At 57.7% G+C, this 94,696-nt stretch carries 64 protein-coding genes (1 of these 64 cut by a window edge); 49 read left to right on the top strand and 15 right to left on the bottom strand.

Annotated features, from left to right (window positions below):
- Nucleotides 1-403: 403 nt before the first annotated feature.
- Nucleotides 404-2,482: a beta-galactosidase gene (locus H7B67_RS13245; RefSeq protein ID WP_185120290.1), complete on the top strand. Its 2,079-nt coding sequence runs from the start codon at nucleotides 404-406 to the stop codon at nucleotides 2,480-2,482.
- A gap of 89 nt (nucleotides 2,483-2,571) precedes the next feature.
- Here H7B67_RS13245 and H7B67_RS13240 read toward each other — a convergent pair whose 3' ends face one another.
- Nucleotides 2,572-3,105: a DUF5412 family protein gene (locus H7B67_RS13240; protein WP_185120289.1), complete on the bottom strand. Its 534-nt coding sequence runs from the start codon at nucleotides 3,103-3,105 to the stop codon at nucleotides 2,572-2,574.
- Between the two features lie 99 nt (nucleotides 3,106-3,204).
- On the opposite strand from H7B67_RS13240, the gene H7B67_RS13235 reads away from it, so the two are divergent.
- The 5 genes from H7B67_RS13235 (at nucleotide 3,205) to H7B67_RS13215 (ending at nucleotide 7,863) form a co-directional block, all read left to right on the top strand.
- A complete protein-coding gene (locus H7B67_RS13235; protein ID WP_245364136.1) occupies nucleotides 3,205-3,912 on the top strand; it encodes a DUF4085 family protein in 708 nt (235 codons plus the stop codon).
- Nucleotides 3,913-3,976: 64 nt separating this feature from the next.
- On the top strand, nucleotides 3,977-4,450 hold the full coding sequence (locus H7B67_RS13230; RefSeq protein WP_185120288.1) for a DinB family protein: 474 nt from the start codon (nucleotides 3,977-3,979) through the stop codon (nucleotides 4,448-4,450).
- 126 nt (nucleotides 4,451-4,576) lie between these two features.
- On the top strand, nucleotides 4,577-5,737 hold the full coding sequence (locus H7B67_RS13225) for a DUF6688 domain-containing protein (protein WP_185120287.1): 1,161 nt from the start codon (nucleotides 4,577-4,579) through the stop codon (nucleotides 5,735-5,737).
- 257 nt (nucleotides 5,738-5,994) lie between these two features.
- A complete protein-coding gene (locus tag H7B67_RS13220; RefSeq protein ID WP_185120286.1) occupies nucleotides 5,995-6,594 on the top strand; it encodes a TetR/AcrR family transcriptional regulator in 600 nt (199 codons plus the stop codon).
- Between the two features lie 69 nt (nucleotides 6,595-6,663).
- A complete protein-coding gene (locus H7B67_RS13215) occupies nucleotides 6,664-7,863 on the top strand; it encodes an MFS transporter (protein ID WP_185120285.1) in 1,200 nt (399 codons plus the stop codon).
- A 92-nt stretch (nucleotides 7,864-7,955) separates the two neighbouring features.
- Here the strand turns inward: H7B67_RS13215 and H7B67_RS13210 are convergent, their stop codons facing one another.
- Nucleotides 7,956-8,771 (bottom strand): MerR family transcriptional regulator, encoded by an 816-nt coding sequence (locus tag H7B67_RS13210; protein WP_185120284.1) that lies wholly within the window; start codon nucleotides 8,769-8,771, stop codon nucleotides 7,956-7,958.
- A gap of 174 nt (nucleotides 8,772-8,945) precedes the next feature.
- On the opposite strand from H7B67_RS13210, the gene H7B67_RS13205 reads away from it, so the two are divergent.
- The 9 genes from H7B67_RS13205 to H7B67_RS13165 all read left to right on the top strand — a co-directional run bounded on the left by H7B67_RS13205 (nucleotide 8,946) and on the right by H7B67_RS13165 (nucleotide 21,581).
- A complete protein-coding gene (locus H7B67_RS13205) occupies nucleotides 8,946-10,205 on the top strand; it encodes an MFS transporter (RefSeq protein ID WP_185120283.1) in 1,260 nt (419 codons plus the stop codon).
- A 56-nt stretch (nucleotides 10,206-10,261) separates the two neighbouring features.
- Nucleotides 10,262-12,394, top strand: a complete 2,133-nt coding sequence (locus H7B67_RS13200; protein ID WP_209649250.1) for a GMC family oxidoreductase — start codon at nucleotides 10,262-10,264, stop codon at nucleotides 12,392-12,394.
- 67 nt (nucleotides 12,395-12,461) lie between these two features.
- Nucleotides 12,462-13,223 (top strand): class I SAM-dependent methyltransferase, encoded by a 762-nt coding sequence (locus H7B67_RS13195; RefSeq protein WP_185120324.1) that lies wholly within the window; start codon nucleotides 12,462-12,464, stop codon nucleotides 13,221-13,223.
- A 374-nt stretch (nucleotides 13,224-13,597) separates the two neighbouring features.
- Nucleotides 13,598-15,382 carry a cache domain-containing sensor histidine kinase gene (locus H7B67_RS13190; RefSeq protein WP_185120282.1) on the top strand — a complete coding sequence of 595 codons (1,785 nt, stop codon included), beginning with the start codon at nucleotides 13,598-13,600 and terminating at the stop codon, nucleotides 15,380-15,382.
- The gene (locus H7B67_RS13185) at nucleotides 15,357-16,958 is read left to right on the top strand and encodes a response regulator (RefSeq protein ID WP_185120281.1); all 1,602 of its coding nucleotides are present in this window, start codon (nucleotides 15,357-15,359) and stop codon (nucleotides 16,956-16,958) included. The genes H7B67_RS13190 and H7B67_RS13185 overlap by 26 nt, the downstream gene beginning before the upstream one ends.
- A gap of 213 nt (nucleotides 16,959-17,171) precedes the next feature.
- A complete protein-coding gene (locus tag H7B67_RS13180; protein WP_185120280.1) occupies nucleotides 17,172-18,539 on the top strand; it encodes an ABC transporter substrate-binding protein in 1,368 nt (455 codons plus the stop codon).
- Nucleotides 18,540-18,630: 91 nt separating this feature from the next.
- On the top strand, nucleotides 18,631-19,566 hold the full coding sequence (locus H7B67_RS13175; protein ID WP_185120279.1) for a carbohydrate ABC transporter permease: 936 nt from the start codon (nucleotides 18,631-18,633) through the stop codon (nucleotides 19,564-19,566).
- A 1-nt stretch (nucleotide 19,567) separates the two neighbouring features.
- Entirely contained in the window at nucleotides 19,568-20,398 is an 831-nt protein-coding gene (locus H7B67_RS13170; RefSeq protein ID WP_185120278.1) for a carbohydrate ABC transporter permease, read from the top strand.
- A 31-nt stretch (nucleotides 20,399-20,429) separates the two neighbouring features.
- Nucleotides 20,430-21,581: a glycoside hydrolase family 88 protein gene (locus tag H7B67_RS13165; RefSeq protein ID WP_185120277.1), complete on the top strand. Its 1,152-nt coding sequence runs from the start codon at nucleotides 20,430-20,432 to the stop codon at nucleotides 21,579-21,581.
- Between the two features lie 36 nt (nucleotides 21,582-21,617).
- Here the strand turns inward: H7B67_RS13165 and ant(6) are convergent, their stop codons facing one another.
- Nucleotides 21,618-22,493, bottom strand: coding sequence for an aminoglycoside 6-adenylyltransferase (gene ant(6), locus H7B67_RS13160; protein WP_185120276.1), 876 nt, complete (start codon nucleotides 22,491-22,493; stop codon nucleotides 21,618-21,620).
- Nucleotides 22,494-22,576: 83 nt separating this feature from the next.
- Nucleotides 22,577-23,554: a DMT family transporter gene (locus H7B67_RS13155; protein WP_185120275.1), complete on the bottom strand. Its 978-nt coding sequence runs from the start codon at nucleotides 23,552-23,554 to the stop codon at nucleotides 22,577-22,579.
- A gap of 105 nt (nucleotides 23,555-23,659) precedes the next feature.
- Between H7B67_RS13155 and pdxR the strand changes: the two genes are divergently transcribed.
- Both pdxR and H7B67_RS13145 read left to right on the top strand, forming a co-directional pair.
- Nucleotides 23,660-25,063: a MocR-like pyridoxine biosynthesis transcription factor PdxR gene (pdxR, locus tag H7B67_RS13150; RefSeq protein ID WP_185120274.1), complete on the top strand. Its 1,404-nt coding sequence runs from the start codon at nucleotides 23,660-23,662 to the stop codon at nucleotides 25,061-25,063.
- A gap of 186 nt (nucleotides 25,064-25,249) precedes the next feature.
- Complete coding sequence (locus tag H7B67_RS13145; protein WP_185120273.1) at nucleotides 25,250-29,830, top strand: cadherin-like beta sandwich domain-containing protein; 4,581 nt, start codon at nucleotides 25,250-25,252, stop codon at nucleotides 29,828-29,830.
- Between the two features lie 259 nt (nucleotides 29,831-30,089).
- Here H7B67_RS13145 and H7B67_RS13140 read toward each other — a convergent pair whose 3' ends face one another.
- Complete coding sequence (locus H7B67_RS13140) at nucleotides 30,090-30,935, bottom strand: helix-turn-helix transcriptional regulator (protein WP_185120272.1); 846 nt, start codon at nucleotides 30,933-30,935, stop codon at nucleotides 30,090-30,092.
- Nucleotides 30,936-31,080: 145 nt separating this feature from the next.
- Here H7B67_RS13140 and H7B67_RS13135 point away from each other — a divergent pair, with 145 nt between their 5' ends.
- Nucleotides 31,081-32,472 carry an MFS transporter gene (locus H7B67_RS13135; protein WP_185120271.1) on the top strand — a complete coding sequence of 464 codons (1,392 nt, stop codon included), beginning with the start codon at nucleotides 31,081-31,083 and terminating at the stop codon, nucleotides 32,470-32,472.
- Here H7B67_RS13135 and H7B67_RS13130 read toward each other — a convergent pair.
- Nucleotides 32,469-33,371: an AraC family transcriptional regulator gene (locus H7B67_RS13130; RefSeq protein ID WP_185120270.1), complete on the bottom strand. Its 903-nt coding sequence runs from the start codon at nucleotides 33,369-33,371 to the stop codon at nucleotides 32,469-32,471. The two genes, H7B67_RS13135 and H7B67_RS13130, sit on opposite strands and share 4 nt — an antisense overlap.
- A gap of 175 nt (nucleotides 33,372-33,546) precedes the next feature.
- On the opposite strand from H7B67_RS13130, the gene H7B67_RS13125 reads away from it, so the two are divergent.
- From H7B67_RS13125 to H7B67_RS13075, 11 genes are all read left to right on the top strand, one after another.
- Nucleotides 33,547-36,504, top strand: coding sequence for a family 78 glycoside hydrolase catalytic domain (locus H7B67_RS13125; protein ID WP_185120269.1), 2,958 nt, complete (start codon nucleotides 33,547-33,549; stop codon nucleotides 36,502-36,504).
- Nucleotides 36,505-36,729: 225 nt separating this feature from the next.
- Nucleotides 36,730-37,314 carry a YdeI/OmpD-associated family protein gene (locus tag H7B67_RS13120; RefSeq protein WP_185120268.1) on the top strand — a complete coding sequence of 195 codons (585 nt, stop codon included), beginning with the start codon at nucleotides 36,730-36,732 and terminating at the stop codon, nucleotides 37,312-37,314.
- A gap of 155 nt (nucleotides 37,315-37,469) precedes the next feature.
- The gene (locus H7B67_RS13115; RefSeq protein WP_185120267.1) at nucleotides 37,470-38,969 is read left to right on the top strand and encodes an alpha/beta hydrolase family protein; all 1,500 of its coding nucleotides are present in this window, start codon (nucleotides 37,470-37,472) and stop codon (nucleotides 38,967-38,969) included.
- 449 nt (nucleotides 38,970-39,418) lie between these two features.
- Complete coding sequence (locus H7B67_RS13110) at nucleotides 39,419-41,749, top strand: helix-turn-helix domain-containing protein (protein ID WP_185120266.1); 2,331 nt, start codon at nucleotides 39,419-39,421, stop codon at nucleotides 41,747-41,749.
- A gap of 272 nt (nucleotides 41,750-42,021) precedes the next feature.
- Entirely contained in the window at nucleotides 42,022-42,927 is a 906-nt protein-coding gene (locus tag H7B67_RS13105; protein ID WP_342592583.1) for an ABC transporter permease, read from the top strand.
- Nucleotides 42,928-42,973: 46 nt separating this feature from the next.
- Nucleotides 42,974-43,816: a carbohydrate ABC transporter permease gene (locus tag H7B67_RS13100; RefSeq protein WP_221468755.1), complete on the top strand. Its 843-nt coding sequence runs from the start codon at nucleotides 42,974-42,976 to the stop codon at nucleotides 43,814-43,816.
- A gap of 136 nt (nucleotides 43,817-43,952) precedes the next feature.
- The gene (locus H7B67_RS13095) at nucleotides 43,953-45,515 is read left to right on the top strand and encodes an extracellular solute-binding protein (RefSeq protein ID WP_185120265.1); all 1,563 of its coding nucleotides are present in this window, start codon (nucleotides 43,953-43,955) and stop codon (nucleotides 45,513-45,515) included.
- 76 nt (nucleotides 45,516-45,591) lie between these two features.
- Nucleotides 45,592-47,637, top strand: a complete 2,046-nt coding sequence (locus H7B67_RS13090) for a beta-galactosidase (RefSeq protein WP_185120264.1) — start codon at nucleotides 45,592-45,594, stop codon at nucleotides 47,635-47,637.
- A gap of 104 nt (nucleotides 47,638-47,741) precedes the next feature.
- The gene (locus H7B67_RS13085; RefSeq protein WP_185120263.1) at nucleotides 47,742-50,399 is read left to right on the top strand and encodes a glycoside hydrolase 5 family protein; all 2,658 of its coding nucleotides are present in this window, start codon (nucleotides 47,742-47,744) and stop codon (nucleotides 50,397-50,399) included.
- 604 nt (nucleotides 50,400-51,003) lie between these two features.
- Nucleotides 51,004-51,552 (top strand): DUF3231 family protein, encoded by a 549-nt coding sequence (locus H7B67_RS13080; protein WP_185120262.1) that lies wholly within the window; start codon nucleotides 51,004-51,006, stop codon nucleotides 51,550-51,552.
- Between the two features lie 35 nt (nucleotides 51,553-51,587).
- Nucleotides 51,588-52,136: a CBO0543 family protein gene (locus H7B67_RS13075; protein ID WP_185120261.1), complete on the top strand. Its 549-nt coding sequence runs from the start codon at nucleotides 51,588-51,590 to the stop codon at nucleotides 52,134-52,136.
- A 56-nt stretch (nucleotides 52,137-52,192) separates the two neighbouring features.
- Here H7B67_RS13075 and H7B67_RS13070 read toward each other — a convergent pair whose 3' ends face one another.
- The 3 genes from H7B67_RS13070 to H7B67_RS13060 all read right to left on the bottom strand — a co-directional run bounded on the left by H7B67_RS13070 (nucleotide 52,193) and on the right by H7B67_RS13060 (nucleotide 53,878).
- Nucleotides 52,193-52,912, bottom strand: a complete 720-nt coding sequence (locus H7B67_RS13070; protein WP_185120260.1) for an SDR family NAD(P)-dependent oxidoreductase — start codon at nucleotides 52,910-52,912, stop codon at nucleotides 52,193-52,195.
- Between the two features lie 67 nt (nucleotides 52,913-52,979).
- Nucleotides 52,980-53,195 carry a hypothetical protein gene (locus tag H7B67_RS13065; RefSeq protein WP_185120259.1) on the bottom strand — a complete coding sequence of 72 codons (216 nt, stop codon included), beginning with the start codon at nucleotides 53,193-53,195 and terminating at the stop codon, nucleotides 52,980-52,982.
- Nucleotides 53,196-53,365: 170 nt separating this feature from the next.
- Complete coding sequence (locus H7B67_RS13060; RefSeq protein WP_185120258.1) at nucleotides 53,366-53,878, bottom strand: tetratricopeptide repeat protein; 513 nt, start codon at nucleotides 53,876-53,878, stop codon at nucleotides 53,366-53,368.
- Between the two features lie 75 nt (nucleotides 53,879-53,953).
- On the opposite strand from H7B67_RS13060, the gene H7B67_RS13055 reads away from it, so the two are divergent.
- Together H7B67_RS13055 and abc-f are read left to right on the top strand one after the other, a co-directional pair.
- Nucleotides 53,954-54,556, top strand: coding sequence for a class I SAM-dependent methyltransferase (locus tag H7B67_RS13055; protein WP_185120257.1), 603 nt, complete (start codon nucleotides 53,954-53,956; stop codon nucleotides 54,554-54,556).
- A gap of 412 nt (nucleotides 54,557-54,968) precedes the next feature.
- Nucleotides 54,969-56,432 carry a ribosomal protection-like ABC-F family protein gene (gene abc-f, locus H7B67_RS13050; RefSeq protein WP_185120256.1) on the top strand — a complete coding sequence of 488 codons (1,464 nt, stop codon included), beginning with the start codon at nucleotides 54,969-54,971 and terminating at the stop codon, nucleotides 56,430-56,432.
- On the opposite strand, the gene H7B67_RS13045 is transcribed toward abc-f, so the two are convergent.
- Nucleotides 56,413-57,363, bottom strand: coding sequence for a C45 family autoproteolytic acyltransferase/hydrolase (locus H7B67_RS13045; RefSeq protein ID WP_185120255.1), 951 nt, complete (start codon nucleotides 57,361-57,363; stop codon nucleotides 56,413-56,415). The two genes, abc-f and H7B67_RS13045, sit on opposite strands and share 20 nt — an antisense overlap.
- A gap of 392 nt (nucleotides 57,364-57,755) precedes the next feature.
- Here H7B67_RS13045 and H7B67_RS13040 point away from each other — a divergent pair, with 392 nt between their 5' ends.
- Both H7B67_RS13040 and H7B67_RS13035 read left to right on the top strand, forming a co-directional pair.
- Nucleotides 57,756-58,607 (top strand): ABC transporter permease, encoded by an 852-nt coding sequence (locus H7B67_RS13040; protein WP_245363863.1) that lies wholly within the window; start codon nucleotides 57,756-57,758, stop codon nucleotides 58,605-58,607.
- An 11-nt stretch (nucleotides 58,608-58,618) separates the two neighbouring features.
- Entirely contained in the window at nucleotides 58,619-59,518 is a 900-nt protein-coding gene (locus H7B67_RS13035) for a carbohydrate ABC transporter permease (protein ID WP_185120253.1), read from the top strand.
- A gap of 307 nt (nucleotides 59,519-59,825) precedes the next feature.
- On the opposite strand, the gene H7B67_RS13030 is transcribed toward H7B67_RS13035, so the two are convergent.
- A complete protein-coding gene (locus H7B67_RS13030; RefSeq protein WP_185120252.1) occupies nucleotides 59,826-60,938 on the bottom strand; it encodes an HD-GYP domain-containing protein in 1,113 nt (370 codons plus the stop codon).
- Between the two features lie 32 nt (nucleotides 60,939-60,970).
- On the bottom strand, nucleotides 60,971-61,552 hold the full coding sequence (locus H7B67_RS13025) for an HD-GYP domain-containing protein (protein WP_185120251.1): 582 nt from the start codon (nucleotides 61,550-61,552) through the stop codon (nucleotides 60,971-60,973).
- Nucleotides 61,553-61,650: 98 nt separating this feature from the next.
- Here H7B67_RS13025 and H7B67_RS13020 point away from each other — a divergent pair, with 98 nt between their 5' ends.
- From H7B67_RS13020 to H7B67_RS12990, 7 genes are all read left to right on the top strand, one after another.
- Nucleotides 61,651-62,613 (top strand): tyrosine-type recombinase/integrase, encoded by a 963-nt coding sequence (locus H7B67_RS13020; RefSeq protein WP_342592584.1) that lies wholly within the window; start codon nucleotides 61,651-61,653, stop codon nucleotides 62,611-62,613.
- 476 nt (nucleotides 62,614-63,089) lie between these two features.
- Nucleotides 63,090-64,730, top strand: a complete 1,641-nt coding sequence (locus tag H7B67_RS13015; RefSeq protein WP_185120249.1) for an extracellular solute-binding protein — start codon at nucleotides 63,090-63,092, stop codon at nucleotides 64,728-64,730.
- A gap of 73 nt (nucleotides 64,731-64,803) precedes the next feature.
- Nucleotides 64,804-67,050: a helix-turn-helix domain-containing protein gene (locus H7B67_RS13010; protein ID WP_185120248.1), complete on the top strand. Its 2,247-nt coding sequence runs from the start codon at nucleotides 64,804-64,806 to the stop codon at nucleotides 67,048-67,050.
- Between the two features lie 207 nt (nucleotides 67,051-67,257).
- The gene (locus H7B67_RS13005) at nucleotides 67,258-69,417 is read left to right on the top strand and encodes a glycosyl hydrolase 115 family protein (RefSeq protein ID WP_185120247.1); all 2,160 of its coding nucleotides are present in this window, start codon (nucleotides 67,258-67,260) and stop codon (nucleotides 69,415-69,417) included.
- Between the two features lie 22 nt (nucleotides 69,418-69,439).
- Nucleotides 69,440-71,131, top strand: coding sequence for an alpha-L-rhamnosidase-related protein (locus H7B67_RS13000; protein ID WP_185120246.1), 1,692 nt, complete (start codon nucleotides 69,440-69,442; stop codon nucleotides 71,129-71,131).
- 483 nt (nucleotides 71,132-71,614) lie between these two features.
- Nucleotides 71,615-75,664 (top strand): glycoside hydrolase family 3 C-terminal domain-containing protein, encoded by a 4,050-nt coding sequence (locus H7B67_RS12995; protein WP_185120245.1) that lies wholly within the window; start codon nucleotides 71,615-71,617, stop codon nucleotides 75,662-75,664.
- A gap of 557 nt (nucleotides 75,665-76,221) precedes the next feature.
- Complete coding sequence (locus H7B67_RS12990; protein ID WP_185120244.1) at nucleotides 76,222-77,343, top strand: NAD(P)/FAD-dependent oxidoreductase; 1,122 nt, start codon at nucleotides 76,222-76,224, stop codon at nucleotides 77,341-77,343.
- 62 nt (nucleotides 77,344-77,405) lie between these two features.
- Here the strand turns inward: H7B67_RS12990 and H7B67_RS12985 are convergent, their stop codons facing one another.
- A complete protein-coding gene (locus tag H7B67_RS12985; protein ID WP_185120243.1) occupies nucleotides 77,406-82,604 on the bottom strand; it encodes a hypothetical protein in 5,199 nt (1,732 codons plus the stop codon).
- Between the two features lie 352 nt (nucleotides 82,605-82,956).
- On the opposite strand from H7B67_RS12985, the gene H7B67_RS12980 reads away from it, so the two are divergent.
- The 9 genes from H7B67_RS12980 (at nucleotide 82,957) to H7B67_RS12940 (ending at nucleotide 92,321) form a co-directional block, all read left to right on the top strand.
- A complete protein-coding gene (locus H7B67_RS12980; RefSeq protein ID WP_185120242.1) occupies nucleotides 82,957-84,273 on the top strand; it encodes a hypothetical protein in 1,317 nt (438 codons plus the stop codon).
- Between the two features lie 103 nt (nucleotides 84,274-84,376).
- The gene (locus H7B67_RS12975; RefSeq protein WP_185120241.1) at nucleotides 84,377-85,393 is read left to right on the top strand and encodes an NAD-dependent epimerase/dehydratase family protein; all 1,017 of its coding nucleotides are present in this window, start codon (nucleotides 84,377-84,379) and stop codon (nucleotides 85,391-85,393) included.
- Between the two features lie 2 nt (nucleotides 85,394-85,395).
- The gene (locus tag H7B67_RS12970) at nucleotides 85,396-86,481 is read left to right on the top strand and encodes a dihydrodipicolinate synthase family protein (RefSeq protein WP_185120240.1); all 1,086 of its coding nucleotides are present in this window, start codon (nucleotides 85,396-85,398) and stop codon (nucleotides 86,479-86,481) included.
- A gap of 4 nt (nucleotides 86,482-86,485) precedes the next feature.
- A complete protein-coding gene (gene sdaAB, locus H7B67_RS12965; RefSeq protein ID WP_185120239.1) occupies nucleotides 86,486-87,169 on the top strand; it encodes an L-serine ammonia-lyase, iron-sulfur-dependent subunit beta in 684 nt (227 codons plus the stop codon).
- On the top strand, nucleotides 87,166-88,053 hold the full coding sequence (gene sdaAA, locus H7B67_RS12960; RefSeq protein WP_185120238.1) for an L-serine ammonia-lyase, iron-sulfur-dependent, subunit alpha: 888 nt from the start codon (nucleotides 87,166-87,168) through the stop codon (nucleotides 88,051-88,053). The genes sdaAB and sdaAA overlap by 4 nt, the downstream gene beginning before the upstream one ends.
- On the top strand, nucleotides 88,050-89,288 hold the full coding sequence (locus H7B67_RS12955; protein WP_185120237.1) for a M20 metallopeptidase family protein: 1,239 nt from the start codon (nucleotides 88,050-88,052) through the stop codon (nucleotides 89,286-89,288). Before sdaAA ends, H7B67_RS12955 begins: the two co-directional genes overlap by 4 nt.
- A gap of 294 nt (nucleotides 89,289-89,582) precedes the next feature.
- Nucleotides 89,583-90,173: a hypothetical protein gene (locus tag H7B67_RS12950; protein WP_185120236.1), complete on the top strand. Its 591-nt coding sequence runs from the start codon at nucleotides 89,583-89,585 to the stop codon at nucleotides 90,171-90,173.
- A gap of 334 nt (nucleotides 90,174-90,507) precedes the next feature.
- Nucleotides 90,508-91,035 carry a TetR/AcrR family transcriptional regulator gene (locus tag H7B67_RS12945; protein ID WP_221468754.1) on the top strand — a complete coding sequence of 176 codons (528 nt, stop codon included), beginning with the start codon at nucleotides 90,508-90,510 and terminating at the stop codon, nucleotides 91,033-91,035.
- Nucleotides 91,036-91,115: 80 nt separating this feature from the next.
- A complete protein-coding gene (locus H7B67_RS12940) occupies nucleotides 91,116-92,321 on the top strand; it encodes an MFS transporter (protein WP_185120235.1) in 1,206 nt (401 codons plus the stop codon).
- On the opposite strand, the gene H7B67_RS12935 is transcribed toward H7B67_RS12940, so the two are convergent.
- Both H7B67_RS12935 and H7B67_RS12930 read right to left on the bottom strand, forming a co-directional pair.
- On the bottom strand, nucleotides 92,318-94,105 hold the full coding sequence (locus tag H7B67_RS12935; RefSeq protein ID WP_185120234.1) for a cache domain-containing sensor histidine kinase: 1,788 nt from the start codon (nucleotides 94,103-94,105) through the stop codon (nucleotides 92,318-92,320). The two genes, H7B67_RS12940 and H7B67_RS12935, sit on opposite strands and share 4 nt — an antisense overlap.
- Nucleotides 94,060-94,696 carry the 3' end of a response regulator transcription factor gene (locus tag H7B67_RS12930; RefSeq protein WP_245363869.1) on the bottom strand. Its footprint extends 902 nt past the window's final position, so 637 of the gene's 1,539 nt are visible here — the last part of the coding sequence; its start codon lies off the right edge, out of view — the gene reads right to left on this strand; its stop codon occupies nucleotides 94,060-94,062. Before H7B67_RS12930 ends, H7B67_RS12935 begins: the two co-directional genes overlap by 46 nt.

Raw genomic sequence — 94,696 nt, 5'->3', positions numbered from 1 at the left:
CACACAATAATGGACTTGACCCCTTCGAGACAAATAAGCATGAAATATCACTCTTATTGGGTCGCGCTGCAACCACTGCACATCACCGAACCCTCCGAACTCACAGAACCGACCACCTAGAGTCCGCAAGCGTACCAACCGTATAAACCGCACCAACCGCATCAACCGCATCCCTGACTCCGCATCACGCAAATATCTAGATCCCCCAACAAGTCCCGCCACCCGCCTCCCGATCGTGTTGCCGGCATCTTCCGCGTGCTGCCTCTTCATCCGACCGCAAGATTTTAATATCGATAGCAAGATGCTGTTATTTACTCGCAAATGAACACGCTTTAAATTAAGAGTAGAAGCTAATTTAAGCGCAAGAATTTGTGATCATAACAGTCGCCAGGGAGGTAACAAAGTGGCAAAATCGTTGAAAGAAGAAACTCTCCGTCTTGGAGCGTGTTATTACCCGGAGCATTGGGAGGAGACGCTGTGGGAGGACGACTTCCGCCGCATGCGGGAGCTGGGCTTTTCCATTATCCGCGTGGCCGAATTCGCTTGGGCGTACATGGAGCCGGAAGAGGGGGCGTTTCAGTTCGATTTGTTCGAACGGGCTCTGGATGCGGCTCACCGCCACGGCATCCAAGTCATCCTGGGCACTCCTACCGCCACGCCTCCGGCTTGGCTGACGCACCGGTACCCTGAGGTTCTTAATGTAACCATGGAAGGCGTAACTTACCGGCATGGCATGCGGAAGCATACCAACTACAACAGTCCGGTTTACCAACGGTTCTGCGCCCGCATTACGAGAAAGATGGCCGAGCACTTCAAGGACCATCCGGCGGTCGTCGGCTGGCAGATCGACAACGAGCTCAACTGCGAGCTCAGCGTGTTCTACTCGGAGGCCGATCACGCCGCGTTCCGCGAATGGCTGAAGCGCAAGTACGGTTCGCTTACGGAGTTGAACCGGGCGTGGGGAGCGGTCTTCTGGAGCCAGACCTATACGGATTGGGAGCAGGTTCACCTGAGCCGGCCGACGCCCGCAGACTCGCCCAACCCGCACCTGGCGTTGGATGAGAAAAGGTTTATCTCGGACAGCGCGATCGGGTTCGCCCGCATCCAGGCCGATATTCTGAGAGAGGTCGTCGGGACGAAGCATTGGATTACGACCAACGGGCTGTTCGGCCATCTCGACAATCACCGGATGACGGAGGAGCTGCTGGATTTCTACACGTACGACTCGTATCCGCAGTTTTCTACGATTTTTCCGGATGAAGGCCCGGATCCCATGCTCGATCGCAAGTGGAGCTGGAACCTGAGCGTCGTCCGCTCTATCTCCCCGAATTACGGCATCATGGAGCAGCAGTCCGGTCCGGGGGGATGGGTGAACCGCATGAAGATGCCGTCGCCGAAGCCGGGTCAGATGCGGCTGTGGACGTACCAGTCGATCGCGCACGGCGCCGACATGGTCCTTTATTTCCGCTGGCGTACGGCCACGTTCGGCACCGAGATCTACTGGCACGGCATCAACGATTACCACAACCAGCCTAACCGCCGGGTGCTTGAGGCCGGACGGATCGGCGGCGAGCTTGCCCGGATTGGCGCCAAGATCGCGCAAAGCCGCTACGAAGCGAGCATCGCCATCGTCGGCGATTACGACAACGGCTGGGACGGGGAGCTCGACGTCTGGCACGGTCCGCTTGCCGCGCAGAGCACCAAAGCCTGGTTCAAGGTCCTGCAGCGGGAGCATATCGCGGTCGATTCTTTGACGTTGTCGGAGAGAACGACGCTTGCCGATCTGCAGCGCTATCGGGTGCTGGTCTATCCTCATCCGGCGATTCTGACGGAGAAGGCGGCCAATCTGCTCCGCGCCTACGCGGAAGCCGGAGGCACGGTGCTGTTCGGCGCTCGGACCGGCTATAAGGATGAGTTCGGACATTGCCGGATGATGCCGTTCCCGGGCTTCGCTTCGTCCTTGTGCGGAATCACGGTCGAGGACTTCACGGCGGTTAACGGGATCGCCGTAGCGCCGACCCTGCGCTGGGCGGACGAATCGGATGCCGAAGCTTCGACGGCCGCGGCCGCCGTCACGGCCGACAGCTTCAACGATATCCTGCGCGTAGAGTCCGCCAGCGTGAAGGTGCTCGCCGAGTACGCCTCCGATTATTACGCGGGCAAGCCGGCCTTGACCGTCAACGAGCTGGGCGATGGTCGCGTTTACTATTACGGCGCCGCCTACAACGAGGAGGCCGTGCGGCTGCTCCTGCCTCGGCTTGGCTTGCGCAAGACGGCGGAAGACCTCGTTCGCGCTCCGTCGGAAGTGGAGCTCGCGGTTCGCCGCCATGAGGAGAGCGGAGAAGCGTATACGTTCGCGCTCAATTACGCGGCGCATCCGGTCACGCTTCAAATGCAGCGAAGCGCCGTCGACCTGATCAGCGGACGCTCGCTTGAGGGAGTTGTCGAGCTGGAGCCGTACGGGGTGCTCATTCTCTCCTAAACGACTGGAGCCGTCCCATCATGAGGCAATTGGTGGGACAGCTCCTATTTGATTAGATTCGCTGCTGGAGAGGCGTCGCTTCTTCTCGCTCAATAACCGTATGTCTCCTCCTTGTCCAGATCCAACTGGTGACCGTTGATAGACAGGGCATGTTCGCCGGCCCACTCCACCTCGATCTCTTCGGTCCGCTTCTCGACGTAGATCTTTTTCTTGAACCATAGAGGCCCTTGCAGCTCTCCCCTCACCCCGAACGTCCCTGTCGCCCCCTCATCCCAACGGTAGAACTTGATGCTGTAACGGTCATCGGGAGAATGAACGGTACGAAACGGCTCCCGGTCCTCGCCGAAAATCGCTTGCAGGAGGAGAATCGCCGCCAGAGCCAGCATTAACGGCAAGGAGACGGCAATCGTCAACCAGCTTCTCGTCTTCGCGAACTTACCCGTTCCGCCGATCCCGATCATTCCTAAGATAAGGGCAACGGCGCTCGCCAGGAAAAGAACCGCTGCAGGAGGAGCAAGCTGCCAATAGTTTCCTAGGGTAGCGAACAGGGAGTTAACGGAAGCTGCCGCGCAGACGATCATGAGAACAAACGCCCAGGCGTTCACCTTGTTTTTCTGCAACATCTTGATCCTTTCACCTCGTCCTCGCGGGGGTACTTCCCCATAGGTTGGAACTTTCTACCTTAATAAACGTCTAACCAACAAGTTTGGTTGTCGATCGCATTGGAGAAGAATCACAACAAAGGGGGAAGCGACGAACGCATGAAGTACTTCACGAAGGAATGGTATCGGGAATCGCAGGTTTACGGCTTCCTGGTATTCCATGAGACGATGGAGGATTGGGAGGAGGATATCACATGGCATACAAGGGAGGGGCTCGATTTCGAAGAGAGGCAAAGGAACGATCTCGAGCGCCGCAAACCGGATTTGTTGGAGTTTTTGCCGGAATCGTTCCATCCTTACATCGAAGACGCTTCGATCCGCTTGCAATATCCGACTCCCGAGCTTAGGGAGATGGCGGCAATCTGGCGGGAGGACTACTCGACCCGCTCGAAGCGGTTGTGGGAGGAGCGAAGGACTAGCTATCAAGCGATCCGAGGCTTCTTGCCCGACAGTGCCGTTCAGCTTTACGAGAAGTCTTTGCACGACGCTAGGGTCCTGTCCGTCGAGCGTCCATCCGAGAGCGAGCTTGTTCTCTCCTTGGACTGCGGAGGCTGCATGCATTATTATACCGAAGTCAAGCTGACGTTCATCGGAGGGAGTCCGCCGTTCCCCGACATCCCGGTAGGAGGCTTCTGGCTGTACGAGGAGATCGATAAGACGGATGACGGCTTCGAGCTTCGGGTGCTGTTCGATTTCCCGTTGACGGAAGCGACGATTCGGGCGCGGGACGTTCGGATCGAGGTGTCCGCGGAGAACGATGCCATTTGAATTCCTTATCTGCCCCAACTAGAATAGAAGAGATACTGACTTTCATTCTGGAGGGAGCATACGCATGTACCGAAAGACGGAAGATTTTCTGGAGGATTGGGCCGCGTCCGCTGCGGGCACTTTGGCCGTGTTTAAAGCCATTACGGATGAGAAAAAGAACACCGCGATCGTGGAGGGCCACAGCACGCTTAACTGGTTGGCTTGGCATCTGACAAGTACGGCGGGCGTGTTCGGACAAATGGCCGGCTTGCAAGTGCCTTCGGTAGAACGCGGAGCTCCGGCGCCGGAACATATCGCGGACACCGCCCGCAAGTACGAGGAGATCGCCGAAGCTTATAAATCGGAAGCGAAGTGGACGGACGAGCAGATGGCGGAAGCCATCCCCGCGTTCGGCGGCCAAATGCCGCGCGGCAGTTTTCTTCGCAAGCTGATCGATCACCAGACCCATCATCGCGGGCAGATGACCGTTCTGCTTCGCCAAGCGGGCTTGCCGGTTCCGGGCGTTATGGGGCCGACTCGGGAGATGCAAGCGAAATAACGAATCAGAGGGCGAAGAGGTTAACCGGTCTATACTGGTTAGCCTCTTTATTTTCCAGAATGTTGAAACCATGCGTTCCTTCCAATCGTCTAACCTAGCGAACTTGCCGAAAGGGGCCATAGGAGCATGACTGGGTTTAATGCTCTTTATTTTCTGTTTTTTCTTCTCGTCTTGGCTTTCATAATCTGGTCAGTGTTCGACTTCGTACGTCAACCGGGGGAAGGCGAACAAGGCGAAGGCTTGACGGGAGCCCGTTTCTTCGACGGCGTTGTCCTCTCGATCTTCTTATTCATGATGATCTTCGGTTTTGTTTTCGATCACAAATACGGGGTGCCGGGAGGAGAGCCGCTGCAAGTTTTCGAGCAAACCGGAGCGAAACCCTACAATTACGCTTCCTTGTCCCATAAGCACAGCGCCGTCCTTGTCGCGGATTGGCTGCTCGGTTTCATAGCCTATTGGTTGCTGAGAGTTTATCATCGGCGGCTATCCCCGATCGTATACGCTTGCTCCAACGCCTTGCTCGCCATCAACGTCGTTCTGGCCGTCGTCTACGCCGTTCATACAGGCTTCTCCGATTATGATATTTTTACGGTGCTGCCCCTGCAGCTCGGGAGCTTGACGTTCGGTTTGCTGTACTTGGCGCAGCTCAAGCGCTCGCTCGACATCTGGAAGATGCTGCGACGGGAGGACAAAGAGGAGGAGTTGCCCGCCTGGCAGCGCCCGCTGCATCGCTTCATGCTGCGCGGTTGGTCGGGGGTGAGTTTATGGACCTTCCTGATGTTCCCCGTCCAGCTAGTCATTTCTCTGGTTCTGGGCTTGTTCGGGCAGAGGCCGGATGGCATCGTGCGTGCGTTCCTGGATACGAGCGGCTACCATTTGTCCAAGCTGCCGGCGCCCCCTCCGGAGATGCTGCCCGGCGACGGACATTATCTGTGCACAGTGGCCGCCCGGGGCCACTCTCGGGTGGTCAAGCCGCTTCGCGCGGGAATCCGCCATGGCGAGGCGATCCCGGTCAACCGCCAGCTATTAATTGCCAATGCGTTCGAGAACGTGCTGGAGCAATACGCGCCCACGTTCCATCGCAAGGTTCGCCGGCTTTACGACAAATACGGCTTTCCGATCAGCCGGCATATCCGCACGAAGGTTGCTGCCGACATCGTTTACTTGGCGATGAAGCCGTTGGAGTGGTTTTTCCTGCTCGTTCTGTACACCGTCGACGCCAAGCCGGAGAATCGGATTCACGTTCAGTACAGCGGCTTTAAGGAAAAAGGACGAACCAGGAGATGATTTCGGGGGCTTAAAACGCTGTAAGCCGATATTATCGGCTTACAGGTCCACAAAGCCGCGACTCAGTCGCTGTAAGCAGACATTATCGGCTTACAGGTCCACAAAGGCTCGCTCAAGTCGCTGTAAGCCGACATTATCGGCTTACAGACCCATAAGCCGAAACCAAAGCGCAAGAAAGTTTGCCAAAAAGGCCACTCTCCCCTATAATACTGAATAAACGTTCAGTATTACGGCAAGGAAGTGGGGGCGATAATGCATTGAACAAGAAGCAACAGCAAACCGAGCAGACCAAGAAGAAGATTGCCGAAGCATCCAAGGCGCTTTTTATAAAGAAAGGATTCAAAGCCACCGCGATCGAGGAGATCGTCAAGGCGACCGGGTGCAGCGCGGGCAACATTTATTATCACTTCAAGAGCAAGGAAGGCTTGTTCCTGCATCTCGTCCAGGAATGGGACAAGGAGTGGGAGGAGACATGGCTGGCGAAGGAATCGCTCTACAAGAGCACGGCCGACAAGCTGTACGGATTGGCCGAGCATATGGCGCTGGAGCAGATCAACCATCCGCTGACGAAGGCCATCGACGAATTCTTCACCAACGCCGAGAAGGACTCGGAAGTGGAAGAACGCATCGAACAGATGATCAAAGGATACGTTAACTTCAACAAGCAGCTCCTCCAGAGGGGCATCGACAACGGAGAGTTCAGGGCTCAAGACGTGACCGGACTCGCCATTATACTGGACAGCCTCCTGTACGGTCTCAGCCAACACTCCAAGAGCATGGACCGGGGACAGGCGCTGGCCGCTTACCGGTTGGCGATCGACGTGTTCCTGCATGGAATCGCCAAACCGTCGCCTTAGCTTTTTTTTATCAAAATCTAGAACGATTATTCAGTATTATTCGCAAGGATATGTGGAGGATTATACGGTATGTCCATCTTTGTCAAACATCACGGGGCGTTGCCCATCTTAATGTTGAACCTGTTCCTGGTATTCACCGGGATCGGACTTATTATTCCTATCATGCCGAGCTTCATGAACGAGTTGGGCATAAACGGCAGCTTGATGGGGCTCTTGGTCGCCGTTTTCTCGTTGACCCAGTTCCTGTTCTCGCCGCTGGCCGGCCGTCTGTCCGATTCGGTCGGGCGGAAAAGGATGATCGTCATCGGCATGTTCGTGTTCGCGGTGTCGGAAGGGTTGTTCGGAATCGCGAGCTCCCCGGTGCTGCTGTTCCTGGCACGGGCGCTCGGCGGCATCAGCGCGGCCATGATCATGCCCGCCGTCATGGCTTATGCGGCGGATATCACGACGGACGAAGAACGCGCCGCCGGAATGGGATACGTGAACGCGGCCATCACGACGGGCTTCATCATCGGGCCCGGAATCGGGGGCTATATCGCCGAATTCGGAATTCGGGCGCCTTTCTACGCCGCAGGTGTAGCAGGGGTTGTCGCCGCCTGCGTCACATTACTGTTCCTTAAGGAATCGGTTCCGGTTCAAGAAACCCGATCCGAATCTCCGGCCAAGGAGCAAGAACGGAGCAGTCTGCTGACCCAGTTGAGGTATTCGTACCGCGAGCCTTATTTTCTCAGCTTGGTTATCGTCTTCGTCATGTCGTTCGGGCTCGCCAACTTCGAGACGATCTATTCGCTGTTCGTCGACCACAAGTTCGGGTTCGATCCGAAGGATATCGCCTTCGTTATTACTTTCGGCTCGATTGCCGGCGCCGTCGTGCAGCTCACGGTCTTCAGCTGGCTGCTTAACCGGTTCGGGGAGAAGCGGATTATCTCGGTCTGCCTGTTCGTTGCGGGGTTGTTCATCCTGCTGATGCTGTTCGTGCACTCGTTCTGGCTCATCTTCGCCGTGACCTTCGTCGTGTTCCTGGCGATCGATATTCTCCGTCCGACGATCGGCACGCAGATGTCGAAGCTGGCCAAGGACCAGCAAGGCTACGTGGCGGGATTGAACTCGGCGTTCACGAGCCTCGGCAACATCGTCGGCCCTATCGTGGCCGGAGTGCTGTTCGATCTTGATATTAATTCTCCGTATGCGCTCGCGGCCGTGGTGCTGCTGATCTGCTTCGGGGTTTCGCTGAAGGGGCGTAAACGGAAGACACTAGCGGCAAGCTGATTGCTGCAAAAATAGCGAGGAGCGCGAAGATGACGATCTTGCGCTCCTTCTTTCATTTTCGGCACCTCGCCCGCCCATTTCCTACCCGTATATCATCCCAAAGCCAGAATCGGCATCTGACTCTCGGTTACATACCGCAACTTGTCGTTCTCCTGCGGAGACAAATAAATCTCCCGGCTCGGCAGCTCCGGGCTGATCCGATAGCCATTGCCTTCGATCCAGGAGCCCAGCTCGATGCTCACGGGAGTGTCTTCATCCGGGCGGCTGATGTGGGTCACCGTCGCGACGGTCATCTCGGGCAGCACCTTCGTTTGGAAGCGCGACGTATTCGATAGCTCTCGCGGGACGGGGCAGGCGATCTCCAGCTCGATGCTGCTCTCGCATTCCGGGCAGGCGTGCCACATGACCATGTGGGGAACGGTCGGCGCAACCCCGTTCTTGCGGAGAAACTCGTCGATCTCCTCGAACAAACCGGGGATGCTTGCGCGGCTTGTCGTCTCCTTGAGTGTCGCGACCAGCAAGGGCTCGACCTTCTTGACGACAAGCTCGTGGCGAAGGCGTCCGTCGCTCTGCCGTTCGATGCACCCAAGCCTGGCCTCTATGCGCCCCAGACGCTCCATTTCGGATTGAATCAACGAGTGGAGCTCCGCCTGCTTCAGCCGAAGCATTCCTCGAATCTCCGCGTTCGAAACGTTTTCTTTTAACAATTGCTTGATCTGCTCCAGCGTGAATCCCAGATCCTTGAACGCCAGTATCCGGTGCAGCTGCAGCAGTTGTTCGCTTTTATAGTAACGGTAGCCGCTCTGTTGATCCGTATAAGCGGGCTTGAGAAGCTCCAACTGGTCGTAGAACCTTAGGGTTTTGGCGGGGACCTGGCTTAGCTTCGAGAATTCGCTGATTTTGAACATTTGGTTCGATCGCTCCTCTCTACCTCTATGATAAAGCTTCCCGAGCGCTGGAATGTCAAGCGAATCTTTTTCCGCGGGCCGAGAGGCGAATAGTGCTTGACTTTCCCCTTGCGTGGAAAGTTTAGAATGACTTCACCATTCCTGCTATGACAAGAAAGGATAGTGAAGAGATCGATGATCAACGATATGGCGAAAATGACCGCCCGAAGAAGAAAGACGGCGCTGGTGCTGCTAACGCTTGCGATATTCGCCGTCGGGACGGCGGAGCTGCTTCCGATGGGGCTTCTTCTTCCGATCTCAAGCGACACGGGAGTCTCGATCTCCGTCGCCGGCATGCTGGTTACGGGATACGCGCTCGGCGTCGTCTTCGGAGGGCCGGTTTTGTCGGCGATGTCGGGCAGGCTTCCGCGCAGAACCGTCATGAATGCGTTTATGGTCCTATTTATCGTAGGCAGTGTCGTTTGCGCGGTCGCTCCTTCTTACGGCGTTCTGCTGGCGGGGAGAATCGTCAGCTCCTTGGCGCACGGAACCCTCTTCGGCGCCATCGTCGTGACAGCTAAGGATTTGGCCGAGCCCGGCAAGGAGGGAAGAAGCATCGCCTGGGTCGGCTCGGGACTTACCGTAGCCGTTATCCTTGGCGCCCCGCTCGGAACCTTCCTGGGGCAACAGTTCGGATGGCGGATTCCGTTCCTGGTCATTGCGTTGCTCGCCGCCGCCGCTTGGGTTGGCATGCTAAGAGGGATCCCGCCTTTGCCGCGCGTAGAAGGCGTCGCTTCGTTAAGGAAGCAGATCTCTATCGTCAGCCGCCCCGCTTTTATGCTGGTTTTGCTCATTACCGTTTTCGGAACGGGAGGGACCTTCGCCGGGTTTACTTACATTACTCCTATATTAGAGAGGATAACGGGCTTCTCCAGCGACTCCGTGACGATCGTCCTGCTGGTCTTCGGCGCGGGCTCCATTCTCGGCAACCTCGCGGGCGGCAGATGGGCGGACAAAAAGCTCTTGCCGACTCTGTTCGGGGGAATGCTGTTGCTTGCGGCGTCTCTGGCTATTTTTACGTGGACGAACGAGTTTAAGCCGGCTGCCGTCGTTAGCGTATTCGTATGGGGCTTCGCTTCATACAGCATCATTGCCCCGCTTAACATACGAGTGCTGCAGAAGGCCGGCGAGGCGCAGGAATTGGCTTCCGCGCTTAATATCTCCGCTTTTAACATGGGCAACGCTCTCGGAGCGTTCGTCGGCGGACTTGCGATCGATAGTTCTCTGGGACTGGCGTCCGTGCCCTGGGTGGCGTCTCTAATCGTAATAGTAGGGCTAGTATTGACGGTGTGGAGTGCCGCGTTGGAACGCCAGGAACGGAGAAGCGCCTGCGGAAGGCAAAGCGACCGTACGATTTCGCAATCAAATCCTAAAGGCGATTTAAACGTTCAATAACGATTTCGAGTCTGATAGGATAGAGGAGAAGTCATCAGTTATTGGATGGTGGGAAAATGAAGCCTAACGAACGGGAAGGTTTGACTAACGATATTATGGCCTTACTAGAGGCGGTTGCCGATCGGTTTATTCCGATGGACGCTTGGCCGTCGGCGTCGGAAGGGGGAGTCCTGTCCTACCTCGAACGCCGCGCGGCGGAAGATCCGGACGCTTGGGCGGAACGGATCGAACCCGGCTTGCGGGAGTTGGAGGCTAGGGCCTCCAACACTCATGGCCGCCGCTTTGCGGAGTTGTCGGCCGAGGAGCAAGACGGCCTGCTGCGCGAGATCGAGGGGGGGCAGGCTCCGGAAGGAGCGGAGTCTCCGCGTCCGTTCTTCGATGCGCTGTTGAATCTCGTCGCCGAAGGCTACTACGGAAGCCCGGAGGCGGGGGGCAACCCGGAGAAGAAGTCTTGGGACATGATCGGGTTCCGTCCCGGCGTCCTTCCCGGGGTCGGAGCTCCGGCTGCCGAGAGGGAGCTTCCCGTTCGAAGGCTTGACGAGCTTCGCGACCGGTACGACGCGGTCGTCGTCGGAGCCGGAGCCGGAGGCTCGGTCGCGGCGGCCGTGCTGGCGGAGGCCGGGATGAGCGTGCTTGTCGTCGAGCGCGGCAGCTGGCTTCGGTACGGCGAAGTCGGGCGGGACCATCTGCGTAACCATCGGCTCAGCCAGTACGGCCATAATACGGGACCGGGGACGACCGGGAATCCCCGCACGTTCTTGACGGCGAGCGGAGAGGAGCGGATCACGCTTCCTTATCAAGGCGATTATCACAATAACGCCATGACGGTCGGCGGAGGCACGCGGGTCTATGGAGCGCAGGCATGGCGATTCCATCCGGACGACTTCCGCATGGCGACTCGCTACGGGGTTCCGGACGGGAGCTCGCTTAGCGATTGGCCGATCTCGTATGAAGAGCTCGAGCCCTATTACGATCGCGCCGAGTGGGAGGTCGGCGTCTCCGGCAGCGGGGATGGCCATTCCGAATGCGGACGGAGAAGCCGATCTTACCCGATGCCGCCGTTGTCGCGCACTCTCGAGGCGGACATACTGGCGCAGGGCGCAGCGAAGCTGGGATGGGAAGCGGGGCCGGTTCCGCTTCTGATCAACTCCGTCGAACGCGACGGCCGGCCCGCCTGCGGCCGCTGCGGCCAGTGCGTCGGCTTCGCCTGCCCGACGGACAGCAAGAACGGAGGGCATAACACGATGCTCGTCCGCGCCGTCGCCACCGGCAACTGCGATCTCGTCTGCGACGCGATCGCGGAGCGTATCCTCTCCGAAGGCGGCAAGCGCGCCACCGGGGTTAGCCTTGCTCAAGAAGAGGCGGGGGCGATACGGCGCCGGGAGATTCGCGCCGGGCACGTGGTCGTCGCCGCGGGCGCCATCGAGAGCGCTCGTCTGCTGCTGAACTCGGCGAGCGAGTCGGAGCCGGACGGCATCGGCAATCGGCACGGCTTGGTCGGCCGGAACCTCCAAGGCCATGTTTACGCCGGCGCTTGCGGCTTGTTCGACGAGCCCGTGCAGGACGGCTTGGGACCGGGAGTAAGCATCGCCATCCTCAAGTTCTCCCATGGCAACGGGGACGGGATTATCGGAGGAGGGCTGCTCGCGAACGAGTTCACCCGGCTGCCGCTCATTCATTGGTACCGGGCGGTCGCGCCGGATGCGCCGAGATGGGGAGCGGCAGGCAAGGAGATGATGCGCTCGAGCTATTCCCGCACGAGCCAGATCCAGGGTCCCATGCAGGAGATTCCGACGCCGGAATCCCGGGTGCGCCTCTCCAAGACGGTGAAAGACCGCTTCGGGCTGCCGGTCGCCATGCTGTCGGGAAGCGTTCATCCGGAGACGCTCCGCGGAGCGACCTTCTTGGGAGAACAAGCGGAGAAGTGGCTATGGGCTTCCGGCGCCAGCCAGGTGTGGAGGACCGGGCCTTGGGGCGGGCTGAGCGGCGGCCAGCATCAGTCGGGGACGCTTCGCATGGGCAACCATCCCGCGACGTCCGTCACCGACCCGTCCGGCCGCGTTCACGGCTACGACAACCTTTGGGTCGCCGACGGGTCCGTGCACGTGACCAACGGAGGCGTAAATCCGGTGCTTACGATTCTGGCATTGGCGTTCCGTACGGCGGACAACCTGGTAAAAGGTGTATAATGGGGAGCGGAATGAAGCCATAGCCATAGTTACCCCAGTGCGAGAAGGAGCGATCCAAGCGATGTCGATGGACAGCAAACAAAGATTCTCCAACCGGGTCGATACGTACGTCAAGTATCGCCCGAGCTACCCGAAGGAAGCGCTCGACTGTCTGTTCGGAGAGGTCGGCATGAAGCCGGATTCGCTGGTGGCGGACGTCGGAGCGGGCACCGGAATTTTCTCCGCCCTGCTGCTCGAGCGGGGAGCGCGAGTCGTTGCGGTCGAGCCGAACGAGGCGATGCGCGAGGAAGCCGAGACCCGTCTCGCGGACGGCGGAGACGGACGGTTCGAAGCGGTTCCCGGCTCCGCGGAAGAGACGGGCCTTGCGGACCGCTCGGTCGATTTCGTCACGTGCGCGCAGTCGTTCCACTGGTTCGACCGAGAGGCGACCCAGGCCGAGTTCAAGCGGATTCTGAAGCCGGGGGGCCGTGTCGCTCTGATCTGGAACAACCGGGTGACGACAGGCAAGCCGTTCCTGGAGGAGTATGAGCAACTGCTGCTTGGCCTCGGCACGGATTATGCCCAAGTCAACCATCGCAACGTGACCCGGGAGCATCTTGAGGCGTTCTTCCGCGAGGGGAACGTACGGGAAGCACGATTCACAATCAGCCAGCTGTTCGATTTCGACGGCCTGAGCGGGCGGCTGCGTTCGTCGTCGTACAGCCCGGCTCCGGGAACGGCCGGCTACGAGCCGATGATGAAGGCGCTCCGCGAGCTGTTCGACCGGAACGAGCAGGGCGGACGGGTGTCGATGGATTACGTGACGGAAGTGTATTGGGGCGAGGTGTAAACCTTGCCGGACAATGGCTTGGGCGACCGGTTGGGTCTCCCGAGCCGTTTTGCCGTTTCCGGTAGCTCGCTCGAATGTACCTTTCGACTCTCGTCCGAATGCGATAAACCAACTGAACACCTCCACCCGCCCCCAGACGCTCCAGTTGAGTCGTGATTACTCATCTAGCCCCGCCATCCGGCACAAGCCGCCAGCACATGAGTAAATAATACCCAACTCCGCCCCTCCGCTTCCCTCCACCCGGCCGCGGCCGTCTTAATCCATGGAATTTTGCTCGAATAAGCCGCACCATTTTCTAAAATTTATAGCACGCCTCTATCATGCGGGCGCTTCCATCCTGTGTTACTGTAAGCATATAGGGAGGAGATTTCGCCATGCAGAGGATCCGGCAGCTGACCCAGAGCGTGTTCTTCAAATTCTCGGCTGCCTTCATCGCCGTCGGCTTGATTCCGTTGTCCCTCCTCAGCTTCTATTCCGTGCAGACCTTTACCTCGCACGTCGAACGGTATACGGAGGACAACCTGCGCCAGATGGTGCTATATATGAGCTACAACGTCAACTCGGCCTTGACGCAGTACGACGACATCTCGAAGCTGATGTACACCGGCCGGTACGACGGGTACGTAGAGGGCTCCGCCGACAACCAGACGCGCAACGTGAACGAGCTCGAGCAAATCAATTCCGTGCCGATCGACGGTTTTCTGAAAACGCTTCTTTACAGCGATTCCTATATGACGAGCGTGTACTTTATCCGGGAGTCGGACGGCAAGCTGTACTACCAGTCCAAGGTCAATACCGCGTTCGTGCAGGACAAGCTGCCGCTAGCCGAGTGGCTCCCCGTCCTGAGGGAGCGCCCGCGCAACGTCGCCTTTTTCCCCACGCACAAGATGGACTATTATCACGGTTCGAGCCGGGACGTCCTGACCGTGGGCCGCAATCTCATCGATACGTCCGGTCCTCTTACGTCCGAGCCTAGGGTGGTAGGAACGCTTCTGTTCGACGTCGACACGGCCATGTTCGATCCGTTCTTCGCGGAGATGAAGCTTAGCCAGGGCGACGAGCTGTTCGTTCTGGACGGCGGAGGACGGGCGTTCTTCAGCAACAGGCAGGACGTCTATGGAAGCGCGGCCCGCGTCGAGACTAAGCCGAACGGGAAAATGCTCACGATCAGCGAGCCGATTCCGTATCTGCAGGGCACGGTCGTGGCGAGCATCTCGAAGAGCCGGCTGTTCGAGCAGCTGGCGACGACGCGTTCGGCCGTGTTTATCGCCATTCTCGCGTGCGGCGGCGTTCTCATCGGGATGGGCATCTGGTTCTCGCGCCGGCTTGCCGCTCCGATCCGAAGCGTCATCCAAGGGATGGTGAAGGCGGAATCCGGCCACCTGGAGACGAGGGTCGCGGTTCGCAGCCAGGACGAGATCGGCCGGCTCGGCCACGGCTTCAACCGGATGGTCGCCCGCCTGAAGGCGTTCATCGACGACGCCTACGTCGCGGAGATCAAGCAGAAGCAGGCCGAGCTGAACGCGCTCAAGAGCCAGATTCGCCCGCATTATTTGTACAACACGCTGGAGGTCATTCGCATGAACGCGGTGCACAGCGACGCCCCGGAAGTCGGGGAGATGATCCTGTCGCTCTCGAATCAGTTGAAGTACGTGATCGATTACGGGGAAGAATGGGTGACGCTCCGGGAGGAGCTGGATCATCTGCGGGACTATTTCTATATCATCGAAGTCCGGTTCGAGAACCGGTACGAGCTTCGAATCGACATCGCGCAGGACGTCAACATGGACTGGGCCGTGCCGAAGCTCAGCCTGCAGCCCTTCGTCGAGAATGCCGTTCAGCACGGGCTGAAGCCTCAAGGCCGCGGCAGCATCGAGATCTCGATCGTCCGGCAGCAGGACAGGCTTGCGCTGACGGTTACCGACGACGGGATCGGAATGGACAAGCCGGAGGCGGACCGGATCGCGAAGATGCTGGCGAGCGGGGGAGCGCCGGCCGGCCACGTCGGGATCAAGAACGTGCACGAGCGCATCCGGTCGTTATGCGGGGAATCCTTCGGAGTCGCGGTGACCAGCCGCCCGCACATCGGCACGTCCGTTACGCTCGAAATACCGATAAGGGAGGTGCCGAAGCATGATCCGGATTCTGCTCGCGGATGACGAGCCGCTTATTCTCAAAGGGCTTCGCAAGCTGATCGACTGGGAGGCGCTCGGCATGGAGATCGTCGGCCAAGCCGGAGACGGCGGCGAGCTGCTGGAATTGCTGGAGAGCCTGCGTCCCGACCTGATCATCAGCGACATCAGCATGCCGCACCTGTCGGGCATCGACATCATCAAACGGATCAACGAGCGGGGGCTGCTGGTCAAGGTCGTGTTCATCAGCGCCTACCAGGAATTCTCCTATGCCCGCGACGCGGTGGCCTTCGGGGCGGTAGATTATCTCGTCAAGCCGATCCGCAAGCCGCAGCTGGAGCAGGTGCTGCGGAAGGCCGCTCTGCTCATTGGCGAGCAGCAGGAAGAGGAGAGGCGCAAGGGCAAGCTCAAGCTGTACGAGCGCAAGGTTCGCCAGGAAGAATTGGAGGAAGGGTTCGGCCGGCTGATCGACGGGACGCTGCCCCCTGCCTCCGAGACCGTTCGCCTTCTGACGGCGGAGCTGAAGGGGCCGCGCTTCGGGGTCGGCATCGCGGAAGCGGAGCTGGGAGGCGAATCGGACAAATGGAGCGAGAAGGAGAAGAAGCTCGTCGATTTCGCCATGGGGAACGTTCTGCAGGAGGCGATCGGCGGCTCGGGAATCGGCCATGTTTTCCGACATAACGGCAGACTCGCGTTTATCTGCTCGGCCGGAAGCCCGGAAGAATGGACGCGGCTGGCGTCCGAGCTCCATCGCAGCATCCGGACGTTCCTTAAGTTAAGCGCCGCGATCGGCATCGGCCGGCTGGCGGATTCCGCGGCCGGCCTTCCGGCCGCTTACCGGGAAGCGGAACAGGCGCTCGGGATGACCTATTTCGTCGGTCTCGGCCGCGTCATCGCCTATGAACCTCCGGCGCCGGCCGAAGCGGCCCGTTCCGCGAACGAAGGGCTGGACCGCCATCAGCGGCGAGTGACCGCCGCTTACGCGGCGGGCGACGCGAACGCCGTTCGCGAGGAGCTGGACCGGATGCTGGAGGCGATCCGCGCCGCGGCGCTCGGCAACCGGCCGCTTGCCGTCGCGACGTGTTTCTCGGCGATGACGTACATCGTCCAGGAGCTTGGCAAGCAGGGGCTGCTGGAGCCGGAACGGGCCGCAGGCCGGCAGGAGCTCCAGACCCGGCTGGACGCCCTTCCTTCGTTCGATCGGCTGAAGGAGGAGATCGCGGCCATCGCCGAGGAGCTGTTCCGGGCCATCGAGGCGGAATCGGGGAACAAGGACAACGCGGTGATGGCCAAGGTGAAGCAATATATCGACGACCATTACGCGGAGGACGTGACGCTGGAATCGGCGGCCGGCGTGTCGTTCATGAACCCGAGCTACTTCAGCTACTTCTTCAAGAAGCATACGGGGCAGAACTTCAAGCAGTACGTGACGGAGGTCCGAATGAAGGAGGCGGTCCGCCTGCTGCTGCGCACGGATCTAATGGTCTATGAGATCGCCGAGCGGGTCGGGTACAATAACGCCCGCCATTTCAGCGACCTGTTCCGCCGGATGTACGGGCAGCTGCCCAACGATTACAGGCAGGCGAAGAGCCGCCAGGAATGACCGGGAGCTCCCGGTCATTCTCGTTCCAAGGGCGCGGCCGGCCGATGGGCAACCTGCTCGAAAATGCCGCACCTCGAGCTAAAGAAATTGCATTCTAGACGAACCGGCGATTTGGTACTCTTAACCCAAGGTAAGCGTTTACCGGGAAGCATCCGGATGCTTCGGGCGGCGCGGCCGGACAACATATATACGAATAGGGGAGACGAATACACGATGGTATCTACGAAGACGGCTAAGCTGGTTACCTTGCCGCTCGCGCTTGCGCTCGTTCTGTCCGCATGCGGCGGCAACAACGACGGCGGATCGAACGGAGCGGGCGCGAGCGCTTCGGGCGGAGAGGCGAGCCAGCCGGCAGGCTCGGGCGGCGCTTCCTCCTCGCCCGCGAAGGAAGTCAGCTTCACGATCGGCTACGCGACCGGCGATCCGGCGACCAAGCAAGCGATCGCCGACTCGATCAAGGCGTTCACGGAAGCCAATCCGACTATCAAAATCAAGGATATCAGCGAAGGAACCACCTCCTCCTACCTCGACTGGCTGAAGACGAAGGACGCCGTCGGCGAATTCCCGGATCTGGTCGAGATGCGCGATACGGAGGTGTTCGCGGAGGCGGGCAAAATCGTCGAGCTGCCGTCGGAGCTTCGCGACCTGTTCAAGACGCTGCCGGCCGTGGACGGCAAGATCTACAACGCGCCGCTGACGCTGAATGCTCCTCAGGGCATCATCTACAGCAAGAAAGCCTACGAAGAAGCCGGAATTACGGAGCTCCCGAAGACCTACGACGAGTTCCTGGCGGCCCAAGAGAAGCTGAAGGCCAGCGGAATCACGCCGATCGTCGTAGGCGGCAAGGATATTTTCCACATGGGCTTCTGGCTCAACAAGTTCCTGATCGACGAGGTATACGCAAGCGATCCGGACTGGAACTCGAAGCGCACCGCCAAGCAGGTCAGCTTCACGGACGCGAACGTCGTCCAGGCGATGACCGACTACAAGGAGCTGTTCTCGAAGTACGTGGACAAGGGCTGGCTCAGCACGGCGGACAACCAGACGGCTTCCATTCTGGTCGCGGGCAAAGCGGCCCAGCTGTTCTCCGGACCGTGGATGTTCACGCAGATTCAGCAGGCCGACCCGAGCTTCGAATTCGGGTTCTACGCCCTGCCGGACCGCGAAGGCAAGCGCAGCGTGATCGGCCTTCCGTCCCCGGCGGGCTGGAGCCTCTCCTCGGAAGCGGCGAAGAACGCGGACAAGGCGGCGGCGATCGAATCGTTTATCCGGTTCTTCTTCTCCAAGGATCAATACGCGAAGTATCTGACGACCGTGAACGGAATTCCGTCCACGAAGGAAGAGATCTCCTACCAAACGACAGAGCAGATGCAGACCGTGCTGGAGCTCATGAACGACGAGACGGTCGCGAAGTCGCTCGCCATCAACAACTGGTGGGGCGAGAACCAGATTCCTCCGCAGTTCCGCAACTGGTATTACAAGCTGATGCAGGAGCTGGTCGTCAAGGACGGCGACGTCGCGGAGTACATGAAGAAGGCCGACGAAGAATACGACACCGAAGTGGCGGCGAACCAACAATAAACGGCCGACCGGCAGTGCACAAGGGGAACCTCCGCTGGCCGCGGGGGTTCCTTCTTGATTAAGCAGTTCGCGCATGAGAGGAGAGAAAAGCATGGCCATGCCGTATGTAAGCGAAGAGAAAAAAGCTTTATCCGCGTCGGTTGCCAAGAGACGAAGAAAATGGCAATCGTATGCCCTGTTGTTCATTTTGCCCTCGTTCATCCTGTACGCTCTGTTCGTGATCGTTCCGACGGCAAGCAGCGCGTACCTCAGCTTCACGTCCTGGGACGGCGTCAGCAGCGACATCCGGTACATCGGGTTCGCCAACTTCGAGGAGATCTGGCACAGCGAACGCGTGCATAACGCGCTCAAGAATACGCTCCTGATCACGGCGGCGCTCGTCGTGCTGGAGAACGTCGTCGCCATCGCGCTCGCGATGCTCGTCGACAACGTCCGCTGGCTCCGCAACCTGTTCCGCACCGTGTTTTATTTTCCGGTTCTGCTGAGCGGGATCGTCATGGGCTTCATCTGGAACATCATTCTCAACTACAACTTCGGCGTCCTGAACCAGCTTCTGGCCAAGATCGGCCTCGAATCGATCGCCATCGACTGGCTGGGCGACCCGAATTATGCGATGATTTCGATTATTCTCTCAACGGTATGGAAATCCGCGGGTTACTATATGGTCATCTATCTGGCCGGTCTCCAGAGCATTCCCGCCGATCTGTCGGAGGCGGCCGCCATCGACGGCGCCAACCGCTGGCAGCAATTCCGCCACGTCACGCTTCCGCTGCTGGCCGGCGCCATGACCGTCTGCTCGGTGCTGTCGATGATCGGCTCGCTCAAGATCTTCGACCAGATCGCGGTCATGACGGACGGAGGCCCGGGCTTCGCGACGGAGACGCTGACCTACATCATCTACAAGGTGGGCTTCAGCGAGATGAGGCAGGGCTTCGGAACCGCGATGGCGCTCGTGCTGTTCCTGCTCATTCTTATTATCACGGTCATTCAGGTCAAGGTGCTTCGCAAAAGGGAGGTGCAGCTCTAGGATGGACAGAAGACGCAAGTGGAGCAACGCGATCCTTTTCCTGATCACTCTGGCGCTGGCCGTCGTCTTTTTCTTCCCGATCTTCTTCAACCTGATGTCCGCCTTCAAGAGCAATCCGGAGATCATGCGCGACGCCGTCGCTTTTCCGAAGACGTTCTATCTGGAGAGCTTCGAGTATCTGCTGACCGAGACGGACTTCCCGGCGGCGATCGCGAACAGCCTGCTGTTGACGCTGCTGTCGATCCTGTTCATGGTGCTGATCATCCCGATGGCGGGCTACGCGATCGAACGCCATGACCGGCCGTGGACGAGATTCGTATTCGTATTCTATCTGGCCGGGATGATGATCCCGTTCCAGGCGTACATGATCCCTCTGTTCAAGGAGCTAAAGATGCTAGGCTTGTTCGGCAACCTGTCGGGACCGATCGCCATCTACATCTCCGGTTCCGTCGGCTTCGGCTGCCTGCTTTACACGAGCTTCCTGAAGGGCATTCCGCGGGAGATCGAGGAGTCGGCCGAGATGGACGGGTGTACGCGCTACGGCATTTTCTGGCGGATCGTCTTCCCTCTGCTCGGGCCGTGCACAGCCAGCATGATCGTCCTGCAGGGACTTGGAATCTGGAACGACTTCCTGATGCCGATGCTTGTGCTGCCTTCGGGCGAGCCGAAAACGATGATCGTGGAGATCTTCTACTACGTGGGCGAGTTCTCGTCGCGCTGGGACATGATTTTCGCGGGAACGACGCTGTCCATCGTGCCGGTGCTGATCGTATTCGTGTTCCTGCAGAAGTATTTCGTCAAGGGACTGGCGTCCGGCGCCATCAAGGGATAAAGAGCATAACAGGGGAAAGAAGGCGGAAGGAATGCTGAACGGAGCCGAACAGGCGTGGGTTGGCGAAGTCATCGCGAGAATAACGGAGAAAATGAGCTGGGTCAGCGAGAAATCGAAGGATAAGATCCCCTACACGGCGATCGGGGGGGAGCATGACGATCGTTCCTCGCATAATCCGAGCGGCAACGCGGCCGACGGGATCAACTGGTGGACGAACGGCTTCTGGGGCGGCATGCTGTGGCTGATGCACCACGAGACCGGACATGAGAAGTACAGAGCAATCGCGGAAAAGTCGGAGGCCAAGCTGGACCGCTGCTTCGAGGAGTTCTGCGGGCTGCATCACGACGTCGGGTTCATGTGGCTTCCGACCAGCGTGGCGAACTATAAGGTGACGGGGAATCCGGATTCGCGCAAGCGGGCCTTGCACGCCGCCAACCTGCTGGCCGGGCGCTTCAACCTGGCGGGCGGCTTCATCCGCGCATGGAACGACCTGGACGAGGGGGACACCCGGGGCTGGGCGATCATCGACTGCATGTTCAACATCCCGCTGCTCTATTGGGCAACGGAGGAAACGGGAGACCCGAGGTTTAAGCAGATCGCCATGAGGCATGCGGACACGACGATGGAGGCCTTCGTCCGGCCGGACGGCTCGGTCAACCATATCGTCGAATTCGATCCGGCAAACGGAGGGGTGGTCCGGACGTATGGCGGGCAAGGGTACGAGGAAGGCTCCTCCTGGACGAGAGGGCAGACGTGGGCGCTGTACGGCTTCATGATGAGCTATCGGCATACGGGCAAGCCGGAATACCTCGACACGGCCAAGCGGATCGCGCATTACTTCATCGCGAACATTCCGGAGGACGGCGTCATTCCGGTCGACTTCCGCCAGCCGAGCGAGCCGCGGCTCACGGACGACACGGCCGCGGCGATCGCGGCCTGCGGCCTGATCGAGATCGCCAAGGCGGTCGGCGACCGGGAGCGGCGCCTCTATCTGGACGCGGCGCTCAAGCTTCTTAGGACGCTAGACGCGCGCTGCGACTGGTCCCGAGATTCCGACGCGATCGTGCAGTACGGCTCGGCGGCTTACCATGCGGCGTCCCACCATCATCCGATCATCTACGGCGACTATTATTTCATGGAAGCGATCTTTAAGCTGAAGGGCAACGAACTGTATTTGTGGTGAGGCGAAGCGGGTACGGGGATGGCCCCGTACCCGTTCTCAGCGTTCCGGCGCTGCTTGCCCAAGCGTTTTCGCATAAATAGTTGTCGTATACTTCGTAATGGCTTCGTCGTAATCCGGATACGGGTATCCGTGGCTTTCCGATACGGCCTTCGAGTATTTTCTAAACAATTCAAAACAGGAGAATAAAGATCGCCACGTCTCCGGGTACCCGTTCCCGGAATAGGTGGACAGGAGGCGTTCCCAATCTTCATTCGGGAGGTAACGATCGATAAATTTATAGTTCTTCCCTACGCTGAAGTCGTACCCTCGCTCCGACCCGATTTTCCAGGCCATCATTCTCAATAGATTCGGTCTAGCCACCTCGTTCAGATGGTCGATGGCAAACAGGATTTCCTTCCTCGCCAAGCCTTTTGCCACGTAAGTGGAAACCATCCAGAACTCGTTGCAGCAATCGTCGAATTCCCTTGCGGTCGGCTTTCGGATCCAATATTGACGATCGTTCGCGACGACTTCCTTCCCGATCCGAGCGTCCTTATCGAGCAAGACCTCCACTAACCCGTCGCTGTTGGCGAAGTAATCCTCTGCCTCGCTAATCGGAATAAGCGTAAGGTCTACCTTGTTCCCATCCTCGAACAGCATTAAATAGGAGAACCAATTCCCTAACTCGGGCGGAAAAAGCTCCATGTCCTCGGGCTTCTGCATCATGAGGCGATTCCCGAAAGCGCTCAGCCACCGATCATTCTCCTTAAAGGAATCCATGTCCGTCACAAAGTAAGAGATGTCATAGTCTTGGAACGGATCGGGGGGAATGTTCTTGTTGGTCCGCGACCCTTCCAACGTGACCAGTCGAATTCGATCGTCATTCCTTGCAAAATCGAGCAGGATGTTCATCATTTCTTGTTCGCTTCTCAATGGTCATCCTCCGTTCCGGTCGTTAAGTCGCTTGCGGCCATTGTTGACCTCATTATATCTTGTTCTCTATTTATCGTCTTCTTCTACCGCTCCTGCCGGACCGCGCGGCTTCCCCGCGTCGCTTCAGTGGCGACGGTTATCCCGCGAACCCGACGGCGTTCCCTTCCTATGAGGACGATGCCCGCGATAACGAGAAGGCCGCCCGACCATTGCGGCCATCCCGCGGACTCTCCCAGGACGAGGACGGACAAGAGCAGCGCCGTAAACGGCATCAGCCCGGAGAAGGCGGCCGCGGTCGTCGCCCGGCAGCGCTTGATGCCTTCGTACCAGAAGACGAACGCGAGAGCGGTGACGATCGGCCCGTACCAGATGAACGCCAGCCATTCCGTCCATCCCAGCGCGGCCAGGCTGGCGGCGGGATTCTCGAACAGGGAAGGGATTAGGCACAGAACGAATGCCATGGCGGTTACCAGAGTCGTCTGCACGATCGGGGACACGGGCTCTTCGCGGGCGGACCCGCTCTTCAGGGCGCCGAAACGGGACAAGATGTTGAACAGCGATTCGCTGATCGCGGCGCACAGCACCAGGACGTTCCCCAGGAGGTGACTCGCCTGGAACGCCTCGCCGGCCGTCGGCCATCGCTGGATCAGCAGGATGCCTCCTATCGTGCAAGCCACCCCAAGAAGCTTCGCCCGGTCCATCGTTTCTTTAAGCGCGGCATAGGCGAGAAGGACGGTGACGGCCGGAGTCGCTCCGGTTAAGATACCTGCTTCTCCCGCGCTAGTATGCTGCAGGCCGTACAGCAGAAACAGGCGGAACAAGAACATCCCGAACAAGGCCTGAAGCGCCAGCACCGCCCATTGTCGGCGGGACAAGCGGAGCAACGTTCTCAAGGCCTCCTTCCCGCACAAGGGAAGCAAGAAGAGCAGAGCTGCCAGCAGGCCGACCGCCGCAATCGTAAAAGTCCCCGCTTGGCCGCTAAGCAGCCGCGCCGAGATGACCGAGCTGCCCGCCAGCGAGAACGCGCCGAACAAGCATAGCATTCCTTTCCAACGTTCCAACCTCCCACATCCTTAAAGAGAAACTGTGCTACAATCGTAATGGAACAAACTGGTTCGGCCAAGAACCAGTTCAGCGCCAATTCATGAGGACCAGTTGGAGGGAGCATGTGGGGAATCGAGTTGAGAAGGGATAGCGAGGTGCCCCTGAAGCGTCAGATTTATCAGGCGCTGACGGAGCGAATCTTAAGCGGAACGCTGCAAGGGGGAGAAGCCCTCCCGTCGACGCGCGAGTTGGCAAGCGGGCTTCGGATCTCCCGCAATACCGTGAACGAGGCTTACGAGATGCTGATATCGGAAGGCTTCGTCCTCAGCCGCCAAGGTTCTCCGACCCGGGTTGCCGAGGGCTTGCGCCTGCGCCGGGACGTCCGAACCGACAAGGGCGCCTCGCGGCCGGAGACCGCGCCGACCGCTTGGTTGGCCGACTTCCGGACGGGGCAGCCGGATTTGCGGCAGTTCCCTCGCTACGTCTGGCAGCGGCTCTCGCAGAACGCTCTCCGCGGCATGACGCCGGAGCTGCTCGGCTATACCGGTCCGCAGGGCTTGCCGGCGCTGCGCGAGGAGATTGCCGCTTGGCTTCGGCGAAGCAAGGGGATGGCCGTTCGCGAGGAGGACCTCTTCATCACGGCGGGAGCGACTCATGCGCTTCATGTTGCGGCCGACTTGGTCTCCCGCGAAGGACGGGAGATTCTCGTCGAAGATCCCTGCAACAAAGGGATGCTTCAGATCTTCCTGAATAAAGGGTGTACGATCGGGAGAATTTCCGCGGACGAGCAAGGCTTGCGGACGGAAGAACTGGACGGGCGCCAAGCCTGCGCCGTTTATGTGACCCCTTCCCACCAGTTCCCCCTAGGGGGGATCCTGCCGGCCGGCCGCCGCGCCGCCCTGATCCGCTTCGCCCGGGAGAGCGACAGCTATATCGTGGAAGACGATTACGACAGCGAGATCAGGTATTACGGCGATCCCGTCGCTCCGTTGCATGCGATGGATCCCGAGCGGGTGATCTACATCGGAACCTTCAGCAAGGTGCTGTTCCCGGGGCTCCGGATCGGGTACGCGATCGTTCCTCCCGAGCTTCAGCCGCGCTGGCGCTCCCTGCGCACCCATACGGACGTGCAGAATCCGCCCTTCGAGCAAGCCGTTCTGGCGGAATTTCTCCGTACGAGAAAGTTCGACCGGCATCTCGGCCGGATGCGCAAGCTCTACGGGGAGCGAAGGCAGGTTCTGCTGGCGGCCATGGAGGAGGCCTTCGGGGATCGATGGCGTTCCTGGGGGGACGCGGCCGGCTTGCATCTTGCCGTGCAATTCCCGGGCAGGCGATTCGACGATTCCTTCCTCGAAGCCTGCCGGAAGCGCGGGATTCGCCTCGCCTCGGTCGAACAGCACGCCCTTCGGAAGGGCGATCATCGGGACAAGCTGCTGTTCGGGTATGGCCATCTGGAGCCGGAGGAGATTCGCGGCGGGATTCGGCTGCTGAAGGAGTTTATGGACGAGGGCGTCGCCGATTCGTGAAGAGTTCCGATAGATAGAGAAGGCTGCCCGTTTCGGGCGGCCTTTATCTTTGTTTAAATCTCAAAATATACTTAGGAACCGATATCAGTTAGATGATATAATTGCAAAAAATGGGAGGCGGGAATCGATAGATTCGATCGGCTTTCCCGCGAAGATGATTGGATAGCTAAGAAGGAGGATTCCCCCTTGTTCCGACGACGCAGTAAGACATTTGTGCTCCTCTGCCTTTCCTTCGTAATGGCATTGACGGTCTCTCCGTTCAGCGCGCTTGCCAGCATGCCGAAGTTCCAAACCGTAACGCCGACTTATTCTTTACCGGGTTACATCAACGATATTGCCTTCGCGGACGTGAACGGGGATGGCAACCAGGACGCGATCCTGGCGAATTCCACTACTAACGAGGTAGAAGTCTGGTATGGCAACGGCGATGGAACGCTACGGACAACGCCGTCTACGGTTTATCCGGCCGGCGATTCTCCCAGAGGCGCCGCTGTCGCCGATTTTAACGGCGACGGTTATCCGGATGTCGCGATCAGTAATTATCACTCCGATAATGTTTCGATTTTACTTGGCAACGGTAGCAATCTCGTTTCCGCGGGCACTTATATGACAGGACCGGGATCGGGTCCGCACGGAATTACTGCGGTAGACCTGGATCAAGACGGGTACGTGGACCTTGCCATCGCGGCGAATGATACGAGCCGGCTCGTCGTTCTCTACGGCGATGGGGCGGGAGCTTTCGAAGCTCCTGTCGACTTTCCCGTCGGAGCTTATCCGAGCTGGGTTATTACAGCCGATTTTAACCGGGATAACTTTCCCGATATAGCCGTTGCCAATGATGGCAACCCCAGTTCCGACATCAGCATTCTATTGAACAGCAAGGCGGGAAGGGGGAGCCAATTCGAAAACGATAAGAGAGCGGATGGTGGAATCAGTACCCCTACCGCCATGGTATCCGGCGATTTCAATAAAGACGGGTGGGCGGATTTGGCAACGGCCGATAATGGCGCAGACGGCGCTGCAGTTCTCCTGGGCAATGGGGATGGCACCTTTCAGTCGGCCGACCACTATCCGACCGGAAACGCTCCGATAGATATCGAGATGGGGGATTATGACGGCGACGGCAATTTGGATCTCGCCGTAATGGCCCAATGGACCACCACTACCATCCTCGCCGGAGATGGATTAGGGGGCTTTAGCGCGGGAGCCGTCTACCCGGTTGATGGGTACCTTAGTTCCGGCGACTTGAATAATGACGGTCTATCGGATTTGGCTATCTACTCCCCTAACTCCAGAAATCTTCAATTGCGAATAAGCAGGGCCGAAGGGGAACTCGCCTTGAGCGCCGCAACTTATTCCTTCTCCGAAAATGCCGGTAACGCGGTCATCACCGTCGACCGTACCGAAAGCTCGTACGGACAAACGAAGGTCCGAATTCGAACCACGGACGGTACGGCCGCCGCCGGAATCGATTATGCGGCGGTTGAAGATACGATCGCGTTCGGCCCGGGAATGTCCTCGATGACGTATTCGATTCCGCTCCTCGACAATTCCGTACGTACCGCGGACCGAACGTTCACCGTCACGATCTCCGATCCGACGAACGAAGCGGAACTAGGCGCGCTGACGAGCGCCACCGTCACGATCCAGGAGGACGATCCCGTTCCGGACACGGCTGCGCCGATCGTTGATGCCTCGAAGTTTGCCGCAGAAGACAACTACGGCGGTACGCCCGACCGCCTGGCAGGGGGATCGGGCGCGGTAGGCGAAAGCGGCGCGATCGTCCGCGCTTATCCGTGGGACGACGCCGACGGCGACGGCGCGGTCGATGCGGGCGAGCTAAGCGTATCTCCGATCGCGCTCGGGACAAGCATGGCAGACGGCTCCGTCGCGCCCGCCGATATCGGAGACCTCTCGCCCGGCACTTACAAGTATGTCATCACCGCGACCGATGCGGCGAACAATGAGTCGCCGCGGACGGCTGTCGCAGCTCTAACTATCGTGTTAACGAAAACGAGAGCGGATAATGCGGATTTAAGCAACCTGACGCTGAGTGTCGGCACGCTCGATCCCGTATTCGTGCCCGCGACTATGGGTTATGCAGCGAATGTGGCGAACGGCGTCTCTTCGCTGACGGTGACACCGACGCTAGCCGATAGCGGCGCGATGGCCGAGGTGCGGATTAACGGTGGTGCTTATGCGTCGGTAGCTAGCGGAATCGCGAGCAGTACGCTAAACTTGAACGTCGGCGCCAATACCATCGACGTACGAGTGACGGCGCAGGACGGCACCACGACAAAAACTTACACCGTAACGGTAACGCGGGCGGCGAGCGCAAACGCGGATTTAAGCGGCCTGGAGCTGAGCGCCGGCACGCTCGATCCCGCGTTCTCGCCGGGGACCGTGAGCTATACGGCGAATGTATCCAACAGCGTCTCTTCGCTGACGGTGACGCCGACTTTGGCCGACAGCGATGCGACGACTGAAGTGTGGGTCAACAGCGACGCCTATGAGGCGGTCGCGAGCGGAATCGCAAGCGGTGCGCTCCACCTGAACGTCGGCGCCAATATCGTCGACGTACGAGTGACGGCGCAGGACGGCATCACGACGAAAACGTATACGGTAACGGTGACGCGGGCGACGAGCGCGAATGCGGATTTAAGCGGCCTGGAGCTGAGCGCCGGCACGCTCGATCCCGCGTTCGCGCCGGGGACCGTGAGCTATACGGCGAATGTAGCCAATGGCGTCTCCTCGCTCACGGTTACGCCGACTGTAGCCGATAGCGGCGCGACGGCCGAGGTGCGGATTAACGGCGGAGCCTATGCGTCGGTCGCCAGCGGAATCGCGAGCAGTACGCTAAACTTGAACGTCGGCGCCAATACCGTCGACGTTCGCGTCACGGCACAGGACGGCACCACGACAAAAACCTACACGGTAACGGTGACGCGGGCGGCGAGCGCAAACGCGGATTTAAGCGACCTAGCGCTGAGCGCCGGCACGCTCGATTCCGCGTTCGCGCCGGGGACCGTGAGCTATACGGCGAATGTAGCCAATGGCGTCTCCTCGCTCACGGTTACGCCGACTGTAGCCGATAGCGGCGCGACGGCCGAGGTGCGGATTAACGGCGGAGCCTATGCGTCGGTCGCCAGCGGAATCGCGAGCAGTACGCTAAACTTGAACGTCGGCGCCAATACCGTCGACGTTCGCGTCACGGCACAGGACGGCACCACGACAAAAACCTACACGGTAACGGTGACGCGGGCGGGGAGCGCAAACGCGGATTTAAGCGACCTTGCGCTGAGCGCCGGCACGCTCGATTCCGTGTTCTCGCCGGGGACCGTAAGCTATGCGGCGAATGTGGTCAACAGCGTCTCTTCGCTGACGGTGACACCGACTGTAGCCGATAGCGGCGCGACGGCCGAGGTGCGGATTAACGGTGGTGCTTATGTGTCGGTCGCGAGCGGTGCGCTCCACCTGAACGTCGGCACTAATACCGTCGACGTGCGAGTGACGGCACAAGACGGCACCACGATGAAAACGTACACGGTAACGGTGGAACGGGCGGCGAGCGGGAATGCGGATTTAAGCGACATTGCGCTGAGTGCCGGCACGCTCGATCCCGCGTTCGCGGCAGCGACCGCGAGCTATACGGCGAATGTGGCGAACGGCGTCGCCACGTTGACGGTGACGCCGACGGTAGCCGATAGCGGCGCGACGGCCGAAGTGCGGGTCAACGGCAACGCCTATGAGGCGGTCGCGAGCGGAAGCGCAAGCGGTGCGCTCCACCTGAACGTCGGCGCCAATACCGTCGACGTTCACGTAACGGCGCAGGACGGCACCACGACGAAAACCTACACGGTAACGGTGACACGGGCGGCTTTCTATGCCGGCGAGGTCCCTCTTTTATCCGGAAATAACGATCTGCAGTCGCTCTCCGTGTGGGGTAGCGATGACCGGGAGATTCGGATCACGCCTTCCTTCAATAAAGGTCTAGTGCAATATAAAGCGGAAACCGAATCGGAACAGGTGGAGATCCGAGTCAGGGCCGATCGTGCTTCCTCTACGGTAACCATAGGGGGGACGGTAATCACCGATTCGATTTCCGTTATGCTGAAGGAAGGAGAGAATACGTTCGTTCTCGCCGTCAAAGCGGAGAACGGCACGATCAAGACCTATACCCTGTCCATCAGCCGCTTGTCGGCGAACGCCGGGACAGAGACTGAGACCGAGAGTCCTCCTTGCGCATTAACCGATATTAAAGGCCACTGGGCAGAGCAAATGATATGCGAAGCGGCCGCGGAAGGTATCGTCGAAGGCGATTCTGCTGCGAGTTTCCATCCTGACGGGCTGGTGACGCGGGCGGAATTCGCAGTCATGCTGCTGCGGACGCTGGACATATCTCCCGATTCGGAGACGGATAAGCTGCTGTTCGCCGACAGCTCGAAAATCCCTTCCTGGGCAATAGGTTCGATAAGCGCCGCAGTAGAGCTGGGCATTCTGGATGGCTATTCGGACGGAACGCTTCGGCCGCAGCAGTCGATTAGCAGAGCCGAGGTGGCAGCGATGATCGCCAAAGCCGCGAAGTGGGAGCCGAGCGGAACCCAAACCTCCTTCGCCGACGATGCCGATCTTCCAACCTGGGCGAAAGGCTTTATTCATTCGGCAGTCCAGCAGGGCGTGCTGGTCGGGCGCTCCGGCAACCGATTCGCTCCGGATGCCTGGATGACAAGAGCTGAAGCAACGGTCGCTCTTCTCCGGCTGAGATAACCATTTCTTCAGGCTGTTGATAAAGTGTCTATCAGACATTAGGCGTGCCCGTAACATTGCGATTTCTATTTAGGTATTTTTGTGCATCTATTCACTTTATCCTGACGCTGAACCGGCGAGGGTGAGGAGATCGTCTCGAATGAGACTATCTCGGCCTGCCAACGGGAAATACAGGGCTCGAATTTTGAAAACTAGAGAACGGGTTTCTCGACAGCCCGAAGAAATCCCTCCGTAGAGAATCTTCTGCGGAGGGATTTTTTTAAGCTTCCCCCGACAGAAGCCGGGCAAGCTTGGAGGGCGTGTCGTCCTCGTTCGCCGGAAGGTTGATCGTCACGGTAAGGTGGGGAGCGTCGGAGACGAGGAACGAGATTTGGTCGAACACAAGCCGGCCGGCCGTCGGATGGTGATTGATTTTCCGGCCCTCGGGACCATTCAGGACATCGTGCATCGGCCACCATTCGCGGAACTCCGCGCTGGCCCGGCTCAAGTCTCCGATGAGCTCCATCCACCAGGGGTCGCCGGGGAATTGGCCGTAGTTCGCCCGAAAATGAGCCAGACGGTGCCGGGCGTGATTCTCCCAATTCTCCCGAAGCATCTCGCGCACGTAAGGCGACGTGAACGTCCGCCAGAGGCTGTTGCGCTCTCGTGGAGACATTCGCTCATAGTCCCCATAAATCGTAGAGGCCGCCTTGTTCCAGGCTACGATATTCAAGCGCGGATCGGTGACGTAGGCCGGATTCGTTCCTTGTCCGTCTAGGAAGGCTTGCAGCAGAGGAGGAACGGAGTTCTCCGGCAAAGCCGAATCGGCGGGCAGCTGCTGAAGGGCCAGAAGGAACAAGTGCTTGCGCTCGTCCGAATCGAGCTCCAGGGCCCGGGAGAGGCTCTCCAGCACCTGGGCGGACACTTGGATCGGCCGCGCTTGCTCCAGCCACGTGTACCAATCCGCGCTAATGCCCGCCAGCATCGCGACTTCCCCTCGCCTTAGCCCCGGCGTGCGTCTTCGGCCATCGCCCGGCAGCCCCGCCTGTTCGGGCCGAATCCTCGCTCTTCGCGTTCGCAGGAATTGAGCCAGCTCCTGCAGACGTTCCTTCGACGATGCTTCCATTCCTTCCATCGGCTCCCTCGATCGATCTTCTCTTAAACTAGGAGAAGAACTCCTAGGATAAACTCTCCGCTTATTCTCGGTTATTATCCATTATACACTTCCCCTTGGGGCGCAAGCGATTTTATCATCCACGTTGCAAAGGGGAATGAACTTGAACAAAGCTGTTTCTATCCAGTCCGATAGAGGAGCAAGACGATTAGCCAAATCGTTGCTGCTTCTCGGAATTTCGATCGGGTACTTTATGGTGTTATTGGATACGACGATCGTGAGCGTGGCGCTTCCCGCCATTCGCGACGATCTGGGAGGAGGGGTAAACGGCCTGCAATGGGTAGTCAACGCCTACACGATCGTGTTCGCGGCGCTGCTTCTGTCGATGGGCGCCTTGGCGGACAAGTGGGGGGCAAAGAGGGTTTATCTTATCGGTTTGGTTTTGTTTCTGATCGCATCGGCTCTGATGGCCGCCGCTCCTTCGCTCGGGATTCTGATCTCGCTGCGAGCCGTTCTCGGGGCGGGGGGCGCGGCCTTGACTCCGGCGTCGCTCGCCTTGATAGCCCGCGCCTTCCCGGATCCGGCGGAGCGTGCCCGGGCTCTCGGCATCTGGGCGGCAGTGACGGGCATCGCGATGGCGGCCGGGCCCGTCGTCGGAGGCTTCTTGGTCGATTCGATCGGCTGGCGCAGCATTTTCCTTCTGAACGTCCCGCTGGCTCTCGTCAGCTTGGTCGCAACCTCGCGGCTCATCGGCGAGACCGATCGCCGGCCGAATCGGAGCTTCGACGCGGGCGGCCAGCTTACGGCCCTCGCGGCTATTGCCGCCGTCTCCTTCGCCCTTATGGAAGGGGAGACGTACGGATGGAGCTCGCCCGCGATTCTCGCCTCGTTCGGAGCTGCTTTGGCCGGCGCCATCCTGTTCGCGATTCTCGAAACCAAGGCCAAGGATCCGCTGCTGCCGCTAGCCATGTTCCGGAATCGGGCGGTATCGGCGGGAATGCTGGCCGGAATGGCCATTAACGTCGGCTTGTCGGGCATTCTCTTCCTGCTGCCGTTGTATGACCAGCAGTTCCGCGGGCTGTCGGCCCATTCGGCCGGCCTGGCTCTGCTTCCGATGATGATTCCGCTCGCCTTCAATCCGATCCTCACCGGCAGGCTCGTCGGCCGGATCGGGGCCAGGCTCCCGATGACGGCGGGCTTCGCGCTGGCGGGAATCGGAGCCTTGGCGCAAGCCTGGCCGGAGGAGACGGGCCCCGCTTCTGCCTTCGCCGGCTTGCTGCTCATCGGGTTCGGGGTGTCCTTGACGATCCCTTCCTTGATGGCCGCCGTGCTCGCGTCCGTTCCCAAGGAACAGACCGGCACCGCCTCGGGCGCCCTGAACGCCAGCCGGCAGCTCGGCGCGACGCTCGGCGTCGCCATCCTCGGCTCGATTCTGAGCGGCAGCGCTTCTTTTATGGGAGGAATGAGGGCGTCGCTTCTCGTCGTGACCGTTCTTTTATTCGGCGGCAGCCTGCTTTCGTTTGCTTTTATTCCCGGCAAGAAGAACTAAAGCGCCCTGCCGGTTGCCCCGGAAGAGGGACGGGACCGTTCGCGGTACTCCGAAGGCGTCATTCCGGTTCTCTCCTTGAACAGGCGGTTAAAAAATTTAAGGTCCTGATACCCGACGGCGGCCGCGATGGAGCCGATCTTATCCGAGGTTTCTCCAAGCAGCCGGCAGCATTCCTTGATTCGGGCGTTCTGCACGTATTCGGTCAGAGACATTCCCGAAGCGCCGCGCACCGTTCGCTGCAGCTGCCGGACGCTGATGCCCATCTCCGCGGCTAACTCTCCGGCACGAACGCCTCCCGCGCAATCCCGCTCGATTCGCTCAAGCAGCTCCCGAATTCCGCTTCCGCCGGTCGGGAAGGGTGCTGCGGACCGGACGCGATCGAGCCGGCGGAGCAACACCAAGAGCTCGATCAACCCCGAATGCAGCAGGGCGGAATAGCCCGTCGTCCGCTCGCTCGATTCCAAGTATAGGCGCTGCAGAAGCCTTCCGGCTTCTCCGTTCGAATCGCGAACGGCGAGCCAGCGGCCTTGCCGTTCCAGCTCTTCGTAGAAGGACGGAATGTCCGGCTCCAGAGGAAAAGCTCCGAAGGCGCCTTCCAAGTACTCTCTCGTAAAGATGCAATTGTATACGGACAAGCGTCCTTTCGGCGAGGCGGCGCGGGGGCGGAACACGTGGGACACGCCGACGGGGATGTAGAAGAGATCCCCCTTGGCCACTTTGAAATGGGTGCCGCCGATATAGTGCTCGCCGTCTCCTTCCGCGACGATGCAGATCTCGATAAAGTCGTGGGCATGCTCCTGAAGCTGGAACGATTCCTCCGCCCGATTGACGCAGATGGGCAGCTCCGGCGTAAAGAACAGGGAGCCGGGCGTTAGCCAGATAGGCCGATGGACGGTCAAGAACGACAGCCTCCTTCTCGAGTGCTTTTCTTTTCATCATAGTCTATTAACCGGCATCTATCCATTTATTTTGTCCGATTCCACCGCATCATGTGTCCGATTCAACCCTAAAGGACGACGTCCGCCGAAGAGTAGAATAGAGAGGAAAATACCCCGAAGAAGGAGTCGACTTAAGATGGATGCTGGCGGGATCGCGTGGCAGGCGCAGTGGATATGGGGCGGCGAAGAGGACCGTCCGCGCAACGAATGGAGATGCTTCCGGCGCTCGTTCGAGCTGCCGGACCAAGGAGTACAGGAAGCCCGAATCTCGATCACGGCGGATTCCCGGTACGTTCTGTACGTGAACGGGATTCTTAGCGGAAGAGGCCCGGTACGCTCCTGGCCTTCCGAGCAGAGCTACAACGTTCATGAGGTCGGCCATCTGCTTCGCCAAGGAACGAACACGATAGCCGTGCTGGTCATCAGTTACGGATTGTCCACGTTCCAGTATCTGCTCGGCAAGGGCGGGCTTCTCGCCCAGCTGGAGGCCGAGACGAACGCGGGAGCATCCTTCGTTCTCGGAACGGACGAGTCGTGGCGAACCGCTTCGCATAAGGGGTACGACCGCCGCTCTCCCCGCATGTCTTGCCAACTGGGGTTCTCCGAGAGCGTGGACGCCGGCTTATGGGACGATGGGTGGACCGGGGGGGAGTCCGATTTGCCGGAATGGGAGAACGCAAGAACGGTCGGGCGGCCGGGAGACGAGCCGTGGCCGTCCCTGAAGCCGAGCGCGATCCCTCCGCTGACCGAAGAGACGGTCTGGCCGGTGCGAGCGGAATCGCTGAAGCGGGTGGAGGCCGTCTCCTGGACGACCGCGCTCGACATCCGCAACGCCATGGATCCGGACAGCATCCGGCATGCCAATCGCGTGTCGTTCGTCGGGTATGCGGCCGTTATTGTCCGCTTAAGCGAAGACGCGGAAGCGACCGTCGGCTTCTTAAGCGGATTCGATGCGCTTCGGGGCATCGCCGTTAACGGAACCTACTATTCCGCGAACGACATGGAAGGCGAACGGCCGGAACGGTATCAGCGCCTGCGGCTTCGCCGCGGAGACAACCTGCTGGCGCTGGACTTGGCGGGAACCGATCATGGGACCGGCCTGCACTTCGGGATCGACAGCGAGGCGCCGTTCGAGCTTGTCTCCCCGCTTGGCGGCGAATCCGGCAGCGAAGCCCCGTTCGCGCTGATCGGGCCTTTCGCCGCGAGAGTGCCGATCGACCATGAGGAATCGGACTCGCCGCTGGCGGATTACGAAGGCTTCGGCGGAGATAAGCCTCTGGACGAGCAAGCCTTCGAACACTTCGGGATATACGGAAGCTTCCGAGCCGTCTCCTCGCCCTCGGAGCTGGCAGCCTACGAGAAATGGATCAAGCCATTCCCGGCCGAGCTGACGGCGCGCGAATCGGTCTTCGCCAAGAGCGTTTGGAGGAGGACGGAAGAGAGCCTCCCGATCCCGATGGACGTGCAGGCGGTCTGCATGGCGAACCGGACTCCCGCGGTCCTTCCTTTATTCGAAGGCGCGGACACGGAGCTGATCCTGGACTTCGGCAAGGAATGGTCGGGCTATCTCCGGTTCGAGGCGGACGCCCCGGCGGGAACCGTCCTCGACTTCTACGGCTTCGAGTATATGCGGGACGGGTGGCGCCAGGATACGTACATTCTGGATAACACGCTCCGCTACGTCTGCAAGGAAGGCCGGCAGAGCTACGAATCCCCGGTCCGGCGCGGCCTGCGTTATCTCATGGTGACGGTTCGGAACGCGTCCCGCCCGGTGCGGCTGTTCGGCGTGCAGATCGCCCAGAGCAATTATCCGGTGGCCGAGATCGGCCGGTTCCACAGCTCGGATCCGCTGCTTAACGATATTTGGGAGATCAGCAAGCATACGACCCGCCTGTGCATGGAGGACACGTTCGTGGATTGCCCGGCTTACGAGCAGGCGTTCTGGGTCGGCGACAGCCGCAACGAGGCGCTGGTCAACTACTACGTATTCGGCGCGACGGACATCGTGAGAAGATGCCTGGAGCTGGTTCCCGGATCGGCCTGGCAGACGCCTCTTTATGCCGATCAGGTTCCGAGCGGCTGGAGCAGCGTCATTCCCAACTGGACCTTCTTCTGGGCGATCGCGTGCCGGGAATTCGCGGAGCATGCCGGCGACCGGTCGTTCGCGAAGAGGATGTGGCCGAAGATCCGGTTCACCTTGGAGCACTATTTGCGGAAAATCGACGATCGCGGACTGTTCTTCATAAGAGGCTGGAACCTGCTCGACTGGGCGCCTATCGATCAGCCCCGCAACGGCGTCGTCACGCATCAGAACGCGATCCTTGCCAGAACGCTTCGCGACGCGGCGAAGCTGGCGGAGCTGGCCGGAGCCGCCGAAGAGGGCGCCGTCTTCGCGAAGGCGGCCGATTCGCTCGTCGAGGCGATCAACGAGCACCTCTGGTCCGACGAGCGGCAAGCCTATCTCGACTGCATTCACGCGGACGGCAGAAGGTCGGATGTCTTCAGCATCCAGACGCAGGTCGTCGCTTACCTGAACGGCGTCGCCGAAGGGGAGCGCAAGGACCGGATCGCCGGCTATCTGATCGAGCCGCCCGCCTCGTTCGTGCAGATCGGCAGCCCGTTCATGGCGTTCTTCTATTACGAGGCGCTTGCTTCTCTAGGCCGCTACGACATCATGCTGGACGACATGCGCGCCAATTACGGCCAAATGATCGAATACGAGGCGACCGCTTGCTGGGAGATGTACCCCAACTTCAAGGAGAACCGCCCGAATCCGAAGATGCTCACCCGCAGCCATTGCCATGCCTGGTCCGCCGCCCCGGGGTACTTCCTGGGCGCCGTCGTGCTGGGAGTCCGCAGGGCTTCCGACGGCTGGAAGAGCGTCAAGGTCGCTCCGCAGCCGGGCGACCTGAAGTGGGCGCGCGGCGCGGTGCCGCTGCCGGACGGAGGCCGGATCGACGTGTCCTGGCGAATCGTCGAACGGGAAGGGGGACGAGTATTCGACCTCGAGGTCCGGGCGCCCAAGGGAGTCGAAGTCGAGCTTATCGCCCCGGATGGCTGCTCGGCCGATATGAGATTGCTGGAAACGCGATAACCAAACCGCGGCAGTCTGGGATGGGGCAATACCGTCCCGGACTGCCGCGGTTTTTTTACTCGTCGCTCTTGACTCCAAGTCGGAGAATACTTGATTCTAATCGATGCAGCCCAGAACCGTATTGTTCAACAGATTTACTCGCTCCGCGGCTCAAGCAAAGCTAGACTATCCCCGACTGTATCTGTCGACTATATTGAAGTACACTACAAGTAGGAGGCGATTCGAGTGACCAATAAGTCCAATGAATTACCGATTATGTTTTTTGGCGAACAGCAATCTCTCGAGAATTGGCTTGAGAACCATCATGACACTTCACCGGGAATCCGGCTGCAAATCTCGAAAAAAAATTCCGGCGTGGTTACCGTATCCTACGATGAAGCCCTTGAGAGTGCATTGTGTTACGGATGGGTTGACAGCCAGAAGGAAAAGTTCGATGAAAAAATGTGGATTCAACGATTTACTCCGCGCAGGGCTAACAGCATCTGGTCGAAAGTAAATAAAGACAAAGCAGAGCTTCTCATTGCAAATGGAAGAATGAAGCCCTCTGGGTTCAAAGCGATTGAAGTTGCCAAAAAGAATGGACAATGGGATAAGGCCTACGAATCGCAAAGTATCGCTTCTATGCCTGAGGATTTGGCAATCGAACTTGAGCGTAATGTCAAAGCGAAGGCATTTTATGATACGTTGAATAGCCAAAATAAATATGCAATCCTGTTCAGAATCCATAACGCCAAGAAGCAAGAAACCCGGGCGAAACGAATTCAACAGTTTGTAGAGATGCTTGAAAAAGGCGAAAAAATCTATCCCTAATCAGTCCCTATCGATTTTGAACTAAAATGCACGACGGCAGCCGGCCAACAAGCGCGGCTGCCTTTTTCATTTAACTACTGATATATTTTGGATTCGGAAACCGTCTTTATACTGAACTAGCGAAAGGAATGGAATTTATTTAAAGGAGAATCGAAATGAGGCTGTTTGAAGTGCTGCTTTTTTTGTCGGACATCGGCTTGTTTACATTAACAGTCCTTTTATCAAAGGGACGGCGCAGAATACCGGTATTCGTTGCCAGCGGGATCGCCACGCTTTTGCTGGTCATTCATTGGACGGTGGAAGGATACAGACTTCAGCTGATTTTCCCATATTGCATAACGATCCTATATTTAGCCCTTTCAGGTTATCGCTATTTTAGAAAAGAAAGCCCCAAAAAAATCCCGCGCTTCCTGTCGGGTTCTGCTTATACCGCAATCGCGATCATGCTGGTCGTAACAGCGGGTCTCATGTATGCTTTTCCCGTATTTAAACTACCTGAACCGACAGGCGAATTTAAGGTAGGAACGCAAACTTTCCATCTCGTGGATACGAATAGGGAAGAGATTTTCGATGAAGCCATTGATAGCAAGAGAGAATTGATGGTTCAGGTATGGTATCCGGCTCAAGCCGGCACCGGCAAGTACGCTCCCTTTGTTCCCGATACCCGGATTTTACGTTATATGGCCGCGGACTATGGCCTTCCCGGGTTTACTCTTCAACACTTGAAGTACGTATCCAGTCATGCTTATTCGGGGGCCGAAGTCTCTTCGGCAAAGACTTCATACCCGCTGATCCTTGCCAATCCCGGCAACGGCTCTTCCAGGTTCCTCCACACGTCGCAAGCCGAGAATCTCGCGAGTCACGGATATATCGTGGCCGTGATCGACCACACCTACAATACATTCGCAACCGAGTTTCCGGACGGTCGAATCGCGACCGGCACAACCAACGACTTATTCTCTCCCGACGACGATTACCGGACGAGTAGAGAAAGCCGCGACAAATTGGGAAAAGTTTTAACCGACGATGTGACGTTTACGCTGGACCAATTCGAGCTCATCCAATCGGGGCGGATTCCAAGTCCTCTCAAAGGGAGGATGGATCTCGGTCATATCGGGGTGTTCGGCCATTCCATCGGCGGAGCGACGGCCTATGACGCTGCTTACGATCCGCGAATCGCGGTTGGAATCGACCTGGATGGAGGGCTTTATCGAATGCGTGACAGAGAGGGGCTGCGAAAGCCGGTTTTGTTCATCAACTCGGAAAGCTATTTCGAAAAATTAAAGAGGGTGATGGATAACCGGGTCTACACGGATGCAGAGCTTAACCGTATGGGCTCGACGAGAGAGTGGGAGGATCAAGTAACGGAAGATAAAAAGCTGGAGCTTGAACGGATGCGCGAATCGGTCGCCGCAGGGGGACAAGTCCTCTATATCGATAATACGGAGCATTTGAATTTTGCCGACGTCCAGTTCGTTTCTCCGATTTTCAACATGCTGGGCATTACAGGAACGATTGCGCCCGAAAGAGCGAACTCCGTTATCAATGCCTATATGCTGGACTTCTTCGATAGGCATCTGAAAAATCAGGGCGGTAGCTTATTGGAAGGACCGGATACCCGCTTTCCGGAGGTGAAGTTCGTAACTTCGCTATAAAGGGCGGAGCTGGCTACCCACCCGCTGAACGATAGAGGACCTCTCCTCTCCCGAGAAAACAATGGTTGGCGCCGTTTTATCGATGTTGACGTTCAATCTCGTCACCATACATTCGAAGGCGGCGTTGCCACCCAGAATATCGAGACCATGCATAAGAAGCCGCGAATAGCCGCGGCTTTTTTGTTTTAACCATGCAAGTTCTTGTCCAAAATTCGTACCCGAGAGCTGTCTCTGCCCGAACGCGCCTAGATCCGCGAGAAGCTCCCGTAAGGAAATGTCTCTTCTTAAATGTTACGGCTAATCTATTGAAACGGAAATTCAAATCGGTTAGCATGGCGTTAACTATTAGTTGCCGGGATTCCTCATTATAACCGTACCAACCACGGTGTCAGCCTCACGAAGGCAGCGGTCTGGTAAATTAAAGTCGAGCGCTCAGGGAGCAGCCTACAATGAATTTCATCCGAAAGTACGGTAATCACAAGAAGCGGCGTATGTTCAATCGAATTTTTCTTACCTCCTTCTCGATTGCAGTCAGCGTGCTGCTCATTCTAGGATTGTTCAGCAACGCGTATACGACTCGGGTGGTACGCGACCAGGCGAATAAAGCGGATACCATCTATTTGAAGCAAGTCTCGAATACGATTGATCGACAGCTTTACGATATTCAAATCAACGTGATGTCCCTTCTGGATACCCCCTATTTCTCCCGGGAATATCGTAATGATCTTGATGAAGCTCCGGATGCCGTCGAAATTGCGAACAAGGTATTGCCTATGCTTAACGCTTTCCTGGTTAACAACAAGTACTTGGATGACCTCTCGCTTTATATCAAAGGGGTTGGCCTTATATCCCCGAATCAAGGTCTTAACCGGCCCGATATGATCCCCGACTTGGAGCTGCTGGAACTACAGATGCGGGGAAAGACGCAGAGTAAATGGTACGATGGCGTTTTTTCATACCGCGTGGCCTATGGGACGCGCAGCGGAGTTACGCTTCTGAATAAGTTTCCGTATGCCAGCAACTCAGAACCGATCGGCTTGATGATTGCTACGATCAATCCTCGCTCAATTAAAGATTCTATTGTCGCTTCGGAGATTTACGATGGACAATTCATGACCATCCTTAGCGAATCGGGAAATCGCATTGCCACAACCTCTGCCGTTTCTTTTCCAAAGGAATTCGATCTGCAGCTCCGGGATGATTCCCGGGTTCGCGATCAATTTGAATATGTATATGATCGAACCGAGTATTTCGTATCGGCGTATCATTCCGCTTACACGCATTGGACTTACTTTGACATCATTCCGGTTAAAGAGCTTAATCAAGAAGCCCGAGGAATTCTGGTCATGACGTTATCGATCATCGCCGTTCTTCTCTTGTTGGCTGCCGTAGCCGCTTTGCTTGGAAGCGTATGGAGTTATCGGCCATTCAAACGGCTTCTTGGCTTGATGAGAAGGGAAGAAAGCGGCGTTGTCGAAAGCGATGACATCGGTTATGCATTAACGCGCTGGGAAGAGGTCGAGAACAAGACCAAAGAATTGAAAATGACCACGAAGGAGCTTGAAGACCGATTGACCAGGCATGCTCCTATGTTGCGCGAGACGGTTACCCTGCAGTTGCTGCAAGGGCACCTTAACCACTATGATGCGGAACAACTGGAGGAGCTGCTGAAGCGTTATGAACTGAAGCTCATGAACAGTACCTGCGTACTTACCGCCACGTTCGACCGGTCTGAGCATGGCGTTAGCAAATTTCAACATACCGACAAAGATTTGATTTTGTTCGCGATGAAAAATATTGTCAATGAATTGCTGGAGACAGGTCCTTATAACGGTATAGCGGCGCATCTTCCGAATGACACGTTGGCTGTCCTGATTTGGCTCTCCGAACCGGAAGAGAACAATGAATTGCGATTAAGCGATATGGAACAAGCGGCTGAGCAACTGCGGGCCATATGCGAGAACTATTTGCGATTGCCCGTCACCGTAGGTCTGGGCGGCATTGCCAAACAAGCATCTGAGGTACCCGTCCTGTATGAGCGTGCGATTGCCGCGTTGGAGGCTAGAATTATTTATGGCCGCAACCAGGTGTTATACGATGCGGATCCTTCCGGATACAGCGGACGCTACCCGATCGAATTGGAATCCCGATATGAGAGCGCTTTAAAACTGGGGAGTAAGGAAGACGCGGTCAGGATGCTAATCGACTTCTCGAACTATGTGAAAGCGAATGTCGTATCGGCAGACGGCGTACAAACTTTCTATAACCAATGGCTGGCAGCAACGCTTCGAACCGCTTATGCGCTCCAGATCGACGTAACCGGGCTATTGGAAGGTCACGAGCCCTATACGATCATTCAAAGCAGAAGCAGCATTGAAGATTTGAACGAGTGGTTCATCAAGCATTACATTCAACCGATAACCGATAATGTCCTTCAACTGAATCAACGCGACTATTCCGAGATGGTAGACCAAGCGATAAGTTTTATTCGCCGGGAATATGCCAGGGACATTTCGTTGGAAGAATGCGCAGAGTATTGTCAGGTAAGCAAGGCGCATTTGACCCGATATTTCCGTAAAATAACCGGGATGTCTTTCCTTGAATATGTGACGAAGCACCGGATCGAACAGTCCAAGGACTTGCTTCTAAACACCGATTTGCCGATAAGCACCATCTCGGAGATGATCGGGTACCAACGAATTAACTTTATGCGCGTGTTCAAAAAGACGGAAGGCATGACGCCTGGCCAATATAGGGAGAGTCGACAGCGATCCGTTTGATAGACATAAGAGACATGCTTCATCGTTCTAGCGATGGCTGTCTCTTTTTTTAGTTCGGTTTGTTCCGTGTATCCGATTTGATTCGGCGGCGGGGCGGCGAAGTCGATTTGCAACATGGCGATATAGGCGCCTCCGCATCCGAATCGATACTATCTTGTAACATTCCGGGTCGCTTATGATGCGATTGAGCGGGCCGAGTCCGTTCCAATCGGGCCGTGAACTTCAGACAGAGGAAGGAGTAGTAGAGTTGATTGCAGGAAGGTGGATGAACAGTGGGTGATTGGAAAGCGGCGATACGCCGGGACAAGTATTTGTATTTGTTGATCTTGCCGGGCGTTCTTTATTTCTTGATGTTTCAATATGCGCCGATGTGGGGGATCGCGCTGGCTTTTCAAGACTATTCTCCGTTCCTTGGATTCTGGCATAGCGATTGGGTGGGATTCGAGCATTTTCGAACTTTCATCTTGCATGAGGATTTTCCTATTCTTCTCCGCAATACGCTCGGCATTAATTTCCTGAATCTGCTCTTTTTCTTTCCGGCGCCGATCGCCCTCGCGATTATGCTGAATGAGCTTCGCTCTGTGAAATTCAAGAGATTCGTGCAAACGACGATTTATTTGCCCCATTTTATGTCGTGGGTCGTTATTGTCGGAATCTGCTACCTTATCTTGGGGCAGGGCGAAGGCATTATCAATAAAATCATCTCAGACTACGGTGGAGACAAGGTTGATTTCCTGACGAATGCCAATCGATTCTGGACGATGTTGACCGCCCAAAGCATTTGGAAGGATGCCGGATATGGCACGATTATCTTTCTGGCTGCCTTGACCGGAATCAATCCCGAGCTATACGAAGCGGGACAAATCGACGGTGCGAACCGCTGGCAGAAGATTCGATATATCACCATTCCCGGAATTAAATCGACAATCATCGTCCTATTGATCCTGCGGCTTGGCAGCCTGCTAAGCGTCGGGTTCGAACAAGTGTACCTGATGACGAGCGCCCCCGTTGCTTCCGTAGCCGATGTATTCGACACCTATGCCTATCGCGTTGGAGTGCAGCAAGGGAATTTCAGCTTTGCAACCGCAGCGGGCTTGTTTAAATCCGTCGTCGGGCTCGTACTCGTGATAGGGGCCGACCGGATGGCCAAGAAGTTTGGGGAGGAAGGAGTGTATTGATATCAGCACTACAGCCTTAGGGAGAAATAAAGCAGTCGATCTTGCGTTGTACGGTCTACTGTCCTTGTTTGCTCTCGCGACGTTGCTGCCGTTTATCTATATCGTGCTGGTTTCCTTCACTTCGCCGTCGGAATACGCGAGGACACCGATATTGTTGTTTCCGAGGGAATGGAGCACGGCATCTTACGATTATATTTTTCGGTCCGGAAGCTTCATGCGGTCTATGGGAGTCAGCGGTTTTCTGGCCATCGTTGGAACCGCTTGCAGCTTGCTGGTCACCTCGACCTTGGCTTACGGACTTTCCCGCAGCCGATTGAAGGGCAGGCGCGTTATTCTCGGCGGGATCTTATTTACGATGCTGTTTAATCCGGGAATGATTCCCGCCTATATGATCGTTAAAGAATACGGTCTGATGAACAGCATCTGGTCTTTAATTTTGCCATCGCTGAGTTCAGCCTTCTACGTTCTGCTAATGAAGGGTTTCTTTCAGGAGATTCCTGCAGAATTGGAGGAATCCGCCAAGATGGATGGCAGTTCCGATATCGGCGTGTTCTTCCGAATTATCGTTCCCGTCTCGATCCCTGCGATCGCAGCCTTCGGGTTGTTCTACGGAGTCGGATTCTGGAACACCTTCTTTGCGGGCGTCATGTACATTACCGATGATGCGAAGCGGCCGCTTCAGGTTGTCCTGCAAATGATGCTGCTCAACGCTTCGACAGGGGTAGGCAGCGGCGCTGCCGCTCAAGCGTTAAGCGTGGAACAGAGGCTCCCCCCTGAGACCTTGAAGATGGCTGCCGTTATCGTATCCTCGCTTCCGATTATCGCCGTGTATCCGTTTCTGCAACGATATTTCGTCTCCGGCATGATGTTGGGTTCCGTTAAAGGATGAGGCGAACCAACTGCAGGAAAGGGGGGATGCCTATGCCTGAAGCGGATCATGGCGCCGATCGATGCTTCAGGTCTAGACAAGGTATAAATTTAAAGGGAGCGATAAGATAGTCAACCTTATTAAGGGAGGTCCAAACGTGAACCAACGGTGGAAAAGAACATTATTGCCGTTCCTTGCCGCGGCCACTATTGCCGTAGCGGGATGCGGAAGCAATGAAAAAGAGGCAAATCCGAGTCAATCGAACCGTCCGGAAGAGAAAGCGCAGGCGCCCGTCGAAATTACGGTTCTTGCGCCCACTTACGGAGAATCCACTCCTTCGGATATAGAGCGTATACAGAAGTTGAATGAGAAACTGAATGTGAAAATGAACATAACGTTCGCACCGTCCAACAACTATCAGGATAAGTTGAACGCGGTTCTTGCAACCAATGATTTGGCGGATATCACCGTTGTCTGGGATCCCAGCAACCATGCGTGGGCCAATGCAATCGCCCAGGGAGCCTTCTGGGATTTAACTCCGTACATTAAGGATTATCCCAATCTATCTCAGATACCGGAAAGCATCTATAACGTCACTGCGATCAATGGCAAACTCTTCGGAATCCCGCGGGTAAGACCGACGGACGGGCATGAAGCGATCATTATTCGCAAAGATTGGCTGGATAAGCTGGGCTTGCCGGTTCCACAGACAACGGAAGAGTTTACAGAGGTGCTTGAAGCCTTTACGAAGAACGATCCTGACAATAATGGGAAAGCGGATACTTATGGCATCGGTGCGAGCGGATCCCCAATTCCGCAAACGTACTTGTTGTCGATGTTCAACGGCCCATTCGGATTTGCGCCTATGTTCGGATTCGTTAAGGACGATTCGGGTCGATTGACCCCGCGCATTGCTTCGCAAGAGACGCGCGATGCTCTTTCGTACTGGCAAGCGCAGTATAAGGCCGGGTACTTCGCTCCTGATTTTCCGGTGATGAAAGGAACCCAGCCATTTGATTTATTTATTCAGAACAAGGTCGGCATGGTCATAACCAACATTAATCAAGTAATCGGGCCGCCGGACTGGCAGACGGAGCTCCGCAAATCGGTTCCCGATGCGGTCGTGCAAGCGATCGAGCTTCCGGCTGCGGCTGACGGCAAGCGATATTATGAGAAGGCCAGCGGATCCTTCGGAATTCTGATGATTAATAAGAAGGTTCCCGAAGAGAAATTAAAGAAGATTCTCGAAGTGATGGATTACACTTCAACCCAAGAAGGTTTCTTGCTCGTAGCCAGCGGCATTGAGGGTAAAGATTATGAAGTTCCGAATCCTAAGCTCCCGCTCGTTACGAAGCCTTCCGAAGCCGCCGCCGCATTAAACAGCCAGCATAATCAGTGGATTCCGGGATATTTCAACAAATACCTCCGGGCGGAGAGCGGTTTGTGGAGCGACGAAATGAACGACTACAGCCATCAACTCGTAGACTCGATCGAGAAACAATCGGTGCTTGATTTGTCTCTTGGCATTACGTCCGTTACATGGAACGAGCAGAATGCGGATTGGAGCAAGAAAATAAACGATATGATCGTGAATGTCATCATCGGCAAAAACACGGTGGAAGATTGGGACCAGCTCATTCGGAAGCTCCAATCCGAGCCGGCCTGGGACAAGATCGTTCAAGAGGTTAATGAAAGCTATTCGTCCAGGAATAATCAATAGCGCGAGTTCGGGGAGGCAGGGACTGGAACAACGATGCAGCCCCTGCCTCTTCACCTGAGGAGCGAGGGGAAACGATATGCATTACTATGGCGTTGCTTATTACCCGGAATTGCGTACGCATGAACAGATAGAATCCGATCTTACGCTGCTGGCGGAGGCGGGGATGAACTTGATCCGGGTTGGCGAATTTGCATGGTGCGAGTTGGAACCGGCAGAAGGCATTTACCGGTTCGAGTGGCTCGAATCCGTCGTCGAACGGGCAAGCAGCAAGGGGATTTGGACCGTATTGTGCACGCCGACTGCCGCTCCTCCGGCCTGGCTGACCGAACAAATGCCGGATATGGGGTATGTCGACAGTCAAGGGCGCCAGCGTCCTTTCGGCAGCAGAAGGCATTATTGCTACAATCATCCCCGCTATCGCGAACTGTCCAGCCGTATTGCCGAGAAGTTGGCGGCCAGATTTCGCGATCATCCTCGCGTTATCGGTTATCAGATCGACAACGAGATGGCGCAAGAAGGAACCGGCAGATGCCGGTGCAACCTCTGCAAGCGACAGTTTCACGCTTGGCTGGAACGCAAATACGGATCCATCGAGCAGTTGAATGCCCGTTGGGGCACGGTCTTCTGGGGACAACGTTACGATTCGTTCGAGCAAATCGGTCTGCCTGTGGCTACGATGGAGGCGAATTCGATTTCCCCCATCCCTGCCTTCTTCGATAACCCGTCGTTGCGGCTGGATTTCGAGCGCTTCTGCAGTCAATCGCAGATCGAATATTTACAGATCCAGGCCGAGGCGCTTCGAACTTTCGGAAGTCCCAATCAGACCGTTACGACGAACGGCACGGGTACCGGAACGAATAGCATTAATTATTTCGATGCGTTCGCGCCAATGGACCGTTACGGCGTCGATGCTTATCCGAATTTGCGGGGCGAGGATCTTTATGCCGCTTCTTTCGAGTGGTCGCTTGCCCGCAATGTCGCCGTATCGACCGATAATCATCGCTTCTGGGTACTGGAACTGGCATGCGGAGGCGGGCATGGGCTATGGGGCTTCGAAGGTCGGCTGCAGCCCTATCCCGGAGCGATTAAGCAACTCGCGCTGCATGCTTTCGCCAGCGGTGCGGAACTGGTCACTCATTTTCAATATTTGCAGTTTCCTTACGGAGCCGAGCAACTGAATTATTCCATTCTCGATGCGGATGGGATTCCTCGCAGGCGATACGAGGAGGTGAGGGCGGCTGCGAGCGACCTGCGTGAGATGGCCGATATGCTGGAACGAACGGAAATTCGTTGCGATACGGCGCTGTTATTCGATTATGATTCTTTATGGTCTTTGGGCATCAAGCCCGTAAACCACGATTTCACATACGTCGATCATGCCCGGGAATGGTATGCCCGTCTGCTGGAATCGGGGATCGGCGCGGATGTCATCTCCGCGGAAGCAGGTTTCGATCGGTATGCCTTGCTGATCGTACCCTCGCTGTTTGTGACGGATTGCAAGCTGCAGGCGAAGCTTAAGGCATATGTCGCCAACGGAGGCACGCTCATCGCGACATTCTTAACCTCCGTGAAGAACAAGGACAATGTCGCTCATCAGCAATCCTTGCCCGCAGGATTAACCGATTTGTTCGGCATTCATGTGACGGAGTGGGAGCCCGTATTCGAGCAATCCATTGCGACTGTCGGAATCGAGGTGAAGGGCGAACGGCTTTCCGGTTCGAACCGTCATTGGACAGAAAGCCTGGAGCAGCATGGTGCCGTGCTTGCGGCGGAATATATGAACACTTTCAGACAAGGACAAGGGGTAATCAGTTCTTATAAGTACGGTTCAGGTACGGCGCATTACGTCGGCACAACGATTGCGCGGGAGGCAGGCAAGGAATGGTTGGTTTCCCTAGCGGAACAAGCAGGGGTTTCCATTGCGCCATTCCAATTGCCAAGCGGCGTAGAGGTTATTCGGCGGGAAGGAGAAGGGGAGACGGTCTGGATCTTATTTAATGCCAATACGTGCGAGAAGGAGATTGCCATCGACGGGACTTTCGTCCGATTATCGGATCGGTTGCCCGTTCCGAATAACATTCGCTTGCCCGCCAAGGGTTATATTGCTCTAGTTAGCAGTTAATAGACGAAGGAGAGGAATAGGATCGGATCTGGGAGATGAGGTGTTGTCGTCGAACCGGCGCTCTGTATCGAACAATAAAGGATGAAAGGATGGGATATATCGATATGAAAACCTCGAATAAGCCCGTGAAGCCACGCGGACGGCTGCGTAGGACGCTGCTCGCCGCGTTGGCCGCAACGACGCTCTGCGTTCCGCTGCCGTTCTCCGCCGCCGCGCATGCTGCAGGGGAACCGGAGACTTTGGGCACCATCGCGCTCGATGTCGAGGACGATGCTCAGAATCATGTCCATGAGACTGGCGTGCCGTTCTCGGTTGATGTGACACCGCATCTCTTCGCCGGAGATTCGCTTGATTCCTCGATCAAGTCGATCTCCTTCGCGGAAGGCAAGACACCCTATCAGACGGCGAATATCAACAACGCTTTGACTGTACTGACCGACGGGCAGCTCTCATACGGCACCGGTTACGGCGTATTCTTCGATCTGTGGAACGCCACGAGCGCGAACGACTATGTCGATGTCATCATCGACTTTACCGGAGTTGCCTCCGTGCAGTCGCTTGCGTTATACGGCTTCAACATGAATACCCAGTTCAGCATGCGGGAAGGGGACGTCACCTTCATAGGGCCGGACGGCACGGAGACGACGGAGCCGGCGAGCGTCACCAACACGACGAAGTCCACTGCCGCAACGTACTCCGCTTCCGAACCGATAGCGGCGAGGTCCGTTATCTTCCGCATCTACACCGGTGTCGGCAACGCTTGGAAAATCAATCTGACCGAGCTGGACATCACCGGCAAGGCGCCGGACTCCACGTTCGCGAATCTCCAATCGATCTCCGTGGAGCCGGGAGTCGAGCCTTACGCCAGCTATAACATCGATCAGGCGCAGACTCTCCTGACAGATGGCAAGACCAGCTACGGCAGCGCTTACGGCGTCGCTTACGATTTCTTCGGCAGACCGGAAGCAAGCAGGTACGCGAGGATCACGGTTACGATGGATAAGGAGGCGTACATCGACTCGCTCGATCTGTCCGCCTTCAACCTGAATACCTACTTTTCGCTTGAACGCGCGGATATTTCCTTCATTGACGCGGAAGGCGGCAGCGTCGCGCAGACCGTCTACGGCACCGGCAATGCCGCCAGCAGCGTGGCCGCCGTCAGCTTCCGATCGTCTTCCGGCGGCATACCAGCGAAGACGATCGAGATCGACGCCTACACGTCGCATCATTACGCCGGCGGCACTATCGCCTCGAAGCTGAACCTGACGGAGCTGCGATTCACGCAGACCACTTCCGACGGCAGCGGCCCCGACTTCCAATTGCCCGGGAACATCACGCTGACGGCGCAATGGAAGGACTACCAGGGTCAGCCGCTCGGCGCCCCGATTTCGCTCTCCTTCGAGGAGACGACCACTATCGACTCGCCGACCGAGCTGCCGACGGGATACTACGGGCTTGTCTTCCAGAGCACGAGCGACTTCGTCATCGGCGACCGCGTGCCGGGAGAAGCGAAGGAGTACGGCTTCGCCGTGTTGCCGACGCCTGCGACTCGCGTGGACCGCCCCGACTCGGCGTTCGGAATGGTTCACGCCGATCTCGAAGACCCGAACATTGGCGGATGGAGCAAGACGCAGTCATGGACGCCAAGCACGCTTGCGCCGGCGGCATGGGGTTCCCTGATGGCCGGCCGCCGTGCGGACGGCTGGGAGGAACTGCCTCTCGTTCACGCCGAGCTGTGGCACACCGCCGACTTTGAACCGATGCCGCAAGCGGACATTGAAAATCTGGCCGATACGCTTGCCGATTACGTTCAGGCCGATCCCGACGGCAAGTACTGGGAGCTCGGACTGGAAGAGAACTTGAGCCATTGGTCGAAGCCGTATTACTGGGAGAACTTACAGGCCAAAACGGCTGCGATCCGCGAGGCGGTCGACGACCTTGAACTGGATACGAAGCTTATCTACCAGATCGCCGAGCCGACGAACCGCAAGGCGTCGCTCTCGACGTTCCTCGCGAGCGACGTGGCGCCCATGTTCGACATCCTGTCTCTGCATCCGTACGCGTGGCCGGACTTCCCGAGCCCCGAGACGTGGCTGCCAGATATTCTCGACTTCACGCGCAGCGAAATGGCGAAGAACGGTCTCGATATGCCTATCTGGTTCACCGAGGTAGGGGCGCCGCACGCCGGCAACGCGCCGGGCGAGTATTTCGGCTACGGCGATCCCGCCACCGACACGGATCATTTGGTCGAAGGATTGTCGCGGATGGAAGAAGCGTCCTATCTGAACAAGGTCTACACGCTCGGCCTGGAGGGCGGCGTCGAGAAAATTTTCTGGTATAACTACAAGGACCGCGATCAACGGCGCTACTATCCGGAGGATCACTTTGGACTGCTCGATTATTGGGGTTACCCGAAGCCGGCCTATCTGGCCTATGTCGCCGCCCGCGATCAGCTGGATACGAAGGCAGCGAAGGGCGTCGCCAAGTTCGGAGACGTCTGGCTCGCCAAGTTCGACGGGGAAGACGAGGATACCTACATCCTCTGGACCGATCCTTCGGCAACCCCGCAAGCTCATGATCTGTCGTCACTGCTGCTGTCGGACGAGATTACCGGGGTGTTCAATACGCTCGGCACGCCGCTCGCGATTGCGGATACGGCTAGCTACATGGTTCCGTACGAGCCCGTGTTCGTCAACACCGCCCATGCGGAAGGCGAGATTATCCCACCGCCTGCGGAGCCAGGAGTCCCAGCAGGATCGTAAATTCCGGCGGCTGTTAATGCCTCGATCCAGGAGAACGCCTCTCAAAGCGGGAGGCGTTCTTTCCAATCTCATATGAAAGATATTGAATGAGTTCATGCGGCAATCAATCCTAGTAAGACTTACATCGATTTTCTTGATTGTAGTTGGCACTAAGCTAACGGGCAGGATAGTTCAGCAAATAAAAGCAGTTCTTAGAGGTCGAGGCCGTCCAAAAAGTCCGTTTCGGAGGGGCGGGGGAGGCTAACGGACACCAGCGACGCTTAAAATCTTAACACCAACCTTCGAAAACTCTAACGGTCACCAGAAACCCTTAGAGCCCCAAAATGGCTGTTTAAAGCAGGAAACTACACTCTAAGCGTCGCTAATGTCCGTTATATTTTGAAAATGAATTTTATTGCGCTTTTAAGCGTCTCTTGTGTCCGTTAGACTGCGAGTTCACTTCTTGGAGCCGCAGGAATCCTGCTGAAGCCCCCTGATTTTATTCAACTAACGGGAGACGATTCCCGACATATTGGTCCAGGTAAAAGGAAAAGCTTTGTACATAGGAGTACGAATATTTCCAGTGTTCCTAGAGACAATATTATTTGGGAGGTGCAACATCGATATGGCAAATGTTATGGAAGCCGTCACGCAAATTTTCAAGACACTAGTTAATGATCAACCGGAACCACCGATACACGCTGGCGAAGTGATGGATTTATGGAAATATGCGGCCTATATTGAGGAGGCCATCGTCCTTGAACAGATTGGAAGAAATACAACGATCGACAATGACCTGCTGAAGCTGCTCGATGAAGCAGTTACTATTTGCAGTGCCCAATCAGAGCGTATACAAAAAATGATGGAGGAATTTGGAATACCTATTCCTCCAATGCCATCGGATAAGCCGAAGTCAGAAGCTGGAGCTGTTCCTGCGGGAGCGAGAATGACTGACGATGAGATAGCGAACATCCTCGCGGCAAAGCTGTTGTTGGTCACTAAGGAATGTTGCCGGAGCATGCTGGAAGCTGTACGGTCTGATTTAGGTTTGATGTGGGCGAATATGCTATATGAGCAAGCAAAGTTCGGAGCGAATTTAAAGGTAAAGATGCGTGAGCGAGGTTGGCTCAAATCTCCACCGGCTTATTATCCTCCGGGTGCACCAAACCAATAATATTCGTTGAAAAGCCCACAGGGTGAGGGATTCGTGTGGATTGGGAGAAAATAGACAAGATACAATATGAATTTACCGAGGCCTATCACAAAGTATCCCAAATGTGGCGCGAGGAAATACTTTTTACCTGGAGATGGTGGTTAGCGGTAGCGCTTTCGGTAATCCCTTGGGTGTGGTGGTGGTTCTTTTTTCGCAAAAAAAACAGCACGGGAAGATTGTTATATGCAGGATATTTTGTCATTGCGATTTCGTTAACGGCTGACACAATTGGGGATCAAATGGGGCTATGGGAATACAGAGTTGAAGTAACTCCTTACCTTCCCGCAATGGTTCCATGGGATCTTACTTTAATGCCTGTCGTAATTATGTCGCTTATACAAATAAAACCGCACATAAAACCAGTTTACAAAGCCATTTTCTTCTCCGTAGCTACCGCTTTTGTTGGCGAGGAATTAGCCATACGGCTCGGACTTTATAAAATGTTAGATTGGCACCACACTTATAGCATTCTTCCATACTTTGTAATTTACCTAATAGCAAATAAGTTAGCCAACACAAAAACGATTGAACCCGTTACGGAGTAGAGGGTTTAAAGGGCAGTGACGAGATTTACAGCGCCGGCTACGCTCGTGAATCCCAATCACCACTCCATCGCATCCCCTTTATAGTCCAGAAACACGGGCTTTTCCCCTATAAATTCCTTATGCTTGGCCACGATGCCGAGGATGGATTCGGCCGATTCGGAAGGAGTCAGCGTACCGCTTACGTCGAGCTCTCCCCGCATATAGCTCCGGACGTGGCCGGGATGGAACACCATCGCTTGCCCGCCGGATTTCTTCAGCTCGTTATGGATCAAAGCCGTCTGCATATTCAGGGCGGCCTTGGACATGCAGTAGGCGAACCAGCCGTCCCGCCAGCAAGCAGCGATGCTGCCGGCTTCGGAGGAGATGTTGACGATCAGCTTGTCTTCGCTCCGAAGAATTAAAGGAAGGAGCGCATTCGTTACCCTAAGCGAGCCGAGAGCATTGACGTTGAACACGTTCTGCATCTCCTCGAAATTCAGCGGATCCGTCGCTTTGGCCTGAATGTCGCCCAGAATCGACGCGTTGTTGATCAGCAGCTCCAGCCGGTCCGTTCCGGCCTTGATCCGGTCCGCCGCAGCCGCGACGCTGTCGCTGCTAGAGATATCGAGAGGAATGGGCGTCAACCTCCCGGGGTGCTTGGCCGTCAATCGTTCCAGTGGTTCGCTCGAAGCTAAATACTGGCCGGCCCAAACGGAATAGCCTCGCTCCAGCAGCCCTTCCGCGAAAGCGAAGCCGAGACCGTGATCGGCTCCGGTGACACAGGCGAATCGTTCCATCTTTATGCTCCTCTCTACCTTATCTAATACTCATCATATCGGTTTTTGCCCAAAAGAAAAACCGCCCTTAGGCGGTGAAGTTCGGGCCGTCCTGTCCGGCGGGATCGTCTCCTGCTTTAAAGTATTTCTCGTAGATCAGGGCGGGGGCGATCAGAGAGCAAGCGACGAAGATAAGGCAGAAAGCGAAGAATCCGTAAATGCTCAGCTTGTCGACGATCAGTTGTCCGCCTTCGGCGGCGACCTTGGCCGCGCTTTGGCCGATCGAGAGCAGTTCCAGCTTCATGAACGATTCCTCCAGTCAAGGGATGAGATCCTGCCTCTATTGTAAGAGGCTCGGCATCCGATGAATGTGAAGAAGGTCACAAGAGGAACCCGCAGGGATTAACTATGGGAAAATCTTGCAACCATAGCGGCGAGGCCATCGTCTATCCTACATAGGTCGGTCGTCCCCGATTAGGATTCGGCGGTCTCGTCCAAGTCCTCCGCATACGCCATAATGCCGCGCTTGAAGTAAAGCAGCTTCTCGTCGGCGGTGGATTCCATGAGGTTGGCAATGAGAAGCTCGACGCTTTCTTTATACTGCTTGTCATTGTAAAGCGCCATGGACAAAAACACTTTGAGAGCCCTGTTGTCGGGGAATTCGCGGACGCCTCTTCGCAGCGTCTCGACGGCTTTACCGTAATGGCCCCAGTAGCGGTACGTGCTGCCGAGCCCGAGCAGGCAGCGCTCCAGATCGGCGTCGGAAAGCCCGAGCCGCAGGGCTCTTTCGTAATAGGGAATCGCTTCCTTGCCCAGTCCGGAATTGTCATGGGCGATGCCTAACTGGTAATTTACTAGAGGGTCTTCCGGATCTTCCGCCAGAAGCTCCTGCAGCTTGGCGCGGACATCCGCCAGAAGAGCCTGATCTTGCTTGGCTCGCCCTTCTTCGCGTAATAGGATCAATGTTTGAAGCCGATCGTTCGGCATGCTGCTTCACTCCTTTTTACATCCATCTATCGTACCATATTATTCTTGCAGGAACTGCAACCGGAGGAGAGGACCATGGAGACCTACTGGAATCACAACACGGCCTTTCATAACATCTTAATCGCGGATGCGAAAAAACGAGGAGGACGCGTTCTCGATATTGGCTGCGGGGACGGTTTGCTTCTGCATCGCCTTGCGCCGTTCGTCGATCGGGCGGTCGGAATCGACCCCGACGAGAACGCCATCGAACGCGCCCGACAGAGGCTAGCCATGGTGCCGAACGCGTCGCTGGTTCATGGGGATTTTCTCGATTGGCCCGTCCCTTCCGAATCCGAACGCTACCAGACGATCACTTGCGTGGCGGCTTTGCACCACATGAAGCTGCGATCGGCCTTGATCAAGATGCGCCAGTTCCTCGCTCCCGGGGGCAAGCTTCTCGTCGTCGGCTTGTCCGCGAACAAGTCGGCGATGGATTACGTCCATTCCGGGCTGGTAGTGCTGCCGATCCGGGTCATGGACCGCCTGCATGGGGGAATGCGGGACATTGGCGTTCGGATCGCGGAACCCCAAGAGTCTCTCAGCGAGATTCGGCAGGCGGCTAACGAGATATTGCCCGGCGCGAGAATCCGGCGCAGGTTTTATTACCGGTATCTGCTTTCTTGGGTTTCGCCGATTTGACAGTCTGATCCGGTCAATGTTATATATGTACTAACTTGTAAAGGAGGCACGCGATCTATGCTTCATTCCATGCGTATTCGATAAGCCAGCCGCAAAAGAGCCTTTTTCCACATTCGTGGGCTTTTTTGAGCTGCTTATTCATGCGCATGAAGCGACATAGACTGCGAGGGCGGATATAGCCTTAATTAGGCTTGTTTTCGCGTCGCCGTGTCCTTATTCGTGCTTGAAATGCAGACCGATGCCCGCCTATGTGGGGTGCCGGTCTGTATTTTTTTATTCGACGAGGGAGGGTTGGCCATGCAGAACATGCCAATGCACTGGTACTTCTTTATATAGGTTCCCCTTCAAGAATCGCAGGTTATCCTGCGAACGAGAAACGGCGATTCTGCGATTTCTGAAGGAGGAAACGACCATGAGTTTATTGATCAAAGCGAAAGAGCTTTATGTGGAATATAAGGGACGAGACGTCCTGGCTATCGACGAGTTGGAGATTTACGACTATGACCGGATCGGCTTGGTGGGGGCGAACGGAGCGGGCAAGAGCACGCTGATTCGAGCGCTGCTGGGCGAAATAACGGTACCGCATGGCCATATCGCGCGCGAAGGCCGATTTGCCTATATCCCTCAGATGGAGGAAGCGTCTCCTCAGAAAGCCCCCAATTACGCCATGCTCGGCAAGCTGGGCGTGGATCGGCTGAGCGAACGGCCGAGCGGCGGCGAGGAGACGCGTCGCAAGATCGCGCAAGCCTTGTCCGACGAGGTTCACGGCCTTTTCGCCGACGAACCGACGTGCAATCTGGACCTAGAAGGCATCGACTTCCTGGTTCATCAGCTGCGGGCTTATTCCGGCGCGCTGCTGCTGGTTAGCCATGATCGGTATTTCCTCGACCGAGTCGTCGATAAGATCTGGGAGCTTAAGGATGGCACGATCGCCGAATATTGGGGAGGTTATTCCGACTATTTGGCCCAGAAGGAAGAGGAGCGGCAAGCCCAGGCAATTCAATATCGGCAATATGCGGCGGAACGAGACCGGCTGGAGAAGGCCATCTTGGAGAAAAAGAGGCAGGCGCAGAAAGTCGATCAGTCGGCGAAAGGAGCTGCAAGGAGAAACAAATCGGAAGACGGGGGACGGCTCGGCCACCAGAAGACGCTGGGCAGCAAGCAGAAGAAGCTGCATCAGGCGGCGCGAAACCTGGAGCATCGTATCGAAGCGATGGGAGACGCGAAGCCTCCCGAGGCGATCCGCTCCGTCCGATTCCGGCAGAGTCCGGCGCTTGCGCTCCACAATCCGTTCCCGATCATGGGGAGCGGGATCGGTTTGCGGTTCGGGGACAAGGTTGTTTTCGACAAGGCGTCCTTCCAATTCCCGCTCGGGGCCAAGATCGCGATTACGGGCCCGAACGGAGCCGGCAAAACGACGCTTTTCCGAATGATCCTCGGTCGCGAGGAAGGTATCTCCGTATCTCCCAAAGCCCGGATCGGTTATTTCGCTCAGGACGGCTATAAGCTCGCGAAGAATCAGGCCGTGATGGCCTACATGGCGGAGAATAGCGATTATCAGGCATCCGACATCCGCGCCGTTCTGGCAGCGATGGGCTTCGCTCCCGAAGACGTCGGCAAGGAGCTGTCGGTCTTAAGCGGCGGAGAGCTCATCAAGCTGCAGCTTGCCAAAATGCTGCTCGGGAGATACAACATTCTGCTGATGGACGAACCGAGCAACTTTCTCGACCTTCCCGCCGTGGAAGCGTTGGAGAAGCTAATGAAGGACTATGCGGGTACGATTATTTTCGTCACGCATGATGCGCGGCTGCTAGAGAACGTAGCGGACCGGATCTACCGGATCGAGAACGGGAAGATCATTCTGAAGAAAGGGTGACGCGGATCTCCGTCTCCGGCGAATTCTTGGTCGCGAGCAACACCTTCTCGTGAGGCCAGAGATAGCGGGCCGTTCCGGCTACAGGGTCGAATTCGACCGTATAAAGCGTGCCGAAGTGATCGGAGTACCGCCGGTTGTATAACGGAGGCTCAAGGAACCGCTCCGGCGATACCTCTCCGCTCAAGCGGCTAAGAAATTCGAACCGTTCCGTCGAATGGTTCGCTGCGGGCGCCGGGTGCGGCTGATGGTTCGTGCAGCAGAGAAGGCCTTGCGCCTCGGTCGCGCCTGTGGGCGAAGCGTAAACGACGGAATATCTCCCTTCGCGGTCCAGGAGGGAGATATTTTGATGCAGGCGATGAGGAAGCCGGCGCAGCCGTTCGGCCGCTTCCGGTACCGATGAGCAAGTCTTCAGCAGATACCGGACGATCAAAGGAATCGCGAAGCCGTCGCCCGTCGCGTAGTTCCCCCCGAAGGTGATGGACAACGCGAGACCATGGTGGTTCAGGCCGTCCAGGTATCCCCATCCCCCTTCGGCGGAACCTATGATCCAGCCGTCGCCCGGCAGCGGCTCGTATCGGAATACGCCGGCGAAGCCATCGATTCCGAGGTCGTAATTCCGAATCAAGGTGGGATGTCCTAGCCGCAGGGAAATCGAATTGCTGCAGCCGGAGAAGAAGGGGCGCAGGTTAACCATGGCGATCAACTGGGCTTGGCCGGGAAGATCCGGCGAAGCGGCGAGCAGCGCCTCGAACTCCGGCCGCAATTCGGGCATAAACCGATCGATCCGTTGCCGAACCTCTTCAGCGCTCATGGGCGATTGCGGGCGATAGAATTCAAGGTCCCAATGCCGCTCGATATGGGACGCCCAAGCGGCCGCATTTTCCCGGAGGCTCGGCAAGCGTTTAAACAAGTAAGGCTTTATCCATTCCATGTTTCGCAACTCCTTTGTCAGTCGGATATAGGGGGCCGATCCGTGTTATCTCGACTTTACCAGGAGGCGAACGGCCGATCCTGCTCTTTTGTGCTTTCGCATGCCATGAACCCGATTCCGCCGATGCACCGAATTCCGATCGGAAGCCGAAATCCCCAGTCGCATCAAGGCTTGCGGAATTCAGTTAACGGCCGGAAAAGAGTCTATTGTGCGCGTTCCGGACGTCCCCGTATTCTTGGGTTACCCGGCCCGTTGCCGCATGTCGACAGAGAGAAGGGATACGCATGGATCAAATTATCGAGCAGGTCAGTCCGACGGCGGAGCTGAGGACTGCGAGCAAGGTTCGCAAGTCTAGATGGTTCCGCCGAGACTATCAGCTGTACTTTTTGCTGATGTTGCCGATCGTCTACTTCGTTCTTTTCAAATACGTTCCGATGTACGGCACGGCGATCGCGTTCCAGGATTACAACCTATTCAAAGGCATATCGGGCAGCGAATGGGTCGGCTTCGAGAACTTTACGCAGCTGTTCGCGATGAGCCAGTTCTATCAAGTCGTGAGGAACACGCTTCTGCTTAATCTGCTCGACCTGTTGTTCTCTTTTCCGGCGCCGATCCTGCTGGCTCTTCTCTTAAACGAGCTGAGGGTCGTCTGGTTCAAGAAAACCGCGCAAACGCTGCTTTACCTCCCGCACTTCATCTCGTGGATCATCATCGGCGGCCTCGTCTATCAGATTTTCTCCAACAAGGGCGGCCTGCTCAACAACCTGATCACGTCCCTGGGCTTCGAGGCGGTTCCGTTCCTGACGGAGAAGAACCACTGGCTGTTCGTTTACCTGGGAACCGGAATCTGGCAGAGCGCCGGCTGGGGAACGATCATCTATCTGGCGGCGCTTACCGGAATCAACAGGGAGCTCTATGAAGCCGCGGATGTCGACGGGGCGGGCCGCTGGAAGAAAATGAGGCACATCACGCTGCCGGGAATCCGATCGACCATCGTGGTCATGCTTATCATGCAGCTCGGGCACATCATGACGATCGGCTTCGAGCGCCCGTTCGTGATGGGGAACACGCTCGTCATGGATTATTCGGAGGTCATCAGCACCTTCGTGTATAAGGCAGGCCTTCAATCGGCTCAATTCTCGCTCGCGACCGCCATGGGATTGTTTCAGGCGATCGTCGGACTGATCTTCGTCGTCGGGGCGAATACGATCGCCAAGCGCATGGGCGAGCAAGGAATCTATTAGGAGGCATGGACATGACAAACTCAACGGCAACCGCAACGAGAAGAAAATTATCCAGAGTTCGTCCGTCGGATATCGCGATCATGGCCGTCATCGGCGTCGCCATGCTGATCTGTCTGATTCCTTTCTTGCACATCGTCGCGGTCTCGTTAAGCACCAAAGACGCGATCCTGTCGGACCGCGTGACGATTTGGCCGCAGGGCTGGGATTGGCACGCCTACGAGGTCGTGTTCTCCGATTCGAGGATGCTGCGGTCGATGGGGCTGACGATCTTCCTGACGGTATCGTTCACGATCATCAGCATGATCATGAGCATCTGCGCGGCTTACCCGCTTACGAAAGAGAGGCTTAAGGGACGGTCGTTCTTCATGCTGATCATCGTCTTCACGATGTTCTTCAGCGGGGGCATCATTCCCGACTATTTGCTGATCAAGCAGCTCGGCCTGCTGGACAGCCTCTGGTCGCTTATCCTGCCGGGGATGATCAGCGCGTTCAACCTGATTATCCTGCGGACGTTCTTCTCCTCGATTCCGGAGAGCCTGGAGGAGTCGGCCCATCTGGACGGCAGCTCCCATATCGGCACGTTGATCCGCATCGTCCTGCCGCTGTCGATGCCCGTGCTCGCCACGCTAAGCTTGTTCTACGCGGTCTCGAGATGGAACGGGTTCATGGATGCGCTGTTCTATATCACGAACTCGGAGCTGTACCCTATTCAGCTCAAGCTTTATCAGGTCGTCATGAACAGCATGGTGACGGATTTGACGGCTCAGGAAGGAGCATCCCAAGCAGAGCTTCTTCCGGAAGGCATCAAGGCGGCCAGCATCATGTTCGCGACGGTGCCGATCCTGCTCGCGTACCCGTGGCTGCAGCGGTACTTCGTGTCCGGCGTGATGATCGGCGCGGTCAAAGGCTGAGGATTTAACCGAACGCTATTCGGAAAATAAGATAAGACTCCTTGTGCGGTTTCTTCCGGCAGGAGTCTTATTTTTGATTGGAGGGTCCTCGGGTCGTCCTTTTTTCCCATGACTTTAGAAGCAAAAAGTTGTTCTTTTCGACAAGAATAGGTAAGATATACAAAAGTACACCGCCTTGTCATTCATTCAAACCGATTATGGCTACCGGATCTTGCTTCCTTGCGCACACAACACGACGAAAGACCGTTCTGCTCTTCGGAACGGTCTTTTTGCGCTCTGCGATAAGCGTGCGTCATCGTTTCGCCCATTACTGGACGATGTCCGAGATGACCACCTCGAGACTGTCTTTCAGATCGAGCTCGTACGGATAGAGGACCAAGCTCCCGTCCGGTTCCTGAATGACTTTGACGATAGGGCGTTGGACGAAGGAGGGATCGACCGAGGCGATGATCGCCGTCTGTCCGTTGTTGAGCCGCACGCGGCTTCCGACCGGATAAATGGATACATGCCCGACAAACAGCTTGACGAAGGACAGATTGAACAGGGTATCGCCGGAGCCGAACAAATACTCGATCGCCTCGCCGGGCGTATAAGCCTTCCGATGATGGCGAGGAGAGACCAGGGCATCGTAAATGTCCGCGATTCCGATGATTTGGGCGTAAGGATGAATCTCTTCCTGCTTGATGCCGAACGGATAGCCGGAGCCGTTGTATCGTTCATGGTGCTGCAAAGCGCACAATGCGGCCGTGTAGGGGATGCCCTCCAGCTCGGAAAGCCGTTGATACCCTTCGATCGAATGGGCTTCGATTCGTTCCTTCTCTATCGGAGTCAGCGATCCGGACTTGGCATACAGAGATTGGGGCACGCTCGCCATTCCGATATCGAACAGAAGGGCGGCTACGGTCAACTCGTACAGCTGCGACTCGCTGTAGCCGTTGGCGAATCCGACGATGGCCGAATAGGCGGAGACGTTCATCGCATGCTGGAACAGAAAGGGATCCTTGTCGTGAAGAAGCGCCAGCTGTTCCATAATGACGGGCTGACGGCTGACGTAGTCGAGCATATGACCGTAAATGCGGAGGAAACGTTGCCCAAGCAAAGGCACGGACAAGCGCTTCAGGATCGCATCGCCGCCTATGAAATCGGCTACCGTGTCGGCAACGGCCGCGCGGGAAGCCTGCAGGCTGGCTCCGTCATGGATGTCTTGGAAGGAAGGGGCGGTGTCCCGGGCCGGGGCGGCGAGAGAGGACGCCGCTTCCTCATGGACGCAAACGGCTGAAATGCCAAGCTCTTTGAGCCTGCCGATATAACGTTCGGTCAATTTGGTGCCGGTTGCCAGAATGACCGCTCCGTTTTTGCCCAGAACGGGCTTGGCCAACGTCTGGCCCGGACGAACGCTGTGGGTTTGAATCTGGATCATCGTAACCCTCCTGCCTTAATCGTAGAATTATATTATTGAATGCTTTGAATCCGCTCGACCGTCGAATCCGGAAGCGCCAGGAACAGATCGACGTATCGGCCGTCGAATTGGACGTCCCGCTGGGCGTCCAGTTCTTCCTTGGCTTCCTTAAGCGACTTGACGCTGTTGTAGGAGCGCGGCTGAACCATGGCGTCGAAGGCGTCGATCACCGCGCACATGCGAGCCCAGGAGGGGATGCGGCGGCCGGACAGTCCGTCCGGATAGCCCGTGCCGTCCCATCGTTCATGGTGGGACCGGATCGTGTCCAGCATGCGACGGTCGCTCCACCCGAGCTTCCGGATGAACTCCAATCCGAACAAGGGGTGGGCGCGCAACCGTATTTTCTCGCTCGGGTCGAGCGGAGCGGATTTTAACAGGATCGAATCCGGAATGCCAAGCTTGCCGATGTCATGGAAGCAGCAGGCTAATGTAAACTTTTGACGATCTTCGTCGGACATTCGCAACGGTTCGGACATGGCTTGGGCAAGCAGGCCGACTCGAAGGCTGTGCGAGAAAGTAACGGAATCGAGGCTTCTTCCCAAGGTCCGAAGACCGGAGCTGAGCGATTTTCTCATGAGAGGACACTTCCCGTTGGATGGTTGACTTATCAGGGGGCGCTGTGGCCCGGTGTCGAACAATATTGATTGTTCGAATCAGAAAGGGGGCTGGCATCGTGCACGCGGAGACCGAAGCGGTTCGGGCCGTGGGGGAGCGGCTTGAGTTGACTGACGAACAGATGATTCAAATCTTTCTTGGCGGCTATCATAGGCCGAATACCGTAAGGAATTACAAAAGAGCCTTGTTGGAGTTCAGGTTATTCATAGGCTCCAAACCGTTCAAGGACGTGACCTGGCACGATATGGAACGGTTCAAGACATCCTTGCTTAGCGGAAACGAAACCCGCAAGCCGTTGTCTCCTTCGGCGATCGCAAGCCTGATCGCGCCGCTCCGTTCCTTCTTCAAGTGGGGGAGCGACGCCAATATCGGATTGTTCGCGCACAATCCCGCTTCGCGGGTCCGATTGCCGAGAGTTCAAGTGACGAGCGGGCACCACTATCTGACGCAAGGGGAACTGACTCGGCTGCTTGAACATCTCCGCGGAAAAGGCGCGAGGGAATGGTTGATGGCTTTGAATATGGCCATTCTAGGGTTGAGGGTGTCCGAATTGACGCAGATCAAATGGGGGGACTTCATGACGGATCCATCGGAGAGCGCCGTGTGGCTGAGCATCGTCAACGGCAAAGGGGGGAAGAGCCGCCAGGTGAAGGTTCCCGAGGCGCTCTGGAAGCTGCTTAACGATCCGGCCATACGCGAGAAGCTTAAGCAACGCGGCCTGAAGGCCGAAGAATCGCATCGCGTCTTCCCCATCTCGAGCCGGCAAGTAGAGAGAATCATCGTAAGAGCGTGCAGGGAATGCGGGATCGGCAAGAAGGTGACGCCCCACTGGCTTCGGCATACCAACGCGACGATGGCTCTGCTGCACGGAGCTTCGCTTCAGCAGGTTCAGCATACGCTCGGACACACTCAGATCAACACGACCCAGAGGTACTTGCACACCGTGGAGCTGATGAAGAAGAACGCTCCGGATTTCGTGGCGGAAAGCATGCGGCATCTATTGGATCAAGCATTGTCTTGATACCAAATCTAGGCTATAATGCTTATCAATAGGAAAAAAGGACCTAAAAAATGTCGAACAATCAATATTGTTCGACATTTTTTAGTTTAACCCATTCAAGCCGGAAATACGCATGGTTTGCAGCGCAAGGCTGACCGATTTCAAGAGACATACCGAATTCAGATTGGCTCCTCGGGAAAGGCTGCGGCCGTCCCGCGAAGTCGAGTCCGAAGCCGTTAGCGCTCGTCCCCGGAGGACGGGCGCTGCTTCTATTTGAGGCCGTCGAGCCCAGTCGCACCAAGGGATTCGGAATTCGGTTCATGCTTGGAAAAGAGACTATTGTTCCGCCGGCGGGCCTCCCCGTATAGTTTGGATACCCGGTCTCCATAAGCGAGACCCGCTGGAGAAAGTCTGATTTTTGGTTATTCCCTCTGTTTTTTAAGAGGTGAAAAACATAGCGGTTTGGCCTAAAATATTCGTAAAGGGGAGTAAAAAAAATGCAAGCAAAGCAAAAGAAATGGCTTGTTGCATCGGCTGCCGCGGCTCTGCTGATGAGCGTGCTGACGGGCTGCTCCGGGAATTCAAATGAAAGCGGTTCCGAGTCGCCGGCTTCCGCTTCGGCATCCTCGGGAAGCGAAACGAACGGCTCGGTGCCGAAAGGCGATCCCGTTACCCTAAGAGTGGAAGTGTTCGATCGGGGCAACGCCCCGGCAGGGGCCGGGCCGGTCACCGACAACTACTGGACGCAATGGATCCAGAAGAACTTCGGCGACCCGAACAATATCAAGATGGAATTCGTTCCGGTTCCCCGGAATCAGGAAGTCGACAAGCTCAACGTGCTCATGGCGACCGGAGACGCTCCGGACATCGTTTTCACGTACGATATGAACACGATCTATAACTACGTCAAAGACGGCGGCTTGACCGACGTCGGCGCGCTGATCGACCAGTACGGCCCGAACCTGAAGAAGTTCCTCGGCGACGAGGTTCTGTCCTACGGCGTATTCAACGGAACGCAATTCACCATTCCGGCCAAGCGGACGCTGCAGTTCACTCAGTCCTCCTACATTCGCAAGGACTGGTTGGATAAGCTCGGCTTGCCCGTACCGACGACGACGGAGGAATTCTACAACGCTATGAAAGCGTTTAAAGAGAAGGATCCCGGACAAACCGGCGGCAAGGCGATTCCTTACGACTTCAGCGCATGGGACGGCACGACGATCACGAGCCCCGGTCTCCTCATCAATTCGTTCAACGAGCCGCAGTCGGAGGAAGACTTCTACGCGCTGTCGTCCTCGAGCAATATCCCGGAGATCATGAAGCCGGGCTACAAAGAAGGCTTGCAGTTCCTTAACAAGATGAATGCGGAGGGCCTTATCAATTCCGACTTCGCGCTGGATAAAGACGGCAAGCAATTCGAGAGCGACGTGGCGAACGGCTATGTCGGCGCCTTCACCGCGCTGGCCGCTCACCAGAACCTGATGGCTCCGGGCGCCGTGTTCGATACGCTGAAGAAGAACGTTCCCGGGGCCGAGTACGTCGCGATGGACCCGTTCACGGACGCGGAGGGCAAGACGCCTAAGGCAATCTACGACCCGATCGGCGCCCATATCATGATCCCGAAGACGAGCAAGCACGCGGCTGAAGCGATCAAGTACCTGGATTGGATGTCCCAGTCGGACGTTCTGTTCAAGCTCCAGAACGGCAACGAGGGCGAGCACTACACGCTCGAGAACGGATATCCGAAGGCGATCACGACCGACGAGGCGAAGAAGACGTTCTACAACAACAGCGATATCGCGATTATCTCCAACGGCAAGGACTTCGGCTCCGAGGAGAAGAATATCGAAGCGACAGGCTTCCAGTTCCCGGGCTACTCGGAGCTCGCGAAGCAGACGATCGTCAACGCGCTGAAGGACGGCTACACGCTGCCGCGCTTCGACCGCCCGATCGAGGCCGAGATCAAATACGGCACGACGCTCAAGAGCAAGGTGGTCGAGATCGTCGTGAAGAGCATCCTGGCGAAGCCGGATAAATTCAGCGACACGTTCGACGCCGGCGTTCAGGAATACCTGAAGCTGGGCGGGCAGGCCATTATCGACGAGAGAAGGGCCGCTTATCTGGACATGAAGAAGTAAGCAATCGGAAGGACAAACCCCACAGCCGGGCATGGGGATTGTCCCTCTTATCTTGAAACGGGGGATGGGGCGGATGAAAGGCAACAACCACTATATTCGAAGGATGCTGTTCTCTTATCTCCCCATCCTGTTTATCACGGTCAGCGTGCTGATTTTTATTTTTTTCTCCGTCATGAACCAGCTTTACGTCCGCAACGCGATCCAGGCGAACCGCCTGACGGCCGAATACGTCGCCAATATGGTGGACAGCTCGCTCAAGAACATCTCCTTCGACGCGCAGGAAATCATCGAGCCGGGCGGCACGCTGCAGAAGTTTCTGGATGAACCGTCGGATCGGCTGCTGGATTACCAAGTGTCCAACCTGTTAAGCGGCCTTATGGTCCGGTACGGCTTGATCGATTCCGTCTACCTGTACCGCGCCAAAGACGACCGGGTGCTCGACCAGAGCGCTTTGCGGCCGCTCGGCCAGTTCCCGGACCGAGACTATATTCTCGAATCCCTGGAGCGCGCGTATCCGGGAGTTTGGTCGTCTCCGCGCCTTAAGGAGAACGAATATTTAGGCAAGCGAACGGCTTCGAGCCTGGTCACGACCCTCGGCTTCCGGGTTCCGCGCAACTCGGGAAGCCTGGGGTACTTGATCATTAACGTGAAGGTAGCTTCTTTGAACTCGTTCGTGAATCAAATGATCGACCCGAAGATTACGGAAGCGAAGCTGTACGATGCCCAAGGCCTTTCCATGGACGGGGAGAGCAAGCCGGAAGCGCCGAAGTCCAAGCTCGGAGCGGATATCGTCTCGGACTATACGGGATGGACCTATCGAATCAGCATCAAAGGCGGGCAATTGCTCGAATTCCTTTTTCACGGGAGCACGGTCTGGGTTTGGCTGGGAATCGGCTCGATCGTATTCGCCATCGGTTCGACCTTCTACGTCGCCCGGAGAAGCTACAAGCCGATCGAATCGATCATGAACCGCATCGAGCGGTTCTCTTCCGCGGTCAAGGGGACCGATCGGAAGGCCGACGAGACGGAATTCGCGTTCATCGATCAGGCGATCGAACGGTTGATTACGAACAACATGGCCTTTCAAGAGCAGCAGCAGGAGCATCTGGTCATTCGGAGGCAGCAATTCCTCCAGCTCCTGCTGAAGGGCGAGTACGAAGGCGACAAGGCCGCCTGGGAGGAGGAACGGCAGCACTTCGGGCTGTCGGACGGCCATTTTATCGTCGCCGTTCTGGAGCTCGACCACTATGTTCAATTCGGCCTTAAATACAATCCGAACGATCAATCCCTGTTCAAGTTTATCGTCAGCAGCGTGACGATCGAGACCGCCGAGCAGCACGGCCTCAAGATCGTGTCCGAGTGGGTCTCCAAGAACCAATTCGTCATTCTTCTCATCTCGGAGGACGGCGGAGCCTTGGAGCATCGGATGCTGCAGCTCTGCGAGCAGGTCCGCTCTTGGGTAGAGGGCCACCTCGACTTCACCGTCACGATCGGAATCGGAACGGCTGCCGGGGACGAGGCTTCCATCGGGCGCTCGTACGAGGAAGCGGAGGCGGCGGTCAGCCGCAAGGTGACGCTCGGCCTCAACCAGATCATCGACGCGGTGGAAGTGAAGGGGAAGCCGGACGGCGAATGGTTCGCCTACCTGGAGATCATCCGGACCGTCGTACGCCAGCTTCGCTTGTCGGAGAACGAGTGGGCGGGCGAGCTGAAGCGGCTGTTCGGAGAGATCGCGGCGAAGCGGCTGCGCAAAGACGATGTCGATCGGCTTCTGCACTATTTCGTTTTCCACTTGGAGTATGAATTGGAAGGCGCTCTGCCCGAAGCGATCAAGAGCTTCAGCCGGGACGCCAAGCCTGCCCTGCTGGCCGCTATGGAAAGTTCGGACACGCTAAAGCAGCTTGAGGCGGAATTCGCGCACGCTTTGGGACTGCTCTCGGAGCAGATCGCCGAGCTGTCGCAGAGTCGCCGCTATAACGCCTTGATGCGGGAGATTCGCGATTACGTCGCGGAACACTTCATGGATCCGAACCTCTCCCTGACCCTGCTCAGCGACCGGTTCCAGATCAACCCGAAATACTTAAGCCAGCTGTTCAAAGAGAGTATCGGAGAGAACTTCAGCGACTTCCTGATCGGGCTGCGGATCGACTACGCCAAGCGTCTGCTCCGGGATTCGGACGTGACGGTGCAGGAGATTTCGGACCTGCTGGGGTACTCCAACTCGACTTCGTTTATCCGGGTGTTCAAGAGAATGGTCGGCTTGTCCCCCGGCCAGTACCGGGAGGAACAACTGAAGAGCGCGGGTTCCGATGCGGGGTGAGGGCCTTGACGATTCCGGGCAACCGCGGAATGCCTGGAACCGGCAACTATTAGCTCTATGGCCGCGGAAGTAGGGTACTGGGTGCACCGCATCGACGGGAATGCGGGGCTTCTGGCCAAAGTGGGGTACCGGGTGCATTCTCGATCTTAATAAGCGATTGGTTAATAGGATTAGTAAGATAGCATTCGTTAAAAAGGAGCTAGGAATATGGCGCATCGAGCAAACGAGCAACTGAGGCTGTCGGGGAGAGTTCGAATAGATGTTCCAGAGGGGATGCCTTCCCCGGTTCGGCATGCTCTCCGAATGCTGGCAAGGGACTTCGAGGCCGTTCTGGGCGCGGAACCCGAGATTGTCGAAGGCACGGCGAGGGATGCAGGGCAGGAGATCGGCGGGGAGCAAAGCAAAGCGGCGGAGCTGGCGATTATCGGAGGGAAAAGCAAAGCGTCCGAGCTGGCGATTCGTTGGGCGGAGGAGAGCGACGGCATCCCGAGGCGCCCCGAGGCGTATGGGTTCCGGTTCCGTTCTAGCGAGGACGAATGCGGCGCGGACGTGAATATCATCGGCCATGACGAGCTGGGCCTCGTTTACGGCATGCTGGAATTCAGCCGGCGTTTTCTCGGCATCCAGCCTTTCTGGTTCTGGGCGGACCAGGAGATCGTTCGTCGCGACGAAATCGTTATCGATGGCGAAGACTTCGACTCGCCCGAGCCGAAGGTTCGGTATCGCGGCTGGTTCGTGAACGACGAAGTATGCCTCATCGGCTGGAAGGATCCCTACCCGCCCAGCCGGGAGGTGTGGGAGCCCGTCTTCGAAGCGCTGCTGCGCTGCGGAGGCAACATGGTCATTCCCGGCACGGATCTGCCCAGGGACGGGATCCATTATAAGCTGGCCGCGGAGATGGGCCTGTGGGTCATGCATCATCACGCCGAGCCGCTAGGCGCCGAGATGTTCCTGCGCGCTTATCCGGGCAAATCCCCGAGCTACCAACGGGAGCCGGAGCTGTTCGAGAAGCTGTGGCGGGAAGCGATCGAGGAACAGAAGGACAAGAAGGTCGTCTGGGTGCTCTCGTTCCGCGGCCAAGGAGACAAACCGTTCTGGATCGACGATCCTTCCTTCGATACGCCGGAGAAGCGCGGGGCCATGATCAGCAGGGTCATCCGGAAACAATACGACATGATCGCCCGGGAGGTAGAGAATCCGGTCTTCTGCGCGGCTCTTTACGGCGAGATCTCCGAATTGTATAAAGGCGGCTGCGTCGACTTGCCGGATGACGTCATCAAGGTGTGGGCCGACAATGGCTACGGCAAAATGGTGTCCCGCCGGCACGGCAACCAGAACTATCGCGTGCCGGCCTTGCCTGCGAAGGATGACGGAGGCAAGCATGGAGTGTACTATCACGTAACGTTCCATGATCTTCAGGCCTCCAATCATCTAACGACGTTCCCGGGCTCGGCCGAATTTATCAAGGAAGAGGTGGAAGCGGCGTTCGCGTCCGGAGCCGACGAGTATGTGCTCGTGAACAGCGGCAACATTCGGCCTCACGTTTATACGCTGGATCTCATTCGCGAGCTATGGAACGAGGGCGAAGCCGATGCCGGCGAGCATCTCCGGCGATTCGTCCGAAGCTATTATCGGGACGGTCACGAGGAGCTGGAGGAGCTGTACCGCACGTATTCCGAAGCGGCGATTCCGTACGGGCCGAACGCGGACGATCGGGCCGGGGACGAGTATTATCACCATCCGGCGAGGCAGATCATCGGGCATTGGCTGACGGGGCAAGGGGCCGAGCCGGATCCCCGGTTGTTCTGGGCGGTCGGGGACGCTGCGTTCGGCGAGCAGGTGAAGGGGTTCGAGAGGCTTCTTGAGCCTGGCATGAAGAGCTGGGAATCCTGGCTCGAGCGATGCGACGAGGCGCTGGCGAAGCTAGGTCCGGACGACCGTCGCAGGGCGCTGGACCAGCTGCGGTTCCACGGCGCTCTGCATTTGTCCGGCTGCGAAGGGTTCTATTGGCTGTGCCGTTCTTACGGGGAGTATGCGGAGAAGCGCTATCCCCAGGCGTTCGTCCTCGCTTCGAAATCGATGCGAAGCTATCGAAGAGGGCTTGAGATCCTACGGGATTCCGAACGCGGAAAATGGGACCGTTTCTATCAAGCGGACTGGCTGACGAATATCCGGAGCACCGTGGAGAACGTGGACACGCTCCGCCGGTGGCTTCGTTTGCACGGCGACAGTCCGGACTTTTTCCTCTGGTATAAGGAATTCCTCATGCCGGTCACGGAGAAATACATTTACCTCGAGAACACGCATCGCAACCCGCTGTCGGACGATGAGCTGGCTCTCCGGCTTGAGGAGTTTTTCGGGCTCTAAGCAAACTTGGAGGTGAAACCGAATGAGCATGCGAAAATGGAAGGACAGAGGGCTCGCGATCGACCCTCGCACCCGAGCCTATGTGGAGCCGACGCGTATTGTATGGACTTCGGGCTCCGGCGCCGCCTCCGAGGTGGTGAATCCGGAGGGATTGCTGACGGCTAATGGCGGTCAGGTCACGAAGGAGGCGCTGAACGCCTGCATCCTTCGCCATAAAGGGGAGGCGCCCGGAGTTCTGCTGGACTTCGGAACGGAACTGCACGGCGGGATCCGAATCGCGGTCGTCGAAGGCCGAGGGTTCCCTTCGCGGACCGCGCGGGTTCGCGTCCGGCTCGGCGAATCCGCCATGGAGGCGATGAGCGAGCTCGGAGGTCCGGCGAACGCAACCAATCACCATGCGGCCCGCGACAGCATCGTGGACGTCAGCCTGCTCGGGGGAGCCGAGTTCGGCGCTACCGGCTTCCGCTTCGCGCGGCTCGATCTGCTCGACGAAGGCGAGCTGGAGCTGCAGAGCGTTCAGGCCGCGTTCGTGTACCGGGACATCGAGTACAAGGGCAGCTTCCGCTGCAGCGATCCTCTGCTGGATCGCATCTGGGAAACCGGAGCGTACACGGTTCACCTGAATATGCAGGAATACCTGTGGGACGGGATCAAGAGAGACCGGATGGTATGGACCGGCGACATGCATCCCGAGGTCGCGACGATCTGCGCCGTGTTCGGCGAGCAGGAGGTCGTTCCTCGGAGCATGGACTTCAAGAGGGACCGTTCTCCGCTGCCGATGTTCATGGACATGCCGACCTACTCGATCTGGTGGCTGCTCGTCCAGCACGATTGGTATATGCAGCATGGCAATCTCGCTTATCTCGAACAACAAAGAGTGTATATCGCCGGACTGCTGCGCGAGCTCGCGGGCAAGGTAGAGGCGGACGGAACGATCCATGTGTTCCGCCCGTTCCTGGATTGGCCGGCTTCGTCCAATCCGGAGGGCGTAAACGCCGGCGTTCACGCGCTGTTCGTTCTCGCGATGCAAGCCGGGGCGCGCCTATGCCGTGTGCTCGGCGAAGAAGAGAGCGTCTCGCTCTGCGAATCGCTGGAGCGTAGGCTGCGCGAGCGCGTGCCGCATCATGCGGGCAGCAAGCAGGCGGCAGCCCTGCAAGCTCTCGCCGGGCTGATGGACGCGGCCGCCGCGAACCGCGAGGTCATCGCGCCGAACGCGCCCGGCGGCTATTCCACGTTCTACGGCTACTACATGCTCCGCGCCCGCGCCGAAGCGGGCGACATCGCCGGCAGCCTCGACAGCATCCGCTCGTACTGGGGCGGCATGCTGGAGCTTGGGGCCACGACGTTCTGGGAGGACTTCGACATCGCCTGGATGGAGAACGCGGCTCGCATCGACGAGCTGACGCCGCCCGGCAAAATCGACGTGCACGGCACCTACGGAGGCTACTGCTATCAAGGCTACCGGCACAGCCTGTGCCACGGCTGGGCTTCCGGTCCGACCGCATGGCTGTCGGAATACGTACTCGGCATTACGCCCGCGGAGCCGGGCTTCCGCAAGGTGCGGATTCGCCCGCGGCTCGGCGATCTGGAGTGGGCGGAGGGCACGTATCCGACGCCGCGCGGGATCATCCGCGTTCGCCACGAGCGCGCCCCGGACGGCAGCGTCCGGACGGAGTATACGGTGCCGAACGGCGTGGAGGTTGCAGCGGATTAGCTCCACGTACGAATGACCTTTTTCCCCGATTAACCGAACTCAACCGCATAACCGAGAACGTCCGGCATCCGTCAGCCGGGCGTTTTTCCCTTTTTCAAGGCAACCACCGGTTCGGCCTGCCCTAACGGAACTGAGAGCCTCTATTCGAGTTCAAATCAGTCCTTTTCGATTCTAACGGAAGCAGGAGCCCTTATTTCAGTCAAAACAACTCTGTTTCCATCATTTCCTTGTAAATAGCGGCTCTCAGTTCCGTTAAATTACTAAAGTTGGATTTTGAAGCTAGATACAGTCTCTCAGTTCCGTTAAACCTGTTTAGGACGGATGGAAGCCGCTACTTGGTCGGCAGAACCAAGAAGAATATCCAAAAAATCCGGATCAAAGCCGAAAAAAGCGTGGCTTATCCCCGATTAGGTAAGCGATTACAATTGGGTTTGACAGCCAATGTAAGCGGTTCAAAAATTTCAGGGGAAAAGGAGTCACGGTATGAGAGCAATGAGTAGAGACAGCCTTCTGAAGAGGATGACGGCGGTCGGCTTGGTCCTGGCCCTTATGAGCTCGATGGTCTGGGCGGCTCTGCCGCAAGCGGCGAAGGCGGCCGGGGAATCGGCGGTCGAATTCCGGAGAGACGCCTCCGGCATGCCGATTTTCGACGGAGTGGCCGGTCATCTGGACGCGTTCGTCGATTTGATCTTGTCCGACATGAGCATCGAGGATCTGGCTTACTACGCGGATCAGAAAAGCGCGGGAAGCCCGCGGAAGATCGCGGCCGGCTACACGCTTCCGGGTACCGCGGCGGGCGGCGTCGACCGCGTCATGGGCGTCAGCACCGACATGCCTTCGATGCTTGCCCTGGGGCAGAGCTGGAACAAGGAGCTGGTGAACGAAGTCGGCACGGTGATCGGCAACGAGCGCCGGGGCGAGGTGAACCTGTCCGATCCGAACACGCTGATGTATTCGGCGGTATCCGACATGCGGACCAATCCGCTCAGCGGAAGGTACGAGGAGGGCTACGGGGAGGATCCGGTGCTGGCCGGCACGCTCGTGAACGAGATGGCGAAGGGAATTACGGGCTACGGCGAGGCGGGCAACGAAGACGGCTTCTGGCTGAAGGCGCAGCTCGGCACGAAGCACTACACGAATTATTTGGCACAGTGGTTCCGCCAGAGCGGGCAGTTCGACGCGAGCGCCCGGGCTCTTAACGAGTATCAGTTGAAAAGCTTCCTGTATCCGCTTCAAGCCGGAACCGTTCAAAGCCTGATGACGACCTACGGGCGGACGAACGGCATTCCGAACCATATCTCGCCGAATATCATCCGGGCCACGAACGCGAATCCGTACGACATGATGTCGGTAGGCGACTTCGTCGGCGCGGACAGCAACATGACCGGCGGCTTCAACAACGGGTATCAGAATTACACGGACGCGGAAGGCAAAGCCGCCCTGCTGCTGCTTAGCGGCAATCACGCGAACACGTTCGGGTCCTCCCAAGCCGACATCGTAAGCGCGGTGACGAAAGGCGCATACGGTGTCACGCGCAAGGAGCTGGAGGACAACGTTCGCGGCCAGATCGAGATGTGGGTGCGGACGGGCTACTTCAACGAGAAGAACGACAACGGCTCGCCGCAAAGCTATCCTTTCTCGGAGCTGGCGAAGGATCGCTCTCCTCGGAATTATTCCTTGAGCGACAGCCAGGGCATCGCCCTGGACGCCTCGCGCGAGAGCATCGTGCTGCTCAAGAACGACGGCGGGGTGCTGCCGCTGGACAAATCCGACAAGGTCGCGGTGACGGGGCTTCTGGCCGACACCCGGTTCAAGGCGACTTATTCCGTGTCGGCCACACCATCGCTTCCGGACGCCGGCCTGTCCCCGCTCGGGGCGATTCGCGAAGCGATCGGCGAGGACAACGTCGATTACGGCACCGGCGCTCCGATCGTCGCGTTCGAATCCGTCTCGAACGGGCGCTCCGTCACCGCTTCCGTCTATTCCGGCGGCGAGCAGGTTGCGGCATCCTATGAAGCGCCCGACGAGAGCAGCGTGACGGACAGCGTTTATGCCTACAAGGCGGAAGGCAAGGCGTACACGGCTTCCGAAGCGTTCGAAGCCTATGCTTGGGGCCAAGGCGGCTACAGCTTCCTGTCCCAGGCGAACGGCAACTGGTTAAAGAACGAGACGGACGGAACGATCCGCAACAGCGACAAGACGACGCTCAACCTTAAGGAGAATCCGTTCTCCAACGTAGCGGACGCGAGTACGCTTCCCGGACGTTTCCGCGTCGAGACGAATGCGGACGGCACCGTGTCCCTGATCGCGGGAACGTACACGGAGAGCTTCACGGGCGGCTTCGAGACGGCCTATTACACGTCCGGCAAGTTCGTGACGGTGAACGGAGAGGGCGGTCTCGCCCTGGCGGCGACGCCGCTAACGGACGCGGCCGGAGCGGCGGCGCGCACGGGCAGCGAGAAATTCCGCGAGATCGTCCTGAAGGAAGCGGGCGCGGACGCGCAGGCATGGGCGACCGATAACGATTACGCGGTCGTCGTCGTCGGCACTCCGGCCCGCCACAGCTCGGGCGAGGGCGCGGACCGCTCCGATCTGAACCTGGGCGAAGACCAATACGAGATCGTATCGAAGGTAGCCGAAGCGTTCCCGAAGAAAACGATCGTCATCGTCAAGGCCAACGCGCCTGTGAATATGCAGGAGATCCAGGATAACGCCAACGTCGCGGCCATTCTATATCAGCCGTATGCGGGCCAATACGACAGCAAGGCTCTGGCGGAAGTGCTGTTCGGCGATTACGCGCCGACGGGCCGCCTGACGTCGACCTGGTACGCGGGCACGGAATCGTTCCCGGCGCTGAACGCTTATTCGCTGCCTCCGGCGGCAAGCTCTCCGACTTCCCTGAGCCAGATCGACCCTCGCTTTACGGTCGACATGACGAACGGCGACCCGGCCGAGAGCGGAATGACCTACATGTACACGGACGCCAAGGTGACTTATCCGTTCGGCTTCGGGCTAAGCTACGGCAGCTTCGATTATTCGAATCTCGCGGCGCCTTCCGGCGCTTCCGGTGACCAGCCTTTCGAGGTGACGGTGGACGTCGCGAACACGGGCTCCGTGAACACCTCGGAAGTCGTTCAGCTCTATATCCGGAACAATAACTCCTCGTACGGAGCATACGTGCCGAAGAAACAATTGGTCTCCTACGAGAAGGTCTATGTAGAAGCGGGGCAGAAGAAGACGGTCCATCTGACCGTGGATCCGTCCGACTTCGCGGTGTGGGACGTCAACCGCGGCGAATACGTCGCCGAGACGGGCAGCTACACCTTGATGGCGGGCCGGTCTTCCGACGATCTTCCGTTGACGGCGACTCTCTCTTATAACGGCTCCGCCATCGCGGCATTGGATGCGACGACGAATGCGGTGAGCGTGTTCGATCATGCTTTTGCGTCCAATGACGTGGTCTATCGCGAGGTCTCCAAGCTTCGCACGGCCGAAGGCCTGAAGGCCAAGCTGTCCGAGAACGGCTACTATGCGGTCATGTCCAAGAACGGCGGCTCCTGGGTTGCTCTGAACCGCGTCAACCTGACGGGAGCAACGGGAATCAAGCTGCGCGGCGCTTCGACGAACGCGACCTCGGTCGTGGAAGTCCGGGCGGATTCTCCGACGGGAACCCGCTTAGCCGTCCTTACGTTCGATGCGACGCCGGTCGCGACCCGCGACGTAGCGGGAAGCGACTTCAAAGTCGTCGAGCTGGATTACGCGGAAGTCACCGAAAGCTTGTTGGCCTCTGCGTCCGGCACGCATGACCTGTACCTCGTCTTCAAGAATCCGGACATTCGCGTAGACAGCCTTCAGCTCGTCGGCACGGGTTCGTCCGGAGGCGGCAATCCGACTCCTCCGGCCACGACGAACCCGGATCCGGACGATTCCGAGGGAACGGATACTCCCGATCCGGGAGAGCAAGGGACGGACGGCTCGACGGCCATGACCTTCAAGGACGTAGGACCGAGCTATTCCTGGGCGGCCGAAGCCATCGGCAAGCTGGCGGCGGAAGGGATTATCCAGGGAACCTCGAAGGATACGTTCGAGCCCGCCAAACCGGTGACGAGAGCGGACTTTGTCCTGCTGCTCGCAAGGGCGTTCAAGCTGTCGAGCGGCGACGCGGCAGCCGGCTCCTTCTCGGATGTCCCGGCGAACGCCTATTATGCCGAAGCGGTGGCGATTGCGAAGAGCCTGGGCATCGTCCAAGGCTCGGGCGGCAAGTTCGATCCGCTTGGCCCGATCTCCCGCCAGGATATGATGGTCCTGATCGCGAGAGCGCTCAAGGCGAACGGCAAGCTGGACGAGACGGGAACGTCCGACGATCTCGACGCCTTCGCGGACGCCGGGAAAGTCTCGGCTTACGCCAAGGAAGAAGTCGCGGCGCTCGTTAAAGCCGGCATCGTCGAAGGGGACGGCAGCCGCTTGAACCCGACGGCAACGACATCCCGGGCGGAAGCCGCGGTCGTTCTGTACCGAATCTATAAGATGTAACACAAGGCCCTCTCCTAGCGACCTTCGGTCGTCGGGAGGGGGCTTTTCCGACGCTGCGGCAGTCGGGCGATTCCGCCGATGTAGGTAGTCACACTGCCCTCTTTCGCTAGTAGCCGACCGATTCCGCCGATGTAGGTAGTCACACTGCCCTCTTTCGTCTATAGTCGGTCGAATTCGCCGATGTAGGTAGTCACACTGCCCTCTTTCGTCTATAGTCGGTCGAATTCGCCAATGTAGGTAGTCACACTGCCCTCTTTCACCTATAGTCGAATGATTTCGCCAATGGAGGCAACGGCGTTCCTCGCATTCGCCGACAGCCGAGCATTTTCTGCAATGAAGTTCCAGCGATTCCTTTTCACGGACAGGCCATACCGGGTTCCCGTCTGAACGAAGGGGAGAGGCGGCATAAGCGAGCCCAAGTACAGACCATCTCTGATCATGGGCAGGGTTCGCTCCAGGTCGGAAAAGGTGGTCTGCGCAGGCGTTTGCTTGAAGGCCCGATGAATCCAATGGTAGTATTTATGAATAGAGCCATAGGGATCGGAAAGGAATACGCCATGAACAAATTCATCGTCGTCGGAGCCGGAATTCTCGGAGCGTCGACTGCTTATCAGCTAGCCAGAATGGATGCGGACGTTACCCTTATCGATCGCAAGGATCGGGGACAGGCGACGGACGCCGCCGCGGGCATTATTTGCCCCTGGCTGTCGCAGCGGCGCAATCAGGCTTGGTACCGGCTGGCCAGGGCGGGCGCGCGATTTTATCCGGAGCTGATCGAGCAGCTGCAGAGCGAAGGGGAGACCGAAACCGGCTATGCCCGGGTCGGGGCCTTAAGCATTCATAGCGACTCGGAGAAAATCAAAAAGATGGAGGAGCGCGCGACGGCGAGGAGAGAAGAGGCTCCGGAGATCGGAGAGATTGCGAGGCTTGATGAGCAGGAGACTCGGGAGCTTTTTCCCCTGCTGGCGGAGGGCTATCTTGCCGTTCGGATCGGCGGCGCTGCCCGGGTAGACGGCCGCGCGCTGCGAGATGCGCTCATTCGCTCGGCCGTCCGAAACGGAGCCCGTCTGGTCCGCGGAGATGCGGAGCTGACTTATGAGGGGAATCGCGTTACGGGGGCTCGCGTCGGCGGGCAGCTCTACGCGGCGGACGCTACGGTCGTATGCGCGGGCGCCTGGGCGAGAGAGCTGCTGCTGCCTCTGGGAGTTCGCTTTAACGTAGGTTATCAGAAAGCGCAGATCATGCACCTTGAGCTGGAGGATGACCCGGATACCGACTCGTGGCCCGTCGTCATGCCGCCCACCGACCAATACCTGCTCGCTTTCGAGAAGGGGAAGATCGTCATCGGGGCGACGCACGAGAACGATATCGAAGGCTACGATACGAGAGCGACCGCCGGCGGAATGCAGGAGGTTCTGAACAAAGGGCTGGAGCTGGCGCCGGGCTTGGCCGACGCGGCCTTCTCGGAGGTGCGCGTCGGGTTCCGGCCGTTCACCCCCGGATTTCTGCCGGTCATCGGCGCCGTCCCCGGATGGTCCGGCCTTCTTGCGGCTAACGGGCTCGGGGCGTCCGGCCTGACGGTAGGGCCATATCTGGGAAGCCAATTGGCGAAGCTGGCGCTGAAGCATTCGCTAGAGATCGACCTGGCCGATTACGATATTCGCAAGGCGATGGACTAGCCTCCGCTTTGCAGAGAGTCTGAGGTCTTTTGGTTAAAGTGCTGACGACGGCCGTATTGGACTCACCCGGTTATGAAGCTTGTCGCCTGATTCAGCGCATGGCGGAACAGGTCTTCGATCAAGCGAGCCGGCTCGCGGACGTCGAAATCGATGTCCAGACGGAACTCTTGCCCGAAGACGGCGGCTTCGATGGAGACGGATAAGAGCTTGCCCTGCTTCGCCTCCTTTAAGGAGCCGGAGAGCTCCACCTTCCTCACGTCGAGCAAGTCGCCCGCATGTTCGGCGGCGAACTCGGCCAGCTTCAACGTCGTCGCCGCTCCATATTTAGCCGCTTCCAGCAGCACCTTGGCGTTCTCGAAAGCAAGCGCGGAAGTGCCCGTTTGGATCGCTTCCAACGCTTGCTTGGCAATTTCTACGGCCAGATGAGCCGCCGACTGACCGTAGTCAGCCAGAGCCGATTCGGCGGCGCTTAATGCGGTTTGTCCCGCCATATGCACAAGCTCCAAGGATTTAAGCGCCAAAGTCCATGCTTGATAGTCCGTTCCTAGCCGAACGGCGGCGAGAGCCCTCTTGGCGTTATCAAGAACCATATATTGACCGCCGAACTGGATCAAGGCCAGCGCCTGCTTCGAATTCCTCAAAGCCGTATATTGCACGCCGACGCGTACCGTTTCGAGAGCGCGCTTGGCGGCCCCTAATACGAGATAGCTTTGGCCGTACTTGACCAGGGTCAGAGCGCCTTCCGCCGCGTCCAACAGGCTTTGCGCCGTCAGCATCGCAACTTCCAGACTGACGATTTTGGCGGACAGAATCGGAGCCATATAGGGAACCTCGTACCATTCCAGATGGCTTAATTCGTAGGAGGCAGCGTCGATGTCCTGTTGGATCGAGCTGATCTGGCTGCGGACATTCCGCACGTCGCGAATGGCGGAGTCCATCGCCTCCTCGTATATTCTCTGGGCGTCATCGACAATCTGTTCGGCGCTGTACAAGACTTGGTCGTACTCCGCCTGCGCCTGCTCTACGGCCGCTTCGGCCTGCGCGATCGCCGCATCATATTCCGCCTGCGCCTGCGCAACCAGGCTTTCCGCTTCCAGCAGCGCGCCGTCAAAAGCGGCCTTGCAGGCTTCTACTTCTTTCTTTGCGTCATTTAAAGAGGAGTCGAATTTGCGCCGCTCCTCCTCTACTTTCAACGTCAGCTGCCGCAAATAGCGATTCGCTTCCTTCTCCGCTTCGTTTAGTCTGTCGCGAGCGGGGGTAAACAGCTCCAAGTAAGCTCTCTCTGCTTCATTCACCCGTTCCTTCGCCTCATCGATATCATGCTCCACGGCATGGATGGCGTCGTGTAGTTTCCGGGCAACCGTCGTTTGCAGATAAGCGGTCAAATCGTTTTGCCACAACGCGTAAAGGGAAAAATCCAGCGTCTCCGGCTTTGACATCTCTCCTTCGCTGTCGCCCCTCACCACGAATTTCATAACGTCGCCGAAGGCCAGTTCGAAGTGGAAGTGTGCGCCGCGATTGGAGATGTCGGCGAATACCTCCGCATTCATTCCGAAGATCGAGAGCGCTCCGTCGACGAACAGGCTCTGCTTCTTCTCGTCGATTACGAGATCGATCGTGGCGTCAGGACCTTGATGGCCGCGAATCTCCAGCGGGCCGAGTTCCAGGTGCTCCAGGCTGCCTTTGACGGCAACGCCCGTTTTGGAGGCTCGGGTATAGATGGACGCCCGTTTGCCGAACAGGACCATCTTGCCGGAGAAGCTGAAGCCCGGCTCAAAGGTGATTGTGCCGATCGAACCGCCCGCAGGGGCGATATAAAGAAGCAGGTCTTCAAACTCGAAGAAGTTCGGCGAGTCTTCGCCAAGCAAGCTTAGCCCGGTCAACTGCTCCGCGAATTGGACCAGATCCCGGGAGGTCAGTCTGGTCAAAGAACCCATCAAAATTTCGCGGGTCGGGTCTTCGGAGATGTTGACGGCCATCTGAGCTTCCACGCTGCCGACGGCAAGCCCGCCGGCGATGCCGAATTCCGACGGAGTGCCGGTGGCGGCAAACTGAGCGTAGATAATGCCGAGCTGCAGCGCGATTGCAGGGCCGATCTTCAGGCCTTCGATGCCGAACGGCTCCACCCACCAATTCTTCATCGTTGCCGAGCCGCGAGCCCCAAGGGCGTCGATCTCCAGGACGAGGTCAAAATGCAGCGGCCCGGCCTGATTGGCGACAGCGACATTTAGGCCAAGGGCCAACTGGAGTGCGGGCTTGGGCAGCAGGACGACGCGCGCATACAACGAATCCGTGTCGACGCCGCTTCCCAGCTCCAGCTTGATACCGGACATGTCGATCGTAATGTCGGTCTGGGAACCGAAATGGGCGCTCAACAGCAGCCCGGACTGCCGGGAGCGGCTTAACGAGGAGAGCGCCGGGATTTCCTTCAGCTTCCCGATGAGCTGAACGCCTTGGCGAACCGGGTAGGAGCAGTGCGTCGAGTGGAACAGGCCGTCGCTGGAGGAGTAGATGAAGACCGCCTTCTCGAAGGCCAGGCTGTCCGCAAAAGAGTCCTCGACCGCGGGGATAATCGTTGACAGCTTCAGATTGTCGGCCGCAATACTGGCGTAGACGAGAACGTTCGAGCCTTCCGGCCGTTTCTCGAAGCGCACCTCGCAATCGACTTCGATCCCTTCGATCACAACTGCTCCGTAGATCGCCAATTTCGTCGGTTTGCCCGAAGAAGCACGATACAGCTCCAGCGACAGCTTCGCTTCCTTGATCTCCAGCGGCCCGATCTGCAAGCGGTCGATCGAACCGTTGAAGGACACGCCGTCGGAAGAGATGACGGCTTCGATCCCGAAACGATGGCCCTCCACGGTCAGATCGCCTCGCAACGTCAGACCTTTGGACATAGGTCTTCCCGCGATCGTGCAATCGCGGGTTGCCAGGCCGACGAACACATTGTCAAAGGCCACTTCATGTTCGGGCGGCGCCAGTTCTTCTCCGGACAGCATGCAGTACAGCTCGGCAACGTCTTTGATCGTGAAGTGCTCCGCCGAGGCAGCGATCCCCGCGTACTCCTTCGAGATCTCCCCGAAGAAGCCGTACACCTGCGTCCCGCCGATCATGGTGGCCGCCACCTGCAGCCGGTTATCGGCACCGACGCTTCCCTGAATGGCAAGAGAATCGAGCGTAAAGCCGGGAATGCCAAATACGTCGACGATCCCTTCGACTTCCGCCGTCATAAACAGATTATTGCCTTGATAACCGAGAGAAGCGTTCAAAACGGCCGGTTTATCGCCGCCCAAGGCGGGGATCTCAACCGTTCCCGCGATGATCGCAGAGATGTGCCAGCCTTGGGTCAGGGTAAGGTTATTCGCGCTGGGTCCGACGCTGATCTGCAGCGAGCCGGAGGTGAGGGTCATCCCTCCCGGCAGCGGCAGGAACATGGAGGCCGCGCTGGTCAGCGTAAAGGATGTCGGCCGGATCAACCCGGCATCGGAGAAGCCGTCGAATCGGATCTCTCCGCTGATCAGAAGCCCGTTGTTCAAATTCAGCAGAGATTTGATCCACGCTAGCGGCCCGCTCTCCAATCGCAGTACGCCGCTGAAGGAAAGCGTTGAGTCCCCTTCTTCCCCGGCTAGGCCGAAATGAACGTTGACATCGTCAAGCATGAATAAATCCGTATGGTCGCAATGGAAATCCTGAAACAAACTTGCGAACGTAAAGCCGTCCTTCGCCAAATTCAACAAGGCAAAATGTTCGCCGCTGTCCAGCACCGCGCCCGTAACGGGGATATCGGATTGACCGAAGACGCTGGCTTCGGCCGTATATAGATGGCCGGGGATTTCTTCGAGGCTCTGGCTTATCCTGCGGCGCAGCCGCGGGTTGGAGGGTGCCATCTCGAACAACATGGAGTCCCCCAAGGAGTCCGTCTTCTGAGCGGAGACGTCCTCCAGCTTCAAATCCGCCCACAGGGAGTTGTCGGCAAAAGCAAACAGTTCGTCATCCGACGGAAGCGGCCTTTTTCCAGTAAGTTTGAATTTTGAGAGATTGGCTTTGCTCTGTTTTGTTCTTGGCTTCTTCCCTTCCGAAATGTTATCCAAGTGGTACATGGTCGCCATGTATTCGCATAGAGAAGGCGTAACCCGCAAAAAAGGATTAAACGTGATTTCTTCCGCTATCGTATTCGAGTCCTCTATATCCAATGTTCTGTAAGAGTATTTAATTTCTTTTGCCAGCCAAGATGCGTACTGACCCCCTTTTATCTCCGTACAGGTAACGGTTACGGTCACCATCACCGCGTAGCTCTTGGAAGCCAATTTCTTGATTTTGCTTTCCGTTTCCAGCATTTTGGTGTTGGCGGCCTTCGTGCCCAAAACAAGATTGTTAGGATGCTGCTGCGTGTCTAAATTCTCCGCGGGTCCGAATGAGAAGGCAATCAGGTGGAGCCAGTCGTAATCCAGGTCGGGCGGCAAGGCCAAGGCTTTGGCGACCTTCGAAGCAGGGTTGGAGTTCATCACGGTTGCTTGCTGCGGGTAACGCGCTTGTCCCGACCAAGCCTGAATATCCGATGCCGTAAGTACGGTGCTCAGCGTCCGCGTTTTTTTTGGCTGTACATATTGAATCCCCATATCCTTTTTTTCAAAAAAAGCTTCATGGACGCCGCTGACGGTACTTGTCGACGGAAACGGCATCTCTAGATTCGTTTTTGCCGGGACATAAACGGAGTAATTGGAAGCCACGCTGACACGCTTCCAGTTGCTGAGAGAGGGAGCTTCGCTTACGAGCTCGTAGGGATGATGAAGAAGTTCCGCCACGCCGGAACTTTTAAAAAACTTTTTGTAGCCGGTCAAATTCGACGGGGACACCTCGATGATTCGCATCATGCCGTCGATTTCGTTGTCGAAACGGCCGTACGGGTTGACGGAGTTCGAATCGTATTCTTTAGGCGTTAGAAGCAAGCCCTCTCTGAACAGCGCATACCAAGACCCGTATTTATTCTCGGTAATCTTGATTTCGTACTCTTCGGTGTACAAAACAAGCTCCGCTGGCGAAACGAGTTTCTCCAGATCGCTTGCTCTTACGTACCAATAGCGCCCATTGCCTTGGGTATCCTGTTTTATTGCATCCAGCGTAGCTGCCTGGTTATTGCCGATAGCCAGCTCAACGCTCGAAAAAGACACCCATTTGCGAACAAAGTGCGCATTTCCGCTCTGAAAGCGAATACGCTTCTCTTCCTTCTCTAAGACGATGATTGGTGAGAATTTCCTCACGCGAAGAGCCTCCTCTTGGTTGCTATGATTGTAATCAGACAAATTTCTTCATTTTCCGACATTTGGCATTTTATCCAACCTTGCTTAACAAACGCTGAAAATGCCCGATATAGGGCGGCCAGCCTCCATATTCTCATATGACCCAACCGACGCTCAGCAACCGCTTGCGGAAGCTGGAAGAGCTGGAGCAAGCTGTCCGCCTGAGCGAAGGGGAGAGGCGGTCTACAGGGGCTAAAGCAGCAACGGAGTTTTCGACCGGAGGTTCTTTGACCTTGAACCTCTTTCTCCTCTTCAAGTATGATAGGAACCGAATGCAAGAGCACGGAATCCTCGACGCCAAAGGAGCAACCCCATGCAAATCAAAGTCGGAATCATCGGAACGGAAGCGTTCATCGGCCTGGTTCTGCGGGTCATCAAGTCGTTCCCGACTTTTCTGCCGGTCGCGAGGGAGGCGGCGAACGAGAAGGAAGCCGTCCAGGCGGCGGAGCAATTAAGCCCGGAGGTCGAAGCGCTCGTGCTGTCGGGCGCGCTCTCGAACCGGGCCGTGAAACTTAGCGCGTCGCTGAGCGTGCCAACGTTCTACGTGCCGCTGAACGGGGCGGGCTTGTACAAGGCGCTGTTCTCTGCCTTCCGCGCGGGAAAGCTGGAGGGCGGCATCTCCGTCGATTCGCTTACCAAAGCGATGGTCATGAGAACGCTGACCGATCTCGGCTTGGAGCGGACGAAGGTGTTCGTGTACGACGGCCCGGCTTATGCCTCGCCCGAGCAGGTGGTCGCGTTTCACAGCCGGCTCGCCGAGTCCGGCCAGTGCCGGGTAGCGTTCACGGGCGTCGATCAAGCGGCGGAGCAACTCCATGACCTGTCGATCCCCTGCGAGATCATCGCCCCTTCCGACCAGGACGTTATCGTTATCCTGGAGCGGGCGCTGCTCTCGACGGAATCGCGGCGGGGCAAGGAATCGCAGATCGTCGTCGGGATGATCAACGTGGACGACTTCGGCAAGCTCGCGATGAGGCGGACGAGCGAGCACGAGGTCCAGAAGCTGAAGCTCGACATCCATCGCATGGTGCTGAATTACGTGGAGCTGCTCGACGGCTATCTGACCGCTCTCGGCGGCGACGAATACCTCTTTTTTACCACGCGCGGAATTTTCGAGAGAGAGACCGGCGGCTACAAAACGATCCCGCTGGCCAAAGACGCCTACACGACCTACGGTCTCTCGCTTAGCGTCGGGATCGGCTTCGGCACGTCGGCGAACGATGCCGGAACGAACGCGAGAAGCGCGCTGCGCAAGGCGAAGGAAGCGGGCGGCAACGCGTGCTTCATCATCCGCGAGGACGCGACGCTGATCGGGCCGCTCGAGATGGCGGATCCGGTGCAGGCTATCCTCTCCCCGACCGATGCCGAGCTGATCAAGAAGGCCGAGGAAGCCGGGATGACGAGCACGTACCTGAGCAAGCTGCTGCAGCATATGGCCCGGTTCAGCAAGTACGAGTACAAGGTGCACGAGCTGGCCGAGCTGCTGAACATTACCGTCCGTAGCGCCCATCGCCTGCTGCTCCAGTGGATCGACGGGGGACTGGTGGACATCGCCGGATACGAGAAAATGCCGAAGGGACGGCCGCGGCAAATTTACCGGTTTACTTTTCTCATGGGCAAATCTCTTTAAGCCCCTCTTCTTGTCGATTTAAAGACGAATTAATCTCCTGTCTTTATATTCTTCGGAGCCGTATGCTGAAGTCAGAGCTGCGAATTTGAAGGGAGCTGGACGAATGAGAACGATCGAGCAATTGGAAGCGAAGCTGGCGGAGCCTTCCGAGGCGCTGGTGCAGGACCTGGCGAAGATCTCCGGGGATATCGTGCTGCTGGGAGTCGGCGGCAAAATGGGGCCCAGCTTAGCCAAGCTGGCCATGAACGCGATTCGCGAAGGCGGGCTGAACAAACGGGTGATCGGCGTGTCGAGATTCTCGAACCGGGAAGCTCGACAGGAGCTGGAGGACGCGGGAGTCGAGGCGATCTCTTGCGAGCTGCTGGACGACGACGCGCTGCGCGCGCTGCCGAACGCCGAGAACGTCATCTATATGGCGGGCAACAAGTTCGGGACGAAAGGCCGGGAGCATTTTACCTGGGCGATGAATTCTTACCTGCCGGGACGCGTCGCGGAGAAGTTCAAGGAGTCGCGCATCGTCGTGTTCTCGTCCGGCAACATCTATCCGTTCCAGCCGGTCGCAAGCGGCGGGGCCAGCGAGCAGGTCGCGCCGGAGCCGGTCGGGGAGTACGCCCAATCGACTCTTGGCCGCGAACGGATTTTCGAATACCACTCGCACAAGAACGGCACGCCGATGGTCATGTACCGCTTGAACTACGCGATCGACATGCGGTACGGGGTCCTTCTGGAGCTGGCGAAAGCGGTCGAAGAAGGCCGAGAGATCGATCTGACGATGGGCTTCGCGAACGTCATCTGGCAAGGCGACGCCAACTCGATGGCGATCCGCTGCCTGACGCAATGCAGCAGCCCTCCCGCGGTCGTCAACATCACGGGTCCGGAGACGATGTCGATTCGCTGGGCGGCGAAGGAATTCGCGAAGCGTCTCGGCAAGGAAGCCCTGTTCGTCGGAACCGAGTCGGAGACGGCGCTGCTCAATAACGCTTCGAAGTCGCACCAGCTGTTCGGCTATCCGCGAGTGCCTCTTCTGCAGATGATCGACTGGACGGCGGAATGGGTTCGGCAAGGCGGCGCTACTTGGAACAAACCGACGCACTTCCAGGAGAGAAAGGGGAACTTCTAAGCATGGCTAACGGGCAACACGAGACGAAGAAGCTGTCCCCCGAGCTGCTCGCGGCGCTGCATGACGGGCTTGTGATTCCCGCCCACCCGCTCGCTCTGACCGAGGATCGCAAGCTGGATGAAGTCAGCCAACGAGCGCTGAGCCGCTATTACATCGCGTCCGGAGCCGGAGGCATCGCGGTCGGGGTGCATTCCACGCAGTTCGAGATCCGCGATCCCGAGCACGATCTGTTCGAGACGGTGCTGGCGATGGCGGCGGAGGAAGTGAAGAGGGCGAATATCGCGCGCCCGTTCATTCAAGTCGCCGGCATTTGCGGACCGACGGAGCAGGCGCTTCAAGAGGTAGAAGCGGCGCTTAAGCACGGCTACGACGCGGCGCTTCTCAGCATGGGCGGACTGAAGGATTGGAGCGAGAGCGATCTGTTGGAACGGACTCGCCGGGTAGCGGCCCGCATGCCGGTCATCGGCTTCTACCTGCAGCCTTCCGTCGGCGGAAGGATTTTTACCTATGAGTTCTGGAGGCAATTCGCCGAGATTCCGAACGTCGTCGCGATCAAGATGGCGCCGTTCAACCGTTATCAGACGCTGGACGTGGCGAGGGCGGTCATCTCCTCGTCCCGCAGAGACGAGATCGCGCTGTACACGGGCAACGACGATAACATCGTGGTCGATCTGCTGACGACGTTTCGGTTCGAAGCGGACGGGGTATTGGTGGAAAAGAAAATCGTCGGCGGCCTGCTCGGCCATTGGGCGGTATGGACGCGCAAGGCGGTCGAGCTGCTGGAGGAGATCAAGCGGGTTCGCGACGACGAGACGATCGCGAAGGAATGGCTGACGCGCGCGGTTCAAGTGACCGACACGAACGCGGCCTTCTTCGACCCGGCGCACGGCTTCGCGGGCTGCATTCCGGGCATTCACGAGGTGCTCGTCCGCCAAGGCCTCATGAAGGGAACCTGGTGCCTGAACCCGCACGAGCGGCTTTCTCCGGGGCAGAGCGAGGAGATCGACCGGATGTACGCGATGTACCCGCACCTGAACGACGACGAGTTCGTCGCCGCCGGGCTCGCGGAATGGCGGTCTTCGAACTAGGCCGATGAGGTTCAAGGACGTGTTCTCCATTATCGGCCCGAGCATGATCGGGCCTTCCAGCTCCCATACGGCGGGAGCCGTCCGGATCGGCCGCGCGGCGCGGCAAGCGTTGGGCGAGCAGCCGCTCGAAGCGGAGATCTCCCTGTACGGCTCGTTCGCGGAGACGTACCGGGGGCACGGCACCGACGTGGCGCTCGTCTCGGGACTGCTGGATTACGGGACGGATGACGAGCGGATCCCAGACGCTCTAAGTCATGCGGCTTCAGCCGGCATGCAGGTGAAATTCCGCGCCGAGAAGAAGCCCGAGGTTCACCCGAATACGGTGTCCCTGTCGCTCGGCGGCTCCGCCGACCGAATTCGGGTGAAGGGCTGCTCGATCGGCGGCGGCAACGTCGAGATCGTCGGCATCGATCGCTTCGACGCGAGGTTCGGGGCGAATCAGCCGACGCTTCTTGTCTTCCACGAAGACAGAGCGGGCATGATCGCGGAGATGTCCGGCATCCTGCTAAGCTCGCAAGTCAACATCAGCCACATGCAGGTCGATCGCGAATCGCGGAACGGCGCCGCGCTTACGGTCATCGAGTGCGATCAGCTTCCGGGAAGCGAGGAGCTGCGGAGGCTCGGCGAGATCGCTGGCGTCCGCAAGGTTAGGCTAATCGATCTCTCGGAGAAGGAAGGAACCGAATGAGATTTTCCAGCTTGGCTCAATTGAGGCAGCTTTGCGAGGAAGAAGGGGCGCCGATCGCCCGAATCATGATGGCCGAGCAAGCCCGGGAGAGCGGGCTATCGCCCGAAGAGATCGAATCGCGGATGGCGAGCTATTATAAGGTCATGAAAGAAGCCGTCCGCAAGGGCATATATGACAATCCGAGATCCCGCAGCGGGCTGACCGGCGGAGACGCGAAGCGCGTCCATGATTATAAGGCGGCCCGCGACCCGTCGCTCGGAGGCGAGGCGGCGACCGCCATGGCCTATGCGCTCGCCGTCTCCGAAGTCAACGCCGCGATGGGGCGCATCATCGCCACGCCGACGGCGGGCTCCTGCGGGATCATCCCCGGCGTGTTCGTCAGCTCCCAAGAGCGGTTCGGCTGGGACGACGGTGTCCTGGTGCGAGGCCTGTTCGCCGCCGGGGCGATCGGCTACGTGATCGCCAACAACTCCTTCGTCTCCGGAGCGGAAGGCGGCTGCCAGGCCGAGGTCGGCTCCGCGATCGGGATGGCGGCGGGAGCGCTCGTCGAGATGCGCGGAGGCACCCCCGAGCAGGCGATGCATGCCGTGGGACTGGCGCTGAAGAACTCGCTCGGCCTCATCTGCGACCCGGTCGCGGGGCTCGTCGAGATTCCGTGCATCGTGCGCAACGGCTTCGGCGCGGTGACGGCTCTCGCGGCGGCGGACATGGCGCTGGCCGGCGTCCGCAGCGCGATCCCGTCCGACGAGGTGATCGGCGTCATGCTCGAGGTCGGCAGCGCGATGCCGGAGAAGCATCGCGAGACGGCGAAGGGCGGGCTGGCCCAGACCCCGACCGGACGCAAAATCATGAAGGAGCTATACGGAAAGGGGGATCCGTCATGAGCGATCAAAGCCATTGGAACGACGTAAGCGACAGTAACAACTTGAGCCGACTGCTCGTGAGAGCCCACGAGAAAGCGGGCAAGTGGATCGAGTTCCGCCGGGAGCTGCACCGTCGTCCGGAGCTAAGCCTGCAGGAGAGCGAGACGGCGCGCGCCGTCTCGCGGCACCTGGAACGGCTCGGAATCGCTTATCGCGCCGAAGTCGGCGGACATGGAATCGTCGCCGAGATCTTCGGCGATCGGCCGGGGCCGACGATCGCGCTGCGCGCCGACATGGACGCGCTCCCCATTCAGGAAGAGGCGGACGTCGCCTTCGCGTCGGAGCGGCCCGGCCTCATGCATGCCTGCGGGCATGACGCGCATACGGCCATCCTGCTCGGCGCGGCGGAGCTGCTCGCTCAAACTCCTCGCGGCTTCGGAGGTTCGGTCCGGCTGCTGTTCCAGCCGGCCGAAGAGATCAATGCCGGAGCGCGGGCGATGATGGAAGCGGGAGCGCTGGAGGGAGTCGCCGAGATCTACGGGCTCCACAACCTTCCTACGCTCGCGGCCGGCCGGGTCGCGACGCGAAGCGGGGCGATGATGGGCTCCGTCGACCGGATCGAGATCGATCTCGAGGGCCGTGGAGCGCACGGAGCGATCCCGAACCAGGGAATCGACCCGATCGTTTGCGCGGCCGCGCTCATTCAGTCGCTTCAGAGTCTCGTCAGCCGCGAGGTGTCGCCCTTTTCCCCGGTCGTCGTCACGATCGGCTCCATCCACGCGGGCGAGGCGAACAACGTCATCCCGCAGACATGCCGGCTCAGCGGAACGATCCGAACGTTCGATCCGGGCGTGCAGAAGATATTGCCCTCCGCGCTCGCGCGCATCGTGCAAGGGATCGCCGCCGCCCATCGCTGCGCTGCGGAGCTCCGTTATATCCATCAGGTTCCCGTGTTGGTCAACCATGAGGAGAACGCAAGGTTCGTCGAAGCGGCGATCGACGGAATTATCGGCGCGGAGAACCGCGGCGTCGCCGATCCGACGCTGGCGGGAGAGGACTTCTCGCTTTATCTCGAGGAACGGCCGGGCTGCTTCTTCTGGCTCGGCTCCGGTCCGCAGGAGGATGCGGAGCATGCGTACGGCCTGCACCATCCGAAGTTCAAGCTTCACGAGGAATGCATCCCGATCGGCATGGCTTTGCTGGCCGGGATCGCGTTGAAGAGATTAAGCAAACAAAAAACAAGAACGAGCAATTGAAGTAGGCTCTGTTTATTTGCATAGCGGAAAACGCAACGAAGCAGCGCCGACGATCCTAACTAGGAAATCGGCGCTTTATTTTCTACCGAACTCGAGTTGGCATAAGTAAACATGAAAAAAGAATCGCTGTTACAATGTGATATCTCATTCTGTGGGTAACAGAGGCGACTACAGCAGCATCGAGAGAGCGGGTTTCGCGCTTGCGAGTCATAATGCCATTAATATTTCTTTGCATCAACTAGCCCTCCCTCCTAAAATAAGGAATGGATAAAAAAATTGAGAGGGAATGATCCAGTGGATAATTTCGAATACAGCGAGAAGGAGCTACAAAAGTTTACCATTCGCTATTCATCTTCTAGTCTGACTGCGGAACAAGTCGGAATTGTAATTACCCAGACTGCAGTTATGTATAGAATAATTCAGGATTATTTAGACTCTCCTTATGATTTACAGTTGGTACGAGTAAGTCGTGGTTCCTACATATTTGAATTCCTAGGAGACCCCGTTGTTTTAGAGTATGTACATAATATTTCTCGTTTTATTTATACGCAGGCCAAAGATCTTTGGGATTATGTCGGGGATGCCGTTACTTGGGATCTAATAAAACTCGCTCCTTCAGTAGCAATTCGTAAGCTATCTGATCTAAAAGCAAAGGAAGCGGATGAATTTACGAAAGCAGTTAGGGAGCATCAAAGGGTTGCCGTTGAAACGGATAGTGTAGTTGAATATGATTTCAAGAATAAAAAAATTATCCAATACAATGGAGAGATGGCCAAGAAGTATGTTGGATTTGCAAATGAAGAAATTAGTGAACGAGCAAATTACTTAAGTGAAAAGTACGGGGACATCTTACCCCCTAGAAACACAAAGCATAAACGGAAATAATACTCTTCGTTCATAGGTTACATAAGATAATTTTTTCGCGTAAATCAGCCACCCGTAAAGCCCTAGCGATGCGGCATGCCGTTTCCATGGGGCTTTTTTTTCTGCGCAAAAACGACCTACGGCGCGTTGTAGGGCGGACCTTTGAAATAGTGACTAAATAAGGAACGGAATCGATTTAAAGCGGGGGCGCCTGCTGACGGGGTGCTTTTAGCTAAAGTATTCTTAAAAATACTGGACTACTCGTTCCCGAAAAGCTATACTAGGTTTACGAAAGGGGGAACCCGCCATCGGACGCAACAAGGAATTCGACAGGGAGCAGGTGCTCCACAAGGCGATGCTGGTGTTCTGGGAGAAGGGCTTCGAAGCGGCCAGCATTCCCGATTTGCTGCAAGCCATGGGCCTCAGCCGATCCAGCTTGTACGAGACCTTCGCGGATAAGGAATCGCTCTACTTGGAAGCGATCGAGCTGTATAAGAGAAGAGGCTTAATCAAGAGAAGCTTCGTGAAGAACGCGGCGTCCGCGAAGGACGGCATCCGCCAATACTTCGATCGGCATATCGCCGACGCTTTGGATGAAGCTCTGCCTAATAGCTGCCTGATCACGAACGCGACCGTCGGCATGGATTCGCCGGACGAGCGGGTGCGGGCCGCGATCAAAGACAGCTTCGACGGGTTGGAAGAGTGCTTCGCCGATGCCATTAAGAGAGGGCAGCAGACGGGAGAGATCTCCCCGGACAAAGACGTCAAGACGATGGCGATCCTGCTGCTTAACCTGAATCACGGAATCAACGTCGTCTCCAAGATGAAGCCGGACCGGCAAATTTACGACGAAATGATCGAGGCCGTGCTTGCCATGCTATAGCCGGGGCGGCCTATTTTTTTGAAATTATCGGAACGATCATTCCAGTAAACGGCTTGACCGTAAAGCAAAGGAGCTTAAACATGAGCGCAATCGAAAATCATCAAGCCGCCGAGAAAACCTTCTCGCCGGGAATCATCTTCATCCTTGCCGCCGCCTGCGGCCTGATCGCCGCCAATCTTTATTACGCCCAGCCTTTGATAGGACCGATCAGCGAGGATCTCGGGCTGTCCTCCGGAGCGGCGGGCCTCATCGTCACGCTGTCGCAGATCGGCTACGGCCTGGGGCTGTTGTTCCTCGTTCCTCTGGGGGATATCTTGGAGAACCGCAAGCTGGTCGTTACCCTGCTGGTTCTCGCGGCTATCGTTCTGGCGATCGGCGGTGTCGTTCACCAGTCCGCCTTGTTCCTTGGCGTTTCCATGCTGATCGGGGTGAGCTCCGTCGCCGCCCAGGTTCTTGTCCCTTACGCGGCGCATCTGTCGCCGGAAGCGACGCGCGGCCGCAACGTCGGCAACGTCATGAGCGGACTGCTTCTCGGGATCATGCTGGCTCGTCCCGTATCGAGCATGGTCGCGGAATACATGGGCTGGAGAGCCGTTTACTACTTGTCCGCGGCGGCGATTCTCGTCTTGGCGCTGGTGCTGGCCCGGGCGCTTCCGTCCCGGAAGCCGACGGCCGCCGTCCGTTATTCGGCGCTGATCGGTTCGATGATGCAGCTTCTGAAGACAACGCCGATCCTGCGGCGCAGAGCCCTCTACCACGCTTCCGTATTCGGAACGTTCAGCTTGTTCTGGACGACGGTTCCCCTTTACTTGACCGGTCCGACGTTCCGTTTCTCCCAGCAGGAAGTCGCTCTGTTCGCTTTGGTCGGGGTATCCGGCGCATTAGCCGCGCCCGTTGCCGGCCGCCTCGCGGACCGGGGCTGGATTCGTCCCGCGACCGGTATCGCGCTTGCTCTCGTTCTTCTCTCGATCGCCGCCCCTCTGCTCGATCAAGGAGGCTCGACGTTCGCGCTTATTCTTCTCGTCGTCGCGGCCGTCGTGCTCGACATGGGAGTATCGGCGAACCTGGTTCTTAGCCAGAGAGCGATTTTCTCTCTGGGAGACGAGGTGCGCAGCCGTCTGAACGGCTTGTTCATGGCGATTTTCTTCGCCGGGGGCGCCCTTGGTTCCGCGCTCGGCGGATGGGCGTACGCGGCGGGCGGCTGGAAGGCGGCTTTGGCGATCGGCATCGCTTTGCCGGCGTTGGCTTTGGTTTATTACGCGACGGAGAGGAAGCGCCAAGCTTAAGCCGCCTCCACGATCGGCAATCGCAGCCGGACGGAGGTGCCGCCTTCTCCTTCGGAATGAACGGATAGGCCGAACTCCTCCCCGAAGGTCAGTTGAATCCGGTCGTTCACGTTGATCAGGCCGAAGCCCCCGCCTTCGGGATCCTCCGAGGAGGGCCGATCCAGAAGCCCCGCGAGTTTGGACGGAGGAATTCCTTTCCCGTCGTCCGCGATCTGCAGGACAAGGGTGTGGGCATCCTCTCTCTCCGCGGTTATCGCGATGGAGCCGCGCTTGCGCTCGGTCTCCATGATGCCGTGGAGCACCGAGTTCTCGACGATAGGCTGCAGGATCGTGCGGAGCACGAGGCAGTCCTCGAGCTCGGGAGGCACCTCGAAGGTCAACCCGATCGCCTCGTCGTATCGCATGTTCATAATGCCGACGTACGCGCGGATATGCTGAAGCTCGGCCCGAAGGGGCACGAGCTCTTTGCCTTTGGAGAGGCCCAGCTTGTAGAATCGGGTCAGCGACAAGACCATGCGCGAGATGTCCGGAACCTGATGCTCGATGGCCAGGCAATTGATCGTGTCGAGCGAGTTGTACAGCAGGTGAGGGTTGATCTGCGCCTGAAGCGTTCTCAGCTCGGCGTTCTTAAGCTCCTTGCCCATGCGGAACTTCTCCTGCACGAGTCCGTCCATTCGCCGGACCATAAAATTGAAGCTCTCCGTCAGCTCCCCGATCTCGTCCTTGCCGCTTACGGACATGACGGCCGGAAGTTCGCCGTTCTGAACGAGGCGCATGCGGGAAGACAATCGCTTGATTCGGACCGTGCTCAGCTTCGAATAGAAATAGGCCACGACATAGGAGATCGCCGTAATGACGAGCATCATGGCGATCATCCGGTTGCGCAGGTCCGTCAGCGGGCGAAGCGCTTCTTGAAGCGAGACGCGGGAGACGAGCGACCAAGCGGTTCCGGGAATGGCGGCGGTGCGGGTCAGCAACTCCCGGTCGGACCGCTCGTTCGCCGCCTCCAAGTCCTCGATACCCGAGAGGGATGCGGCGACGGACTCGCCCGATCCTTCGTCGCGAAGAAAAGCATAGCTGGAGGCGGTAAGCTGCGCTTCCTTCACGATTCGCTCTAGATCGGAGAGCGGGATATCGACCCGGGCCACGCCGACCGGGTCGGTGAAGTCCAGGAGGTTCCAGATCGTGCGCGCGACGGAGACGACCGGAACGGAGCCGGCTTCCCGGCGGGGGACGAACCAATACGCGGATTGGCCGGAAGCCGCCATTCGGCCATGCCAGGCTTCGTTATCCAGCTCGGACAAAGGGGAGAGACGCGCCCCGTCGTTCGAGTAGACGAATCTGTCGTCGATATACAGACGTACCCGGTAAACTCCTTGGGACTTCTCGATATTTTGCAGGAAAGGCGTTATCTTGTTATAGTCCGTCATTTGCGTAGGAATCTCGTAGCGGTCCGCGTCGGTCGCGAGAATGGCGTTGATCTGGCCATCCAGGGAGACGGTGTTGAGAGCGCCGATCGCCTTGTCCGTCAAGGTGTTCAGCTGACGTACCGCTTCGTCGAATACCTGCTCGGCCGACTGCATCGTCTGGCGGCGAACGATCTCCGCGCTTCGTTGGTAGGAGAACCAGGTTAGAATCGCCATCGGAACGAGAATAAGGACAACGTAAGAGAAAAACACCTTGCGCTGCAGGCTAAGGCGGCTGATGGCGCGATAAACCGGGCGGAACGGCGACCCTCTCACGGGTTGATCGCCCTTCGGAAGTCCGACGGCGTCAATCCGCATTCCTTCTTGAACAGCCGGGCGAAGTATTTGCCGTCGGTGTAGCCGACCATTCCGGACACTCGGTGCAGCTTGATGGACGGGTCCGCGATAAGCGCCTTCGCCTTCGCAATCCGGATGGAGGTCAGGTACTGATTGATCGTGACGCCGGTCTCCTGTTTAAAAATAAGGCAAACATAGGAGGGGGTCAGGTAGAGGTGATCCGCCAGCGCGCTGATCGACAGGTTCGGATCGCACGCCCGCTGCTCGATGAACCTCTTCGCTTTGCCGACGACCGTTCCTCCTTCGGGCTTATGGCCGCTCTGGCTTGCGAATAAGCCGAATACATACCGGAGAGCGAAGGAGGACGTCTCCGCCAGCGTCGGCAACGCCTGAAGGCGGTCCCACAGCGAGCTTGCCTCATCCTCCCCGTTCGGATGGCCGAGCTTCTCGGCCGCGGCGAGCAGCAGGGAATGGTACAGGCGGCGCAACTTGGAGGAGGAGACGCCCGAAGCGGAACGCATGCGCGCTTCCAGCTCCTTCAGATAGAGGGCGGCACCCTCCGGATCGCTCTCCCGGAGCTTCGAGGCGAAGTCTTCGAGCGGCAAGGCGTCG

Origin of the sequence: Cohnella thailandensis (genome assembly GCF_014212135.1) — a bacterium.
Taxonomy (GTDB): Bacteria; Bacillota; Bacilli; order Paenibacillales; family Paenibacillaceae; genus Cohnella; species Cohnella thailandensis.
The sequence above is the reverse complement of the archived record's forward strand: the minus strand, read 5'-3'. Positions and strand labels throughout refer to the sequence as shown.

Bases quoted from the DNA above. Each gene is read 5' to 3' on its own strand.
- H7B67_RS13240 (WP_185120289.1), bottom strand. From the start codon at position 3,105: ATGTTGCAGAAAAACAAGGTGAACGCCTGGGCGTTTGTTCTCATGATC.
- H7B67_RS13230 (WP_185120288.1), top strand. From the start codon at position 3,977: ATGTACCGAAAGACGGAAGATTTTCTGGAGGATTGGGCCGCGTCCGCT.
- H7B67_RS13225 (WP_185120287.1), top strand. From the start codon at position 4,577: ATGACTGGGTTTAATGCTCTTTATTTTCTGTTTTTTCTTCTCGTCTTG.
- H7B67_RS13215 (WP_185120285.1), top strand. From the start codon at position 6,664: ATGTCCATCTTTGTCAAACATCACGGGGCGTTGCCCATCTTAATGTTG.
- H7B67_RS13210 (WP_185120284.1), bottom strand. From the start codon at position 8,771: ATGTTCAAAATCAGCGAATTCTCGAAGCTAAGCCAGGTCCCCGCCAAA.
- H7B67_RS13205 (WP_185120283.1), top strand. From the start codon at position 8,946: ATGATCAACGATATGGCGAAAATGACCGCCCGAAGAAGAAAGACGGCG.
- H7B67_RS13200 (WP_209649250.1), top strand. From the start codon at position 10,262: ATGAAGCCTAACGAACGGGAAGGTTTGACTAACGATATTATGGCCTTA.
- H7B67_RS13195 (WP_185120324.1), top strand. From the start codon at position 12,462: ATGGACAGCAAACAAAGATTCTCCAACCGGGTCGATACGTACGTCAAG.
- H7B67_RS13190 (WP_185120282.1), top strand. From the start codon at position 13,598: ATGCAGAGGATCCGGCAGCTGACCCAGAGCGTGTTCTTCAAATTCTCG.
- H7B67_RS13185 (WP_185120281.1), top strand. From the start codon at position 15,357: ATGATCCGGATTCTGCTCGCGGATGACGAGCCGCTTATTCTCAAAGGG.
- H7B67_RS13180 (WP_185120280.1), top strand. From the start codon at position 17,172: ATGGTATCTACGAAGACGGCTAAGCTGGTTACCTTGCCGCTCGCGCTT.
- H7B67_RS13175 (WP_185120279.1), top strand. From the start codon at position 18,631: ATGGCCATGCCGTATGTAAGCGAAGAGAAAAAAGCTTTATCCGCGTCG.
- H7B67_RS13170 (WP_185120278.1), top strand. From the start codon at position 19,568: ATGGACAGAAGACGCAAGTGGAGCAACGCGATCCTTTTCCTGATCACT.
- H7B67_RS13165 (WP_185120277.1), top strand. From the start codon at position 20,430: ATGCTGAACGGAGCCGAACAGGCGTGGGTTGGCGAAGTCATCGCGAGA.
- pdxR (WP_185120274.1), top strand. From the start codon at position 23,660: ATGTGGGGAATCGAGTTGAGAAGGGATAGCGAGGTGCCCCTGAAGCGT.
- H7B67_RS13140 (WP_185120272.1), bottom strand. From the start codon at position 30,935: ATGGAAGCATCGTCGAAGGAACGTCTGCAGGAGCTGGCTCAATTCCTG.
- H7B67_RS13135 (WP_185120271.1), top strand. From the start codon at position 31,081: ATGAACTTGAACAAAGCTGTTTCTATCCAGTCCGATAGAGGAGCAAGA.
- H7B67_RS13125 (WP_185120269.1), top strand. From the start codon at position 33,547: ATGGATGCTGGCGGGATCGCGTGGCAGGCGCAGTGGATATGGGGCGGC.
- H7B67_RS13115 (WP_185120267.1), top strand. From the start codon at position 37,470: ATGAGGCTGTTTGAAGTGCTGCTTTTTTTGTCGGACATCGGCTTGTTT.
- H7B67_RS13110 (WP_185120266.1), top strand. From the start codon at position 39,419: ATGAATTTCATCCGAAAGTACGGTAATCACAAGAAGCGGCGTATGTTC.
- H7B67_RS13090 (WP_185120264.1), top strand. From the start codon at position 45,592: ATGCATTACTATGGCGTTGCTTATTACCCGGAATTGCGTACGCATGAA.
- H7B67_RS13085 (WP_185120263.1), top strand. From the start codon at position 47,742: ATGAAAACCTCGAATAAGCCCGTGAAGCCACGCGGACGGCTGCGTAGG.
- H7B67_RS13080 (WP_185120262.1), top strand. From the start codon at position 51,004: ATGGCAAATGTTATGGAAGCCGTCACGCAAATTTTCAAGACACTAGTT.
- H7B67_RS13070 (WP_185120260.1), bottom strand. From the start codon at position 52,912: ATGGAACGATTCGCCTGTGTCACCGGAGCCGATCACGGTCTCGGCTTC.
- H7B67_RS13065 (WP_185120259.1), bottom strand. From the start codon at position 53,195: ATGAAGCTGGAACTGCTCTCGATCGGCCAAAGCGCGGCCAAGGTCGCC.
- H7B67_RS13060 (WP_185120258.1), bottom strand. From the start codon at position 53,878: ATGCCGAACGATCGGCTTCAAACATTGATCCTATTACGCGAAGAAGGG.
- H7B67_RS13055 (WP_185120257.1), top strand. From the start codon at position 53,954: ATGGAGACCTACTGGAATCACAACACGGCCTTTCATAACATCTTAATC.
- abc-f (WP_185120256.1), top strand. From the start codon at position 54,969: ATGAGTTTATTGATCAAAGCGAAAGAGCTTTATGTGGAATATAAGGGA.
- H7B67_RS13045 (WP_185120255.1), bottom strand. From the start codon at position 57,363: ATGGAATGGATAAAGCCTTACTTGTTTAAACGCTTGCCGAGCCTCCGG.
- H7B67_RS13040 (WP_245363863.1), top strand. From the start codon at position 57,756: ATGTTGCCGATCGTCTACTTCGTTCTTTTCAAATACGTTCCGATGTAC.
- H7B67_RS13035 (WP_185120253.1), top strand. From the start codon at position 58,619: ATGACAAACTCAACGGCAACCGCAACGAGAAGAAAATTATCCAGAGTT.
- H7B67_RS13030 (WP_185120252.1), bottom strand. From the start codon at position 60,938: ATGATCCAGATTCAAACCCACAGCGTTCGTCCGGGCCAGACGTTGGCC.
- H7B67_RS13025 (WP_185120251.1), bottom strand. From the start codon at position 61,552: ATGAGAAAATCGCTCAGCTCCGGTCTTCGGACCTTGGGAAGAAGCCTC.
- H7B67_RS13015 (WP_185120249.1), top strand. From the start codon at position 63,090: ATGCAAGCAAAGCAAAAGAAATGGCTTGTTGCATCGGCTGCCGCGGCT.
- H7B67_RS13010 (WP_185120248.1), top strand. From the start codon at position 64,804: ATGAAAGGCAACAACCACTATATTCGAAGGATGCTGTTCTCTTATCTC.
- H7B67_RS13005 (WP_185120247.1), top strand. From the start codon at position 67,258: ATGGCGCATCGAGCAAACGAGCAACTGAGGCTGTCGGGGAGAGTTCGA.
- H7B67_RS13000 (WP_185120246.1), top strand. From the start codon at position 69,440: ATGAGCATGCGAAAATGGAAGGACAGAGGGCTCGCGATCGACCCTCGC.
- H7B67_RS12995 (WP_185120245.1), top strand. From the start codon at position 71,615: ATGAGAGCAATGAGTAGAGACAGCCTTCTGAAGAGGATGACGGCGGTC.
- H7B67_RS12990 (WP_185120244.1), top strand. From the start codon at position 76,222: ATGAACAAATTCATCGTCGTCGGAGCCGGAATTCTCGGAGCGTCGACT.
- H7B67_RS12980 (WP_185120242.1), top strand. From the start codon at position 82,957: ATGCAAATCAAAGTCGGAATCATCGGAACGGAAGCGTTCATCGGCCTG.
- H7B67_RS12975 (WP_185120241.1), top strand. From the start codon at position 84,377: ATGAGAACGATCGAGCAATTGGAAGCGAAGCTGGCGGAGCCTTCCGAG.
- H7B67_RS12970 (WP_185120240.1), top strand. From the start codon at position 85,396: ATGGCTAACGGGCAACACGAGACGAAGAAGCTGTCCCCCGAGCTGCTC.
- sdaAB (WP_185120239.1), top strand. From the start codon at position 86,486: ATGAGGTTCAAGGACGTGTTCTCCATTATCGGCCCGAGCATGATCGGG.
- sdaAA (WP_185120238.1), top strand. From the start codon at position 87,166: ATGAGATTTTCCAGCTTGGCTCAATTGAGGCAGCTTTGCGAGGAAGAA.
- H7B67_RS12955 (WP_185120237.1), top strand. From the start codon at position 88,050: ATGAGCGATCAAAGCCATTGGAACGACGTAAGCGACAGTAACAACTTG.
- H7B67_RS12945 (WP_221468754.1), top strand. From the start codon at position 90,508: ATGCTGGTGTTCTGGGAGAAGGGCTTCGAAGCGGCCAGCATTCCCGAT.
- H7B67_RS12940 (WP_185120235.1), top strand. From the start codon at position 91,116: ATGAGCGCAATCGAAAATCATCAAGCCGCCGAGAAAACCTTCTCGCCG.
- H7B67_RS12935 (WP_185120234.1), bottom strand. From the start codon at position 94,105: ATGCGGATTGACGCCGTCGGACTTCCGAAGGGCGATCAACCCGTGAGA.